This is a genomic window from Bacteroidota bacterium (genome assembly GCA_030017895.1).
Classification (GTDB): domain Bacteria; phylum Bacteroidota; class Ignavibacteria; order UBA10030; family BY39; genus JASEGV01.
Genome location: JASEGV010000001.1, coordinates 1 through 115,343, shown reverse-complemented (window position 1 = coordinate 115,343; position 115,343 = coordinate 1). Strand labels below are relative to the sequence as shown.

At 38.0% G+C, this 115,343-nt stretch carries 112 protein-coding genes, 7 tRNA genes and 1 riboswitch; of the genes, 103 read left to right on the top strand and 16 right to left on the bottom strand.

What is annotated here, in order from left to right; genetic code table 11:
- Positions 1–6: 6 nt before the first annotated feature.
- The 4 genes from QME58_00595 to QME58_00580 form a co-directional block, all read right to left on the bottom strand.
- Positions 7–1,713: a short-chain dehydrogenase gene (locus QME58_00595; GenBank protein MDI6802328.1), complete on the bottom strand. Its 1,707-nt coding sequence runs from the start codon at positions 1,711–1,713 to the stop codon at positions 7–9.
- Position 1,714: 1 nt separating this feature from the next.
- The gene (locus QME58_00590) at positions 1,715–2,710 is read right to left on the bottom strand and encodes a PsbP-related protein (GenBank protein ID MDI6802327.1); all 996 of its coding nucleotides are present in this window, start codon (positions 2,708–2,710) and stop codon (positions 1,715–1,717) included.
- 107 nt (positions 2,711–2,817) lie between these two features.
- Entirely contained in the window at positions 2,818–3,297 is a 480-nt protein-coding gene (locus QME58_00585) for a DinB family protein (protein MDI6802326.1), read from the bottom strand.
- 20 nt (positions 3,298–3,317) lie between these two features.
- On the bottom strand, positions 3,318–4,001 hold the full coding sequence (locus tag QME58_00580) for a DUF1573 domain-containing protein (GenBank protein ID MDI6802325.1): 684 nt from the start codon (positions 3,999–4,001) through the stop codon (positions 3,318–3,320).
- A gap of 119 nt (positions 4,002–4,120) precedes the next feature.
- Between QME58_00580 and QME58_00575 the strand changes: the two genes are divergently transcribed.
- The 16 genes from QME58_00575 (at position 4,121) to QME58_00500 (ending at position 18,335) form a co-directional block, all read left to right on the top strand.
- Positions 4,121–4,552, top strand: coding sequence for a cytidine/deoxycytidylate deaminase family protein (locus QME58_00575; GenBank protein MDI6802324.1), 432 nt, complete (start codon positions 4,121–4,123; stop codon positions 4,550–4,552).
- Positions 4,549–5,157: a YigZ family protein gene (locus QME58_00570; protein MDI6802323.1), complete on the top strand. Its 609-nt coding sequence runs from the start codon at positions 4,549–4,551 to the stop codon at positions 5,155–5,157. The genes QME58_00575 and QME58_00570 overlap by 4 nt, the downstream gene beginning before the upstream one ends.
- A 145-nt stretch (positions 5,158–5,302) precedes the next feature.
- Positions 5,303–5,716 (top strand): transcriptional repressor, encoded by a 414-nt coding sequence (locus QME58_00565; protein ID MDI6802322.1) that lies wholly within the window; start codon positions 5,303–5,305, stop codon positions 5,714–5,716.
- A 103-nt stretch (positions 5,717–5,819) separates the two neighbouring features.
- Positions 5,820–7,262: a catalase gene (locus QME58_00560; protein ID MDI6802321.1), complete on the top strand. Its 1,443-nt coding sequence runs from the start codon at positions 5,820–5,822 to the stop codon at positions 7,260–7,262.
- Positions 7,263–7,527: 265 nt separating this feature from the next.
- A complete protein-coding gene (locus tag QME58_00555) occupies positions 7,528–7,986 on the top strand; it encodes a MerR family transcriptional regulator (protein MDI6802320.1) in 459 nt (152 codons plus the stop codon).
- Between the two features lie 12 nt (positions 7,987–7,998).
- Entirely contained in the window at positions 7,999–10,200 is a 2,202-nt protein-coding gene (locus QME58_00550; protein ID MDI6802319.1) for a molybdopterin-dependent oxidoreductase, read from the top strand.
- Between the two features lies 1 nt (position 10,201).
- The gene (locus QME58_00545) at positions 10,202–10,753 is read left to right on the top strand and encodes a 4Fe-4S dicluster domain-containing protein (protein MDI6802318.1); all 552 of its coding nucleotides are present in this window, start codon (positions 10,202–10,204) and stop codon (positions 10,751–10,753) included.
- Positions 10,746–11,678 carry a polysulfide reductase NrfD gene (nrfD, locus tag QME58_00540; GenBank protein ID MDI6802317.1) on the top strand — a complete coding sequence of 311 codons (933 nt, stop codon included), beginning with the start codon at positions 10,746–10,748 and terminating at the stop codon, positions 11,676–11,678. The genes QME58_00545 and nrfD overlap by 8 nt, the downstream gene beginning before the upstream one ends.
- Positions 11,679–11,704: 26 nt before the next feature.
- The gene (locus QME58_00535; protein ID MDI6802316.1) at positions 11,705–12,241 is read left to right on the top strand and encodes a YeeE/YedE thiosulfate transporter family protein; all 537 of its coding nucleotides are present in this window, start codon (positions 11,705–11,707) and stop codon (positions 12,239–12,241) included.
- A complete protein-coding gene (locus tag QME58_00530) occupies positions 12,238–12,834 on the top strand; it encodes a YeeE/YedE thiosulfate transporter family protein (protein MDI6802315.1) in 597 nt (198 codons plus the stop codon). Before QME58_00535 ends, QME58_00530 begins: the two co-directional genes overlap by 4 nt.
- A gap of 2 nt (positions 12,835–12,836) precedes the next feature.
- Positions 12,837–13,427 carry a rhodanese-like domain-containing protein gene (locus tag QME58_00525; protein MDI6802314.1) on the top strand — a complete coding sequence of 197 codons (591 nt, stop codon included), beginning with the start codon at positions 12,837–12,839 and terminating at the stop codon, positions 13,425–13,427.
- Between the two features lie 31 nt (positions 13,428–13,458).
- Positions 13,459–13,624: riboswitch (molybdenum cofactor riboswitch) on the top strand.
- 206 nt (positions 13,625–13,830) lie between these two features.
- The gene (gene moaA / locus QME58_00520) at positions 13,831–14,883 is read left to right on the top strand and encodes a GTP 3',8-cyclase MoaA (GenBank protein ID MDI6802313.1); all 1,053 of its coding nucleotides are present in this window, start codon (positions 13,831–13,833) and stop codon (positions 14,881–14,883) included.
- Between the two features lie 122 nt (positions 14,884–15,005).
- Positions 15,006–15,914 (top strand): bifunctional molybdenum cofactor biosynthesis protein MoaC/MoaB, encoded by a 909-nt coding sequence (moaCB, locus tag QME58_00515; protein ID MDI6802312.1) that lies wholly within the window; start codon positions 15,006–15,008, stop codon positions 15,912–15,914.
- 60 nt (positions 15,915–15,974) lie between these two features.
- A complete protein-coding gene (locus QME58_00510) occupies positions 15,975–17,243 on the top strand; it encodes a molybdopterin molybdotransferase MoeA (GenBank protein MDI6802311.1) in 1,269 nt (422 codons plus the stop codon).
- Between the two features lie 3 nt (positions 17,244–17,246).
- The gene (locus QME58_00505) at positions 17,247–17,720 is read left to right on the top strand and encodes an MOSC domain-containing protein (protein MDI6802310.1); all 474 of its coding nucleotides are present in this window, start codon (positions 17,247–17,249) and stop codon (positions 17,718–17,720) included.
- Positions 17,721–17,723: 3 nt separating this feature from the next.
- Positions 17,724–18,335: a molybdenum cofactor guanylyltransferase gene (locus QME58_00500; protein MDI6802309.1), complete on the top strand. Its 612-nt coding sequence runs from the start codon at positions 17,724–17,726 to the stop codon at positions 18,333–18,335.
- On the opposite strand, the gene QME58_00495 is transcribed toward QME58_00500, so the two are convergent.
- The 4 genes from QME58_00495 to QME58_00480 form a co-directional block, all read right to left on the bottom strand.
- On the bottom strand, positions 18,332–19,237 hold the full coding sequence (locus tag QME58_00495) for a phosphate acyltransferase (protein MDI6802308.1): 906 nt from the start codon (positions 19,235–19,237) through the stop codon (positions 18,332–18,334). The genes QME58_00500 and QME58_00495 overlap by 4 nt on opposite strands.
- Positions 19,238–19,252: 15 nt before the next feature.
- Positions 19,253–20,314: a butyrate kinase gene (gene buk / locus QME58_00490; GenBank protein MDI6802307.1), complete on the bottom strand. Its 1,062-nt coding sequence runs from the start codon at positions 20,312–20,314 to the stop codon at positions 19,253–19,255.
- A gap of 115 nt (positions 20,315–20,429) precedes the next feature.
- Complete coding sequence (locus QME58_00485; GenBank protein ID MDI6802306.1) at positions 20,430–23,918, bottom strand: FlgD immunoglobulin-like domain containing protein; 3,489 nt, start codon at positions 23,916–23,918, stop codon at positions 20,430–20,432.
- Positions 23,919–24,062: 144 nt separating this feature from the next.
- Entirely contained in the window at positions 24,063–25,613 is a 1,551-nt protein-coding gene (locus QME58_00480) for a M1 family metallopeptidase (GenBank protein MDI6802305.1), read from the bottom strand.
- 188 nt (positions 25,614–25,801) lie between these two features.
- Between QME58_00480 and QME58_00475 the strand changes: the two genes are divergently transcribed.
- The 66 genes from QME58_00475 (at position 25,802) to QME58_00150 (ending at position 85,186) form a co-directional block, all read left to right on the top strand.
- Positions 25,802–27,700, top strand: coding sequence for a DUF2723 domain-containing protein (locus QME58_00475; GenBank protein ID MDI6802304.1), 1,899 nt, complete (start codon positions 25,802–25,804; stop codon positions 27,698–27,700).
- A 188-nt stretch (positions 27,701–27,888) separates the two neighbouring features.
- Positions 27,889–27,961: transfer RNA gene (locus tag QME58_00470), tRNA-Thr, on the top strand.
- Positions 27,962–27,967: 6 nt separating this feature from the next.
- Positions 27,968–28,050 (top strand) — tRNA-Tyr (locus QME58_00465).
- 55 nt (positions 28,051–28,105) lie between these two features.
- Positions 28,106–28,178: transfer RNA gene (locus tag QME58_00460), tRNA-Gly, on the top strand.
- Between the two features lie 18 nt (positions 28,179–28,196).
- A tRNA-Thr gene (locus QME58_00455) sits at positions 28,197–28,269 on the top strand.
- A 41-nt stretch (positions 28,270–28,310) separates the two neighbouring features.
- The gene (rpmG, locus tag QME58_00450; protein ID MDI6802303.1) at positions 28,311–28,460 is read left to right on the top strand and encodes a 50S ribosomal protein L33; all 150 of its coding nucleotides are present in this window, start codon (positions 28,311–28,313) and stop codon (positions 28,458–28,460) included.
- Between the two features lie 12 nt (positions 28,461–28,472).
- Positions 28,473–28,545 (top strand) — tRNA-Trp (locus QME58_00445).
- A gap of 27 nt (positions 28,546–28,572) precedes the next feature.
- Complete coding sequence (gene secE, locus QME58_00440) at positions 28,573–28,755, top strand: preprotein translocase subunit SecE (GenBank protein ID MDI6802302.1); 183 nt, start codon at positions 28,573–28,575, stop codon at positions 28,753–28,755.
- A 14-nt stretch (positions 28,756–28,769) separates the two neighbouring features.
- Complete coding sequence (gene nusG, locus QME58_00435; protein ID MDI6802301.1) at positions 28,770–29,318, top strand: transcription termination/antitermination protein NusG; 549 nt, start codon at positions 28,770–28,772, stop codon at positions 29,316–29,318.
- A gap of 18 nt (positions 29,319–29,336) precedes the next feature.
- Positions 29,337–29,759 carry a 50S ribosomal protein L11 gene (gene rplK, locus QME58_00430; GenBank protein ID MDI6802300.1) on the top strand — a complete coding sequence of 141 codons (423 nt, stop codon included), beginning with the start codon at positions 29,337–29,339 and terminating at the stop codon, positions 29,757–29,759.
- An 88-nt stretch (positions 29,760–29,847) separates the two neighbouring features.
- Positions 29,848–30,540 carry a 50S ribosomal protein L1 gene (gene rplA, locus QME58_00425; GenBank protein MDI6802299.1) on the top strand — a complete coding sequence of 231 codons (693 nt, stop codon included), beginning with the start codon at positions 29,848–29,850 and terminating at the stop codon, positions 30,538–30,540.
- Between the two features lie 105 nt (positions 30,541–30,645).
- Positions 30,646–31,167 (top strand): 50S ribosomal protein L10, encoded by a 522-nt coding sequence (gene rplJ, locus QME58_00420; GenBank protein ID MDI6802298.1) that lies wholly within the window; start codon positions 30,646–30,648, stop codon positions 31,165–31,167.
- Positions 31,168–31,211: 44 nt separating this feature from the next.
- Positions 31,212–31,586, top strand: coding sequence for a 50S ribosomal protein L7/L12 (rplL, locus tag QME58_00415; GenBank protein MDI6802297.1), 375 nt, complete (start codon positions 31,212–31,214; stop codon positions 31,584–31,586).
- 166 nt (positions 31,587–31,752) lie between these two features.
- On the top strand, positions 31,753–35,517 hold the full coding sequence (gene rpoB / locus QME58_00410; GenBank protein ID MDI6802296.1) for a DNA-directed RNA polymerase subunit beta: 3,765 nt from the start codon (positions 31,753–31,755) through the stop codon (positions 35,515–35,517).
- A 24-nt stretch (positions 35,518–35,541) separates the two neighbouring features.
- On the top strand, positions 35,542–39,840 hold the full coding sequence (gene rpoC, locus QME58_00405) for a DNA-directed RNA polymerase subunit beta' (GenBank protein ID MDI6802295.1): 4,299 nt from the start codon (positions 35,542–35,544) through the stop codon (positions 39,838–39,840).
- Between the two features lie 97 nt (positions 39,841–39,937).
- Positions 39,938–40,318 carry a 30S ribosomal protein S12 gene (gene rpsL, locus QME58_00400; GenBank protein MDI6802294.1) on the top strand — a complete coding sequence of 127 codons (381 nt, stop codon included), beginning with the start codon at positions 39,938–39,940 and terminating at the stop codon, positions 40,316–40,318.
- A gap of 9 nt (positions 40,319–40,327) precedes the next feature.
- Complete coding sequence (gene rpsG / locus QME58_00395; protein ID MDI6802293.1) at positions 40,328–40,795, top strand: 30S ribosomal protein S7; 468 nt, start codon at positions 40,328–40,330, stop codon at positions 40,793–40,795.
- A gap of 11 nt (positions 40,796–40,806) precedes the next feature.
- Complete coding sequence (gene fusA, locus QME58_00390) at positions 40,807–42,903, top strand: elongation factor G (GenBank protein ID MDI6802292.1); 2,097 nt, start codon at positions 40,807–40,809, stop codon at positions 42,901–42,903.
- A gap of 57 nt (positions 42,904–42,960) precedes the next feature.
- The gene (tuf, locus tag QME58_00385) at positions 42,961–44,172 is read left to right on the top strand and encodes an elongation factor Tu (GenBank protein ID MDI6802291.1); all 1,212 of its coding nucleotides are present in this window, start codon (positions 42,961–42,963) and stop codon (positions 44,170–44,172) included.
- A gap of 38 nt (positions 44,173–44,210) precedes the next feature.
- Complete coding sequence (gene rpsJ / locus QME58_00380; GenBank protein ID MDI6802290.1) at positions 44,211–44,519, top strand: 30S ribosomal protein S10; 309 nt, start codon at positions 44,211–44,213, stop codon at positions 44,517–44,519.
- A 41-nt stretch (positions 44,520–44,560) separates the two neighbouring features.
- Positions 44,561–45,190, top strand: a complete 630-nt coding sequence (gene rplC, locus QME58_00375) for a 50S ribosomal protein L3 (GenBank protein MDI6802289.1) — start codon at positions 44,561–44,563, stop codon at positions 45,188–45,190.
- Between the two features lie 3 nt (positions 45,191–45,193).
- Positions 45,194–45,817: a 50S ribosomal protein L4 gene (gene rplD, locus QME58_00370; GenBank protein MDI6802288.1), complete on the top strand. Its 624-nt coding sequence runs from the start codon at positions 45,194–45,196 to the stop codon at positions 45,815–45,817.
- Between the two features lie 17 nt (positions 45,818–45,834).
- Positions 45,835–46,122, top strand: a complete 288-nt coding sequence (rplW, locus tag QME58_00365; GenBank protein MDI6802287.1) for a 50S ribosomal protein L23 — start codon at positions 45,835–45,837, stop codon at positions 46,120–46,122.
- 66 nt (positions 46,123–46,188) lie between these two features.
- Positions 46,189–47,019 carry a 50S ribosomal protein L2 gene (gene rplB / locus QME58_00360; protein ID MDI6802286.1) on the top strand — a complete coding sequence of 277 codons (831 nt, stop codon included), beginning with the start codon at positions 46,189–46,191 and terminating at the stop codon, positions 47,017–47,019.
- Positions 47,020–47,037: 18 nt separating this feature from the next.
- The gene (gene rpsS, locus QME58_00355; GenBank protein ID MDI6802285.1) at positions 47,038–47,319 is read left to right on the top strand and encodes a 30S ribosomal protein S19; all 282 of its coding nucleotides are present in this window, start codon (positions 47,038–47,040) and stop codon (positions 47,317–47,319) included.
- Positions 47,320–47,344: 25 nt separating this feature from the next.
- On the top strand, positions 47,345–47,746 hold the full coding sequence (gene rplV / locus QME58_00350) for a 50S ribosomal protein L22 (GenBank protein MDI6802284.1): 402 nt from the start codon (positions 47,345–47,347) through the stop codon (positions 47,744–47,746).
- A gap of 7 nt (positions 47,747–47,753) precedes the next feature.
- Positions 47,754–48,392 (top strand): 30S ribosomal protein S3, encoded by a 639-nt coding sequence (rpsC, locus tag QME58_00345; protein MDI6802283.1) that lies wholly within the window; start codon positions 47,754–47,756, stop codon positions 48,390–48,392.
- 24 nt (positions 48,393–48,416) lie between these two features.
- The gene (gene rplP, locus QME58_00340; GenBank protein ID MDI6802282.1) at positions 48,417–48,839 is read left to right on the top strand and encodes a 50S ribosomal protein L16; all 423 of its coding nucleotides are present in this window, start codon (positions 48,417–48,419) and stop codon (positions 48,837–48,839) included.
- 24 nt (positions 48,840–48,863) lie between these two features.
- Positions 48,864–49,070: a 50S ribosomal protein L29 gene (rpmC, locus tag QME58_00335; GenBank protein MDI6802281.1), complete on the top strand. Its 207-nt coding sequence runs from the start codon at positions 48,864–48,866 to the stop codon at positions 49,068–49,070.
- Positions 49,071–49,086: 16 nt separating this feature from the next.
- On the top strand, positions 49,087–49,347 hold the full coding sequence (rpsQ, locus tag QME58_00330) for a 30S ribosomal protein S17 (GenBank protein MDI6802280.1): 261 nt from the start codon (positions 49,087–49,089) through the stop codon (positions 49,345–49,347).
- A 20-nt stretch (positions 49,348–49,367) separates the two neighbouring features.
- A complete protein-coding gene (gene rplN, locus QME58_00325; protein ID MDI6802279.1) occupies positions 49,368–49,736 on the top strand; it encodes a 50S ribosomal protein L14 in 369 nt (122 codons plus the stop codon).
- Positions 49,737–49,746: 10 nt separating this feature from the next.
- Positions 49,747–50,070, top strand: coding sequence for a 50S ribosomal protein L24 (gene rplX, locus QME58_00320; GenBank protein MDI6802278.1), 324 nt, complete (start codon positions 49,747–49,749; stop codon positions 50,068–50,070).
- A 22-nt stretch (positions 50,071–50,092) separates the two neighbouring features.
- Positions 50,093–50,722, top strand: coding sequence for a 50S ribosomal protein L5 (gene rplE / locus QME58_00315; GenBank protein ID MDI6802277.1), 630 nt, complete (start codon positions 50,093–50,095; stop codon positions 50,720–50,722).
- Positions 50,723–50,742: 20 nt separating this feature from the next.
- Positions 50,743–50,928 carry a type Z 30S ribosomal protein S14 gene (locus QME58_00310; protein MDI6802276.1) on the top strand — a complete coding sequence of 62 codons (186 nt, stop codon included), beginning with the start codon at positions 50,743–50,745 and terminating at the stop codon, positions 50,926–50,928.
- A 42-nt stretch (positions 50,929–50,970) separates the two neighbouring features.
- Positions 50,971–51,366 (top strand): 30S ribosomal protein S8, encoded by a 396-nt coding sequence (gene rpsH, locus QME58_00305; GenBank protein ID MDI6802275.1) that lies wholly within the window; start codon positions 50,971–50,973, stop codon positions 51,364–51,366.
- A 17-nt stretch (positions 51,367–51,383) separates the two neighbouring features.
- Positions 51,384–51,935 carry a 50S ribosomal protein L6 gene (gene rplF, locus QME58_00300; protein ID MDI6802274.1) on the top strand — a complete coding sequence of 184 codons (552 nt, stop codon included), beginning with the start codon at positions 51,384–51,386 and terminating at the stop codon, positions 51,933–51,935.
- 23 nt (positions 51,936–51,958) lie between these two features.
- The gene (gene rplR, locus QME58_00295; GenBank protein ID MDI6802273.1) at positions 51,959–52,327 is read left to right on the top strand and encodes a 50S ribosomal protein L18; all 369 of its coding nucleotides are present in this window, start codon (positions 51,959–51,961) and stop codon (positions 52,325–52,327) included.
- 35 nt (positions 52,328–52,362) lie between these two features.
- Positions 52,363–52,433, top strand: a tRNA-Gln gene (locus QME58_00290).
- A gap of 42 nt (positions 52,434–52,475) precedes the next feature.
- Complete coding sequence (rpsE, locus tag QME58_00285) at positions 52,476–53,003, top strand: 30S ribosomal protein S5 (protein ID MDI6802272.1); 528 nt, start codon at positions 52,476–52,478, stop codon at positions 53,001–53,003.
- Between the two features lie 8 nt (positions 53,004–53,011).
- The gene (gene rpmD, locus QME58_00280) at positions 53,012–53,203 is read left to right on the top strand and encodes a 50S ribosomal protein L30 (protein MDI6802271.1); all 192 of its coding nucleotides are present in this window, start codon (positions 53,012–53,014) and stop codon (positions 53,201–53,203) included.
- Positions 53,204–53,210: 7 nt separating this feature from the next.
- Positions 53,211–53,687: a 50S ribosomal protein L15 gene (gene rplO, locus QME58_00275; GenBank protein ID MDI6802270.1), complete on the top strand. Its 477-nt coding sequence runs from the start codon at positions 53,211–53,213 to the stop codon at positions 53,685–53,687.
- A 2-nt stretch (positions 53,688–53,689) separates the two neighbouring features.
- On the top strand, positions 53,690–55,027 hold the full coding sequence (gene secY, locus QME58_00270) for a preprotein translocase subunit SecY (protein ID MDI6802269.1): 1,338 nt from the start codon (positions 53,690–53,692) through the stop codon (positions 55,025–55,027).
- Positions 55,028–55,047: 20 nt separating this feature from the next.
- The gene (map, locus tag QME58_00265; protein ID MDI6802268.1) at positions 55,048–55,812 is read left to right on the top strand and encodes a type I methionyl aminopeptidase; all 765 of its coding nucleotides are present in this window, start codon (positions 55,048–55,050) and stop codon (positions 55,810–55,812) included.
- A 4-nt stretch (positions 55,813–55,816) separates the two neighbouring features.
- Positions 55,817–56,035 carry a translation initiation factor IF-1 gene (gene infA / locus QME58_00260; GenBank protein ID MDI6802267.1) on the top strand — a complete coding sequence of 73 codons (219 nt, stop codon included), beginning with the start codon at positions 55,817–55,819 and terminating at the stop codon, positions 56,033–56,035.
- A gap of 11 nt (positions 56,036–56,046) precedes the next feature.
- Positions 56,047–56,163, top strand: a complete 117-nt coding sequence (gene rpmJ / locus QME58_00255; GenBank protein ID MDI6802266.1) for a 50S ribosomal protein L36 — start codon at positions 56,047–56,049, stop codon at positions 56,161–56,163.
- 23 nt (positions 56,164–56,186) lie between these two features.
- Positions 56,187–56,570: a 30S ribosomal protein S13 gene (gene rpsM / locus QME58_00250; GenBank protein MDI6802265.1), complete on the top strand. Its 384-nt coding sequence runs from the start codon at positions 56,187–56,189 to the stop codon at positions 56,568–56,570.
- Between the two features lie 43 nt (positions 56,571–56,613).
- Complete coding sequence (gene rpsK / locus QME58_00245; GenBank protein MDI6802264.1) at positions 56,614–57,009, top strand: 30S ribosomal protein S11; 396 nt, start codon at positions 56,614–56,616, stop codon at positions 57,007–57,009.
- A 36-nt stretch (positions 57,010–57,045) separates the two neighbouring features.
- Positions 57,046–57,675, top strand: coding sequence for a 30S ribosomal protein S4 (rpsD, locus tag QME58_00240; GenBank protein ID MDI6802263.1), 630 nt, complete (start codon positions 57,046–57,048; stop codon positions 57,673–57,675).
- Between the two features lie 44 nt (positions 57,676–57,719).
- Positions 57,720–58,706, top strand: a complete 987-nt coding sequence (locus tag QME58_00235; GenBank protein MDI6802262.1) for a DNA-directed RNA polymerase subunit alpha — start codon at positions 57,720–57,722, stop codon at positions 58,704–58,706.
- A gap of 13 nt (positions 58,707–58,719) precedes the next feature.
- The gene (gene rplQ / locus QME58_00230) at positions 58,720–59,211 is read left to right on the top strand and encodes a 50S ribosomal protein L17 (protein MDI6802261.1); all 492 of its coding nucleotides are present in this window, start codon (positions 58,720–58,722) and stop codon (positions 59,209–59,211) included.
- A 10-nt stretch (positions 59,212–59,221) separates the two neighbouring features.
- A complete protein-coding gene (gene yihA / locus QME58_00225; protein ID MDI6802260.1) occupies positions 59,222–59,842 on the top strand; it encodes a ribosome biogenesis GTP-binding protein YihA/YsxC in 621 nt (206 codons plus the stop codon).
- Between the two features lie 271 nt (positions 59,843–60,113).
- On the top strand, positions 60,114–63,077 hold the full coding sequence (locus QME58_00220; GenBank protein MDI6802259.1) for a TonB-dependent receptor: 2,964 nt from the start codon (positions 60,114–60,116) through the stop codon (positions 63,075–63,077).
- Between the two features lie 38 nt (positions 63,078–63,115).
- Complete coding sequence (locus QME58_00215; protein MDI6802258.1) at positions 63,116–66,571, top strand: T9SS type A sorting domain-containing protein; 3,456 nt, start codon at positions 63,116–63,118, stop codon at positions 66,569–66,571.
- Between the two features lie 31 nt (positions 66,572–66,602).
- A complete protein-coding gene (locus tag QME58_00210) occupies positions 66,603–67,649 on the top strand; it encodes a PorV/PorQ family protein (protein MDI6802257.1) in 1,047 nt (348 codons plus the stop codon).
- A 224-nt stretch (positions 67,650–67,873) separates the two neighbouring features.
- Positions 67,874–70,183, top strand: coding sequence for a hypothetical protein (locus QME58_00205; GenBank protein ID MDI6802256.1), 2,310 nt, complete (start codon positions 67,874–67,876; stop codon positions 70,181–70,183).
- A gap of 255 nt (positions 70,184–70,438) precedes the next feature.
- Positions 70,439–73,561, top strand: coding sequence for a TonB-dependent receptor (locus QME58_00200; protein ID MDI6802255.1), 3,123 nt, complete (start codon positions 70,439–70,441; stop codon positions 73,559–73,561).
- A gap of 26 nt (positions 73,562–73,587) precedes the next feature.
- Positions 73,588–77,076 carry a hypothetical protein gene (locus tag QME58_00195; GenBank protein MDI6802254.1) on the top strand — a complete coding sequence of 1,163 codons (3,489 nt, stop codon included), beginning with the start codon at positions 73,588–73,590 and terminating at the stop codon, positions 77,074–77,076.
- A gap of 24 nt (positions 77,077–77,100) precedes the next feature.
- On the top strand, positions 77,101–78,141 hold the full coding sequence (locus QME58_00190; protein MDI6802253.1) for a PorV/PorQ family protein: 1,041 nt from the start codon (positions 77,101–77,103) through the stop codon (positions 78,139–78,141).
- Between the two features lie 71 nt (positions 78,142–78,212).
- Positions 78,213–79,085 carry an NHL repeat-containing protein gene (locus QME58_00185; GenBank protein MDI6802252.1) on the top strand — a complete coding sequence of 291 codons (873 nt, stop codon included), beginning with the start codon at positions 78,213–78,215 and terminating at the stop codon, positions 79,083–79,085.
- A 24-nt stretch (positions 79,086–79,109) separates the two neighbouring features.
- On the top strand, positions 79,110–79,535 hold the full coding sequence (locus QME58_00180) for a single-stranded DNA-binding protein (GenBank protein ID MDI6802251.1): 426 nt from the start codon (positions 79,110–79,112) through the stop codon (positions 79,533–79,535).
- Positions 79,536–79,541: 6 nt separating this feature from the next.
- Entirely contained in the window at positions 79,542–80,807 is a 1,266-nt protein-coding gene (locus QME58_00175; protein ID MDI6802250.1) for a hemolysin family protein, read from the top strand.
- Between the two features lie 52 nt (positions 80,808–80,859).
- Positions 80,860–81,765: a signal peptide peptidase SppA gene (gene sppA, locus QME58_00170; protein ID MDI6802249.1), complete on the top strand. Its 906-nt coding sequence runs from the start codon at positions 80,860–80,862 to the stop codon at positions 81,763–81,765.
- A 26-nt stretch (positions 81,766–81,791) separates the two neighbouring features.
- Positions 81,792–82,109, top strand: coding sequence for an HU family DNA-binding protein (locus QME58_00165; protein ID MDI6802248.1), 318 nt, complete (start codon positions 81,792–81,794; stop codon positions 82,107–82,109).
- 12 nt (positions 82,110–82,121) lie between these two features.
- On the top strand, positions 82,122–82,727 hold the full coding sequence (locus QME58_00160; protein ID MDI6802247.1) for a tetratricopeptide repeat protein: 606 nt from the start codon (positions 82,122–82,124) through the stop codon (positions 82,725–82,727).
- A 209-nt stretch (positions 82,728–82,936) separates the two neighbouring features.
- Positions 82,937–84,433, top strand: a complete 1,497-nt coding sequence (locus tag QME58_00155; protein ID MDI6802246.1) for a bifunctional UDP-sugar hydrolase/5'-nucleotidase — start codon at positions 82,937–82,939, stop codon at positions 84,431–84,433.
- A 36-nt stretch (positions 84,434–84,469) separates the two neighbouring features.
- Positions 84,470–85,186 carry a hypothetical protein gene (locus QME58_00150; protein MDI6802245.1) on the top strand — a complete coding sequence of 239 codons (717 nt, stop codon included), beginning with the start codon at positions 84,470–84,472 and terminating at the stop codon, positions 85,184–85,186.
- A 71-nt stretch (positions 85,187–85,257) separates the two neighbouring features.
- Here the strand turns inward: QME58_00150 and QME58_00145 are convergent, their stop codons facing one another.
- Positions 85,258–86,364 (bottom strand): hypothetical protein, encoded by a 1,107-nt coding sequence (locus QME58_00145; protein ID MDI6802244.1) that lies wholly within the window; start codon positions 86,362–86,364, stop codon positions 85,258–85,260.
- 167 nt (positions 86,365–86,531) lie between these two features.
- Between QME58_00145 and QME58_00140 the strand changes: the two genes are divergently transcribed.
- The 18 genes from QME58_00140 to QME58_00055 all read left to right on the top strand — a co-directional run bounded on the left by QME58_00140 (position 86,532) and on the right by QME58_00055 (position 105,939).
- Positions 86,532–86,915, top strand: a complete 384-nt coding sequence (locus tag QME58_00140; GenBank protein ID MDI6802243.1) for a YtxH domain-containing protein — start codon at positions 86,532–86,534, stop codon at positions 86,913–86,915.
- A gap of 26 nt (positions 86,916–86,941) precedes the next feature.
- On the top strand, positions 86,942–87,328 hold the full coding sequence (locus tag QME58_00135; GenBank protein ID MDI6802242.1) for a hypothetical protein: 387 nt from the start codon (positions 86,942–86,944) through the stop codon (positions 87,326–87,328).
- Between the two features lie 58 nt (positions 87,329–87,386).
- Entirely contained in the window at positions 87,387–89,483 is a 2,097-nt protein-coding gene (locus QME58_00130) for an elongation factor G (protein MDI6802241.1), read from the top strand.
- Between the two features lie 8 nt (positions 89,484–89,491).
- A complete protein-coding gene (locus tag QME58_00125; GenBank protein MDI6802240.1) occupies positions 89,492–89,977 on the top strand; it encodes an HIT domain-containing protein in 486 nt (161 codons plus the stop codon).
- Positions 89,978–89,992: 15 nt separating this feature from the next.
- Positions 89,993–91,540: a hypothetical protein gene (locus QME58_00120; protein MDI6802239.1), complete on the top strand. Its 1,548-nt coding sequence runs from the start codon at positions 89,993–89,995 to the stop codon at positions 91,538–91,540.
- A gap of 38 nt (positions 91,541–91,578) precedes the next feature.
- Positions 91,579–93,252, top strand: a complete 1,674-nt coding sequence (locus tag QME58_00115; GenBank protein MDI6802238.1) for an amidohydrolase — start codon at positions 91,579–91,581, stop codon at positions 93,250–93,252.
- 28 nt (positions 93,253–93,280) lie between these two features.
- Positions 93,281–95,803, top strand: coding sequence for a leucine--tRNA ligase (gene leuS / locus QME58_00110; GenBank protein ID MDI6802237.1), 2,523 nt, complete (start codon positions 93,281–93,283; stop codon positions 95,801–95,803).
- Entirely contained in the window at positions 95,804–96,616 is an 813-nt protein-coding gene (locus tag QME58_00105) for a glycosyltransferase (protein MDI6802236.1), read from the top strand. It begins immediately after the preceding gene.
- On the top strand, positions 96,610–97,779 hold the full coding sequence (locus QME58_00100) for an O-antigen ligase family protein (protein MDI6802235.1): 1,170 nt from the start codon (positions 96,610–96,612) through the stop codon (positions 97,777–97,779). The genes QME58_00105 and QME58_00100 overlap by 7 nt, the downstream gene beginning before the upstream one ends.
- Positions 97,772–98,554 carry a glycosyltransferase family 2 protein gene (locus tag QME58_00095; protein ID MDI6802234.1) on the top strand — a complete coding sequence of 261 codons (783 nt, stop codon included), beginning with the start codon at positions 97,772–97,774 and terminating at the stop codon, positions 98,552–98,554. The genes QME58_00100 and QME58_00095 overlap by 8 nt, the downstream gene beginning before the upstream one ends.
- Positions 98,551–98,820, top strand: a complete 270-nt coding sequence (locus QME58_00090; protein ID MDI6802233.1) for a DUF1844 domain-containing protein — start codon at positions 98,551–98,553, stop codon at positions 98,818–98,820. Before QME58_00095 ends, QME58_00090 begins: the two co-directional genes overlap by 4 nt.
- Before the next feature lie 27 nt (positions 98,821–98,847).
- A complete protein-coding gene (locus tag QME58_00085) occupies positions 98,848–99,726 on the top strand; it encodes an NAD(+)/NADH kinase (protein MDI6802232.1) in 879 nt (292 codons plus the stop codon).
- Positions 99,727–99,728: 2 nt separating this feature from the next.
- Complete coding sequence (radA, locus tag QME58_00080; protein ID MDI6802231.1) at positions 99,729–101,081, top strand: DNA repair protein RadA; 1,353 nt, start codon at positions 99,729–99,731, stop codon at positions 101,079–101,081.
- A 4-nt stretch (positions 101,082–101,085) separates the two neighbouring features.
- The gene (locus QME58_00075) at positions 101,086–101,676 is read left to right on the top strand and encodes an XTP/dITP diphosphatase (protein MDI6802230.1); all 591 of its coding nucleotides are present in this window, start codon (positions 101,086–101,088) and stop codon (positions 101,674–101,676) included.
- A gap of 61 nt (positions 101,677–101,737) precedes the next feature.
- A complete protein-coding gene (locus tag QME58_00070; GenBank protein MDI6802229.1) occupies positions 101,738–102,595 on the top strand; it encodes a DUF4905 domain-containing protein in 858 nt (285 codons plus the stop codon).
- Positions 102,579–102,998, top strand: coding sequence for a secondary thiamine-phosphate synthase enzyme YjbQ (locus QME58_00065; GenBank protein ID MDI6802228.1), 420 nt, complete (start codon positions 102,579–102,581; stop codon positions 102,996–102,998). The genes QME58_00070 and QME58_00065 overlap by 17 nt, the downstream gene beginning before the upstream one ends.
- A 7-nt stretch (positions 102,999–103,005) precedes the next feature.
- On the top strand, positions 103,006–103,923 hold the full coding sequence (locus QME58_00060; protein ID MDI6802227.1) for a PhzF family phenazine biosynthesis protein: 918 nt from the start codon (positions 103,006–103,008) through the stop codon (positions 103,921–103,923).
- A gap of 9 nt (positions 103,924–103,932) precedes the next feature.
- Positions 103,933–105,939: a (Fe-S)-binding protein gene (locus QME58_00055; GenBank protein ID MDI6802226.1), complete on the top strand. Its 2,007-nt coding sequence runs from the start codon at positions 103,933–103,935 to the stop codon at positions 105,937–105,939.
- A 444-nt stretch (positions 105,940–106,383) separates the two neighbouring features.
- Here the strand turns inward: QME58_00055 and QME58_00050 are convergent, their stop codons facing one another.
- The 6 genes from QME58_00050 to QME58_00025 form a co-directional block, all read right to left on the bottom strand.
- Positions 106,384–106,854, bottom strand: a complete 471-nt coding sequence (locus tag QME58_00050) for a hypothetical protein (protein ID MDI6802225.1) — start codon at positions 106,852–106,854, stop codon at positions 106,384–106,386.
- 3 nt (positions 106,855–106,857) lie between these two features.
- Positions 106,858–107,517 (bottom strand): SEC59/DGK1/VTE5 family protein, encoded by a 660-nt coding sequence (locus QME58_00045; GenBank protein ID MDI6802224.1) that lies wholly within the window; start codon positions 107,515–107,517, stop codon positions 106,858–106,860.
- On the bottom strand, positions 107,518–109,524 hold the full coding sequence (ftsH, locus tag QME58_00040) for an ATP-dependent zinc metalloprotease FtsH (GenBank protein MDI6802223.1): 2,007 nt from the start codon (positions 109,522–109,524) through the stop codon (positions 107,518–107,520). It lies immediately after the preceding gene.
- A 1-nt stretch (position 109,525) separates the two neighbouring features.
- On the bottom strand, positions 109,526–110,074 hold the full coding sequence (hpt, locus tag QME58_00035) for a hypoxanthine phosphoribosyltransferase (GenBank protein MDI6802222.1): 549 nt from the start codon (positions 110,072–110,074) through the stop codon (positions 109,526–109,528).
- A gap of 6 nt (positions 110,075–110,080) precedes the next feature.
- The gene (gene tilS / locus QME58_00030; GenBank protein MDI6802221.1) at positions 110,081–111,466 is read right to left on the bottom strand and encodes a tRNA lysidine(34) synthetase TilS; all 1,386 of its coding nucleotides are present in this window, start codon (positions 111,464–111,466) and stop codon (positions 110,081–110,083) included.
- 90 nt (positions 111,467–111,556) lie between these two features.
- Positions 111,557–111,630, bottom strand: a tRNA-Met gene (locus tag QME58_00025).
- A gap of 93 nt (positions 111,631–111,723) precedes the next feature.
- Between QME58_00025 and hpnC the strand changes: the two genes are divergently transcribed.
- Genes hpnC through hpnE form a run of 3 tightly spaced genes read left to right on the top strand, consistent with a single transcriptional unit; the run spans position 111,724 to position 114,808 of the window.
- Positions 111,724–112,638 carry a squalene synthase HpnC gene (gene hpnC / locus QME58_00020; GenBank protein ID MDI6802220.1) on the top strand — a complete coding sequence of 305 codons (915 nt, stop codon included), beginning with the start codon at positions 111,724–111,726 and terminating at the stop codon, positions 112,636–112,638.
- Positions 112,623–113,471 (top strand): presqualene diphosphate synthase HpnD, encoded by an 849-nt coding sequence (gene hpnD, locus QME58_00015; protein ID MDI6802219.1) that lies wholly within the window; start codon positions 112,623–112,625, stop codon positions 113,469–113,471. The genes hpnC and hpnD overlap by 16 nt, the downstream gene beginning before the upstream one ends.
- Positions 113,468–114,808, top strand: coding sequence for a hydroxysqualene dehydroxylase HpnE (gene hpnE, locus QME58_00010; protein ID MDI6802218.1), 1,341 nt, complete (start codon positions 113,468–113,470; stop codon positions 114,806–114,808). The genes hpnD and hpnE overlap by 4 nt, the downstream gene beginning before the upstream one ends.
- 40 nt (positions 114,809–114,848) lie before the next feature.
- On the opposite strand, the gene QME58_00005 is transcribed toward hpnE, so the two are convergent.
- Positions 114,849–115,304, bottom strand: coding sequence for a transposase (locus QME58_00005; GenBank protein MDI6802217.1), 456 nt, complete (start codon positions 115,302–115,304; stop codon positions 114,849–114,851).
- Between the last annotated feature and the right edge of the window lie 39 nt (positions 115,305–115,343).

The following is a 115,343-nucleotide window of genomic DNA, read 5'->3' as shown; positions in this document are numbered from 1 at the left end:
CTATATTTACGCTTTCATTCTTTCGCCTAAATCTTCAACTGTAAATATCCAGCCAACAATTTTACCCGGTTGAATATCTTTGAAATTCTTCCAGTATTCTTTTGTCCGCATAAAGCGTGAACTTGTATCACCGTTCGGAATTCGGTCCATTTCATGAAACACACGATTAAAGCGGTTCTTCCATACTTGCATATTTGAAACACGCAAATCAACCCAACCATCGTGCGACCATAAGTCGATATTCGTTTGGTTAATCGGAAGCTCACCTTCACCTCTGTAAGGGGGAATTTTTATATCATCACCGCGTAATAAAGTTTTTCCATCGGGGAGAAGTATCGGAATCCCGATTGATATAATCTGAGAGCGAAGTTGTGTGTTCTTGGAAATTATTTCATTTAATTTTTTGGAAAGTACCTTAGCATCGGTTTTTGTTACAGAAACCATATCTTTAAAACCCAATTTTAACAGATACGATTCGTACAATAGCTTTGATAAGCGGGGAGGACCCAACATTTCGAATGCGATGCTGTCTACGTCGTGGTTTTTTTCCAGACTTTCCATTTTTTTGAGAGCGGATTCTAATAAAACACCAGCACGAAAAGTAGGCTCAAGCGTTGCATGGTCGAGTGCATTTATGATATCGTGACCTGTGTTGCCACCTAAAATTTCGTAAACTACTGAGTCGGCAATTTCTTCAGGAGTTACATACTCCATCTGTCCGGGCATCGATATAGCTTCGAATTCGCCCTTCGAGAAAATTCCATTCTCACCGGTATCAATAAAAACCGATTTCAAAGTTTTACCTGAAGGTTTACCGAATTGCTGCAGTTTTAACGTAAGTTTTTCATCTAACTTATAGCCATTTTCAGGGGGACAATCGTAAAGTTGAACTGCTTTACCACGTTTTTTGATTTCACCGTAAGCAATTTTTTTCCATGCGATAGCTCCAGTCGGTTTTATCTCTTTTGTAATAGGGGCGTCGGGAGTTCGCCCCATTAAGAAGAGCAGCATAGTGTGCGCTCCTGCTACGGAAGATTTTGCAAGTAAAACGCGCGACGGTTTTTCTTCGCTGTGTGTATATGGGATATTCAAGCCCATCCCACCGGTTCCACTTGTTCCGATTTTCACAAAAATCTTGGACTTTGCAGCCGTCATAGAACGATACATCACTTGCACGTGTCGAACGAGCTGAGGAACATACAATGTGCATAACAGACGTTCTGTAATTTCAATCAAATTGTTTTTTTTATTTGCTTTTGCCGCTTTCAATTCTTTAATCACGTCTCGCGAACTTTGGAAAATATTTTGATAAGCAATTGCCGTTGCTGAATTAACACAATCGATTACGACTTCAGGTTTGAACTTCGTAAGTAGTTTATATACAGCGGTTTTTCTTAATGCACTTTCAGTTAATTCATCCACCATATCGTGCATAAAGATATCTCGTTTCTTTTCGTCGGCAAGAATTTCTTCACGCGGTATGTCTTTAAATTCATCACGTACAAAAATATTTCCCCACCAAGGGATAAAGAAATCTTTCCCAACGGAGGGATATTCCTTGCGAAGGTTATCTACTGCATCGAGGGCTTCTTCCTTCAGCAGCGAAGTTACAATGATGCGTTTAGGTTTTCGCAACATAAGTTTCCGGCAAACTGCAGAGCCAACTAATCCCCAACCGCCGATTACACAAACTGTTTTTCCTTTAAGGTCCATATTATTTTAATTTCATTGTTATTACAATATTTTCAAAAGGTATCAAATAATTTTGCTTTTGCGGGTCGAACCAATTTATCGTGATTCTGATAACCTTGTTGTTTTTCACAACAAAGTAGGCGCGACTTTCAACATCCTTCATGGATGTATAATTCAGGAACATAGTTTTTTGTCCGTCAACCACAATCTCACCAGGAGATTTCATTTTGTATCGTGCTTTGTTTTGCTCAAATACTTTTTCCACTGGTAAATCCTGTGCATCGAATACATCCCAACGAATGCTGCAGTCTTGTCTGTCTGCACGTAATTCCGCAGCGAAATCGAATTTACCTTTAGCCACAGACATAAAATTGAGGTTGTCGGGATAGTTGATAGCAAAAAACGGAGTTTCGTATTTTTCTAAATTTGTAGATGCTGTCCACCCTTCAATAGTTTTAACAACCGGTTCGGGGAGCTGGAAGGAATTTAACATCGCTGTGAATACCTCTGTATGTGCACCGAACCATTCGCCAAATCCTGAAAAGCTTAATGTGTAGATTAAAGAATCTACATGAAAAATATATTTGTATCCCTGAAGATTCATCTTCGTAGTGATGGGAATGGTAAAATTCATCCTGATTGCCGACTTATCTTTTATCGTTTCATTAGTTTCGCTGTCGATTCTGCCGCTTTGTTTTATTTCATCACGTAGCTCAGTCGCGAAATCATCGAATGTTTTTCCTCCTAAGTTTTTAATCTGAACAAGAACTTCTGTCCCTAACTCACCGGGTTGTCCGGGATAAATGAACTTTTCTTTTACACCTTGTGATTGATAGAATTGTGCATTGCCGGATTGTCCTAATTGGAACCAATTTTCAGGATATTGAATTTTAAAACCGTAAATCTGGTCCTTGTAATCCTTGAATTTATTGACTTTTACCGGTTCCATTTTCTTTCCGCACGAAAAGAAGACGATGGCTATTAGCAATATTGATGATATGAAAATATATTTTTTCACGATTAACCTCCTTGGGTGTTATGGGTTATGATAATAGTTAAAAAATCTTCCTTGAAACATAAGAAATATTTTTGAGACAAACAAAAATCAGAGCCACTTCTAATCTATTATTTGGTGAACGCTAAGTGAATATTATTGATTTGTTGCAAATGTTTTTCGCCGTGGTCGGCATAGGTTTTTAGCATTTCGAAAAGAGAAACCTCGCCTTTTTCGGAATGTAATCCTTTACGGCTCCAGGTTTCGATTGGTAACATTATGAATAGATGATACATTCGAGTCCGTATTAATCCGAATATTAATAATGCTGCCTTTTCATCTAATTGTTTGTAGAAAAGTTTTTCTGCCAATTTGTTTTGGTCGTAAGCTAAAAGGGATGGATTTTCTTCTGAAATAATCCTGAACATTCGAGTAATCGCCATAAGCTCGCTGTCGCACAAATGATTGAGAATTTGCCGTATCGACCATTTATCCGGTGCTGGCTTGAAATCCAATTCTGCTTCAGACAAATTAGTGATAGCTTTATTAATATTATCGTGCGATGATATGTAAATTTCTAAAAATTGATTGACTTCGGTTTCTGTTATCATAATTTGTTTCCTATAATTTTTTATTTAGCTCTCACGTAAGCAAAAAATCGTAGTGGTATTTTGGGTTGTTGTTTATTGTTGGTGTTTAAGGTAACTTCACCTTGCATCATTCCTTCGCTAAAGGCAGCGTAACTTACAGATATTTGAGTCGATTCATTTGGCATTAATTTACGCTGCATAATATCTACTTGCAGCCCCTGAACTTTATGCTGTGCCGATAAAATTTCAATCGCCTCCGATGTGTTGTTTTTGACTGTAATTTTTGTTGTTGCAGTAGAATCGGATTTCATTTGTTGAAAGTAAATATATTGCGGTTCGAACTTTAAAACCGATGTAACGTTAGCTGCAAAAGTAATCTGAAGTGATGAGTTTGTTACATCGTTCGAGGTAATTGTAACGGTTTTATGTACTTTACCGTCAAACCCTTTTGAATCGAATCCGACATTCAGTGTTGCACTTTTGCCTGGTGGTATCAGTCGCTCGCTCAACAATGTAGCGGTGCATCCGCAAGATGCCTGTACATTTATTATTACGAGAGTATCTTTACCTTTATTTTTAATGGTCATTATTTTTTCTGTTTTGGTTCCAACATATAAATCGCCGAAATCAAAATTTGTCCCACCGACAACTTCGATTTTCGATTGCGAATAACTAATTCCTGTAATCATTAAACCGCAAATGATTAAAACTACTAAATACTTCATTATTACTCCATTTTGTTAACAAATTTGTATTATTATTAACGATTTTATACCTTAAAAGCAAGATTTGTTTTAAAGATGATTTATCAATATTATACAGCAAATTACTAGCAGGAAAATTTATGAGTGATAAGAGAGTTAACTGGACTGAGTATTTTATGAACATCGCCGAGCAAGTTGCGACGCGAAGTACTTGCGATAGAAAAAAAATAGGTGCTGTAATCGTGAGGGATAAGACGATACTTTCGACCGGTTACAACGGAAGTGTGAAGGGAGCGCCCCATTGTGATGATATCGGACACGATATGGAAAACGGGCATTGTGTGCGAACTGTTCATGCCGAAGCTAACGCAGTTGCACAAGCCGCCAGGTATGGAGTTGCGATAGATAATTCAGAAATTTATATAACTGCTTCTCCCTGTTTAACTTGTTTCAAATTAATCGCGAACGCCGGAATCAAAGTTGTCTATTATAAAGAATTTTACCGCGATGAACGGATTAACGAGTACGCAAAACAAGCCGGTATCAAATTAATCTATACCGGAGAAAAGTGATCCAAGATTCATATCAAACAATTATTTCATTTTTACGAAATGAAATAAAGATATTGAACTCTCGTTTTATTGCTTCAGCTTATCCTGTCTCGGCAAAAGAGGAAACTGATAAAATTCTCCAAAAGGTAAGAAAAGAATTTTACGACGCTAACCATAACTGTTTTGCCTACCGAATTGGTATGACTGGTAAAGTGTTTCGATACTCAGATGATGGAGAACCATCCGGGACTGCCGGAGTAAAAATATTTTCTGCTATTCGATCGAAAAATCTCTCCGACGTATTGGTTATTGTTACTCGTTATTTCGGTGGTACAAAATTAGGAGTCGGTGGTTTGAGTCGGGCTTATCACGATTCTGCTTTGAGTGTGCTCAAGAAAGTTAAAGTGGCCGAAAAGATTACGATGAGTGCTGTAAGAATAAAATTCCCGTACGATTTTACAAGCCAAGTAATGTATCTAATCTCTAAATATAATGTAAGTATTGTTGGCAAAAATTATCAGGAAGATGTTGAGATGGAAATAGAAGTGCGTTTGAGTCTCGTATCTGATTTCGGAGCAGAATTATTTAACACTTGTAGTGGAAATGTTCAAATCAAAAAAACATAAACTCAAAATCAACTGAATTAGAGTGACCTCTGAATAAACTAATAGAACACGAAAATTATTTTTCAAAATAAATTTTAGAGTTTGCTTTTAGGATTAACAAAGTTTATATTATGGCTGATAATAGGAACGATTACTGTTTATTTAAATGGCAAGAGAAAAGACAAAAACTACTTTTAGACATAGTCAGCAGCGAGAACGCATATTAGAGATACTGCGTACTACCGACCGTCATCCTACTGCCGACTGGGTGTATGGGAAACTTAAAAAAGAATTTCCTAAGCTAAGTTTAGGGACCATTTACAGAAATCTTTCGATGTTAGTTGTGCAAGGGCAGGTTAAAAAAATCCATTCTGGTAGCACTTTCGATAGATATGAAGCAAACATAACACAACATTATCATCTTATTTGTGAAAAGTGTAAAAAAATAACCGATATCGAACTGACTATCTATAACGAAATAAACGAAAGGGTTAACAAACTTACTGATTTCAAAATTAATCATCATAAAGTTGAATTTTTTGGAATCTGTTCTAAATGTAATAAAGATAACGGCGAATAGTATTCGTCGGAAAATACTTTGTGGTTTTATTAATAATAAATAGTAATCGTTCCGATTATTTTAAAATAACAATATCCCAAAATAAATATAAGGAATAAATAAAATGAGTAAACAAAAAAAACTAACTACTGCCGCTGGAATTCCAGTACCTGATAATCAAACTTCGCTCACAGCGGGAGAGCGGGGCCCAACATTGATGCAAGACCACTATCTACTTGAAAAACTTGCACATTTCAACCGTGAACGTATCCCCGAACGTGTTGTACACGCAAAAGCAGCTGGGGCACACGGTACATTTACTGTAACCAACGATATCACTCGTTATACTAAAGCCAAAATATTTTCAAAAGTCGGGAAGACCACAGATATGTTCGGTAGATTTTCTACGGTAGCTGGCGAAAAGGGTTCTGCCGATACTGTCAGAGACGTCCGTGGATTTGCTCTGAAGTTTTACACCGAAGAGGGCAATTGGGATATGGTTGGTAATAACACTCCCACATTCTTCATCCGCGACGCAATAAAATTCCCTGATTTCATCCACACGCAGAAGCGTGACCCACAAACAAATCTACGGTCGGAAACTATGTGGTGGGATTTCTGGTCGCAAGTGCCGGAAGCGCTCCATCAGATTACTATTCTCTTTTCTGATCGGGGTATTCCTAAGGGTGTTCCATTTATGAATGGTTATGGAAGCCACACTTACAGTTTCATTAACGCAAAGGATGAACGGTTTTGGGTAAAGTTTCATTTCAAAACCCAGCAAGGTATTCAGACTATGAGACAGGACGAAGCCGACCGGATTGTAGGCAAAGATGCAGATTATCATACACGTCAACTCTTTGAAGCTATCGAACGAAAGGAATTCCCTAAGTGGAAATTTTATGTTCAGATAATGCCGGAAACTGAAGCAGAAAAATATAGGTGGAATCCGTTTGACTTAACAAAAGTATGGCCGCACAGCGATTATCCACTGATCGAAGTTGGAGTATTAGAACTGAACCGTAATCCGGTCAACTACTTTGCTGAAGTTGAACAATCTGCTTTTTCACCGGCTAATGTTGTTCCGGGAATTTCGTTTTCGCCCGACAAAATGTTGCAAGCAAGAATATTTGCCTATGCCGACGCTCATCGATACCGACTTGGCGTTAACTTCGAACGCTTGCCGATTAATCGTCCACACGTAGAAGTCGAAAACACTTATCAGCGTGACGGGCATATGCGATTCGATGGAAATGCAGGTGCTTCGGTGAATTATGAGCCAAATAGTTTTGAAGGACCAGTTGCAGACCCAGCTTACAAAGAGCCACCGCTGAAAATTTCAGGTAACGCTGACCGCTACGAACAAAAGAGAGGCGTAGATGATGATTACATACAACCTGGAAATCTTTTCCGGTTGCTTCCTGCTGATGAACAAAAACGACTTGTCGAAAATATCGCTTCAAGTCTTAAAAAAGTTCCTAAAGAAATACAAGATAAGATGCTTACACATTTCTACAAAGCTGACAAGGCTTATGGCGATGGAATTGCAAAATGTTTAGGTCGGTAATTTAGAGAAAAGTATAAGAATAATCCTTCTATTTAAAAATGGCGTGAGAGAGATTTAATTTTCCTCACGCCGTTTTAATTCTTAGACTCAGTTAAATAAAAATAATTACACGAAGGACGTATTCAAATTATTTTCCAAATTTAAGAATACATCTATATAAATTTTTTAAATTTGAGAAAATTATATTTTATTTTCATCGAAATATAGCATAAATCTCAATTTCCTCTGGCATAATACTTGACAATTATAACTGTAGATTTTATTTATGTCAGAAAAAACTTATATTCCACTATCAAACGAGCCGATTTATTCAATTGGTACTGCTGCCGATTCAGTCGGTTTATCTGTTCAAATGCTGAGGCTGTATGAAGCAGAGGGTTTAGTACTTCCGTTCAAAAAAAGTTCATTGCATCGCCTTTATTCAGAAGCAGACATCGAAAGAATCCTCTGTATCCGTAAAATGATTAATGAAGAAAAAATCAGCATAGTCGGTATTAAGCGTATGTTAGCTTTGATACCTTGCTGGGCGATTAAAAATTGTCCGAAAGAAGAAAGAGAGAATTGTAAAGCATTCACCGATCACACACAGCCTTGCTGGTTACAAAAAGAAACTTTTAACGGTTGTGATAATAGTGCGTGCAGGTTGTGCCCTGTTTATGAAAAAGTTTCAAACTGTGCGAGCCTTAAACAAATATTGAATCAAGTTGAACATATCGAATTATAAAAAGGAAAATATATGAATTCAATTTCGAGAAGACGTTTTTTAAAAATTGGAGCTGCTACCGCAGGCGTTGCAGCAACTGCCGGTGCTTTAAGTAAATTTACTAAACAGGGGGTAAAAATTTCGAGCAACATTCCTGAAAAAGGAATTTATACGATTCCCACTTATTGTGATTTATGTTTTTGGAAATGTAACGCCATCGCTACTGTGCGAGATGGCAAGCTATGGAAGATTGAAGGCAACCCGATAGACCCGATGAGTAAAGGGCGACTTTGTCCGCGCGGGACAGGAGGCGTTGGCTCTTACTACGACCCAGATAGATTGCTTAAACCATTAATGAGAAAAAATAATCGCGGTGAAGAAAAATGGGTCGAAGTAACTTGGGACGAAGCCTTCACATTCATCGCTGATAAAATGAATAAGATAAAATCTGAGTACGGACCCGAAGCTGTAGCTTTATTTTCTCACGGTATCGGTGGTAACTTTTTCAAACATTTGTTAAAAGCTTATGGAAGTCCTAACCTTGCTGCACCATCTTTTGCTCAATGCCGCGGTCCACGCGATGCGGGCTTTCGACTTACATTCGGTGAAGATGTTGGCTCACCCGAAAGGACTGATATTGAAAACTCAAAATTCCTTGTTCTAATCGGCTCGCACCTCGGCGAGAATATGCACAACACTCAAGTTCAGGAATTTGCCACTGCAATAGAACGAGGCACCAAAATTTTAGTAGTCGATCCGCGTCACTCTGTAGCCGCAAGTAAAGCCGATTGGTGGTTCCCGATTAAACCCGGCACCGATATAGCACTAATTCTTGCCTGGTTAAATGTGATAGTGAATGAAGAGTTGTACGACAAAGATTACATCGGAAAATATGCAATCGGTCTCGATAAACTCAAGCAAGCTGTTGCAAACAATACTCCTGAATGGGCTTATCCAATAACCGGCATTAAAGCAGAAGTAATTCGCGAGACTGCCCGCGAAATGGCGCGTTACAAACCCGCAGCGCTTATTCATCCTGGAAGACACGTAACTTGGTATGGCGACGATTCACAGCGAAGCCGCGCAATCGCTATACTTAATGCGCTTATGGGAAGTTGGGGGCGCAAAGGCGGTTTCTTCTCTCCGGTAAGTTTGGATATCGGAGCTTATCCATATCCGGAATATCCTCATTCTGAGAAAGGTAAAGTTGATAATCCGGATAATAAATATCCATTCGCACACGAAACAATCACAACCGGAATCCGCGAAGCAACTATTTCCGGCAAGCCGTATCCTATCAAGGGCTGGTTTGTGTATGCAACTAATTTGATGTTCACATTGCCTAACGAAGAAGAGACAATAAAAGCAATACAAAATTTAGATTTAATGGTAGTTGTTGAAACACTGCCCAGTGAAATAACCGGCTGGGCTGATGTTGTTTTACCTGAAGCAACATATCTTGAACGATACGACGACTTGAATGTGGAATTTTTTAAGGAACCTTTTGTTGCAATTCGTCAACCCGTTTTGGAGCCGGCATACGAAACAAAACCGGGTTGGTGGATGGCTAAAAAGTTAGGTGAAAAATTAGGATTGGAAAATTATTTCCCGTGGAAAAATATTGAAGAATTCCTCGACACTCGATTGAAGACCGGTGGTTATAGTTTAGAACAAATTAAAAAAGTCGGCTTAATTAAAGGTGAAAGGCAGCCCATATATTTTGATGAAGGTGTAACACCCGAATTTCCAACTCCGTCTGGGAAAATCGAATTATATTCTGAACAGCTTGCTGCATACGGTTTTGATCCCGTTCCCCGATATCGCAAACACGAAGAACCACCCACCGGATATTATAGATTGCTTTTTGGAAGAAGCCCTGTTCATTCATTCGGAAGAACTCAATCCAATCCAATCCTTTTTGATATGATGAAGGAGAACGAAGTTTGGTTGAATAAATTCGTTGCCGATAAATTAGATTTGAAATCGGGAGATTATGTTGTCCTCGTAAATCATGATGGAGTGCGAAGTAATAGGGTGATGGTGAAAGCCACTGAACGGATTCGGCAGGACTGTGTTTATATCGTGCACGGTTTTGGACATACATCAAAAGGTTTCGTGCGTTCACGTGGACTTGGTGCAAGCGATAACCAATTAGTTACCAAGTACAAAATCGATCCGATAATGGGCGGTACTGCTCAGCATCTCAATTTTGTTTCGATAGAAAGGGAAGCATAATATGGCACGATATGGAATGGCGATAGATACTACGAAATGCGTCGGTTGTATGGATTGCGTAGTTGCGTGTAAAACTGAAAACAATGTTCCCGAAGGTTTGAATCGCGATTGGATACAAACTATTGTGAATGGTGAGTTCCCGAATTTGACTATGGAAATTCGTAGCGAACGATGTAACCATTGTACAAACGCACCTTGTGTGAGTTGCTGTCCTACGGGTGCAAGTCATTACCACGACGGCGGGATTGTATTAGTTCATCACGATTTATGTACCGGTTGTAAAGCTTGCGTTGCCTCCTGCCCGTACGATGCACGCTTCATTAATCCTGAAGGATATGCGGATAAATGCACATTCTGTGTGCACAGAGTTGAAGAAGGAAAAGACCCTGCTTGTGTTTCAGTTTGCCCGACTTATTGTATGACCTTGGGCGATTTAGACGACCCCAACAGTGAAATCAGCAAATTGGTAAAAAGCAAAAACAATCACACAAATCTTCCGGAAGCTGGTACAATTCCTAACATCTATTATTTGATAGGAGATAACAATGATTGAAATTACTAACACACGTATGAATCATCTTATTGACCCTTCACTGCATATTTGGGGATGGGAAATTTCAGTCTATCTTTTTGCAGGCGGTATGGTTGCCGGTATGATGATTATTTTAGGTTTCTTCTTCTTTAAAGGGAGAGAAAAAGAGGTGGATTGCGTTTGTTCGATACTTCCATTTTTAAGTATAATCGTTCTCTCGCTTGGAATGTTCGCTTTATTTTTAGACCTCGAATACAAACTCCACGTCTTCAGATTCTACACAACTTTTATCATCACCTCGCCGATGTCTTGGGGTTCGTGGATTTTGATTTTAGTTTATCCCGTGCTTGCATTAAGTGTTTTGTTAAAACTTCCTAAGATTATTTCTAAACTATTCCCCAAAATCGAAAAAATATCGGCTCAACTAAAATCGAATCGGAAATTAGTAAAAAGCGTAGGCGTATTCAATATGATTCTTGGTGCAAGTTTAGGAATTTATACAGGTGTTTTATTGAGCACATTCCAAGCCCGTCCTCTTTGGAATTCACCAATTTTAGCTTTGCTGTTTTTAGTTTCCGGATTGTCGGTTGCTGCGGCACTCGTTCATATGATTTCAAAATCTGTGTACGAGAGAGAACTACTCGCCAAAGCCGACAATGCTTTTCTAATCACTGAGCTTTTTATAATCATACTTTTTGTAATCGGAATGGTAACCTCTGTAAAAATTCATCAAGATGCAATAACATTATTTTTAGGAGGTCCGTACACCGCCGTATTTTGGATATTTGTTGTGTTGATGGGAATTGTTATTCCTCTTATTATTCAATCGTTAGCAGTTAGCCACAAAGTGAAACACACACCCCTTGCTCCAATATTTGTAATGATTGGCGGTTTGATTTTAAGATTTGTTATTGTGAATGCAGGTCAATATAGTTCATGGTATTGAAAATTTATTAAGGAGAAAAATTAACAATGGATCAAAATTTTATTAACGATAAACCAACCAAGTATATGAATCCCTATTTAGCGGGAATCGGACTCGGTTTGGTTTTACTGGCATCATTCGTAGTAATGGGGCGCGGACTCGGTGCGTCGGGTGCATTCTCGACATTAATTGCTGCCGGGACAAATATAATAGCGCCAGAGCATGCAAAATCGAATGCATATTTTTCAGAATATTTAGGTTCTACACTTGGCGAAACGCTTAAAGATTGGCTGTTGTTTGAAATCATCGGTGTGGTTATTGGTGGATTTATTTCGGGATTATTAGCGGGCAGAATAAAATTGAAAACTGATAAAGGACCAAATATAAGCAACGGTAAACGATATCTGTTCGCCTTTATCGGAGGTGGATTAATGGGCATCGGTGCAAAGATTGCACGCGGATGCACAAGCGGTCAGGCATTAACCGGCGGCGCATCGCTTGCGTTCGGTAGTTGGGTTTTTATGATGATGGTTTTTGCCGGCGGATATATGTTTGCATATTTTATGAGGAGACAATGGAGATGATAACACCATTATTTAAATTCGGATACTTCGGCGACGAATTCAGTTTGATAGTCGCTGTATTGATTGGAATCGGTTTCGGGTTTTTCTTGGAACGAGCCGGTTTCGGTAGCTCAACAAAACTTGCAGCTCAATTTTATTTTTATGATATGACTGTTCTAAAAGTAATGTTCACTGCAATCGTTACCGCTATGGTTGGCTTACTTTATTTCGGTTGGCTCGGAATTCTCGACCTAACTTTAGTAACAGTCAATCAAACATACCTCGTTTCTCAGATAGTTGGTGGATTGATTTTAGGTGTCGGTTTTGTAATCGGTGGTTATTGCCCCGGTACTTCCGTCGTAGCTTGTGCTACAGGTAAAAAAGATGCGATGGTGTTTTTATTAGGTGTTGTTTTTGGAATATTCGTTTTTGGTGAACTCAATTTATTATTCGAGCCGTTAATGGAGTTATCTGCTATGGGTCGAGTTTTACTCCCAGATGTTCTGCACCTGAGTTATGGTTTGGTTGTATTATTAGTTGTGTTGATGGCAGTCGGTGCATTTACATTAGCTGAATATGTCGAAAAGAAATTAGCATTAAAGAAGGAAAAGTAATTATGTTTGGAAAATTATCGTTAAATAAAAAACTTGCCGCAATAGCTATTGTCTTGGGATTAATTGGGATACTTGCTGGTTCACCTCAAGAAAGCTCAGCAGGCAGAGTAGATACTAATCAGTTGGCTATAGATTTTGCAAAACAATCTAACATTGTCAAACCGACTGACATTGCAAAAAATATAATCGAAGGGAGTAATACTTTCCGGATGATTGACTTACGGAATGAAAGCGAGTTTACTTCGGGCAATATAGAAGGTTCTGATAATATTCCTGTTGCTCAAATTAATAAAAGCGACTTGAAGAGAAACGAAAAAATACTTCTTTACTCGAACTCAGAATTAGAAACTGCCCAAGCCTGGATGCTTCTGAAATCTAAAAACTACAAGAGTGTTTATATGCTAAAAGGTGGTTGGAGCGGTTGGCAGAAAGAAGTTTTAGGAATTACCGAAGGGCAAACTGAAGCATCGGGGTCAATGTTTGGCAACAAGACTACGGATGAAACTGCTATTGCTACAACTCCATCGGCTAGTATAAAACCTCCGCCTGCAATGCCTGCAAAAAGCGGTAAGAAGAAAAAAGAAGGTTGTTAAGTAAAATAGAAAGTATTATATTTAATAAGTTCTTTAAATTTTACTCCGAGTCTCACCGCCTAAATCTTTAGATATGGTGGTGAGACCAGTAAGTCGTTTATGACTTCCCGTCCTGAAAATATTTTTCGAGACGGGACGGGTGTTGACCGAAAGGTAAGTGCCTCCCGAATTTGGAAAGGAGAGATAAATGATTGTGCCATTGTTTCATTGAAACATTGAACGAATGACTCAATGATTAAATGTATCAATATTATTCCCCGTCCTTTCCATAAGCGATGGGGTTTTTTTATGTCGAATGAATAATGAATACGTCAGATGACGGACGAATATTGAATATTGAATATCGAATGGTGAACTGTAATCTGTAATCTGTAATCTGTAATCTAAAATCTTTTTCTAACTAATGTCTCAACTAATAGATTCTTTTAATCGGCAGCATAGCTATCTCCGTATATCTGTTACGGATAGGTGCAATCTTCGGTGCCACTACTGCAGGCCACCTTCCGGCATTGAACTGAGAGAGCGGACTGAAATCCTCGCGTTCGATGAAATCGAGAGGGTTGCAAAAATATTTGCCGCTATGGGTGTGAGTAAAATTCGCCTTACCGGTGGTGAACCGCTTGTTAGAAAAGATTTACCAAAACTTATACAAAGATTAGCAAGCACTTCAGGAATTAAAACTCTCGGTATGACTACGAACGGAGTTTTGCTAAAATCTTTTACTCATCAATTAAAACAAGCTGGACTTACTAATCTGAATGTCAGTTTAGATACTTTGCGCCCTTCGCGGTTTGAATTGATTTCGGGTCGCCAACATTTCGACGATGTTATCGATGGAATATTTACTTCACTCGAGGCAGGTTTTGTGCCGCTGAAAATAAATGTCGTAGTTATGGGAGGCGTAAATGCTGATGAACTACTCGACTTCGTTGAATTTGTCAGAGATAAACCAATCAATGTTCGTTTCATAGAGTATATGCCGTTCAAGTTCAATCAGTGGAATCAGGCGAAATTCGTTTCATATCAACAAATGGTGGAGGTTATTAGGGAGAAATATGAGTTGAAAGCAGCAGCATCATCAGATGAACATTCTGTAGCAAAGGATTATTGTCTGCCAGAGGCGGATCCGCCTTCGGCGGAGATTAATGCCCGCCTGCCTCATCAGATTCAACGAAGCGGGCAGGGAGTAATGGGAACGATTAGTTTCATTACTTCAATGTCCGATCATTTTTGTGGAACGTGTAACCGAATCAGGTTAACAGCCGATGGTTCTATTAAGTCCTGCCTTTTCCATCAGGCAGAAGTTAATCTGCGTTCAGCACTTCGAAACCACCAATCCGATGAAGCTATTGAAGAAATTATTCGTTCGGCTGTTCTGCAAAAACAATTTCAACATCCCGATACGGAAGAGTTAGTAAATGTAGAAAATAGAAGCATGATACAAATCGGTGGTTGATGTTGTGAATCCGAGAAGTAAGCAGTAAGTAGTGTGTAGTATGTAGTATGTAGGAAACAATTATAAATTAATAAAGTCGATTTCGTCAGACAACGGACGAACATCGAATAACGAGCTCAACTATGATAGACATATCAAACAAAACGAAAACTCTTCGCACTGCCGTTGCGAAAGGGACTCTTAAATTAAAACAGGAAACCATAGATTTAATCCGTCAAAATAAAATTCCGAAGGGGGATCCACTAGCTGTCGCAAAAGTGGCAACAATTCAAGCTGCTAAGAACACAAGTCAAATAGTTCCTTACTGTCATCCACTTCCGGTTGATTATGTCGGAGTTGAATTTAGCATCGGTGAAGGTTTTATAGAAGTTAGTGTAACAGTAAAAGCAATCTACAAAACCGGCGTCGAGATGGAAGCCCTCACCGCAGCATCAGTTGCCGTTCTCACTATTTATGATATGACGAAGATGTTGGATGATTCAATGGAGATTGTTGGCGTTAAGTTGCTGGAGAAGACCGGGGGTAAATCTGATTTCAAAACAAAATATGATAAGCCATTACGTGCAGCAGTCTTGGTTATGTCCGATTCAGTTTACGCCGGCAAGAAATCCGATTTATCGGGCAAGCTCATCGTTGATCGGCTGAAAAAAGAATTGGTGGAAGTAGTTGATTATAAAATTATTCCTGATGAACTTGAACAAATTGCATCTGAGCTTATTCGTTATGCAGACGAATTGAAATTAGATTTGGTGGTAACTACCGGCGGCACAGGTTTCAGTCCGCGGGATTGCACACCCGAAGCTATGAGACGCGTAATCGAGCGGGAAGTCCCCGGTATTCCTGAAGCTGCTCGTTCATTCGGACAGGAACGCACACCATACTCGATGCTTTCGCGTGCGTCAGCCGGGTTGCGGGGAAATACTTTAATCGTGAATCTTCCCGGTTCAAAAAAAGGTGTTGCCGAATCGCTCGATGCACTGTTTCCCGGTTTGCTCCATTCATTCAGGATGATTTCTGGCGGAGGACATTGAAAGATAAATTTCACCGCGAGGTACACAAAATTCTCGCAAAACAAATGAAGATAATTTAGAATGATTGATTATCACGAAGCACAAAAATTAATAGAAGAGCAAACAAAACCACTCAATGCAATCAAATTGCCTCTGATGGAAACGCTCGGTTACACACTTGCAAAAAATATTATCGCAAAATACCCGATACCGACCTTCAATTCGTCAGCAGTGGATGGATTTGCAGTGAATGTAAATGGCTTAAAACTGTTTTCACATAAAAATCAGGTTTCTCTAAAAGTGCAAGCAGTTATTCAAGCAGGCGATACTCGAAAACATTCGCTGAAGAATAATCACACATTCAAAATATTCACGGGCGCACTCGTTCCGCGCAACATCAATACCGTAGTTATGAAAGAAGATGTTGAAGAAATAGGTGGCAACGTGATCTTTAAAACATTACCAGAAGTCGGCACGAACATCCGTAAATGCGGTGGAGAATTTTCTAAAGGTGCATTGGTACTTTCGTCCGGTGTAATAATTACGCCTCCTGTGCTCGGACTTCTAGCAAGTTTAGGTAATGCAAGTGTAAATGTATATCGCAAGCCAAAAGTTTCTATTATAGTTACTGGAAATGAATTAAAGAAATTTTCAGAACAAATAAAACCGGGTGAAATTCGAGATTCGAACCTACCTTCATTGTTGGCTGCTTTGCAATTACTGAATATTCAACCCGAATATGCGATGAGTGTTAAAGACCAAAAACGCGAAATCCAAAAAGCAATACAGAAAGCTCTAAAAATTTCTGATGTCGTAATCACAGCCGGCGGCGTCTCTGTTGGCGATTACGATTTTGTTAAAGATGTTTGCAGCAGTCTTGGAATAAAAACAGTATTTTGGCGTGCAGCCATAAAACCGGGTAAGCCATTGTTATTTGGAACAAAAGGTAAAAAGCTAATCTTCGGTGTCCCCGGAAATCCAGTCGCTGCCCTGCTATCATTTTATTTATTTATCAAGCCGACATTGTTGCGGATGATGGGACAAACAGAAAAACAAAACTTCATACAAACGGCTGTACTTGAATCCGATTTAAGAAAGAGAGCAGGTAGGTTAGAATTTGTTCGAGGTATTTTTATAAAAAAACCGGATGGCAAATTAGTCGTTAACCCGACTAAAGGGCAGGATTCACATATGCTCGGCGGATTTGCAAACGCAAATTGTTTGATTCATTTCCCAAAAGATGAGAACGTTATCATGAAAGGTACGAGTGTGAAAATAGAATTGTTGAAGTGGGATATAAATCAGAGAGCAATGAGCGAAGAGCATCGAGCAACGAACAAAAAACAATGACATATGACAAAAAATGAGGTAAAAGGCAAGATTGTAGCGCTGAGTGTCAGCAAAAAGAAAGGTATTCCCAAGACGAACGTGAATAGCGTGAAGCTAATCGAGGGATGGGGAATCGAAGGTGATGTTCATGCAGGTGATTGGCATAGGCAAATTAGTTTACTTGCGATTGAGAGCATTGAAAAGATGCGCGCAAAAGGATTGAAAGTAAGACCGGGTGCCTTTGCTGAAAACATGACAACCGAAGGTATCGATTTGATGCACCTTCAAGTTGGTGTTAGGTTACTAATTGGTGAAACTGAAGTAGAAATAACTCAAATTGGAAAAGAGTGTCACTCACGTTGTGCAATTTACTACTCTGCCGGTGATTGCGTAATGCCGAAAGAAGGAATTTTTGCAAAAGTAATTAAGGGGGGTAAAATATATTTAGACGATGAGGTGCTCTATAAAAAAATTGTACTTCAAATGCAATCGAAGTAACAAATGTATCGCGACGTAACAGGAATTATTCTTGCGGGCGGTCGAAGCACACGAATGGGCGAGAATAAAGCGTTTTTAAAAATCGGCAATCTGACCGCAATTGAAGTAGTACGCAATTTCATGCAATCGCTATTTACAAATGTGATATTGATAACGAACTCACCTGCAGAATATAGTTTTTTAGGTCTTGATACTCATGAAGATATTTATAAAAATATGGGACCGCTTGCGGGGATACATTCAGGATTGCTGAATTCAACAACCAAGAAAAATTTTATACTCTCCTGCGATTTGTTGTTAATGAAAAAAGAAATTGTCGTTTATATAATTAATTATGAAACGAGCAAACCGATCACGGTTTCTAAAACGGAGGGATTCGTTCAAACACTTGCGGCTGTTTATCAGAAACGTTGTATTGATTTTGTAGAAAAAATTCTTTCCGAAAATCAAAAGTCAGAAAATTTGAAGAACAAAGAAAATAATTTATTAACATTGATTGAGAAGGCAGGAGCTGAAATAATTAGCATCGAAAACCACGCTGCCTATAACAAGAATGTTTTTCTTAATATGAACAATAAATCGGATTATCGGGAAATTTTAAAAACTTTGATTTAATTATTCGCAGAACTCATTATAACACCTAAAGCAATTGTCCTGACTTTTTCTTCGCATTTATCTGCACGCGATGGGATGAGTATCGGAATTTTACCCCCTACTATTACCTGCGCGTGCGGCAATCCGGCAAAGTATTGCGTGCTTTTTGCCAAACTGTTGGCTGCTTCGATGTTCGGAGCTACAATAATGTCGGCTTTACCGGCAACTTCGGTGCGGATATTTTTTTCAGCGGCGGCTTGTTCACTAACGCAAACATCTAACGCCATCGGTCCCTCGATTACACATCCCGTTATTTTCCAATCACGGTTCAGCTTCGTAATTTCAGCCGCATCAACAGATGATTGTAGTTTCGGATTAACTTTTTCGGATGCCGACAATAAAGCCACTTTTGGATTCGTGTTCCCTAATGCGTGGGCAACTTTTATAGCATTCTGTATGATTGAAATTTTTTCATCAAGATTCGGTGATAAATTAAGCCCGCCATCGGTTATCATCAGTAATTTATTTTCTTTATGTGTCTCAAAAATGAATACATCGCTGAAAAGTTTTCCTGAACGTAAATTGTTTGCAGGGTCGAAAACCGATTTCATCAAAGTCGAAGTATCCACCGAACCCTTCATCAGGATATCGCACGTTTTGTTGTGGATGAGTTCGAAAGATTTTAATATGGATTTTTCAGTATCAACTTCATTGTAAAAATGAAATTGAAGCGAACTACCTAACGAGTTGAGCGTTTGCCGGATAATAGATTCAGTTCCGACCAAATGGAATTCAGCTAAATTCATCTTTGCGGTTTCGACGACGGCAGAGAGTGTCTCTTCGTTATGCGGTTGAACAACCACGATAGATTTGCCCTTTATCGAGAGAGCGTATGTTAAAAAATCTTTAAAGTTCTTTATCATGCAATTTATGATTTCTCAATATTGTTTTGCTATCTCACGTCCATCCAAAACCCGCAATGCAGCTTTCGCTAATGCTTTCATCTCGTCGTCTCCGCGGAATATTAAAACTTCTGCGATGAACTTCACACGTTCAACAATCCAATCGGTCAGCATTTTCGATTTTGCGAGTCCGCCGGTAATAACAATTGCATCCACTTTTCCTTTCAGTACAGTTGCCATAGCGCCAATTTCTTTGGCGATCTGGTAAGCCATTGCTTCAAATACTTCTTTGGCTTTAGCATCACCATCTGCAATTCGTTTTTCAATTTCTTCAGCACTGTTCGTTCTTAAATATGCGACCAAGCCGCCGTTGCCCATTACGAACTTGCGTAGTTCTTGCTCCGAATACTTTCCTGAGTAGGCTAACGTGATGAATGGTTGCAGCGGGAGTCCGCCTGTTCTCTCTGGTGAAAAAGGCCCGTCACTCGATGCATCATTCACATCAATAATTTTTCCGTTTCGGATAGGCGCTACTGAAATTCCGCCGCCGGTATGTGCGATCACGAATGATGACGATTCATACTTGAGATGTAATTGTTCCGCTGCATTGCGTGCTGCTTCGTGCAAACTTAAAGCGTGCGAAAGACTTCGCCGTGTAATTTCAGGGTGACCGGAATATCTTGCCAGTGGTTCAAACTCATCTACCGATACAGGGTCAACGACATAAGCTTTGCAATGAGCTTCTACTGCGATTGAATAGGCAAGTGCACAGCCGAGGTTCGAGGCGTGTTCGCCTTGCAAGTTTGCACGAGCGTCAACAAGCATTTTATCATTCACTTCATACACACCACCTTCGAGCGAGCGGAATAATCCGCCCAATGTTACAACTGCGTTCAATTCTTTTAGATTGATTTTGTTTTGATGCAGCCATTTATCAATTGCGCTAAACCTGAAATCGAATTGATTCCAGATTTTTGGATGAGTTTTTATTTCTTCAGCCGAGTGTTTTAAAGTTTCGGCTAAAACCATTTCCTTATCGTTGAAAATGGCAATTTTTGTGGATGTCGAGCCGGGGTTGATGACAAGTATTTTATACATTTAGATTCTTCGTTAAAAATTTAATCAAATATAAATGAATAAGCGATAATCTTCAAATAATAAAAAGGAGGGTGACGAATCATCCTCCATAACATAAGTTAAAAAATATGTGAAGTTATCGGATTAAAACCATCTTTTTGGTTGTTGTATAATTCTCGCTTCTCAATGGGCCCGATGAACTCACCACAAGTCTGTATAAATATACTCCTGAAGATATAAAGTTACCATTATCATTTTTGCCATCCCAAACACTTGAATACCTCCCGGCAGGTTTTTCTTCGTTAAGCAATGTTCTGACTTTCTGACCGAGAAGATTGTAAATTTCTAAAACTACTCTACCGCCAACTGGTATTTCATAACGAATAGTTGTTTGCGGGTTGAACGGGTTTGGATAGTTGTTGTAAAGAGCAAACCTGTCTGGAACTTCTTTTGTATTTTTAACAGATAACAACTTTAAAGGATTGAATTCGAATACATCATTCGCAGTGAGAGGGAAGTAAGGCGTTATTTCGAGGACATCACCATCTGTATATGTCGAACCAACATTCATTCGTCTCATCCAAACAGCATATTTATATTGATATTGACGACTGTACCAATTACCTTGAACAGTATAGTCTGTTTTCGGTGAATCTGAATAAGTTGTATTTAATATTAATATTACTTCATCTCCTGGTTGGCTATCAGAATTATTTAATGGCGAAGGATTCCATTTTCCATCAATGTTACCACGGTAGATATAGACGAGAGAATCATTCCCATCAGAACCGAGTATCTTCCTGTACAGAGTGTCATTACGTTCAATAATCGCAACATCGAGTTGTCTTTCCTGTCCTGTTTTATTATTTATTTCCCAAACTGTAAACGGAACTGTTCTGCCTAATGCCGAATTACCTAATGGGTACATTTCGTAATCCTGATACCAATATCCATATCCAACTGAGTCCGTAATCACAAATGGTCGGAATTCAGGATGGATTATTCCCCTCGGTGGTCGAATACTTAATCCATCAATACACCTGTAAGCTTTTTGAGTATTGTTGTCACTAAATCTTAATTCAACGATTCTTAATGAATCGGCGGGTACGGAACTGACCAAATCGACAAATCGTCCTATTCTAGGATACGTGATGAAACCCCGATAACCACAAAGAACGTCCATACGAGTAGAATATCCGTTAACACCTGTAAACCATTTGTTAGAAAGTGGTAAATAATCCCATTTTTTAGCTCCTGATAATGTTGTAAAATTTCCCCTCCTAATTCTAAATCCATCAGTAACCGGTATATTATGTCCGTACAACGGTTCAGGAAGTTCATGTTTTTTTAATAACGAATCATTGGTTTGTGTGTTTATCAAATTAAAAGTGATGTTATCTTGCGAAGGTTTATTGATATTGATTTTGTAATAATTATCTTTTAGCTGACTGTAATCAACTAAACAGATTCTAAAAGTTCCTTCTGAATATCCGCTACTGTGCAAAGGGAGTGTGTCGATTGGAGGAAATGTAAATTCTTGCACCGTAAATTTAAGAGTATCGAACCAGTAATTTTCTTTGTCATCATTAAATTGGAAAATGATTTTTGCGATATGCGGTGTCGGAGTATTTTTGTCAATGTTTAAGGAATAATAGTTGTCCGGAAACCAATTGGATATACTGTTGGATGGTATATTAACTACTGAACTTCTAGGAAGATTGACCTGTGAAATATGCGGACTTTCAACCTTGTATTCATTAATGTTCCAGATATTTAAATTAAAATTTGTGAAATTTATTAGTTTTAATGTAAACCTGATATTTTCACCAGGGTTTGGAATACCATCATTATTAATATGATCGGCTGAAATTTGAAAATCATCAATTTTAATTTTACCTATGGTTGGAATTCCGGTTAATAAATTTCGCCATTCCAACGTTTGATTATTAGAATAAGTAATTGACAAACTCAACATCGCTCCTGCACTATCCACATTCGAGTGTAGCCAGTTTCCCCAAATATTATCGTTGGCTGAACTATCGTTGTGCAAGCCATCGTCATAAAGAGTAGCGGTTCCTAAAATTGTTCCTGTCTGGCTGGTAAGAGTGGCAACTACTTGTATAGCATCTTTTACAAAAGCATTTATTAAAAAAGGAGGAGAGTATATATTTGGAGATAATAAAGATGCAAACGGAATATTTTTAAAACTGTTTTCATAAGCGAGATTCACCCTTTCAGATAAAATTCTGAGCCGTGTAATGCTGTTCAAATTATTGGCACCTCTGTCGATAATGACTGCATAAATTACTTCTTGTGAGTCTCCCGGTGCAAGTGTTAAAGGACCGGTTGGCATTGTAAATCTAATATCGGACGGTTGTAGAAGATGACTATTCAAACAACCCGTACCCGTTACAGGATCGCCGGCAAATACAAATTTTGTAGTATCACCGTTACAGTCGATTTGAGGTTTGCCGGTTCGAGTTAAACCCTTCATAATATTATAAGTTTGTCCAAATAATGATGGGTCGTACCAATCCGGATTTGTACAACCGCCTTGACCGGGACCGCAATAAAAGTTGAAAGAAGATATTCTGCCGTTTTTAAACCCTGCCCATTTTTTACCAAATGCGATAGCTGTGTCGTTGAAACTACCTTGGATGAGAGGTCCTTGCATCAGTTTAAAACCAACGGCGGGGGGTGCGGTTCCATAACCTATAGGTCCATCAGTGTTAGTCCCGTTGTATGCATAACCTAAATTATGTGGTTTGCCTCTATAATCACTTGTGGTATCGCATCCAACATAATCGTCAAAAGCATCACCTAAATCCGGATCTGACCAGAGTGTAAAATACGTACTATCGAGTGTGTTTGAACTTTTGTTATAGATTTGAAATCTTATGAAAAGTATATCACCAATCCCACTTTGATAAGCCCAATTAGTTTGCCTGACTTCAACACCGAGAGGTTTTGAGCGACCCCAAATCCAAGTATGAAAATTAGCATGAGCATCATTATACACATAAAATTGAATCATAGCAGGATATTCAGGACCAGAGGGCCAATTGATACCGATTTTATCTATATTTGGATTCCAAATTCCGTTAGCATCTATATCAATCCACGGCGCACCTTGATTAACGGGCCAATCAGCATAATCGGGAGTCGAAGTTGGTAAATCGAGCAATGGACGGACCTGGTAAATTCTTAAATGGGGAAGTGTAAAATCTTCTGCAGAACCGTCAGGCATAATACGACCGGGGCGATACTCTGAACCGAAATGACCAACCGTTGCAACGCGGATTTCTTTTCCTGTATCGGTTTGAACTTTTGCGCCCACCCATAAACCAGACGAGAAGATAGCATGTATCCTACTTCCTTTTGGCCACTCAAAGCCCGGACCAGTCGTTGCGTGGTCGCTAAAAAACTCGCCGTCGTTTCTGAACCAGGCTGAGATGCGGTTTACATCAATTTTTTTTCGGTCGAAAATTAATTGTAATTCAGGAGAAGATTGTTTTTTGAAATCGAAAAAAGCTTTTGGTTGTTGTGGATCGATACCACTTTTCAAGTTGCCTGTAATTGAACAAATCATTACAATAGCCAAAATGAGACTACTTAACTGTTTCATTGAAACCTCCTATTGTTAAAAGCTCAGGATATAAATTAAATTATATTCGGTAAATCAAACTACTAATAATCAAAATCAAATGCTATCTATGTTGCTGGTAATATATCCAAAAAGGACTTTATTACCAATTTTTCTTTTCCATATTCAATCTTCCTTAATCAGGTTTTTAAAAACCCAATTATTTGGATCTAACTCAACATTTAGTGTTTGAGTTTTTAAATCAAAATAGTAAGTGTGCGAATCCTTGTCTATAATGATATTGAAAAGAGACGTGTCGGAAGCCGATGATACCTTAACTTCCATCGGCAGCTTGAATAAATACAGATGAGCGCTTGGTTGATTGACTGTCAGTGATATTTTATACCCGTCTTCAGTTTTTATTGAATTCCATCTGTAAGAAAGTGTTGGTCTATCTAATGAATCTACATTTGCATACACCCATTGTTTGAAAAACCAATCTAAATTTTGTCCATAGATATTTTCACATTCTTTTACGAAATCTTCAGTCGTTACGCTTGAATACTTGTACTTAGGGTTTGTAGAATAATTTTTTAAGATATTGAAGAATGAGGAATCGCCAACAACATTTCTTAGCATATGAAGAACGATGGCACCCTTAATATAAACCCGTTGGGCAAACATATCCGCGAAGGAAGTGTCTGATTCTGCGACGAGAGAACCGGCAAATATACCTTGCTCTGCTTCCATAAAATTATTAATAATGTGATGATACCATTTTTTACCTAAATAGTATTCATAGTAAAGAGCTTGCATATATGTTGCGAATCCTTCGTTTAGCCAGATGTGATGCCAACTTTTTGGGGTAATCATATTTCCGAACCATTGATGAGCTAATTCGTGAATTAAAAATTGTTCAACTTCACCAGTGCCAGTAATCAAATCTTCTTTGATATTAGAAATTGTCTGGTTTTCCATCATCAATTCACCGGGCACGAGTGCGATTCCGTATTTTTCGTTCACGAAAGGATATTCACCAAACTTCTCTTCCATAAACTTCAACATTTTTTTTGTGTTTCTGAAATCTGCTTTTGAATTTTCTAAATATTCAGGGAATACATAATAGGTGATTGGCAAAATATTACCATTGATGGATGTATAGTTATCCTCAACTAATATATAGTTACCAACAGCAAAAGAAATCAGATAAGTAGCAATCGGATAATTTGTCCCCCACCGAAAAGTTTTGGTCCTATCTATGTTTTGAAAAATATTTTTTAGGACACCATTTGAAGCGACTGTGAGTGTGTCGGGGACTGTAATATTTAGAATCGCAGTTGCTTTATCTGATGGGTCATCTTTGCAAGGGAACCATTTACGCGCGAAGAAGGGTTGACTGCTACTTGCAGCTTTTGAGCCGGAAAAGAAAACACCGCCGTTATCAAATTCACCGTGGAAATCAGATATGGCTCTGTAGAAAACCTCTACTTCTATTATCTCTGAAGATTTTTTTTGGCAGTTAATATAAATGTGATCGTCTTTGTGTAAAAAAAATATTTTTTCAGCCCGATCGTTTTTAATTGAGTCGACAGTTATTGTTTTGTTCGATGCCGATAGAACAAGTGTCGATAATGGTTCCAACGATTTTGAAACTACGTGTACTCGTCCTGTTAGATTCTGTTCAGCGAGATTTAGTTTAAGGGACAATGTGTAAGATAGGACATCATATAGCTGCATTCGCGTATCGTTAATAATTTGACTATGAGAAATGGAAAGCGAAAATATTAGAAGGAATAAATATTTTTTAAACATAGGAAGCTTAGAAGATTTTATTTTTAAGATAACTAAAAAAGTGTAAATGGGCAAGTAGTTTGTGGCTTTTTTCATTCAAATTACTTAATTTGTAAAAAATTATTTAACGTTTATTGAAACTATTTAAAATAAATATCCCTTTTGCGGTAATTTTGGGATTTGTGGTAACAGTCTTTGTGTTCGTGGTTTATGTTAACACATTAGCTCCTTCTGTTAATTTTATCGATAGTGGTGAATTAGCTGCCGTTGCGGCAACACTCGGAATTGCTCATCCTACAGGTTATCCGTTATTTACACTTGCCGGATGGCTGTTCAGCCATCTACCAATCGGTTTACCTGTGATTTATAAATTGAATCTGATGTCGGCTGTTCTCTGTTCGGTTGGAATATTTTTCTTTTTCAGATTTTTAGTTTTACTATTAGAGGATTTGGCCGTTCGTGAATTTAAAAACATTTCACAACGACAGTTGGAAACTCTAAAATTCAAGTTGGTATATTTGCCGGCGGTTACTGCTTCCTTGGTTCTTGCATTCTCACAAACATTTTGGTCGCAAGCAGTTTCAATCGAAGTTTATTCGCTGCACATTTTGTTTCTGTCAGCCATTCTCTATTTTTTTTACAAAGCAATTCGAAATTATTGTGAAGAGGGCAGGTCAATAAAAATTAATACATCGAAGGAGTGGTTTGTTTTTGCTCTGTTATTGGGAATGAGTTTTACAAACCACATGACAACCATTTTATTAGCACCTGCATTGTTATATCTATTCTTTGCAATAAACGGATTTACAAAATATTCGTGGCGGTTAATATTTATTTTAGTCGTTCCATTTATTGTTGGTTTGTCTTTTTATTTCTATCTGCCTGTTCGTGCGTCAAGTTCACCGTTTCTCAATTGGGGGAATCCAGTAGATTTGGAAAAAATATTTTGGCATCTTAGCGGTAAGCAATACAGGGTTTGGATTTTTTCATCAACAGAATCAGCTGTAAAACAATTTAATTATTTCGTTGGAAATTTATTGAACGAGTTTAATTTTTTGTTCTTACTTTTAGCATTAGTTGGTTTGTGGAGTCTCTTCCGACAGCACAAACAAGTTTTCATGTTTTCCGTCTTATTATTCGTTGGTTGTGTGGGGTATTCAATAAATTATGATATTCATGATATAGATTCATATTTTTTATTGGCATATTTCACTCTTGCTATATGGATTGCTGTCGGATATAATACTTTATTAATTAAGGTGTCTGAAAAATCATTCTATAAATATGTAGCTATAGTAGTGTGGTTGTTAGCCTTCATTCCTCTGATTTTGAACTACAAAACATGTGATGAAAGCAAAAATTATTTAGTAGAAGACTACACAAAAAATATGTTCAACTCGATTGAACCAAATGGAATTATTATTTCTTATCAGTGGGACTATTTCGTATCAGCATCTTATTACTATCAATTTGTCGAAAAATACCGTTCGGATGTAGTTGTAATCGATAAGGAGTTGTTAAGACGTTCGTGGTATTTTAAACAACTTCAGGTAAAGTATCCTTGGCTTATCGAAAAATCGAAGACTGAAATTGATGCTTTTTTAATAGAGCTTTATAAATTCGAACATAATCTTCCTTATGCTTATGAATTGATCGAAGGAAGATTTAAAGATGTAATAAAAAGTTTCATAGAAAAAAATTATGATGAACGGGCAATATATGTAACCCCAGAAATAGAACCACAGTACACAGAAGGATTCCAAAGAGTTCCATCGGGATTGTGTTTTCAAATAATAAAGAACAACGCTGACTTCAAGGAAAGAGAAATCGAATTCAAATTCCGGAGTACTGAAAAAATTTCTCATCAGGCAGAATTTTTACTAAATTTGTACACTAAAGCATCTATTTCTAATGGATTATTTAAGGCACAGAGGGGTGATATAAAATCAGCCTTAATTTTCTTCGATCAAGGGCTAAAGATAAATCCCTCATCGAGGGAACTAATTCTTTATCGGAATAATTTACTTAGATAAGTGTTGAAATCATATAATACTGTGCCAAAGTATTGACTTTAATTAAAAAAATGTTATCTTATTATGCTAATTTTTCAGCAAATTGGCTAAATAACAAAAAAAACACAAATATTTTATTATATGTATGCTGGTTTCAATTGGAATAGATATATTTTTTCCTATTTACCAGTAAATTATTAAAAATAAATGCTGGCGTAGCTCAGTTGGTAGAGCAGCTGATTTGTAATCAGCAGGTCATCGGTTCAAATCCGATTGCCAGCTCAAGTTGGGTAGGTAGCGAAGCGGTCAAACGCAACAGACTGTAAATCTGTCGGCTCCGGCCTTCGGAGGTTCAAATCCTTCCCTGCCCACAAAGTACTTGTTTCAAATTGCCCGTCTCGAATTTAGAGAATGTCAAGTGAAATTGCGGGAGTAACTCAGTTGGTAGAGTCACAGCCTTCCAAGCTGTTGGTCGCGGGTCCGAGTCCCGTCTCCCGCTCTTGAGTTGCTCAAATAGGCTTGTGTAGCTCAGTTGGTAGAGCACTTCCTTGGTAAGGAAGAGGTCACCGGTTCAATCCCGGTCGCAAGCTCGTAAAAACAATATCTAAAAAATATATTTTGGAGATTTAAATTGCGTGATATAATTACATTAGAATGCACTGAGTGCAAACGAAGAAATTACACTACAACTAAAAATAAGAAAAAACAAAGTGGTCGTGTAGAATACAAAAAATTCTGCAGGTGGTGCAATAAACGCACACCACATAAAGAAACAAAATAAATTATCTAATACACGTGTGTGGCTCAATGGCTAGAGCAGCGGTCTCCAAAACCGCAGGTTGGGGGTTCGAGTCCCTCCACACGTGCATTCACAATGAGTGTAAAAGGTTAATATGAAAGAAAAAATAATTAATTTCTTCACTGACGTAGTAAAAGAAATGAAAAAAGTAACTTGGCCCAAAAAGGAAGAATTACGTGAAACAACCGTAGTCGTATTAGCTGTTTGTGGCTTTATTGCTGTTTTTGTTTACTTCGTCGATACCATCGTTAGTCAAGCGATGAAGGCAATATTATAAAAGTGGATAAACATTTGGAAAATAACAAAACCGAAACAAAATGGTACGTTGTTCGAACCTACTCAGGTCACGAAAACAAAGTAAAATTTTTTATCGAAGAAGAATCAGAACGTTTGCAACTGATCGACAGAATTGCACGGGTTGTAGTACCATCGGAGAAGGTATTTGAGATTAAGGACGGCAAAAAAAAGAGTAAAATAAAAACTTTTTTCCCCGGCTATATTCTAATCGAAACAATTTTAGATAAAGAAACTAAACATTTGATTCTAAATACTCCATCAGTAATCAGTTTCGTTGGACCTCGTGGAGAACCTGCACCGCTTCATCAAGAGGAAGTACGTCGGCTTATCGGTTCTCTCGATAAAGGATCGGAAGAGGAAGTTTTAGAAGTTCCGTATGTTATCGGTGATGCCGTAAAAGTTATCGACGGTCCATTCAACAACTTTAGCGGTTTTGTTCAGGAAATTAATAAAGAAAAAATGAAACTAAAAGTGATGGTAAGTATTTTCGGACGGAAAACACCCATCGAACTCGATTTTAGTCAAATAAAAATTGAAAAATAATTTTATAAAGGTTCAGTAATGAAAAAGATTGTAGGTTATATCAAGTTACAAATTCCAGCAGGACAAGCTAACCCGGCTCCTCCGGTAGGACCTGCCCTTGGTCAAAAGGGTGTAAATATTATGGAATTTTGTAAGCAGTTCAATGCAAAAACAAAAGAGCAATCGGGCTTAATTATTCCGGTAGTTATTACGGTTTTTTCAGATAAGTCGTTTGTTTTTATTACCAAAACTCCTCCGGCTGCAATACTATTATTGAAAGCATCAAAATTAGAAAAAGGTTCTGGAGAACCGAACCGCATCAAAATCGGAAAAGTAACTTCGGCACAAGTTCGCGAGATTGCCGAATCGAAAATGGTTGATCTGAATGCGCACGATGTTGAAGCAGCAATGCAAATGATTGCCGGTACTGCCAGAAGTATGGGCATTACTGTAGAAGGATAGATTTTAATTAACGTGGAAGTTTCAAACCTGCAATAATTTTCAGGTTGATTTCCGAAACGCTATCACCACTAATAAAAGGAATACAAAAATGAAAATCAGTAAAAGATTCAAAGCAGTTACATCTAAGGTAGATTCAAAAAAGTTTTTTACTATCGAAGATGCTGTTAACTTGGCAAAACAAACATCAACCGCTAAATTTGTGGAGTCGATTGATATAGCTGTAAAATTAGGAGTCGATCCCAAAAAAGCTGATCAAGCTGTACGTGGTACAGTTTCGCTTCCGCACGGAACTGGTAAAGAAGTTCGCGTACTCGTTATTGCTAAACCACCAAAAGACGAAGAAGCAAAAGCAGCCGGTGCTGATCATGCCGGTTACCAAGATTACCTTCAAAAAATTCAACAAGGCTGGGCTGATGTTGATGTAATAATTGCTACGCCTGATGTAATGGGCGACCTTGGAAAGCTCGGAAAAATTTTAGGACCTCGTGGCTTAATGCCAAATCCGAAAAGCGGTACAGTAACTACCGAAGTAGCAAAAGCTGTTAAAGAAGTAAAAGCCGGTAAAATTGAATTCCGTGTTGATAAAGCGGGAATTGTACACGCTTCCATTGGGAAAGCAAATTTCGACAACGAAAAACTTGTTGAAAACATAAACGCATTTTTAGCTACTGTAGCACGCTTGAAACCGGCTACAGCAAAGGGACAATACATACGCAGTATTTCTCTTTCGAGCACTATGGGACCTGGCGTTCATATTGATAAAAATGTAATTAAAATATAAAAAAGAAATTTACGCACTCATAAATATAAATAGCAATTAATTTTTACTGCCAGATCAATAAAAGGTTTGGGCTTCTCAGTAAAAAAATTAATTATTGAGGAATCAATGCAACGTAATGAAAAAAATAAAATAATCGAAGAAATAAAGGAAAAGGTTTCGCGCGCCAATGGTATGTACTTGGCTGACTTTACCAGAATTACTGTGGAGCAGATAAACGAGCTTCGACGGGAATTCTATAAAGCCGGTGTCGAATATCGTGTCGTCAAAAACACGCTTGTTCATAAGGCATTCGAAGCTGTTACCGGTTACGACAAAGTTTACCCCAAACTTGTCGGACCTACGGCGATTGCATTCGGATACGATGATCCAATTATTCCAGCAAAAATTATTAAGAAGTTCAGCGATAAAAATCAGAACCTTAAAGTAAAAGCTTGTATTATCGAAAAACAAATTTACGATGGAAGTGAACTTAATAATATTGCCACAATGCCTTCACGACCAGAGATGATAGCTTCAATTCTCGGAAGTATTGATGCACCTGCTTCCGGACTCGTTGGTGTAATTTCTGCTGTTATGAGAGATTTGGTTAGTGTATTGGATGCAATAGAAAAAAAGAAAGCCGCTTAATTAATAATTATTTAGAAAATTTAATAGTATAGGAGAATAAAAAAATGTCAGTAATTCAAGAATTAGTTGAAAAAATAGAAAAATTAACTCTACTCGAAGCAGCAGAATTAAAAAAAGCTCTCGAGGAAAAATTTGGTGTTACAGCCGCAGCTCCGATGATGATGGGCGGACTGATGCCTGCCGCCGCAGCTCCGGTAGTAGAAGAAAAAACCGAATTTAACGTTGTACTTATAAGCTCGGGTGCTCAAAAAATTAACGTCATCAAAGTCGTTCGTGCTGTCACAGGACTCGGTTTGAAAGAAGCAAAAGACCTCGTTGACGGTGCCCCGAAGACTGTGAAGGAGGACTTGAATAAGGATGAGGCTGAAAAACTTAAGAAAGAACTCGAAGACGCCGGCGCAACAGTAGAATTAAAGTAATACTGTAGGCTACGGACTTTGTCCAAAAAGCGACTCATTTTGTAAATCAGCCGATAATTTTTACATCTTTTTCTGAAGATTTGAATTATCGGCTTGATATTTTTTATTTTTAAGATTTAATAAAAGTTTTTTAATAATGTAAGGAGCAGGTAAATTGAAGCGCCTAATAAATATTCAAAACGAAAGAATTTCATTTTCTAAAATTCCACAGGTTCTCGAACAGCCCGACCTATTGAATGTTCAGAGGGAATCTTGGGAAATATTTTTACAAGCCAGAACCCCCGCGGTCAAACGTAAGGTTCAGGGTTTGCAACAAGTTTTTTTACTGAATTTCCCGATACAAGATACTCGCGAAAATTATCTTCTTGAATTCGTAGAATATTCCGTCGAAAAACCAAAGTACGATGTCAGGGAATGTCAGGAGAGAGGACTCTCATACGCAGTTCCGCTCAAGGCAAAATTGAAATTATCCAAAAAAAGCGAAGACGGTCATTCCTATGTTGACACTATCCAACAGGAAGTATATCTCGGCAATTTGCCAACAATGACTGACAGAGGAACATTCATCATAAATGGAGCTGAACGTGTAGTAGTTAGCCAGCTTCATCGATCACCCGGTGTATTTTTCAGCGAGTCGATACATCCAAACGGAACTCCTATATTTTCTGCCCGCATTATTCCTTTCCGCGGTTCGTGGATCGAATTCACTACAGATATCAGCAACGTAATGTATGTTTATATCGACAGAAAGAAAAAGTTTCCTGTTACTACTCTCCTCCGTGCGATTGGCTATTCGTCCGATGATGAAATTTTAAAACTTTTCAACTTAATTGAAGATGTTGATGCTAAAGAGGCAGACTTAAAAAATTATCTAAACCGTGTTATTTGTAGCGATGTTATCGATAAAAAAACAGGTGAAATATTTATTAATAAAGATACAGCATTAACTGAAGAACTTATAAAGAAGATAAAAAAATTAGAGATAAAGAAACTACATTTCTTAAAATTTGATAGTAGCGGCGAACGTTCAATTATCGCGAATACAATTCAACGCGATGCTGCACGTACCGAACAAGATGCTCTTGAAGCAATTTACAGACAGCTTCGGTCGGGTGAAGCTCCTGATTTGGATACCGCCAAAAATTTAATCGACCGTTTGTTCTTCAACGAAAAACGATACGACCTCGGTAATGTAGGCAGAAACCGAATGAACTCGAAACTCGGTTTAAACACACCGACAACCACCACAACACTTACCCGCGAAGATATTTTGGCAATCATCAATTATCTTTTAGATTTACAACAAGGTAAAAAAACAGTTGACGATATTGACCATCTCGGTAATCGCCGCGTTCGCACAGTTGGCGAACAGATAGCTCAACAATTCAATATAGGAATGGTTCGTATGACGCGAACAATCCGCGAACGAATGAATTTGCGCGATAACGAAAATCTTGCCCCGCAAGATTTGATTAATGCCCGTACAATAACAAGTGTGATAAACTCGTTCTTCGGAACAAATCAATTATCGCAGTTTATGGATCAAACAAATCCGCTTGCCGAAATTACACATAAACGCCGGATGTCGGCACTCGGGCCAGGCGGCTTAACACGTGAACGAGCCGGCTTCGAAGTTCGCGACGTTCACTATACTCATTACGGACGGTTGTGTCCTATTGAAACACCCGAAGGTCCAAACATCGGTTTGATTTCCTCGTTGTGTATTTATTCGCGAGTGAACGAGTTCGGGTTTATTGAAACACCATATAGAAAAGTGAACGATGGAAAGGTTTCAACCGATATTGAATTTCTGACCGCAGAAAAAGAAGACGTTTACACCATCGCCCAGGCAAATGCAAAATTAGATGCTCAAGGAAATTTCACTGATATCAAAATTAAAGCCCGCTTCCAAAGCGATTACCCAATCGTGAAACCCGAAGAAGTTCATTATATAGATGTCGCTCCTACACAAATTGTGAGTGCTGCTGCGGCTCTCATTCCGTTCCTCGAACACGATGATGCTAACCGCGCATTGATGGGGTCGAATATGCAACGGCAGGCAGTACCTTTGTTAAAACCTGAAGCTCCGATAGTTGGAACAGGTTTCGAGAAAAAAGTGGCGATAGATTCGAAATCTATGATCGTTGCTGAACGCTCAGGGGTTGTTGAATATGTTGACGCTGATAAAATTATAGTTCATTATGAAATCGACGAAAGCAGTATCGAATCGTTGACATCATTCGACAATAAAACTGTTGTCGAATACAAGCTGACAAAATTTTTCAGAACGAACCAGGATACCTGCATCAATCAAATACCGATTGTAATAGCAGGGCAAAAAATTAAAAAAGGTCATGTATTAGCCGACGGCAGTTCAACACAAAATGGAGAGTTAGCACTTGGTCGAAACGTGATTGTTGCGTTTATGCCGTGGCGAGGTTATAACTTCGAGGATGCTTTAGTAGTCAGCGAGCGTTTAGTTACTGAAGATGTATATACATCTATTCATATTGAGGAATTCGAATTGCAAGTGCGCGATACAAAACGCGGCGAAGAAGAACTGACTCGTGAAATACCAAATGTTAGTGAAGAAGTTGTAAAAGATTTGGATGAAAACGGCGTAATCCGTGTTGGCGCTATGGTTAAAGAAGGCGATATCTTAGTCGGTAAAATAACTCCGAAGGGTGAAACCGACCCGACTCCCGAAGAAAAATTATTAAAAGCAATCTTCGGCGAAAAAGCAGGCGACGTGAAAGATGCCTCATTGAAGGCGCCTCCGGGAATGAAAGGTATTGTTATTGCCACAAAACTTTTCAGCCGCAAACGCAAGGACACCGAGACAAAGAAACAAGATAAGAAACGATCGGAACAGATAGAAAAAAACCGAATTCGCGATTTAAAAGAAACTAAGAAAAAATTAGCCGAGAAACTCGGTATATTGCTCACCGGTGAAAAGTGCTTAGGAATTCGTGATAAAAAAGACAACCTCGTTATACGAAACTCAGTAGTTATCAAAGCCAGTACGTTCGAATCGATTGACGAGATAGAAATTCTAGAGTATGAAACTGAATGGGTAGAAAATAAAAAGAAAAATGCACTAGTCGTTAAAATATTTGAAGCTTACTTCGAAAAACTTAACGACATTGAAAGTGTTTACAAGCACGAAAAAAATAAAATACAATCGGGCGACGAACTTCCTCCCGGAATTGTTCAACTTGCCAAAGTTTATGTCGCAAAGAAACGTAAACTTTCTGTAGGCGATAAAATGGCAGGTAGGCATGGTAATAAAGGTGTCGTATCGAAAGTTGTTCCTGTTCAAGATATGCCATTCTTGCCGGATGGAACTCCTGTCGATTTCGTATTAAATCCTTTGGGCGTACCATCGCGTATGAATCTCGGACAATTATTTGAAACTGCACTCGGTTGGGCTGGATACAAGTTGGGTCAAAAATATTCAACACCAATATTTGATGGTGCGACATGGGAAGAAGTTGCTGAAGAGTTACACAAATCGGGTATAGCAGAATATTCAAAAACAACTTTGATTGATGGAATGACCGGCGAATCTTTCGATCAACAAGTTTCTGTCGGGTTTCTTTATATGATGAAATTATCCCATTTAGTTGATGATAAAATTCACGCGCGTTCAATTGGTCCGTACTCATTAATTACTCAGCAACCGCTCGGTGGTAAAGCCCAATTCGGTGGACAGCGTTTTGGAGAAATGGAAGTTTGGGCGCTCGAAGCATACGGAGCTGCGCATAACTTGCAGGAATTATTAACCGTTAAGAGTGATGATGTTCCGGGTCGGGCTAAAGTCTATGAAGCTATCGTTAAAGGAGATAATCTGCCCGAATCAAGTATCCCTGAATCCTTTAACGTGTTAGTACGCGAATTGATGGGTTTAGGTTTAGAAATCAAGATTGATTAAGAAGGACATTGGAGCAAAATAATTATGCGAAATATAGAACCAACAACTAAAAAAGCATTTACGAAAATCAGGATAGGCATAGCATCATCGGATGATATTCTGTCCAGGTCTCGTGGTGAAGTAACAAAACCCGAAACGATAAATTATCGTTCTTTCCGTCCTGAAAAAGATGGACTGTTTTGCGAAAAAATTTTCGGTCCAATTCGAGATTGGGAATGTCATTGTGGAAAATATAAACGTATCCGATACAAAGGAATTGTATGCGACCGATGCGGTGTTGAAGTAACACAAAAAAGTGTTCGGCGCGAACGTTTAGGACATATTCACTTAGCAGTTCCTGTAGCTCATATTTGGTTTGTCCGCTCGGCTCCCACGAAAATTGGATACACACTCGGTATGGGTGTAAAAGATTTAGAAAAAATTATTTATTATGAATCTTATATCGTAATCCAACCGGGATCCACAGGTTTGAAAAGAATGGATATGATCTCTGAAGAACAATACCTGGAGATATTATCCACTTTACCTGAAAACAATCAGCAATTAGATAAAACAGACGAAAGAAAATTTATAGCCGATATCGGTGCACCTGCGGTAAAAGCTTTGTTAAAAAGTATCGATATTGATTCTACAGCCGCTCATCTTCGTGTAACATTGAAAGAAGAAACCTCAGCCCAGAAAAAAATTGAGATATTAAAACGGTTGCGTGTTCTTGATGCCTTTCGCGATAAAGGCGATGGCTCGCTAAACAAACCCGAGTGGATGGTTTTAGAAGTTGTTCCTGTTATTCCACCTGAATTGCGTCCACTCGTTCCTCTTGAAGGTGGTCGTTTTGCAACTTCTGACTTGAACGACTTGTATCGTCGAGTAATAATCCGCAATAATCGTTTAAAACGATTGATTGATATAAAAGCTCCTGAGGTAATTCTCCGGAACGAAAAACGTATGCTTCAAGAAGCTGTTGATTCATTATTCGACAATTCGCGTAAACTGAATGCAGTTCGTTCCGATAATAACAGGGCATTAAAATCCCTTGCCGATATGTTGAAAGGGAAGCAGGGGCGTTTCCGTCAAAACTTGTTAGGAAAACGAGTCGATTATTCTGGTCGTTCCGTTATCGTTGTCGGTCCCGAATTAAAATTGCACGAGTGCGGATTACCAAAAGATATGGCTGTTGAATTATTCAAACCGTTCATCATACGGAAATTAATTGAACGGGGTTTGGTGAAGACCGTGAAAAGTGCCAAGAAGATGGTTGAAAAAAAATCAGCCGAAGTTTGGGAAGTTCTTGAACACATTATAGATGGTCATCCGGTTCTATTGAATAGAGCACCAACTCTTCATCGTCTTGGTATTCAGGCATTTCAACCGGTTCTTGTAGAAGGTAAAGCAATAAGAATTCATCCGATGGTTTGTACTGCATTCAACGCCGACTTTGACGGCGACCAAATGGCGGTTCACATTCCATTATCTTATCATTCGCAAATGGAAGCGCGCATCTTGATGCTTTCGAGCCATAATATTTTATCTCCTGCAAGCGGGTCGCCTATCGTACATCCAACGCAAGATCAAGTTCTTGGTTGTTATTATCTTACAAAAGCAAGGTCGGGCGATTTAGGCGAGGGCAAAATATTTTCATTACAAGATGAAGTAATCATCGCTCATAATGCTGCAAAGATTGGATTGCACGCTAAGATAAAAGTTCGCATTAATAACAAGATAATCGAAACTACAACCGGTCGGGTAATATTTAATGCAATAGTTCCTACTGAAGTAGGATTTATTAATGAACTCTTAAATAAAAACCGACTTACTCAACTCGTCGGAAATGTTTATCGCAAAGTAGGAAATTTAAAAACCGCCGAGTTTTTAGATAATTTAAAATACTTAGGATTCAAATATGCTACACAAGGTGGTTTATCGGTTAGTGTCGGGGATGTTATTGTACCTAAGGAAAAAGAAGAAATAATAGCGAAATCGCAACGGGATGTAGATAACATACAAAATCAGTATTACAACGGTTTTATTACACCGGGTGAAAGATACAATAAAGTTATCGACACTTGGTCACGCGCTACAACTCGTGTTGCCGAACGATTATTCGAATCATTGCAACATTCGCAGGCTGGATTCAATTCACTTTATATGATGGTCGATTCCGGTGCGAGAGGTTCCAAAGAACAGATTCGCCAATTAGCCGGAATGCGTGGCTTGATGGCTAAACCGCAACGAAGTATGTCCGGTTCGGCTGGTGAATTAATTGAAAATCCGATTATAGCCAATTTCCGTGAAGGATTGTCAGTATTGGAGTATTTCATCTCAACTCACGGCGCTCGAAAAGGTTTAGCTGATACAGCATTAAAAACTGCTGATGCCGGTTATCTCACCCGACGTCTCGTGGATGTCGCTCAAGATGCAATTATAACGATGGTTGATTGTGGTACTATTATGGGTGTTGCTACGAGCGCTCTCAAAGAGGGCGAAGATGTTAAAGAACCATTAGCAGAAAGAATTTTAGGACGTGTAACGGTTCACGACGTATATGACTCTTCGACAAACGTATTGATAGTTGCTGCCGGAGAAGAAATTACAGAAGAAATTGCTCAAAAAGTATCCGAGACTTCTATCGAAACAGTACATATTCGTTCGGTTTTAACTTGTGAAGCTACACGTGGTATCTGTGCAAAGTGTTACGGTAGAAATTTAACGATTGGTCAATTGGTCAAAACTGGTGAAGCAGTTGGTATTATCGCTGCTCAATCTATAGGTGAGCCCGGTACACAGTTGACTCTCCGAACATTCCATACAGGTGGTACAGCAAGTTTAATTGCTGCACAATCGCAAATTACATCCAAGTTTAATGGAGTTATTAGATACGAAAATGTAAAATCGCTCAAACAAGATGATGAGAGTAACAAACGTATCGTAACAGGTCGCAGTGGCGTGGTTATGGTTTATGACGACGAACAACGACTGCTAACAAAATATGATGTACCATATGGTGCAACTTTACAAATCCATGATGGAACATATATTAAAAAAGGTGAGATCATTTATGAATGGGATCCGTATAATGCTGTAATTATAACCGAACATTCAGGGCGCATTGAATATTCAGGCTTAAGGGAAAATGTTACATATCGCCAAGAACCCGATGAACAAACCGGACACATCCAAACGGTGGTCATAGAATCCAGAGATAAAACTTTCAATCCTGCAATATTATTGAAGAATGAAGAGGGCGAGAAGATAGCTACATATAACCTTCCCACACATTCTCATATCGTTGTTGATAATGATGAAAAAATAAGTGCTGGAACGATTTTGGTGAAAATACCTCGTTCAATAGGTAAAACACGCGATATCACAGGTGGTTTGCCACGAGTAACCGAGTTGTTCGAAGGACGTAATCCTGCTAATCCTGCAATCGTTTCAGAAATTGATGGAATAATTCGTTTTGGTCAGCAAAAACGCGGTTCAAGAGAGGTTATAGTTGAAAGTCACGATGGAAAAGACCGTAAGGAATATCTCGTTCCGCTTGGGAAACACATCCTCATTCAGGAAAATGATTTTATCCGGGCAGGCGAGCGTTTAACCGATGGAGCTATCGATCCCGACGATATTTTAAAAATTAAGGGAGTCGGAAAAGTTCAGGAATATTTAGTAAACGAGATCCAAGAAGTTTACCGTATGCAAGGTGTTAAAATAAACGATAAACATATCGAAATCATCGTACGACAAATGATGCAAAAAGTTCGAATTTTGGATTCCGGTGATACACGTTTTATTGAAGGCGACGTGGTGGCTAAATTGTCATTGTTAGGAGAAAACGACTCACTTAAAGAAACTGTATATATCAACAACAAGGGTGATACGAAATTTAAGAATGGACAGCTTGTTCTCAAGAAAAAGGTTCGTGAATTGAATAGCGAAGTCAAAAAGAAGGGGAAAAAGGTTGCTGAATTTAGAGAAGCTGAACCGGCAACCTCCGAACCCATTTTATTAGGAATTACACAAGCATCTCTTTCAACGGATAGCTTTATTTCGGCTGCCTCTTTCCAGGAAACAACAAAAGTATTAACAGATGCTGCTATTTCTGGGAAAATTGATTATTTACTCGGTTTAAAAGAAAATGTGATTGTGGGGCATCTTATTCCTGCAGGAACTGGTTTAAAGCAATTTCGAGATATTCTTGTTGCTCCTAAGGAACCCTTCAAAATTGCAGAATCTGTCGTTTTAGAAGAACCCACGCAAGGACCTGAAATCGAAGAAGAGGTCAAAAAAACGCCAAAGAAACGAGTTCGAAAACTGGCAAAATCATAATGCTTGACTATGAAAATATTTTTCGTTATATTAGTGCTCTTAAAATTCAAAAATTAAGCAATTTAACAATTAACTAAACAATTATCGGAGTAATATATTGCCAACGATCAATCAACTGGTTCGAAAGAGCCGGGAAATGGTAACTTGGAAGAGTAAAGCACCAGCTTTACAAGAATGCCCGCAACGTCGGGGAGTTTGTACTCGTGTATATACAACTACACCAAAAAAACCGAATTCCGCTTTACGCAAAGTAGCACGTGTTCGTTTAACAAACGGAATTGAGGTAACGGCATACATTCCAGGTGAAGGTCATAACCTGCAGGAACACTCCATCGTGATGATTCGTGGTGGTAGGGTTAAAGATTTACCGGGTGTTCGATACCATATTATTCGAGGCACTTTGGATACTGCCGGTGTTGCTGATAGAAAACAAGGTCGTTCAAAATATGGTGCTAAAAAGCCAAAGGCACAAAGTTAGGTTTATAAAATGAGAAAAAAACAAGCTGAAAGAAGGTTAGTTACTCCCGATCCAAAATTTAACGATATATTAGTTGCTCGCTTCGTAAATTGTGTGCTCAAAGAAGGAAAAAAGCATTTAGCGCGAAGAATTGTTTACAAAGCTATTGATACAATTGAAAATAAAACCAAGTCAAACGGAATAGATGTTTTTCGAAAAGCAGTTAATAATGTTAAACCTTTGTTAGAGATACGTGCTCGCAGAGTTGGTGGTGCAACCTATCAAGTCCCAACTGAAGTTCGAGAAAGCAGAAGTATCGCTTTAGCAATTCGGTGGATAATTAATTACGCAAGCGATAGAAAAGATAAATCAATGGCTCTGAAGTTAGCTGCCGAATTTATGGCTGCAGCAAATAACGAAGGCGCTTCGGTAAAGAAAAAAGAAGATACACACAAAATGGCTGAAGCTAATAAAGCTTTCGCCCACTTTAAATGGTAAGTAAAATATAGATGCCCAGAAAATATTCATTAAATAAAACCCGTAATATCGGTATTATGGCACACATTGACGCCGGTAAAACCACCACGACCGAACGTATTTTGTTCTATACGGGAAAATTACATCGTGTTGGCGAGGTTCATGATGGTGCATCAACAATGGATTGGATGGAACAAGAAAAAGAACGTGGCATTACTATTACAAGTGCCTCTACTACTTGTTTTTGGAATGATAACCGGATTAATATTATAGATACACCTGGACATGTCGATTTTACTGCCGAGGTAGAACGGTCGCTCCGTGTTTTAGATGGCGCAGTCGCTTTATTCTGTGCAGTCGGCGGTGTCGAGCCACAATCCGAAACAGTTTGGCGTCAAGCCGATAAATACGGAGTTCCTCGAATAGCATTTGTCAATAAAATGGATCGCGTTGGTGCTGATTTCTACAATGTAATTAAGATGATGAAAGAGCGGCTCGGTGCACATGCTGTTCCGATTCAAATTCCTGTTGGCGAAGGCGAACTTTTTGCCGGCGTTATAGATTTGATTACAATGAAAGCCAGAATATTTAACGATACAACCATGGGAACAACTTGGGATGATATCGAAATTCCAGCCGATTTGAAAAAGAAAGCTCAGTTGTATCGCACTAAGATGTTGGAAGCAGTTTCTGACGAAGACGATACATTGCTTGAAAAATATATCGAAGGTAAAGAAATTACCACTGAAGAAATTCGCGTTGTACTGCGACGCGCTGCTATAAAAGTTAGTATTATACCTGTACTTTGCGGTTCGTCATTCAAGAATAAAGGTACTCAAAATTTATTAGATGCGGTTATTGATTTCCTTCCCTCACCCCTTGATGTAGGTGATGTAGTTGGGCATCATCCGTATAAATCAGATAAAGTTATTAGAAAAGTTGCAGATAAGGAAATTTTTACAGCTCTCGCTTTCAAAATAATGAGCGATCCTTATGTTGGAAAATTAACTTATTTTAGAGTTTATTCTGGTACATTAAAATCAGGTTCCTACGTTTATAATTCTGTTAGTGAACGAAAAGAACGCATTGCACGTATCCTGAGAATGCATGCAAATCATCGTGAAGACGTTGATGAAGCATACGCAGGCGACATAGTTGCTGCTATAGGACTTAAATTTACTCGAACAGGAGACACGATTACAACAGAGGACGATCCTATTATTCTTGAAAAAATGGATTTCCCGGAACCAGTAATCTCTATTGCCATTGAACCAAAAACTAAAGCTGACCAAGAAAAAATGGGCGAATCGCTTAGCAAATTAGCTGAAGAAGATCCCACATTTAGGGTTTCAACCAACGAAGAGACAGGACAAACCATAATTAATGGTATGGGGGAACTTCATCTTGAAATTATTGTTGATAGGATGAAGAGAGAGTTCAAAGTAGATGCAAACATTGGTAAACCACAAGTTGCGTATAAAGAAACTATTAAAGGAAAAGTTTCACAAGTTTATAAACATGTAAAACAATCAGGTGGTCGTGGTCAATTTGCTCACGTAGAAATCGAAATAGAACCTAACGAAAAAGGTAAAGGCTTCGAATTTGTTGACGATATTAGAGGTGGGGTTATACCAAAAGAATTTATACCTGCAGTTCAGGCCGGTATTGCTGAACAAATGAAAAACGGTATTTTAGCAGGATATCCGGTTGTTGATGTTAAAGTACGGCTATTTTATGGTTCATACCATGAAGTCGATTCTGACGAAATGTCATTTAAAATCGCTGGATCTATGGGTTTCCGTGAAGCAGCTCGCAAAGCAAACCCTGTAATTTTAGAACCAATAATGGCTGTTGAAGTAGTAGTTCCAGAAGATTACATTGGCGACGTATTAGGCGATTTGAGTTCGCGCCGCGGAAAAATCGAAGGTATGAATTCGCGTAAAGAAGTTCAGGTAATTAAAGCGTTTGTACCTCTATCGGATATGTTCGGATACGCTACGAATTTACGTTCGCTAACACAAGGCAGAGCTTTATTCACGATGCAATTTTCGCATTACGAGAACGTACCAAAAGCGATTTCAGATCAGATTGTTGAAAAACTTACTGGTAAACAAACAAAAGTAGCATAAATAATAGATTAATAAGTAATTAAAAAATAAACACCCAATTTAAATAGGAGAAACGAAATGGCAAAAGAAAAGTTTACGAGGGACAAACCCCATGTCAACATTGGAACGATAGGACACGTTGACCACGGAAAGACAACCCTAACTGCTGCTATTACGATGGTTTTAGCAAAAAAGGGATTGTCGGCTATTAGAACATTCGATTCAATTGATAATGCCCCGGAAGAACGCGAACGTGGTATTACAATCGCAACTGCACACGTAGAATACTCAACCGCTAAGCGACACTATGCTCACGTTGACTGTCCCGGTCACGCTGACTACATCAAAAATATGATCACTGGTGCAGCTCAAATGGACGGTGCAATCCTCGTTGTTGCAGCTACCGATGGTCCGATGCCTCAAACACGCGAACACATTCTTCTTGCTCGTCAAGTAGGTGTTCCCAAAATAGTTGTATTTATGAATAAAGTAGATGCAGTTGACGATCCGGAATTATTAGAACTCGTTGAACTTGAGTTGAGAGATTTATTGAAGCAGTACGAATTCCCCGGTGATGAAATACCGATTATTCAGGGTTCTGCTTTAAAGGCAATGGAAGCAGCTATCAGACCGGATTCAAAAAGCGATGACCCGGCGTTTGAATGCATCGCTAAATTAATGGATGCCGTTGATACATACATCCCAGTTCCTCAGCGCGATGTCGATAAACCATTCTTGATGCCTGTTGAAGACGTGTTCTCAATTACAGGACGCGGAACAGTAGGTACCGGAAGAATCGAACGTGGCAAAGTTAATGTCGGTGAAGAAATCGAAATTATCGGTCTAGATGCTCATAAAAAAGCTGTAGTTACCGGCGTTGAAATGTTTCGCAAAGAACTTGACCAAGGTATGGCTGGCGATAACGTAGGTCTGTTATTGCGCGGTGTCGATAAAACTGAATTGGAACGCGGAATGGTTTGTGCAAAACCCGGTTCTATTACACCACACAAAAAATTTAATGCTCAGGTTTACGTACTGAAAAAAGAAGAAGGCGGTCGTCATACACCATTCTTTACCGGATATCGTCCGCAATTCTATTTCCGTACAACCGACGTTACTGGAATCGCACACTTACCGGCAGGAATCGAAATGATTATGCCAGGTGATAACGTAGATAATTTAGACATCGAATTAATTACCACCATCGCTATGGAAGAAGGTCTTCGCTTTGCTATTCGCGAAGGCGGTCATACTGTCGGTGCCGGTGTAGTAACCAAAATAATTGCATAATAAAAACAATAACAAACATGAAGTTTTAGGAGTTACAGGTGCCAGGAGAAAAAATACGTATAAAATTAAAGTCTTACGATCATAATTTAATCGATAAGTCGGCTGAAAAAATTATTAAAACAGTAAAACAGACCGGTGCTATTGTTTCAGGACCGATCCCGTTGCCGACCAAACGGACAGTTGTTACGGTATTACGTTCGCCTCACGTTGATAAAAAATCGCGAGAGCAATTTGAAACTCGAACTCATAAACGATTAATTGATATTTTAAACTCAACATCACGAACTGTAGAATCGCTCATGAAATTAGAGTTGCCCGCAGGTGTAGATGTAGAAATTAAAGTGTAACTCTTTCTTTAAAATTAGATACTGAATAAAAAAAACGCAAAATGACTGGATTGTTAGGAAAAAAAATAGGAATGACGAGTATATTTGATGAACAGGGAATTGTTATCCCCTGCACCATCATTGAAGCAGGACCTTGTTTTGTTACTCAAATTAAAACCAAAGAAATCGATGGATATGAAGCTGTACAAATTGGTTTCGAGGATAAGAAAGCTCGTCTTGTAACCAAACCTTTAATAGGCCATTTCAATCGTTCCGGGGTTACTCCCAAACGTTTGGTAAAGGAATTCAACGGATTCGATATCTCCAATATTAAATTGGGTGATGAGATAAAAGCAGAAGCTATTTTTTCTGCCGGGGATCTCGTTTCTGTAACTGGTAAATCAAAAGGAAGAGGTTTTCAAGGCGTTGTTAAACGTCATCATTTCGGAGGTGGTTCGAAGACACACGGACAAAGCGATCGTGTTCGCGCTCCGGGATCCATTGGCGGTAGTTCGTATCCTTCGAGAGTATTCAAAGGTCAACGTATGGCTGGCAGAATGGGTAATACTCAAACAACTGTCCAAAACTTAACAGTTGTTAAAATTATCAGTGAATCAAATTTGCTCCTGATAAAAGGTTGCGTTCCCGGTCATATAAATGCGTATGTAGAAATTCAAAAAAAATTGAAATAGAAAATGGAATTAGAAGTTTACAAAAAAGATGGAACATTGACTGGCGAGAAGATTACACTGTCTCCTGATGTTTTCGAGATTGCACCAAACGATCACGCAATATATCAAGCTGTTCGAGTTTACTTAGCTAATCAACGTCAAGGAACGCATAAAACAAAGACAGTTGCTGAAGTAAGCGGTGGCGGTAAAAAACCTTACAAGCAGAAAAAAACCGGACGTGCTCGTAGCGGTTCCTCCCGATCTCCATTATGGAAGGGTGGCGGCACAATTTTCGGACCGGTGCCTCGCGATTATTCAATGTCGTTACCAGAGAAAGTAAATAAATTAGCCAGAAAATCGGCTCTAAGTTATCGCGTAAAAGAATCGGATGTTAAAATAGTCGAAGACTTTTCATTCGAATCTCCGAAAACTAAAGACATAGTTTCAATTTTAAAAGCTCTGAAATTGGATGATACTAAAACCTTACTCTTGTTATCAAAAACCGATAGCATTGTATATAAATCGGGACGTAATTTACCGAACCTTCAAATTCTTGAAGCAAACAAAGTATCGGCTTATGATATTATGAAGAATAAAGTAATCTTATTTCAGAAGAGCGCTGTAGAAGTTATCGAAAAAATATTTTAGCAGAGAGTATAATTATGATGGGAATATTACAAAGACCAATAGTTACCGAGAAGATGACAGCACTCGAAACGCATCGGCAGTACGCTTTTGAAGTGGACCGAAAATCAAATAAAATAGAAATTCAAAAAGCAATAGAAAAAAAGTTTAACGTTAAAGTATTAACTGTTAGAACAATTAATTACAAAGGAAAGCAAAAAACTCAAATGACCCGCCGCGGACGCTTCAGTGGCAAAACCGCACAGTGGAAAAAAGCTATCGTTACACTCAAAGAGGGTGATAAAATAGAATTTTTCGAAAACATCTAATCTAAAAGCGGGTCAGGAGAAGAGTACCTAAATACTCATATTAGCTGACCAAGGAATTATAGAAATATGGCAATCAGAAAATTAAAACCTGTTACACCTGGAACTCGTTGGATGAGTGTTCCTGCTTTCGACGAAATTACTAAAACAGTTCCAGAAAAATCTTTAATAGAAATATTAAAGAAAAGCGGTGGACGCAATAACACAGGGCGTATAACATCGCGCCACCGAGGTGGTGGACATAAACGTTTTTATCGCATCGTCGATTTCAAGAGAGATAAATTTGATATCGAAGCAAATGTTACTGCAATCGAATATGATCCGAACCGATCTGCTCGAATTGCTCTGCTGACTTATAAGGATGGCGAAAAACGTTATATACTCGCTCCCGATGGTTTAAAAGTAGGCGAAACAATAATTTCGGGACCAACGTCCGAAATAAAAGCTGGAAATGCTTTACCTCTTTCAAATATTCCTGTTGGTTCATTTATTCATAATGTAGAATTGAAGCCGGGTAAAGGAGGGCAAATTGCCCGAAGCGCCGGTGTATCAATTCAACTTATGGCAAAAGAATCCGACTATGTGCAAGTAAAACTTCCATCCGGCGAAATCCGAAAAATTCAAGCCAAGTGTTATGCAACATTAGGAACGGTCGGAAATATCGAGCACGAGAATATAAGCCTTGGTAAAGCCGGTCGATCAAGATGGTTGGGCATTCGTCCTCAATCGCGCGGTGTGGTTATGAACCCGGTTGACCATCCACACGGTGGCGGCGAAGGTAAATCGCCTCAAGGAAATCCTCATCCTGTATCGCCATGGGGCTGGCATACCAAAGGTAAGAAAACTCGAAGAGTTAAAAAGTTATCAAGTAAATATATAATTAAACGTCGTACTAAATAATAAAAATGAATTGAAACTATGAGTCGTTCAATTAAAAAAGGTCCTTTTGTCGATCCAAAACTTTTAAAGAAAGTTCAGGATATGCAAAAATCGGGTAAGAAGTCGGTAATTAAATCTTATTCTCGGTCTTCTACTATTACTCCCGAATTTGTCGGATTAACTTTTACTGTCCATAACGGAAATAAATTCATCCCTGTTTATGTTCACGAAGGTATGGTCGGACACAAACTTGGTGAATTTGCTCCGACGCGAATATTCCGCGGACATCCCGGACTTAAGAGCGAAGCATCAACAGGATAATAAATAGGTATAATTGGAGAATATAATGGAAGCACGAGCAATACATAGGTATGTTCCGTCGTCGCCGCGCAAAATGCGATTGGTTGTCGATTTGATCCGCGGTAAAAATATTGAAGAAGCTATTTCGCTTATGCACTTTTCAACAAAGCATGCATCGAAAATTGTTGAGAAGGTATTACGTTCGGCAGTTTCAAACTTGCAGAATAAAGTTGAAGGTAAACGGATAGAAAATGAAAACATATTTGTAAAGACAGCATTTGTGAATGGCGGTCCTTCAATGAAACGGGTTCTTCCTGCACCGATGGGGCGGGCTTTTAGAATAAAGAAACGTTCAAACCATCTTACAATAATTGTAGCAGAGCGTGAAGCAGCAAATGAGACAACAACAATTTTAAAAACAAACAAAAAAACTGAGAAATCTGAATAGGAGATACATGGGCCAAAAAGCAAATCCAATTGGACTTCGTTTAGGTGTAAATCGTGGCTGGGATTCAAACTGGTTCGAAAAAAGAGATTGTGGAGTCAAATTATTAGAAGATATAACTGTCCGTAATTATATCCGTACCCGGTTAAAAAAAGCTGGTATATCAAAAATTATGATCGAACGAACACCAAAACATGCCCGCATAACAATTTTTACATCACGCCCAGGTATTGTTATCGGACGGAGTGGTCAGGAAATTACTAAATTAGAAGAAGAACTGAAAAAGATTTCAAACAAAGAAGTTAAACTTCTGATAAGCGAAATTAAACGACCGGAATTGGATGCCTATTTAGTTGCAGAAACTATCGCCGGACAAATCGAGGGTCGAGTTTCGTTCCGTCGCGCTATGAAGAGCTCTATAACTTCGGCAATGCGTATGGGTTCCGAAGGAATCCGTATAATGTGTGCAGGTCGGTTAGGCGGCGCCGAAATTGCACGAACAGAACAATACAAAGAAGGCAGAATTCCACTGCATACTCTGCGTGCCGATATCGATTATGCTACAACAACCGCCCAAACAATTTACGGTGCCATCGGTATTAAAGTATGGATTTGTAAAGGCGAAATTTTAGGCGGCACTCCTTATTAAAAATTATTATAATGGATAATTGAAATGTTATTACCAAAACGTGTAAAATACAGAAAAACTCAACGCGGCAGGATGAAAGGCAAAGCTACTCGCGGAGCCACAATATCTTTCGGTGATTTCGGATTGAAAGCGTTGGAACCCGGATGGATAACTCAACGACAAATCGAGGCGGCTCGTGTAGCGTTAACGCGATTGATGAAGCGTGAGGGAAAAGTTTGGATACGAATTTTCCCCGATAAGCCGGTAACAAAAAAACCTGCTGAAACGCGTATGGGTAGCGGAAAAGGTGCCCCTGAATTCTGGGTAGCAGTTGTAAAACCCGGTACCATTCTGTTTGAAGTAGGCGGTATTAAAAAAGATGTCGCTGAAGAAGCTATGTATATTGCAAGTCGTAAACTTGCTATTCAAACCAAAATGGTAACACGTATAGGTTACGAAGCGAGTTAATATTTAATCTATTGAAAGAAGAAGATGAAATCCCACGAAATCAAACAATTAACAGCTGAAGAAATTCGAAAGCGCATACAAGAAGAAGAAATAAACTTGAGTCATTTGAAATTTCAATTAGCAACCCGTCAGTTATCGAGCCCGATTCAAGTTCGGTCAGCACGGCGGAACATAGCGCGCTTAAAAACTATTCTTCTTGAAAAAGAGAACCAAGAGAAAGCAAAACAATAAAGGATATTGAAGTAAGATGACTGAAAGAAATACGGTACGGAAAATAAAAGTAGGGACAGTTGTAAGCAACAAGATGCAAAAAAGCATTGTGATAGCTGTTGAAGGACGGATACCTCATCCGATATATCGAAAATATTATAAACGCACTACGAAGTTAATGGTGCACGACGAAAAACAAGAAGCAAATGTAGGCGATGTAGTAAAAGTAATGGAAACCCGCCCACTCAGTAAACATAAACGTTGGCGCCTTGTTGAAATTGTTGAAAAAGCTGTCTAAGCGAAAAAGGAATTCAGATTATGATACAAGAAGAAACCAATTTAATAGTAGCCGATAATTCCGGTGCCAAAAAAGTACAATGTATTCGTGTCCTTGGTGGTCACGATCGTAGATACGCAGGTATTGGAGATATAATAGTAGTTTCAGTAAAAAGTGCAATCCCTGGTGCCGGTGTTAAAAAAGGGGAAGTATCGCGCGCAGTAATAGTGCGAACAAAAAAAGAAACTCGTCGTAACGACGGATCATATATCCGTTTTGACGAAAATGCTGCTGTGTTGCTTAATGCACAAGGTGAACCACGCGGAAGCCGTATATTCGGTCCGGTTGCACGCGAACTTCGTGATAAAAATTTCATGAAAATAATTTCATTAGCACCCGAAGTTCTGTAAAGGAAATAAAATGAAAATTCATAAAAACGATAACGTAATTATAATTAACGGAAACGCAAAAGGAAAAACCGGAAAAGTGTTGAAGGTTTTTCGCGAAACAAACCGTGTAATAGTTGAAGGCGTGAATATAACTAAACGTCACTCACGTCCATCACAAAAAAATCCAAAAGGTGGCATCGTCCAAAAAGAAGCTCCCGTCAACTTGTCCAATGTTATGGTCATTTGTCCTAAGTGTAACGAAGCTTCGCGTGTTGGACGTGTTCAAGTTAAAGATGCAATAAGTAGTCGAAAACACATGATGCGTGTCTGCAAAAATTGTGAAGAAATGTTCTAACAAATTATTGAACTAGAAAATTATGGCAAAAGAAAAAGCTCCTAAGAGCGTAAAAGAAGCAAAACCAGCAGCAGGCTCTGCTACAACTGTAATCGAAAAGGGCGTTGCCCCTCGGCTGTCGGAATTTTATAATAAAGAAATTATTCCTAAATTGATGGAAAAATTCAGTTATAAAAGTGTTTCCCAGGTTCCGAAATTAGATAAAATATGTGTGAATGTAGGAGTAGGGCAAGCAACGCAAGACCCTAAACTGATCGAATTGATTGTTAAAGAATTAGAATATATTGTCGGTCAGAAGACAGTAGTTCGACGTTCGAAAAAAGCGATATCGAATTTTAAACTTCGCGAAGGAATGCCTATAGGAGTTAGCGTAACACTCAGACGGCACCGGATGATGGAATTTTTCGATAGATTGGTGAATGTTACAATGCCGCGAATTCGCGACTTCCGCGGACTATCCGACAAGTCGTTCGACGGTAGAGGTAACTATACTTTAGGTGTCAAAGAACAAATTATTTTTCCAGAAATAGACGTTGATAAAGTAACAAAGGTTTTTGGAATGGATATTACATTTGTTACAACAGCAAAAACTGATCAAGAAGCATACGAACTGTTAAAAGCGTTCGGAATGCCATTTGTTAAACCGCAATAATAAATATATAGGAGAATTACTTGGCACGATTAGCAATGCGGGTGAAAGCCAAAAGAACACCCAAATATCCGACACGACAACATAACAGGTGCAATATCTGCGGAAGATCCAGAGCATACTACCGAAAATATGGAATATGTCGATTGTGTTTTCGTAAGCTTGCCTTAGACGGGAAAATCCCGGGCGTAAAAAAAGCTAGCTGGTAATTACTTAAAAATAAATGAAATTAATAAATTTAATGGATAAATATGAGCGTAACTGATCCAATAGCCGATTATCTTACAAGATTGCGAAATTCCTTAGGTGCAAAACGCAAACGAGTCGAAATTCCATGCTCGGGTGTGAAAAGGGAAATATCTCGCCTTCTCAAAGAAAAAAAATACATTGCCGATTTTACCGAAGTAGCCGAAGAACATTCGAGCAAACTGATTATAGAACTTCGTTACAATGCAGGTAAAAGTGTTATATCAGGTTTAAAACGAATTAGCAAGCCCGGATTACGGGTATATGTGAAGTCCGACGAAATGCCACGTGTTTTAGGTGGTCTCGGAATAGCATTAATATCAACATCAAAAGGAATAATGACAGAGAAACAAGCATACCTCGAAGGTATTGGCGGCGAAGTTTTATGTCATATTTGGTAATAAAGGAGCTATAAAAAGTGTCAAGAGTAGGTCGTAAACCAATTCCAATCCCTAAAGGGGTTAAAATAGAAATTAACGGCAACGAGATACAGGTTGCCGGAACAAAAGGTAATTTAACATCCCAAAAGCCCGACAGTATTTCTGTTGCGGTCGAAGGAAATGAAATTATACTTAAGAGAAGTTCCGAAGACAAACGAGATAAAGCCCTTCATGGCTTATGGCGTGCTTTGGTTGCCAACATGGTACACGGTGTTTCTGAAGGTTATCAGAAAAAACTCGAAATCGTAGGCGTAGGTTATAAAGCTGAAATCAAAGGAAAAGGAATCCAGTTAGCACTCGGCTTTTCGCATCCTATTTTCTTTGTTCCTCCTCAAGGAATAAATATTGCAGCCCCCACACCGACTAGTATAATGATTCAAGGAATAGACAAATATCTTGTAGGACTTGTTGCAGCAAAGATTCGCTCGTTCCGACCGCCGGAACCATACAAAGGTAAAGGGGTAAAATACGAAGGTGAATACATTCGTCGTAAAGCCGGTAAAACTGCAGCATCAGCCGGTTCAAAATAATAAGTTATTAGGAAAATTGAGATATGATAAATAAAGCAAAATTTAAAAACCGCGACCGCATTCGTAAACATATTCGTAAAAATATTTCCGGAACTACTGAGTGTCCGCGATTATCGGTTTATCGTAGTCTGAAGCATATTTACGCTCAACTCATCGATGATACTAAGGGCAATACTATAGTATTTGTATCAACCCGGTCGAAAGATTTACAAGATTCGATTAAAGAAATAAAGAGTAAAACTGAACTAGCAAAGTTAGTCGGAATTCATCTTGCAAAGAAAGCAATAGAAAATAAAATTCAAACTGTTGTATTTGATAGAGGCGGATTCCGATATCATGGTAATGTTAAAGCGATAGCTGATGGTGCCCGAGAGGGTGGATTGAAATTCTAAGAATGAAATCTTGAACCTTCCTGTTGCTGTCAAATTGCCGGGTAGTCTAATGGCAGGACAGCGGCCTTTGGAGCCGTACGTGGAGGTTCGAATCCTCCCCCGGCAGCAGAAAGTATGAATACAATAAAAATTTTAAACATATGGAGTAATAAATTTGGCACGAATTAAAACAAGTGAACTTGAACTAAAAGATAAAATAGTTCATATCAATCGCGTAGCAAAAGTTGTAAAAGGCGGACGCCGTTTCAGCTTTAATGCGATCGTTGTTGTAGGCGACGGAAATGGTCACGTTGGTGTCGGACTCGGTAAAGCCAATGAAGTCAGTGATGCCATCGCAAAAGGAATTGATGACGCAAAAAAGAATGTGGTAAAAGTGAAAATCGTTAAAGGAACAATTCCACATCCTATTATTGCTAAATACGGCGCTGCAAAAGTTCTGCTAAAACCAGCTTCTCCCGGCACAGGTTTGATTGCTGGTGGGGGGGTTCGTGCAGTATTGGAATCAGCCGGTGTCAAAGACGTGTTAACAAAATCGCTCGGCTCATCTAATCCTCACAACGTTGTGAAAGCAACTTTAGTAGGATTGTTAAGTTTGTCGGATGCACAACAGATTGCTTCACGGCGAGGCATATCACATCAGGAATTGTTTCAAAATGAACCGAACGTAAATGATTAGGAATTGTTATGACTCAAAAGAAAATTAAAATAACACAAGTTTATAGCATAATCGACACACTCGAAGCTCATAAACGTACTATAAAAGCTTTAGGATTAGGGAAACCCAATCATTCAGTTATCAAAACCGAGACACCTCAAATAAGAGGAATGATTAACAAAGTAATACATCTTATAAAAGTAGAAGAAATTAAAGAATAATACGCATATGGCAAAAGCATTATTATCGAATTTAAAATACAACGAAGGCTCACGCAAAAAACGAAAACGTATCGGTCGTGGTCAAGGATCAGGACACGGCGGAACTGCAACCAAAGGACACAAGGGACAAAAATCACGTTCCGGTGTAAGCTACCGTCCATGGTTCGAAGGCGGACAGATGCCGCTATCACGGCGTGTTCCTAAGTTTGGTTTTACAAACATATCAAGAGTTGAATTTCAAGTTGTAAACGTTCAAAATTTAGAAACTCTTGCCGCAACCGGAAAATTTCCTGATGGTTTAGTTAATCCAGAAATTTTACATAACATCGGAGCAGTTTCAAAAAAAACACTTCCTGTTAAAATTTTAGGTACCGGCGAATTAAAATCTAAATTAGATGTTACAGCACACGCCTTCAGCGCTACAGCGAACAAGAAAATTGAATCGGCTGGGGGAAAATCATTAACCATTTCTTTTAATAAGTAAAAATGGCAAAGATCAGCGAAAGTTTCCGAAATATCTTTAAAATTCAAGAACTTAGGCAGCGAATTATATTTACTGCTATAATTCTAATTGTAGTTCGTATCGGTGCGCACATTACACTTCCCGGTGTCGATGCTGCAGCACTCGCCGAAGCAGTTCGCAATCAATCAGCAAATACTCTTTTTGGTTTGTACGATATGTTTGTAGGTGGTGCCTTCGAGAATGCTGCAATATTTGCTCTTGGTATCATGCCTTACATAAGTGCCTCTATTATTATTCAATTGTTGGGTGCTGTAGTTCCTTACTTCCAAAAACTTTCGAAAGAAGGCGAAGAAGGCAGGAAAAAAATCACGCAGATTACTCGGTACGGAACTGTTTTAGTTTCTATCCTCCAAGGATGGGGAGTGAGTGTCCGGTTAATTAATATGCAAGCCGCCGGAGTTTCAATCGTGCCGCCTGAAGTTCAAGGCATAGGTTTTATGGTCAGCACAATTATTGTACTAACTTCTGGTACTATATTTATGATGTGGCTTGGCGAACAAATTACCGAACGGGGGATAGGCAATGGAATATCGCTAATTATCTTTATCGGAATTATTGCTCGTTTGCCTCACGCAATTTTAGATGAATATCAGTTAGTAAGTTCAGGTGCCCGCAGCATAATTATCGAAATCGTAATTATCGCTGCAATGGTTGCAATAATTGCCGGTGTTATTTTTATGACTCAAGGAACACGACGCATCCCTGTTCAATATGCGAAAAGAGTTATCGGTAGAAAAATTTATGGCGGTGTTACTCAATACATACCGATGCGTGTAAATACAGCAGGTGTTATGCCTATAATTTTCGCTCAGTCGATTATGTTTATTCCGAGTACGATACTTACTTTTTTCCCTGAAAGCGAATTTATGGGAAGTATAGCTTCGTATTTTCAATACGATTCTTATTTTTATTCCTTTGTTTTTGGTTTGATAATTGTATTCTTCACATATTTTTATACAGCTATTGCTTTTAATCCTAAAGATGTAGCCGAAACTATGCAGAAGCAAGGTGGATTTATTCCCGGCATTCGACCTGGCAAAAATACATCCGATTTTGTTGATAATATTCTTACAAAAATTACTTTACCGGGTTCATTTTTCTTAGCTTTCGTTGCTATCTTACCAACCTTTATGATGAAGTTAGGTGTTACAGGTTCGTTCGCAAGCTTTTTCGGCGGCACAAGTCTTTTAATTATTGTAGGTGTTGGTTTAGATACTCTGCAACAAGTTGAATCGCACTTGTTAATGCGGCACTACGATGGTTTCTTGAAAAAAGGTCATCTAAAAGGACGTCGTGGCTAGGATATATTTTAATTGATGATATGACGAGGATTTTGATTAAGACGAAATCAGAAATTGAATTGATGCGTGAAAGTTGCAGGATTGTTGCTGAAGTTTTAAAGTTGTTAGAAATTTCAATAAAACCCGGCGTTACTACAAAAGAATTAGATATTATAGCAGAAGATTATATTCGTTCACAAAATGCTGAACCGGCATTCAAAGGATACGGCGCCGATAAGAAAAATTTGTATCCGGCTACATTATGCACTTCGGTTGAAGACGAAGTTGTTCACGGAATTCCAGGCGATCGTAAATTGATTGAAGGTGAAATAATTTCGATAGATGTTGGTGTGAAGAAAAATAATTACTACGGCGACGGTGCTAAGTCGTTCGCAGTCGGTAAAATATCCGACGAAAAAAAACGATTGTTGGAAATCACTGAACAATCGTTGTATAAAGGAATTGAGAAAGCGTTGAACGGAAATCGGGTCTTCGATATATCTTCAGCGGTTCAAAAGCATGTTGAAGAAGCAGGATTTTCGGTTGTTCGCGATTTGGTCGGACACGGTATTGGCAGAAGTTTACACGAAGAACCTCAGATCCCAAATTTCGGACAAGCCGGCACCGGCGAGTCGCTTAAAAGCGGAATGACTTTGGCGATTGAGCCAATGGTAAATTATGGTGCATATAAGGTACGATTTAATTCTGATGGTTGGACTGTAAAAACATTAGATGGTAAGCCGTCGGCACATTTTGAACATACGGTATATATAACTGATTCAGAACCGGAAATTTTAACTAAGTAAATAAATGGCTAAACAAGGTCCAATAAAAATGGATGGAACAATAATCGAAACGCTGCCAAATGCAATGTTCAGAGTTCGATTAGAGAACAATCATGAAATTATTGCACACGTTTCAGGAAAAATGCGTATGAATTTTATTAAAATACTTGTTGGCGATAAAGTTACTGTCGAATTATCCCCTTACGATTTAACCAAGGGGCGAATTACGTATAGATATAAATAAGGAGATAAAAAATGAAAGTTCGTTCATCTGTAAAAAAATTATGCGAAAATTGCAAGATTGTCAGACGTAAAGGTTATGTTTACGTTATATGTAAAAAAAATCCAAAGCACAAACAACGTCAAGGTTAATTTAATTACGAAAGGAATAAGAAGTGGCTCGTATAGCAGGTATTGATTTACCCAAAAATAAGAGAGCTGAGATCGGCTTAACATACATATTCGGAATCGGTCTATCTACTGCCCAACAGATACTAACAAAAGCCGGTGTTGACTTCGGCAAACGAATAAGTGAGTTATCGGACGATGAAGTGGCAAAGATACGTTCAATTATTACCTCGGATATAAAAGTAGAGGGGGCACTCCGCAGTGAAGTCCAAATGAATATCAAACGTTTGATGGATATTGGCTCATACCGCGGACTTCGACACAGAAAAGGATTACCGGTACGTGGACAAAGAACAAAAACTAATTCGCGTACGCGTAAAGGTAAACGTAAAACTGTTGCCGGAAAGAAGAAAGTGGCAGCTAAGAAGTAATTTGATATATCAATAATGAAATAAAAAGAATTGGAGTTTATAAATGGCAAATGTTACAACAGCAGCAGCTAAAAAGAAGAAACGCCAGCAAGTTGATGTTAGCGGAAAAGTTTTTGTTAAAGCAACATTCAATAATGTACTCGTTACAATTACTGACATATACGGTAATACAATAAGTTCATCTTCTGCCGGTAAAAACGGGTTCAAAGGTTCACGTAAGAATACTCCCTTTGCCGCTCAGGTTACTGCCGAAGCTGCAGCAAAAGAAGCATACGCTTTAGGATTAAGAAAAGTGGAAGTTTTTGTTAAAGGACCCGGTTCCGGTCGCGAAGCTGCAATGCGTTCTTTGCAAACAGTTGGGTTGGAAATTAGTGCGATACGGGATATTACTCCCATTCCGCATAACGGCTGTCGTCCGCCAAAGCGCCGTAGAGTTTAATAAAGTAAAATAAAAGAAAGAAGGTTATACAAAAGCATGGCAAGATATTTAGAATCGAGCTGTAGATTATGCAGAAGAGAACGACAAAAATTGTTTTTAAAGGGAACAAAGTGTTTCACCGAAAAATGTCCGGTTGACAAACGAAGCTACCCGCCCGGACAGCACGGTCAATCACGTCGTCAAAAAATTTCGGTTTATGGAGTTCAACTTCGCGAAAAACAAAAAGTTCGCCGCATGTATGGTTTGATGGAAACTCAATTCCATAATTATTTCTTAAAAGCATTAAAACAAACAGGACGAACAAGCGAAATTCTTGTCAAGACACTCGAACGCCGCTTCGATAACGTAGTTTACCGACTTGGGTTTGCTCCTTCTCGTAAAACTGCTCGCCAATTAGTAACTCATCGACATTTTATGATCAACAACAAAGTCGTGAACATTCCATCATACCTGCTTGGTCCCGGCGACGTTATTCAAGTGAGAGAAAACAGCAAAAAATTAGATATCATTCACTTATCTTTAAAACGTATGCGCGATAATGCTATGTTACCGTGGTTAGTTCTTGATAAAGGGGCAATGACAGGAACTTTTCTGAATCACCCGGAACGAGCCGATATTCCACTTAATGCAAACGAACAGCTCATTGTTGAATTGTATTCTAAATAGCAATGAGACTGATATAATTATGAATTTGATAATAGGAGAGATTTATGAATATTAATTCATCGAACTTACATATGCCTGAAAAGCTTGAAGTGGATGCACCTTCTTTCACCAATACTTACGGAAAATTTATTCTTCAACCGCTTGAAAAAGGGTATGGCGTAACGTTAGGAAATACAATGCGCCGGGTACTTTTGTCGTCACTAACTGGCGCTGCTTTTAATGCTATTCAGATAAAAGGTGTGTTACACGAGTTTTCAACTATCGAAGGGATAAAAGAAGATGTTTCAGAACTGATTTTAAATTTGAAATCAGTGCGGCTGAAATTATTGGATAATAATGCTACAAAAATTTCTCTGTATTTCGAAGGACCCAAACAAATAACAGCAGCAGATATACAGAAAGCAAACGACGATATTGAAATATTAAATTTAAACCAGCAGATCGCAACACTCGATAAAGGAGCTGAATTAGATATCGACTTGTATGTTGGTCATGGACGTGGTTTTGTTCCTGCCGAAGAGTATGTTCCGGACGATCAAATAATGGGCGTTATACCTGTCGATGCCATTTATTCTCCGATCGTTAATGTTCGTTTTACAATTGAACCAACAAGAGTAGGACAACAAACAGACTTCGAAAAATTAATTTTAGAGGTTCAAACAGATGGCTCAATCGCACCTGATGATGCAATGACACAGGCAGCAAAAATACTACGCGAACATATACAATTATTTATTAATTACGAAGGTGAATCCGGTATTGAGTCAAACGGAACACAATCGGAAGCTGAAATTGCCAGAATCAGAGAAATTTTAAAAACTCCAGTTGACGATCTCGAACTTTCAGTGCGATCGCATAATGTTCTTCTTTCGGGTGATATACATACATTAGGCGACCTTGTGCGTTGTGATATTCCGGAGCTTCTTAAATTTCGAAATTTTGGCAGAAAATCGTTGTCGGAACTTACAGAAATTATTGAAGAATACGGACTGACTTTCGGCATGGATGTAGATAAATATTTAAACGAATAAACAGGAAGAATTTATGCGACATAGAAAATCTGGTAGAAAATTAAAACGAACAGCAAGCCATAGAAAAGCTTTGCTCATCTCTTTATCTACAGCTTTATTAAAAAATAAGAGAATTACAACAACATTGACAAAGGCTAAAGAAGCTCGCCCTTACGTAGAGAAATTAATAACTCGCGCAAAAAATGCAATTGCTACTGAAGAAACAGGCACACCGAAAAATGTGCACGCAAGAAGAGAAATTGCACGCTTCATTAAAGATAGAGAAGTTGTTACTGAACTCTTCGGAGAAATTGCACCGAAAGTTGCTACACGTCCTGGTGGATATACACGAATTATTAAACTCGGACACCGTTTAGGCGATGCCGCACAAATGGGCTTACTTGAACTCGTTGATTATGGATTAGGTAAAGAAACAACGAAACCAACCGAAAAAACAAAATCAGTTAAGCGAGGTTGGAAAAAATCGGAAAAGAAGGTAGCAACTACACAAACAAAATCGGAATAAAATAATTCAGATAGATTTCAAAGAGCACAAAGTTAATCAAGCAGAATTAAAATATGTTGTAGCCGCTGTCGAGGGTAACAAAAAATATTCATTCCCAAAAATCGAAGAACCACTTGTTGTTTTTATCGGTAGATCAAACGTTGGGAAATCATCTCTTATAAATTCACTACTTAAACTAAAAATTGCCCGCACTAGCAACGAACCAGGTAAGACACGGCAAATAAATTATTATTTAATCAACAACGAATTTTATTTTGTTGATTTACCCGGTTACGGTTATGCAAAAGTATCGGGCAAAGAGTCTGCAGAATGGAAAAGCATGATGGATAGTTTTTTTAGTTCTGATTTGAACATAAAATTAGGGATACTAATAATAGATGCGAGGCGTGAACCACTTGATTCCGATAAAACCATGAATGAATATTTAAACTCTTTAAATATTCCATATTTTTTAATTTTAAACAAAATTGATAAATTAACACAAAACGAGCGGGCTAAACAGATGAAAACTTATCAAATGCTGATGGGCAAATTTTGTCAGGAGCTCCTACCATATTCAGCATTAATAGGGAAGGGAAGCAGCGAATTATTGGGTAAAGTTCAAAATCAACTCAAAAACAGCTTTATTTAGTCATTTTGAGTGGTCTCTGGAACATTTTTCGTCAGTCGAATGTATGGAATATCCAATGGGCACCTGATTTATATATAAAAAAAAGCTTTTGTTTAATAAAACACTTGACATATACATTTTAATTCATTATATTTTCCGTGAAGTTTGTTGATAACAGGTTTTATCAATATTCAAGTTGTTTTTTGTAATACATTTAGTTCAAATAATTCACATTACATGTTACTATGTTTTTAACTCAACAATCAACTTATAACATAAGGAGGTTAAAATCATGATTAAAAAATTACTAGCTTTATTTCTCACTATTCTATTAGTAACAGTTGTTACATCTGCACAAGATGGTAAGTTACGTGGTATCATCACCGATAAAACTAACGGTGAGCCCCTGATTGGTGCAACAGTGTCTCTCGAAGGCACTATGATGGGTGCAGCAAGCGATATCAATGGTGAGTTTTTTATTTTAAGTGTTCCACCCGGAACATATAGCATAAAGGCATCCTATGTCGGTTATGCTACAGTTACAATCTCAAACGTTCGTGTCCTCTCGAATTTTACTACTACTCAAAATTTTCAACTTCTAAGCGAAGCTGTTCAAGTTGATGCAGTAGATATTTTTGCCGAACGTCCGCTTATTCAACGAAACACAACCAACACAGTCCGAGTTACAACACAGGAAGATATCAGAAATCTTCCTATCCGTGGACTTGAAAATATTTTGAGTCTGCAAGCTGGAGTAGTAGATCAAGATAATCTACTTTATGTGCGCGGTGGACGTTCAGGCGAAATTGCATATTTTGTTGATGGCGCTTCTACAACAAATCCTATTACCAATGCACAAACTTTTTCGGTAATTCAGGAAGCTATTGAAGAACTTCAGTTGCAAGCCGGTGGTTATACTGCAGAATTTGGCGGTGCAAACTCTGGTATCGCACGAACTACTCTACGAACAGGACAAAGCAGCTACAAAGGCTCGGTCGATTTCCTAACCGATAACCTTGCTAAACCCGGTGCCGACTATCTTGGTTCATCATCGTTTGGTTACACAAATATGGTGGCTACGATTAGCGGTCCTGCGGTGAAAAATTTAAAATTTTTCGTAGCTGGTCAACATCAATTTATTAGAAATCGCAGCCTAAGGTTCATCGAACCTTTCAGTTTCAAAAATATTGTTACGGATATTAACGATGAAGCGCCCGGTAGATCGCTCCCTGGTCCGATCGAATTCAAGAAGAATTATGTCCCGGGCAATTGGTTGCAAAATTACTCAGGGCAGGGTAACCTGAATTATGAGTTACAATCAATGAAGTTCAAACTATCCGGAAGTTACACATACGATAAATCGCCATTCGATAACAGATGGCCCGTCGCTTTAACCCGGTATTTCAACAAGCGGTCGCGTATCGATCACAACACAACCGGATTTGCAAATTTCAGATTTACTCATGTTGTTAATCCAAAAACTTACTACGAAGTAGCACTCTCTTACCAGAATCGATACTTCAGGCGTGTTGATCCTGATTTTGGTGACGACTGGAAATCATATACCGATAGTACTAAAAATGCTGAATTAGGTTACACTGGATTCCGACGCCCTTACGCAGGTCCACTACCTTATAACATAATTAATGCATTTTTGATGACACACGAAAATGCACCCAATAATTCTTACTTTAAAAACCAACAAACATCTTACGGTTTTGCAGGCGACCTAACTTCTCAACTTACATCTAATTGGGAAATAAAATTCGGTACCAGATTAGATTCATGGATCGCCCGCAATTATGCAGTAGGTAATATTCAGAATGCTATGGAGTATCTCTACGGTACGGACGGAAGAACACCCCGAACCTTCGCTGATGATTATGAAAGACGCGTCCGATTATCTAAAGCAGGAACTATCAATCATTATGGCTACGATGTTGATGGTAATGAGGCAAGTTCGGGATTCGATGCACCACGAAAGCCACTTTTTGCATCAGCTTATTTACAAAATAAATTAGAATATCAGGACATTATTCTTAATTTGGGTCTCCGTTACGAATACTTCGATACGAAGAATAAAACGTTCAAAGATCCTCTACAACCCGATTTCAATACTGATTTAGATGTAATAGATGAAGAAAAATTAGAGGAGGCGAAACCGTTTAATCTGGTGTTACCTCGTGTTAGTTTTTCATTTCCTGTTACCGATGTAACAGTATTCTATGCGATGTACGGAAAATACGCACAGATGCCATCTTTGAATCAACTGTACATTGGAAACACAACTCTCAGCCGTACAGTCAGTCCGATAACTCGTGGAAATGCATTCTTAACTCCAGTTGGATACCTGATGATACCCGAAAGAACAACTCAATACGAGATGGGTATTCGTCAAACGTTATCTGATAATTTTGCATTTACAGTTAGCGGATTTTACAAAGACATAAAAGACCAATTACAGGTTCGTTCGTACGTTAATGAAGCTGGTAGTAAATTGTTCACTGCATACTTGAACGATGATTTTGGAACAATAAAGGGGTTGGAATTAACGCTTGAGCTACGTCGTACTAACCGATTAGCTTCAAAGTTTAATTACACATTATCCGATGCCCGCGGAACAGGTTCGAATTCACGCTCTTCATTCGGAGCTGTTGAACAAAACATTGGACGTCCGACAAGCTTCATAAACCCGCTCGATTTTAACCAAACTCATTCAGGCACATTGTTGCTCGATTACAGATTTGCTAAAGGCGATGGTGGTCCAATATTAGAACAAATGGGTGTCAATATGATACTCTCGTTCAATAGCGGACATGCATATACTAAAATAAAAGAGTTGAAAGAAATCGGACAAGCAGACGTTTGGAACGTCGGTGTTGAACCTCTGAACGATGCTCGTGCAAGCTTCCCGACCGAACCACTCAACAGTTCGACCACTCCTTGGGTATATAATATCGACCTCAACTTTAGTAAAAAATTCAACCTTGGTGTAATCGATGCTGAATTATATGTAAATATTATTAATTTACTCAACACAAAGGACATATTGAACGTATATCCAACAACCGGAACTGCCCAGGACGATGGCTGGTTAGGTAATCCATCGGCAACACCATTCCACCAAATTCCTAACTACACCGATTTCTATAAAGCCATTAATTCACAGAACCGTTGGGCTTATATGGTGGCTACCGGAAACGATTTGTTCGGTACGCCGCGTCAGGTTCGTTTTGGTTTACGACTTGAAATATAATATAAACATAACTCAAAATTAAAAAGGAGTTGCTAAAAATGAACATAAAAAAATTAAAATTACTATCAATACTTGTTGTGGTCTTCGGCTTTTTATGCTCTACTGTTTTTGGCGCTGGTATTCCAGATAAAAATAATCGCCAAAAAGATATGTCGTTGATGAAACCAACAGGTACGCCCCTTTACCAAATTCTGAATATTAATAATATCACAACTTGGATGCGGGCAGACGGACAACAAAACCATTCACCCACGGGTGATGACGGTTCATATTTTCCACGTGGAACAAAATGGGTAATTTATCAGGACGGTTTTGTATGGGGTGGAAAAGCTTATACAGATTCTGGCTTAACTACACCTGCACCAACACAACTTATCCGTGTTGGCGGTCAAACTTATAACATTGGTACGCGTGCTGGTCGTATCATTGGTACAGGTGCATCGGCTGTAGCTCAATCTCCTGCTGATCCTGATGTTCGTATTTATAGAGTCCGGAGGGATTACGCCCAGATGGATATGCAAGAACTGATACGAGATGCCTCCGAATCTTTTGAAATTCCGGTATCCAGTGTAACAAAATCACAAACCGATCAAATTACGAATCAATACGCGAAAGATTGGGATGAGTGGCCCGTAGCTTATGGAGCCCCGTACATCGAAAGAAACGGCACAGCGGGTTACCAAAAGCCCAAACCGTTTAATTATGATGTTACAAAAGGTGCAATCTTTAATACTGATTCTCTTATAGCACACAATTATGATGAGCCGGGACTTGCTGGAGCTGATCCAAATTCACCGGCAGATCAGGTTATTTGGACAGTAATCAACGACCTCGATCGAAGCGCATCTACAGGTTTATTTGGTTCAGAGCCATTAGGGCTTGAGGCACAAATTACGTTGTGGGGTTATAAACGTACCGATGCTATGGGTAATTTATACTTCAAGAAAATTAAGTTCATAAACAAAGGTGGTGTTGATATCGGTGGAGGAGTGAAAGGATCGTTTTATATCGATAGTATGTTCTTCGCCCAATGGTCTGACCCTGATTTAGGGTCGTATGGTGACGATTTATGCGGAGTAGATATGAATCTCTTCCCACCTGTTACCGGTAAACCACTTAGTTTAGGTTACGTTTATAATGGTAATGCGATTGATGCAGAATTTAAAAAATTCGGTCTCCAACCACCCGCCGTTGGATACGATTTTTTACAAGGTCCATTAGTCTCCGGTCTCCCAACAGATTCTGGTGTTTTCAACCTCAAGAGGGTATATGGGAAGAAAAATATGCCGATGACTTCTTTTGCATATTTCTCTGCAGGTAGTGGTATTAGCGATCCACCGTTTAATTATGAAGGTGGTTTAAGATGGTGGAGAATGTTGCAAGGTTATGTGCCTGATGCTTCCACAGCACGTTGGAGGTTATATCCTCATCCAACAGGAGTTCCTGAAACTAAATTCCCCCTCAATGGGGATCCTGTGCGGAAAACAGGTTTTATTGACGGTTTAGGTACAGAATGGTCGTTGATACCTGGTGATCGCCGAATTGTTTTAAATACCGGTCCATTTACACTTGCACCCGGAGATACTCAAGAAGTTGTTGTTGGGACAGTAGCTGGTTTAGGTGCCGATAGGTTATCAAGCATAAATGTGATGAAATTTTATGATCAATTTGTCCAAACAACATACGATGCTCTCTTCCAGGTAACACCTTCACCGCCACCACCCGCTGTCAAAATCGCAGAACTCGATGGCGAAATTGTTCTGGAATGGGGTAGTAATCTTTCAGCAGTCGATAAGACCGAAAATACAATTAGCCAACCAGGTGAGTTTGTATTCGAAGGTTATAACGTTTATCAATTACCAAGGCGATCAGCAAGTTTAGCCGAAGCAAAACGGCTTACCACTTTCGATTTAGAAACAGAGCCGACAGTAATTCTCGACCGAAAATTCGATGTTAGTTCGGGTGAAATATTATTGTTGCCAGTTCAATTTGGTTCTAATAGCGGAATAACTCGTTATTTTCGATTTAATCGAGATCACATATTAGATATCGATAAATTAAATAATGGTCAGGAATATTATTTAGCAGTAACTGCTTATAGCCGGTCAACAGTTACCGACTTTTTACCAACTGCACTTGAATCAAGTCCAATAATATATACTGTCCGTCCGCACTCCACAAATCCCGGAACCCGATTCCCCTCAGCGTACGGTGACTTGGTAACTGTTACAAAGACTGGCGGCTCGGGTGATGCGACTGTTGTTGCAAAGGTGATCGACCCGACGGCACTGAAAACTGCAACATACGACATCGGATGGGTCATTGACACGGTTGCGGGTTCACCGGTCCGATCATGGACCGTTCACGAGGGAACGACGCAACGGGCAAAGCAGACGAACATTTCCGGTGATGAAAACTATATTATCTTTGATGGTATGCAGGTGAACGTGTCCAAACTCACATACAGTCCGCCTATAACCATCCTTTCGCATGCACAGACCGTGCCCCCAACGGGCGGTTTATTATCCCTGTGGGGTGATTATACAGTCTTCGGTGGTGTGACAGGACTTTACAAGTCATCGATGGTAGGCGCAGACATTCCCCCGGATCCAGTATTGACAGACATGCAAGCCGACCTTGAAATTCGCTTCACAGGAAACGATGCGAGTGGTCTGAGTAACAACGATGCACCTATCACTACGGGTGGTCAATGGACAACGCAGTGGCAGCGCACCTCATTCGGTTTACAAACAGTCACTGAAACAAGCCACTTGAATGTGCAGATGCGTTCATCTTTTGAACTTTGGGATATTGAAAACAACCGTCAGCTCAACTATGCTCTGATTAATCGTAATGCCGATGGTCGTGCGCCCTATACCAACTTCGTTGGTGATCCAAACACGGCTGGTCAGGAACCGCGTTACCGCATGACAGGTCGCGATTACATCGTGGTAATTTACACCCCATACGATGCAGCCACGGCACAGACCACAAGAATGTTCCCGAACGATCAGAAAATCGGCTGGCTGCTCTTTTTCGAACAGGGTGGCACATCGAAGTGGAAGAATGGCGATGTGTATAAGGTGAAGTTTGCCAACCCGATCGTTGCCGGTACAGACATGTATCAGTTCACGACTACCGCACCGACATTTTCGGATGCACTTGCTAAAATCGATGCACAAAAAGTTGGCGTGTATCCAAATCCTTATTATGCTTTCAATCCTGCCGAAACAAACCGGTTTGTTAGGTTTGTAACATTCAACAAATTACCTGCGAAAGCAACAATAAGAATATTCAACTTGGCTGGTCAATTAGTGCGAACTCTCACAAAAGAGGACCCTTCACAGTTCTTTAAATGGGATCTTAATAATGAGCATAATTTTCCAGTGGCAAGCGGTATTTACATAGCTCACGTCGATATGCCTGACGTAGGGGTTACCAAGATTGTAAAGGTAGCTATAATTCAAGAACAAGAAGTTCCAGATGTATTCTAAGGCTAAAATAATATTAAAAGGAGAATGAAATATGAAAAATAAATATTTATATACCGCCTTTTTAATATGCCTTGTAATTTTAGTTGTTTTTAATTTTACTGAGGCTCAAAATAAAAGGATAGGCACTGCGGCAGCCAATGAATTACTAATTCCCGTGGGTGCTCGCGATTTTGCAATGGGTGGTGCCACCATCTCAAACACTTCAGGAGTCGAAGCAATACACTGGAATCCTGCCGGTCTCAGCTTGATAAAGTATGGGGCTGAAGGGATGTTCTCTTCCATGAGTTATTTGGGAGATATCGGTGTTAGCTACGGCGGCGTGGGTGTTTCGTTTGGTGATTTCGGTGTTGTTGGGTTAACTATAAAATCGCTTTCTTTCGGCGATATTCCACTCACAACAAACGAAGACCCTGAAGGACTTTTAGGAAGAGTATATTCACCAACCTATTTTACTTTAGGTCTCACTTACTCGAAATCACTGACCGATGCTGTTGCGGCGGGTATTACAGCTAAAATGATCTCTGAGCGAATCGACCGTGTTTCAGCAAGCGGTGTCGCTTTTGATTTTGGTGTAATGTATCGCAACTTGGCTCATATTTCCGGTTTGAATATGGGTGTTACGGTTAAAAACATCGGTTCGCAAATGGCATTTGATGGAACAGGATTGTACCGCAGTGCAACTTCAAGCGAGGGCTACAGACCTGAACAAAGATACAAAACTCAAGCAGCAAGCTTTGAACTCCCATCCTCAATTGAGATTGGACTTGCTTATGTTAGCACATTTCAAGAAAATGTACATTTTAGCTTGAACAGTACTTTCATAAATAACAATTTATACTTGGACGAATATAAACTTGGAGGTGAAATTGGTTATTATCTAAGTGGTCTTAAATTGTTCGGAAGAGCCGGTATGGGTATGGTTCCACAAGCTGAAAAAGATGCAAACATTTTCGGCGGTACATTCGGCGCTGGTATTGCTTATTCTGCACCCGGTGTTGATATTATTGTCGATTACGCATACAGACAAACCGATTTCTTTGACGGGAATAATGTATTATCCATTAAACTTGGTTTTTAATTAATTCCCAAATGTAACACGTTTAAAAGGCTGACTTTTTTTAAGTCAGCCTTTTTTTTACATTATTTACTGAAGTTACGCAAAAGAGTCATTCTGAACGAAGTGAAGAATCTGAAACCTCAAATTCAGGCTATTTTTAGATGTTTCGCTTCGCTCAACATGACAAAAAGTCAATCCTGCGTAACTTCAGTTATTTATAAATTATAATCTTCGAAAATAATAGTATGTCGAATAGTGTATCAATTTTTGTTTTACTTCTAATTGCTAATATCTTGGCAAGCGGTTCTGTCTTTCCGAATAATAAACCAGACGATGAATTATATCAAAGCTGCATCGATATAAAATCGGGTTTAAATGTGCTAAATATTTCTTTAAAACCGGGATACGAAGATTTCTCAGCACTTGCATATTATCGGTTTGGGCAAGGAGCAAAAATAATGAGCGCCTATATCACTAACGGTGAATGCACTGAAGCCGATTCGAGCTATTATTATCCTCACCAGATTGCCGCTAAATTAAAACATGAAAGCTTTACCGCAATATCATCGCTGAAAGGAGAAACTTACTATCTCTCGTTTCCCGAAATAATTTCAGCTTCAAATGATGAAAAAATATATTCGCTTTGGAATGAAGACTCTTTAAAAAATAGACTATATAAACTAATATCAACTTTTAAACCCGACGTAATCCTATTGTCCCGAGATTGGTATTTCGAAAGTAAAAATCTTTCCTTGAATATACTCGTAAAAACCATTAAAGAAGTGATAATTGATGTTGGGGATTGGAAAGTATCACGTTTTTATTATGATGACCCATCAAGAAAAGGAATCAAAATTCCTGTCGATACAAAAGATACAAGGCACAAAAAATCGTATCGCAAAATTGGTGAAGATGCAATGAAACATTACAACTCAATTTCACTACAATTAGAAAAATTAAAGAGCCGGAGTGTCCCAAGTTACTCTTTAATATTTCCTTCAAAGACTAAAAAACTGAATAATATAATTGCCGATCTACCAAGTTATGATACGAACAAGCTGAAGAATATTAAGAAGGATATTGACTTATTAGCAGTGTCGGTATTGAAAAACCAAAAATATGTAAAAGAAAATAACAAAAATATTGACATATTAAAATATTTATCAAAATTATCGGATTCTGTAAATACGCAGTTATCATACAGGATGAATTTATCTCAAGCCGAATACAAAATATTCTTGAATTGGAAAATAAATTTAGATAAAATTAGGAATTCATTATTAGGTGTAAAACTATATTATACAATCAGCGAAACAATTTTAACAAACCGCCAATTAACTATCTTGCGGGTAGACTCTATATCTGGTTTATCTAAAAATGGGACTACAGAACTATTCTTCCCTGGCGGTGATGAGGATTGGGTTATCAACGAAAGTACTGAAAAGAGGCACCCTTTAATGTTAGGGGAGGAGTATCGCATTTTATCTCCTGCAAATCTTGTGTATAGTTATCCTTACGAAATTTATAATTTAGATAAAACCTATCTCAAAAATCAGTTTTATTTTTTTGTTATTCAATCCGCAAATGTTAAGGAAGAAAATTTTGTTTATAAGCAGATGATATATTTCGATTATTCACCTCGCTTTACTGTCGAGATATTAACCCCAGTTGTATTTGCTTCGTTAGCTAACGGAGATAATGAAAAATTTGTCTTTCGACTAACGAATCATACGAGAGATGGAATAGCAGACTATGTTACAGTATCCGATGCCGCATTAGTAAGTTCCGATACTATAAATGTAAAGCTTAGTTATAAGGGGGCAGAGTATTTAGATACATTGAATTTATTTTTTAAACGGGGGATTCAGATTGGCGACAACCTCTTGAAATTAAAAATCGGTGAGGAACCTGTAGCTAATTTTGTTGCACGCAGATATGATGTTTCTGTTGATCGCACGAAAAAAGTTGGACTGATTTCTTCGCAGACGAATTCGATAACTAAATTAACATTACAAAGACTTAATGTAAAATTTATAGAACTCAAAGACATGAATTTATTACAAACCTATGCAAATAAATTAGATGTAATAATTATTGATAGAAATATAAATCTAACAGATAATTCGAAATCTTTTTTAAATAATATTGAGACTTTTGTAGCTGCCGGAGGAAAACTCATTGTGTTATCTCAGGATAAAAGTTTTTGGGATTCATCGTTTTTATTACGAGATATAAAATTAACCCGGTCGTTCAGTTTTGATGAACACTCATCTGTCGAAAGAGATTCAAACCATAGAATATTAAATATCCCTAATAAAATAACCGATGAGGATTTCGAAAATTGGATATACACTCGAACATCAAATGAAGTAAGTATTACTTCAACAAAAGAAATAGAATTTCCGATAATATCATCAATCAATAAAACACCACTTCTAGTAACCAAAAAGTATGAAAAAGGAACGATTATGTATGTAAATATGGCAATACAATACCAATTATTGAATATACAGGAGGGGGCTTATAAGTTATTAGCGAATCTGATCTCGTTTTAAAGGTGAATCCGGATTGAAAAAAGGCACCTTTTCTGTTTCTTCTGCTGTGTTTATAATTTTCAAAATATAATCAATGATTACTTGACAAACATTGGGATATTCCTTATATTCAGTTAGAATTTTTGCATTAAACTATAATTTATTGTTGTTTATATCGGTTATTAGTAAATACCTATGCCGATCTATTGTTATCCCTTATAAATTAAATTTCAGAAAAAATTAAAATGTTAAATTTATCCTATATTAGGAGGAGTTATGATTATTAAAAAGTTACTATTTCTTTTTATTTTGATCTTTATAGTTGTATCCATAAGCTTTGCTCAAACAACAGGTAAGTTAAATGGTAAAATTATCGATAAAGAATCGCGCGAAGCTCTCATCGGTGTTAACGTAATGCTCGAAGGCACAACGATTGGAACTGTTACCGATCTAGATGGAAATTACTTAATGTTAAATGTTCCTGTCGGTACTTACAATTTAATTGTGCGATACGTAGGATACCGAGAGGTTACGGTAAAAAACCTAAAAGCGATGGTGAGCTTCACGACAACTCAAAACATAGAGATGAGTTCCGAAGCTGTAGAACTAAAGGAAGTCGTGATTTCAGCCGAGCGTCCCATAATACCCAAAGACCAGACCGGAACTATCCGAGTAGTAACCTCAGAGCAAATTCAATTAATGCCGGTTCGTGGTATCCGAGAAATGGCAGCCACTACGGCAGGTGTCGTGCAGGGTGAAAGAGGCGGCGAACTTAATATACGCGGCGGTCGTTCAGAAGAAACTGGTTATATTGTAGATGGTGTTTGGACGAATAATCCATTAACAGGCGGTTCATCTGCTTTTGTCAGCCAAAGAGCAATACAAGAAATGATAGTTATGACTGGCGGATACAGTGCCGAATACGGAAACGTGATGAGTGGTATTGTTAACGTCTCTACTAAATCTGGTAAACCAAATTATTTTGGTAGTTTCGAATATGTAACAGATGGATTTTTGGGGGATGGAGTAAAAGGGTGGAGGAATAATGGATACCAATTATATAATTTAGCATTCGGCGGTCCGGTTATTCCTTCAAATAAAAATATTTTACAATTCTTTGGTTCTTTTGAATATACATTCAACAGGGATGCAAATCCAAGTTACAACTCTGAAAGACTAAGAGAGCTTTCTAATAGTATTTGGCCAAAATTTAAGGCAGTAACAGTAAATTATATTCAAGAAGATCTTCAAAGACTACCCAAATTGCCGAGTGAACAAATTGATCAACGAGCTAAAGAATTATTATTAGATCAACCGAATTGGAATTTAGCCCGCCCTGGGCAAATGCCCGATGGTGCTTCGCTCCGTCTTGCTTGGAACGAAAAATTAACTGCTAATTTAGGTGATTTCCGAATTAACTTAGGCGGAATCTCATCAAGAACATGGGCACGTTCAAGAGTTTTCAGTTACACATTGATGAATGCGTTCCACAATCCGATGACAAATTCAGTTAACGACCAATACACTATGCGAGTTACCTGGGCACCGCAACCAAAAACATTTTTCGAAGCTCAGGGAAGTTATTTCTATACTTATTTTGATTACATGGATCCTGTCCATGAAGATAGAGTATTCGATTATGGGGATCCTGCAAAAAATCCCCTCTTCTTCAATTACTTTCCTCCCGGGGTAGATTCCAGCAAGTTGAGAGCATCAAGAATTCCGATGGATACATATTTAGGAATATTTGCTTATCCAGGTCGGGTATATAATGGATATGGATTTAATAAAACAACATTTTGGCAATTTAATGCAAACATAACACATCAATTGGGTGAACACGAAATTAAATTAGGTGGAGAATATAAAATCCATCAATTGCGTGCTTATGCAATAGGACCTCTTAGTTTAGCGTTACTTCGTCCTGGTATAATTGATACATTACGGAATGGATGGTACGATAAATTAACTCCAGCTCAAAAATCTTACGTCCTAAAAGAATACGCCTCACGTTATATTAATACTTATGGTTATGATTATTTCGGTCGGGAAGTAAATTATGACGGATATAAAAAGAGTGAACGGAGTGAAGGTCCCAAAGAACCTGTTTTCAGTGCTCTGTATTTACAAGATAAAATGGAGTACCAAGATTTCATAGTAAACGCCGGACTCAGATTTGATTATTGGGACTCTAACACTGATGTATTAAAAGATTTATACGATGTCGCTAATAGTAAAAATACTACACAATATGGGTCGCCAGAAAACTTTAAGCGATTATTTCCAAACAAACCAGTTCCGACAGACGGTTGGGGAAATCCAAACAAAATTGAAGACGACAGTTTTGAAGAATCAAAGCCATTTCTGATATTCAGCCCACGTTTAGGTTTTTCATTTCCCGTCTCTGAAAGGATGGTATTTTTTGCTCAATATGGGACATTCGCACAGATGCCCCCACTTTCGAACCTTTACATGAGTTCTGATAGGTTACGCGAATGGTATTTAGCACCCGGCTATTTTTCAATAAATAATCCGAGATTACGTCCTCAAAAAACTACTCAATACGAATTAGGTATTCGTCAGCAATTAGGGGAGGTAGCAAGCTTAAATGTTACAGCATACTACAAAGAAATTACTGGTCTTATTCAATTAGGTTTCATCGAATCACGTTGGAACAATACGACCTTCTCAACTCTTCAAAATGGCGATTACTCCACGGTCCGTGGATTTGACCTCACATTTGATTCAAGACGTTGGAATAATTTAGCTGCTTCTGTAAACTATACTTTGTCGTATGCAACAGGTACAGGTTCCGATCCAGGTACGTTAGGCATAATTCTTTGGTTGAATGCAAGGGCTCCAAAATTTGAATCGCCACTCGATTTCGATCAGCGTCACACAATCGCCGCTACGTTAGATTACCGCTTCGGGAAAACTGATAATGTATTTTTAAGTCAACTCGGTATGAATTTCTTATTCAGAAGTAACAGCGGTAGGCCCTATACACTAAATGATCCAAGTATTCCGCCAACCGACTCACGAATAAAGCCTCAATCAACAATTAACGCTAATTACAGTGGCTGGAATTTTAGGTTCGATTACCGGATTGATAAAACATTCGAATTACCTATTTCCAATATGAGGTTGAATACTTATATATTAATTTTGAATTTGCTGGACAGAAAAAATATTGCTAGCGTATGGGCTGGTTCAGGTCAACCTGATCAAACTGGATATACTCAAACGCCGGAATTCAACGCAACAATCCGGAGAATGATAGAACAAGATAGAGCTGATGAAGTTCCTGTTTTTACTGGAATATATAATATGTTCGAGATGCAACCGGGCTATGTAGGTGCACCTCGACAAGTCAGATTCGGACTTATTTTAGAATTTTAATCAAAATTTTTAAGGAGTTTATTAATATGAAAATAAAATTTTTATTGGTGTTCCTATTCACTTTGTCACTCTCAACGGGGTATTCATTAGATATCGAATCTTCCAGAAAAGCTGCTCTAGGACCACACAAGCCAATGATTATCGACAGGAAAGCTATGGATATTAATACCATTAATGCTTGGTTTCGAAATGATGGTGAGTTTTATAGCGACCATAAAACTACTGGTCCTGGTTTTGAGTGGCCTAAAGGGAGTAAAGTTCACGCTATTTTTTCTTCATCAATGTGGATTGGAGCCAGAGTAGTTAACCCAGATGACACAACAAAAAAGGATATCAGGGTTGCTACAGTCGGTCATTTTGGTTCCGAGTTTCGTCCTGGTATAATTTTACCAGATGGTGTCGCGGACGATTTTACCCGCTCCAAATATCGATATTATCAAGTGCGGCCTAACGAAGATTCTCCTCACACGAATGCTGATTATGCGGAATGGCCTGCTCAAGATGGGGCTCCTTTTCACGATGTTGACAAAGATGGTATATATAATCCAAACGTAGATAAACCAGCATTAATTTGGGGAAACGACATAGTTTATCCGGATGTGTTGATGTTCGCAGTTTACAATGATGCTGAAGAAGCTTATCATAGTTGGATTTGGGGACGAAGTCTACCTTTAGGTGCTGAAATCCGACAAACATCTTGGGCTTATAATCGTGCAGGCCCCTTCGGTCAAATGCAATTTATGCGTTTTGAAGTTATTAATAAAAGTAGCTCTCCATGGGATTCTGCTTATTTAGTAGTATGGTCTGATCCGGATTTAGGAGATGCTTTTGATGATGCTTCTGGCGTCGATACAACAATCTTCAATCCTAAAACAAATGAAAAACGGAATTTAGGTTTTGTCTATAATGGTACTAATACTGATCCCGTTTATGGAACTGCTCCTCCGGCTGTAGGATATAAATATTTTCAAGGACCTCGTTTTAAAACTGGTGTGTTAACTGATACTGCTAAATGGTCGGGGAATTTGATACCAGGTTATAAAAATTTGAATTTAAGTGGTTTTAATTTCTATTGTAACCCTACACAAGGGGGATGCACGAATCCTGATTGGTACGATCCGTGGTTATTTTTGCAATCGTACAATGTTATGCAAGGTCTAACTCGATCCGGAAGACGATGGGTATGTAACGGCGATACAACTTATTTTATGTTCGCAGGAGATCCTGTTGCGAACACAGGCTGTCTCTATTCAAGCTTACTGGAACCATCTGACGTTAGATTCACGATGCCTGCTGGTCCATTTACAATTATGCCGGGTGATACACAACAAGTCGTAATCGGTGTAATTGTCGCCAGAGGTTCGAATAACTTAAATAGTATCAAGGTCTTACGTACCTATGCTGATATGTCCCAAACTTTATTCAACAATAATTTCAAATTACCTCCAGCTCCACCAAGCCCCCAGGTTGAACATAGCTATGTTGATGGAAAAATTATTCTATCGTGGGATAAAGATAAAAAATCCCAAAATTTTATAAACTATGATGAGAAGTTTTTTAATACTACCTGGAAATTTAATTCATTTACTATTTATCAAACTAATGATCCTCTTTTAAGACCTAATGCACGTACTGAAAAACTCGGAACATACTATGTAAAAGGCGATTCATCGGAACTGAAAGATTTCGTTACATTCCCGGGTGTGTCCGACCCCGTGCTTGCCATTATTTGGGAAGGGGATTTTGAAGGTATTATTGACCGTCTTGTTTTGAAAGAGGACAAAATCACTTCTAAACCGTTTGTACCGGGCAGACCATATCATTTCATTATTACTGCCTCAGCAAGGGATACAAGTTATAACGTTACGGATACGGCAAGACTTAAAGACCTAAGCGGTTTGATTTTATTAGAATCACCGAAAAAAGTAATTACAATTATTCCAAAAAATCCGGTTCTAGGAACTGAATTCCCGAGTGGTAATGATCATGGTTCAATTGTGCCACATAATAAGTGGAACTCAGCTATAAATTATGACGATGCGGTTCAAGTAAAAGTTGTTGATCCGTGGCGCACTGAAAATAAGAAGTATCGTATAACATTCAGGGGAGGTAATCCAGCCAATACATTAGATGTATCTTCATGGTCGTTACTCGAATTGAATTCTAATAATGAAGTCATTGATACAGTAATTGCAAATTATACTGACTTTAGTGGTGGCGGTAACTATCCGACGGTGTCTAACGTTATGCCAGTTGTTCAGCAACTTCCGATTGGAGTTCGTAGAATGTATCAATCTCCCTCGGGTTTTTCTTATAAAGGAAAACGATGGTTTTATGGTGTAAGAGGAAGGGCAATGGACGATTCACTTTCTGCAATGTTTATCTCAGTAACACCACGAGTAATAGCACCACGAACTGGTGTAGTAACTTTTCCAACAACTGGTAAATATACTAATTTAACTTCAAACTTACGACCTGATAGTTTAAGACGGGTCGAAATTCGTTTTTCAAAAACAAATACACAAAAAGCGTATAGATATGTTAACGGTTTTGAGTTAAGACCGATAAGAGGTCCCATTCATCCAGAATTCAATCCTTATTTAGTAGACTCAACAGGTTTTGGTTATTTATATCAAGATTACCAGAAATTTAGAATGGGGATTCAGGACAGTGGTTATGTTGTACCCTTTACTGTTTGGGAAATTGACTCGATTTATGGAGATGGAAAACCACGACAATTGGATGTAGCTATTGTCGAAAGAAATGACTCTATGCGTGTTCTCAGGAAAGATATTTATGGAAGAGATAGCATTGTTTATGTATACAGAGGCAAAATTGATGCTAGATGGGATCCTTCCCCATTTACGACTGAAAATCACGGAGACGGTGATGAAATAATTTTGGTTTTCCGTTCCACTTATTCTGATTCTGCCAAGCCAGAGTACACAAAACCAAATGTTGATTATAAGGGGAGAGAGTTCGGAAATTTACCTTTAATGTATGTAGTAGGAATGCGCAAGCTAACTTCGCAATCAAATTTTGCTGATGGAGATGTTATAGCCATCAGGCCCAATTATGCATTGAATACAAATAAAGTTTTTGAATTTGAAGTCAAACCCCCTAAAGTAGGAATTTCAGAGATCGCAAAACAACGCGATGAGATGCGTAAAATTAAAATTGTCCCAAATCCGTACTATGCCTCGCATCAATTGCAGGCTGATCCATTCGATAGTTATGTAACCTTTACCAATCTTCCACCCAGAGCTAAGATAAGAGTTTTTAATTTAGCTGGCGATATGGTAGCAGTTGTAAATCACGACTACCAAGACCAAATGGATAATAGTTCTACTCGCTGGGACCTCAAAAATCATGCAAATATTCCTGTAGCAAGCGGGATGTATATCGCACACATCGAAGGTTTCGGATTTGATGAGCATGGAAGGGAAGTAAAAATCGGTGAAAAGGTGTTGAAGTTTGCCATATTCATACAAGAAGAACGACTTGACACATTCTAAAATGAAAGTATAAGGAAAAAAGTCATGAAAAGATTGAAATTATTAAACATAATATTAGTTGTAGCTCTTTTTATAACATTCACAATCGATAGTTTTGCTGGTTCACCAAATCGGCGTGGAACTGCAGGAGCTACCGAATTACTAATTCCTGTAGGGTCAACCGGTGTAGGTATGAGTGGATCGATCTTAGCCACTGCCCAGGGGTTAGATGCAATACACTGGAATCCGGCTGGTTTATCGAGAAGCAATCTCAGTGCTCAGGTTATGTTCTCGAATTTATCATACATTGCAGATATCGGCGTTAATTATTTAGCGGTTGCTGCAAATATGGAAGATTTAGGTCATCTCGGTGTTAGTTTAAAAACTCTCTCTTTTGGAAAAATCGAAGAAACTACAATTGATAGACCCGAAGGAACTGGTATTACTTACTCTCCAACATTTATAACAATCGGTTTAACTTATTCTCGGAGAATGACCGATAGAATTCATTTTGGAACAAATATCAAGATGGTTCATGAATCCATTACCCGTGTATCCGCTACAGCCTTTGCATTCGATCTTGGATTACAATACAAAGCTGGTGAAACAGGATTTAATTTCGGCGTGGCACTCAAAAACTTGGGGTCAGAAATTAGTTTTGATGGTTCAGATTTTGACAGATTTGTCGATGACCCAAATCAGACTCCCGGATATCCGACTCAACCAATGCGACTTAGAACTGCCGGATTCGGTATGCCTACAACGTTAGAATTAGGTCTTGCATACAAATATCCACTAATGACAGAACACTTAGTAGAGATGAGCACTACTTTTATAAACAATAACTATTCAAATGATGAGTATCGCTTTGGTGTTGAATATGCTTATAATAATTTATTTTTTATAAGAGGTGGCTATGCTTATGCTCAAGGTGTTCCCTCAGAATTTGAAAATATTTTTGGACCTACTTTTGGTGCCGGTGTTCGATATACTGTCGGTGGAATTGAAATGTCTGTAGATTACGCATATCGTTCCACTTCTTTCTTTTCCGGTAATCAATGGTTTTCTGTGATGATAGGATTTTAACATAGTATCTTAAGGTAGTAGGGTTGTTCTTTTCGGAGAACAACCCTTTTATATTTTGCATATATAGAGAAATGATATTCTATTCTATTTTATTATCTATCTGGTATCCATTTTCGTACATCCAGGATTCTAGTTATTCATATTTTCAAATAGATTCATTGGTTTCTGAATCGTCAGTATTTTCTTTGGATTACGAAGGTAATACTTATATACTTGATCAAGAAAACCATAAACTTTTGAAATTTAATTCACAAAATCAATTTCAAAAAGAAATAGGAGGGATTGGTTGGGGCCAGTTAAATTTCGATACACCTGTGGCAATTGATGCTTCTTATGGGTTGAATATATTTGTTTCGGATTATTACAATAATCGCATCCAGAGATTTAATCGCAACTTAGAATTTATCAGTTCATTATCCGGCGAGTCTTTTCAATCCACTAATATTCGCTTTGTGCGGCCTTCTATTTTAGCTGTCGATAGGTTTTCAAATCTATATTTTTACGATTCTGAAAATAAAAATATTATGAAAATTAACTTCGACGGGCTTCAGGTTAAAGACGTAAGGATAATCGGGGATTATCGGCTAGCTCCTCATCCCATTCAACTTGCTTTAGCGAGAGAAGACAATTTATTTGTTTTAGAGACCAATAAAATATCAATTTATGATAGTTGGGGTACACTATTACGGGCACTTCAATTAGAAGTACCCCAATCAGCACGTGCATTTTGTTTATCCGAGAAAGAAATTTATATTGTTACTGACACCGAGTTGGTAATAATTAATCAATTGGGCGAACAATTGAACAAAATTAATATCGAGGAATATTTTCAATTGCCATCAGCTAATCGAATTGCCGATGTGAAAATATTTCAAGATCATCTACATTTATTAACTAATAAAATGATATTGGTCTGTCCGACAAATTTATTCTTAACTAAATAACATTAACAAATTGAGAGAAATTCTATGGCATCAAAAAGTTTAAATAAAGTAATGCTCATCGGAAATCTTGGAAAAGATCCAGAACTTCGATACACAGCAAACGGAACTGCTGTTGCTTCATTTTCCATTGCTACAACAGACAGCTGGAAAAATACTGAAGGGGCAGTGCAGGAAAGAACCGAATGGCATAATATAATAGCGTGGAATAAATTAGCTGAAGTTTGTGGTGAATGGCTAAAAAAAGGACAAAAGGTATATATCGAAGGAAATATACGAACACGCAATTATGATGATAAAGATGGAAAAAAGAAATATGTTACTGAAATTTATGCCGATAACTTAATTATGCTTGGCGGTGGAAAGGGGGCCTCAACCTCCTCGGGTGAACCGAAGGAAGAGGGCGTGACGCCGCCTCTATCAAGTCAGCAAGATGATGATCTGCCATTCTGATAATATTTGTTTCTTGAAATTTTAACATACGGCATTCTATTCTTTCTGCTGATTATCGCATCCTCTTTTTTTTCGGGGAGCGAGGTAGCTTTATTTTCTTTAAAAAATAAAGATATCGTAAATATCGCTCCCCAGAATTTTATAAATCGTCGCCTTATATATTTACTAAAAAACCCTTCGCAGTTGCTTATCACAATTTTGATTTGTAATACTTTAGTGAATGTTTCTGCTGCAGTGGTGGCAGCAATCTTAACACTCCAAATAATACAACACTTCCAATCCGATAAAATAATTGCGCTTCTGATTGAAATTGTTTTTGTAACGCTTGTTATCTTAATTTTCGGAGAAATAACTCCTAAAGTAATTGCCAGAAAATATACACTACAGTATGCTAGGTTTGCGGCAGTCCCAATTTCCTTATTTACTTTTTTCCTCTCCCCCTTTTCAAAAATCTTTGAATATCTGATGCAACATATTAAATCATTTCTAAATTATCAAAAAAAAGATCGGGTGATAACTGAAGATGACTTGAAACAACTAACTGAGATTGTGAATCAACAAGGTGAAATCGATGAACCCATAAAACAATTATTTCACCGAATCGGTGAGCTATCTTTTCTTAATGCAAAAGATATATTAGTACCGAGAATGAATGTCGTTTCTATAGATATTCACACCACTCTTAATAAACTAAAAGAGGTAATCCGGATTGCAAACAGCTTATACATCCCAGTGTATAAATCCAGCAAAGATGATATAGTGGGAGTTATCTATTCAAAAGATATATTAAAAGTTGAACGAACTATACCCGAATTCGATACGGAGTATATACTCCCGCTGGTGCGTAAGCCACTTTATATCCCGGAAACAAAAAATGTAATCGAGTTACTGAAAGAATTTCAAACCACAAAAATTAATGTGGCAATCGTAGTTGATGAACATGGGGGAACTGTCGGGATGGTTACATTACAAGAAATACTAAATTGCATTTCGGGAGATTCACTAATCACCACAGAATCTAAACTAATTAAAATTATTGATAGTAAAACTTATCTCGTTGAAGGAACGGCTCTAATGAGAGACGTTGAAAAGAGATTAAACATAAAGATTATTGAAGAAAATGCTGAATATACGACGGTTGGAGGATTAGTACTTCATCTTGCGGGTAAGGTCCCAAAACGTAATGATAAATTGGAATATATGGGTATTGTGTTTCAAGTTGACGAAGTTAAACACAATAGGATACGGAAAATAAAACTTACAGTTGTTTGACTTTCATTCATAGATTTCGTATAATTATATGTAAAATCAATAGGTTATAGGAATGAAAAAATCTTCAAAATGGTTTTTCGGTATTATTGCCGCGTTGTTAATTATAAGTGCCGGAATATTTATTTTGATTTCTTCTTTTTTCGTTGAACAAGAAGAAGATATTGAATATGTTTCCGGCAAAGGCGAAAAAATTGCACTTATAGAATTAAAAGGTGTAATTGTTGAATCAGAAAAAATTGTAAAACAATTTAAGAAGTATCGAAAAGATAAATCAATCAAAGCTGTATTATTCAGAGTTGATTCGCCTGGTGGTGGTGTTGTTGCCAGTCATGAAATCTACAACGAAGTAAAACAGACACGTGAATCGGGTAAACCGGTTGTTGTGTCGATGGGCTCGGTTGCTGCAAGCGGTGGATATTATGTCGCTTGTGGTGCAAGCTTAATCGTAGCAAATCCCGGGACATTGACAGGAAGCATCGGCGTTATTTCACAATTTCTCAGAATGGATCCGTTGTTTCAAAAACTTGGAATAGAAATGAATACGGTTAAGTCGGGGAAGTACAAGGATTCAGGTAATCCTTTCCGTGAAATGACAAAAGAAGATAAACAATATTTTCAAAATCTGATGGACGATGTGCATTCACAATTTATTGATATAGTCGGCAGCGAACGAAAGTTGGATAGAAATAAAGCAATCGAGTATGCTGATGGTCGGGTTTTCACCGGTAAGGCGGCATTAGAAATGAAACTTGTTGATACACTCGGGACTTATGAAGACGCACTGAAAATTGCAGCAGAATTAGCCGGTATAAAAGGCGAACCGGCAGTAGTAAAAGAAGTTAAAAGAAAAACATTTGTTGGTCGTTTTTTGGGTGAAACAAAACTTGGCGATTTCTTTAATCTAAAAGATGAAATTTTTAAACACCCAATTTTACAATATAAATTAATTAACCCCTAAGTAACATTAACTTATGGAGGATACAATTGACTAAAGCAGATATTGTTGATGTAATTGCTTCTGCGACCGGACTAACAAAGGTCGAAACTGAAGCTGTAGTAGATGGATTTATATCCACAGTAATTAACGCCTTGAAAGAAGGCAAAAATATTGAAATTCGCGGCTTCGGAAGTTTTAAAGTGAAGAAGCGAAAAGGAAGAATGGCACGCAATCCTCGAACAGGTGCACAGGTTCAGGTCGACGAACATTTTGTTCCACTTTTTAAAGTTTCAAAAGAATTGAAAACAAATGTGAATGAAAATTTAAAGAGAACACAACCTAATTGGGGTCGTACCGAACCTTAAAAGTAGTAATCAATGAAAAATTCAAAACATTTATTTGCGATAGCAGCAATAATAGCATCGGTTGCATTAATCGTATATCTTATGCGTCAACCTGCTACACCTGAAAATACTGCTGAACATGAAGGGCACGTTCATAACGATGATGAACAGCATTCGCACGACGTTGCACAGATGGAAAGTATGAAGGCTGAAATTGTCCGACTTGAAAAAGCAATCAAAGAGAATCCATCAGACATCGAATCATTGTTGAATCTGGCACATTTGTATCAAGATAGCGGTAACCTTCTAAAATCTATCGAAACTTACACTAAATATTTAGATCAAAACTCGAAAAATGCTGATGCCCGTATCGATCTCGGCGTAAGCTATTACCAGATGGCTTATGAGGATACATTAAAACAGAAAGAGTATTTCGAAACTGCAATAAGCACAATGGAAGAAGCCCTAAAATATTCTCCCAAACATGTTTTGGGACATTTTAATTTGGGCATCGTAAATTGGCAGAATGGAAATTCTGTAAAAGCCGCTTTTTGGTTCAACAAATGTATAGCCCTTGATTCTACATCTTCGGTCGCTCAAAAAGCAAAACAAATTTTACAACAACATTTAATTAATTAAAACTATAATTTAAAGGAACAATACATGCCCTGTGGTAAAAAAAGAAAGCGTCATAAGATGTCGACTCACAAACGGAAAAAACGTTTGCGAAAGAATCGACATAAGAAGAAGATTCGTTAACACAGATCTATATTAAATATGACTAATTCGTGAAAACCAATCTGGATTATAGATTGGTTTTTCTATATCTAAAAATACTGGTTAATAAAATGTATAAAATCAAAATTTATTTATTTATGCTATCGTTATTGATGGCTATATTTTTCTATTCTTCTTGTTCGCAACCAAAAGCTTTAACAATTCTTCATACGAACGATATTCATTCAAACTTCCTTCCACATGAAGCCGCTTGGATCCGAGACAATCCGAAACCCCAAATCGGCGGTTTCAAGGAATTATATTTCGTTGCCGACAGTATCAAAAAAATAAAAAATGTATTGATGTTGGATGCCGGTGATGTGATGACTGGAAACCCCATTACTGAGTACAAATACAAAGGTGCATTAGGCGGTGCACTTTTCGAAATGATGAACATGATAGGATACGAAGTTTGGTGCCCGGGTAATCATGATTTTGATATTTCACAGGACAACTTTGTTAAGTTAACTAAAATTGCAAAGTTTCCGACAGTATCGGCAAACTTGGTAAATAACGAGGGGAAGAATCATCTGAATAATTTACCTTACATCATAGTTGATAAAGGCGGTATTAAAATCGGAATTATCGGAATCATATCGCAGGACTTATACGGATTAGTCAACCAAAACAATTTGGTTGGCATTCGTGTTCTTTCGCCCATCGAAACGTTGCAAAAATATATAAACGAAATTGATCCGAAAACAGATTTGATTATTGCATTAACTCACCAAGGAGTGTTCGACGATTCAGTTTTAGCGATCAATGTTCGTGGATTGGATATAATAATAGGCGCGCATTCGCACACCCGCTTAACTAAACCCAAATTAATAAACGATGTAATAATTGCACAAGCCGGTGGCAACGGTGAAAATTTAGGCGAGTTGGAATTATTTATTGAAAAAGACAAAGTAGCAAGTTTCAACGGCAAATTAATACCACTCTGGTTTCGTGCTGATAGACCCAAGAATCAGCTTTCGAGTCTGGTCGATTCGATGGAAACGACGATAGAAAAAGATTACAGCGAAATTATTGGAATATTAAAATCAGATTGGAAGCGGGGCAGTGGCGAAAGCGGCATCGGGAATTTCATCGTTGATGCACAGCGGATTGCAGCAAAAACTGATATTGCATTTATGAATAACCACGGCATTAGAAGAGATTTACCCGCAGGGCAGATGAGCAAAAAAGATTTATTCGAAGTGCTTCCTTTTTATAATATATTAACAACTTTCCAACTTAGCGGACAGCAAATAAAATCGATAGTAAAATATTACATCAAAGAAAAATCGCCCATCCAATTTTCAGGCATCAAATGCCAATGGACAAAAAAAGAAGGCGATATCGAATTTCTAAAATTAGATATTCAAGGAAAACCAATAGAAGATGATCGAAACTACAGTGCTGCTGCCAGTGATTACTTCATAGGTGAAGCAAAACGCTACCTCGGTCTAGAAATTAATAACGCAATTCAATTGAATATGAAAGTTTTTGATGAAGTTCGAAAAGTAGTCCTCAATACAAAAGAAATAGATTCCAAAATCGAAAATAGAATTGAAGAAATTAAGTAAAAATAAAAATACAATGATGAAAGGCAAAATATAATTATGAAAAAAAATAATTTTCCAATTGTGATAATTATAGGCAGACCAGCTGCCGGTAAGTCGGAAGTTATAGACTATCTGAAACACAGTAATGCGAATGAACGTTTGGATCGTTTACATATTGCTAACTTTGAAGAGTTAGATGATTTTGTTTATGTTTGGGAAACCTTTGAAGTCGATGATATTCTGACAAAGCATGGGAAGCCGAGATTATGGACTGATGAAAAATATTGGTTCAAAGAACACTTTATTTGGAATTTATATATTGAGCGGATCAATTTAGAATACCGGAAAAAATTAGCCCGCGATGTGAATTATCATGACAACATGACTACATTAATAGAATTTGCCCGCGGTGGTGAAAACGGAATCTACGAAGCATTAAGTTATTTAGATGAAAATATATTGAAGAACGCCGTGTTGGTTTATATTAAGGTTTCTTACGAAGAATCAGTTCGAAAGAACCAACGTAGAGCGCGGAAAGGTCTTGAACATTCGATTTTGCACCATTCATTACCGGACGAAAAAATGGAATTTTATTACAAGGTGAACGATTGGGAGAAGTTGGAAGCAAATGACCCGGACTACATTGAAGTAAAAGGAGTCAAGGTTCCTTACGCAGTGTTTCAGAATGAACCCGAAAAAACTCTCGATCCTAAATTAATCGGAGCCGAGTTAGAACGAGCTACTTCGAAGTTGTGGAATATTAAGAACAAATAAGAAGAATTATCTTTTAAAATAAAAAACCGCTAAGACATTAACACCTTAGCGGTTTTTTTATACCCTTTATGTTATATCACATGTTCAGCTTTCAATTCAGCAGTCCGCCTCTTCTCGGCGATTGTTAAGAAAACCACTGCAACGAGTATAAAACCTAACGATATCCAATCGGAGTTTTTCGGGAATTTACCTCCAAAAATGTAGTAGAAAACTAAAGTTGCTCCAGTCCCTGCAATTAACGAAGTTAAACGGTTTACTAAACCGGCGAAAGTGGCGGTTCGACCTTTGAACATAAATAAAAATACTGAAAAGAAAGCAACTACACCAAACACTGTTCCTGCAATAATTTCCCATCCCCAAAGATAAGTTGGTTGCGTCAGTGCTTCTTGGAAAAGTTTAACCTGATAAGACTCAGGCTCGCTGATGTTAAACAGTATAAATCCGACAATCAACACCGTGATCCCGGCTGAAATTTGCTCGATAGCAAAAAAGCCCTTGTTGTCCTGAGGTACTCCTTTGCCCCTCGTGTTTTTATAATAATTCATTATATAAAGCCGAATTGAATAAGCCACTAAATAGCTTCCTAAAATTATCATAGCTGGAGTATAGGTAATAAAATCAAAACTTGAATTCCCACGATCGTAAAATAAATGAACACTCACAGCTAATATTGCAAATAAAACTGCAATTTCTTCCTGAATGTAAACCTTCCTTTTCAAAATTTTCTGTTTAATCTGTATGGCATCTACTAATCGAGAAATTACAATTATACTGCCACGCATTATAACCATTGCCACCATTATTGATATGGGTAGTGTGAACATTAAGGTGGTAGTCGGTATTATTACTGCTGTCATTATTCCCGATGGTACGATGTATAAAAATTCGACCGGGAATTTCACACCTGCTGCTTGAATTGAATAATTAGATTTTAGTTTGTACCATCGAAAGACTAACACAATAAATAGGCAAATTAAATTACCACCCATCGTACTGTAAACTAAGAATTCCATATTCATTCTGACTTGCATCGCTTTAAATGTAGCAGGGTCACTCATCTGTTGTACCAGGTAGTCGGTAAAATATTTAACAGTCGTGCCAAAGATTAAATAAAAGAAAAAATACCCCAGACAAAGCTGAATTAGTCTTCCGGTTGTGCCATCAGTTGTTTTCCACATAATTAAAAGTAGTATTATTAATAATTTTTGTTAATTATATTACATATTTTGCTAAAAAACAAATTATTTGTTCACTTCAGTTTAAGTTATTCTTGCTTTTTAGGTATTAACTTCGTAATTTCCTACACAATTAACAACACCTTAAACTAATAATAAAAGGAGATGTTATGGCAACTGAAGACAACAAAATGGCAAAAGGTTTTTTAATGGGTTTTTTAGCCGGTAGTGTTATCGGAGCAATCGTCGCTCTGCTTTATGCCCCCAAACCGGGCAAAGAACTCAGACAAGATATTAAACAAAAAGCTACCGATTTGAAACAGGATGCTGAAGAGTATCTGAAAATTGCAAAAGAAAAAGCATTGTTTTTAATTAAAGAGGGAAAGAAACAATCGGAAGCTATAATCACCGACGCAAAGAAAAAAGCTGAAGAGATTTTAGGCGATGCCGAAAAAATTGTGTCTCAAGTTCGTGAAAAAGCTACCGATGAAGGGAAGCGAATTAAAGAAGCAGTGCACGCAGGTGTAGAAACATATAAAAAAGAACGTTCATAATAAAGAACACTTAAGGAGAAATTGATGTGGAAACCTTATTAACCTTTGTTCAAATAATTGCTCTTTTATGCGTATCAATATTATCTATTTATTTGATATTTGCGATAAAAAAAATCATTTCTTCCTTTTGCAATATCGAAAAGGATATCAACCTTATCACCTCAAAAGCCACTCCTGTATTTGAAAACTTATCTAAAACAGCCCAAAGGATAGATCAAGTGACCGAAAACATCGAGAAGCAGATTGATGGAGTAATCTATTCAATCAATTCTATTAAAAAAATTGCCGACGATGTAGTTGCCTTTGAACAAAAAATTCAAAGAAGAATAGAAGAACCAGTTCTTGATGCCGTTTCTTTCTTTGGCGCTATTGTAAAAGGAGTCCGGGCTTTTATCGAACGTTTAAAAAATTAAGCTGATTATCACTAAAAATAATTTAAATCATTTTTTCAATAGGAGAATATAAAGCGTTATGAAGGAGTTTACCTCGGAACACATTCGAAATATTTCCTTAATCGGGCATGGACATACCGGTAAGACCTCGTTTTCGGAAGCATTACTTTATACATCAGGTGCTACTAACCGAATTGGCAAAGTGGAAGATGCAAATACAATTTCAGATTTCCAACCTGACGAAATCGAACGAAAAATTTCAATCAGCACAGCGATGCTGCATTGCGAATGGAAGAATAACAAAATAAATATTTTAGATACACCCGGTTATTCGGATTTTACCGGAGAAGTAAAATGTGCTCTTTCTGTAACTGATACTGCGTTAATATTTTTGAAAGCATTTGAAGGTGTTGAGGTAGGTACTGAATTAGTATGGGAATACACAAAAGAATACAAGAACGCTGCCGTATTTTTAATTAATAAACTGGATAACGAAAATGCAGATTTCGAAAAAACTGTAAACGCAGCAAAAGAAAGATTCGGTAACGATGTTATGCCAATCCAATTTCCCGTTCGGCAGGGGTTGGGCTTCGAAGAAATTGTTGATGTTCTTAGAATGAAAGTTCTTAAATATAATCGCGACGGAAAGGGAAAATATACTGAATCGGATGTCCCTTCTGAATTGTTATCTAAAGCTCAAGAATTGCGTACTCAATTAATCGAAAAAATTGCCGAATCGGATGAAACGCTTATAACTAATTTTTTCGATAACGGTACATTAACTGAATCCGAAATCGTTACGGGTTTAAAGTCAGCTATTCGACTGCGGAAAATTTTCCCGATCTTGTGTTCAGCGGGGACGCATTTAATCGGAATCGCATCAAGCTTGGATTTTATAGTTGACTACTGCCCCAATCCAGTCGATATGGGTTCTAAAGTAGCGGTAGTTTCAGGGACTTCAAATACACAAGATCTAAAATGTGATTCGAGCGGAACTCCGGTAATGTTTATTTTTAAAACTTTAGCTGAATCGCATTTAGGGGAGATGTCTTTCTTTAAGGCTTATTCGGGCTCAATATATTCCGGACTCGATCTTATCAATCAAACAAATGGTAAATCTGAAAGGCTGAGTCAGATTTATATTTTAAACGGTAGAGAACGGAAGGAGACGGGAAAATTATTCGCCGGCGATATTGGAACTGCGGTGAAGCTAAAAGACACTCACACTAACAACACATTAAGCAGTAAATCGGCACCCATAACGATTCCTGCCATTGTATTTCCTGAACCTGTAATAAGCATGGCGATAGTTTCGAAGGCGAAGGGTGATGAAGATAAAGTTGCGAACGGATTGCATACATTGCATGCTGAAGATTTAACTTTTATTGTTAAAGTTGATCCCGAATTGCGGCAAACAGTTGTAAGCGGACAAGGAGAGTTACATTTAACCATTATAGCACAAAGATTAAAAGCCCGTTTTGGTGTTGATGTGGACTTGGTTGAACCGAAACTTCCTTATCGTGAAACTATTAAAGGTGTATGTAAGGAAATGGAATACAAGCACAAAAAACAGAGCGGTGGACGTGGACAATTTGGGCATGTATTTCTTAAAATTGAACCTAAACCAAGAGGCGAAGGTTTCGAATTTGTAGATGCAATCGTCGGCGGAGTAGTTCCAGGACGTTTCATACCGGCTGTTGAAAAAGGTGTCGTAGAAGCAATGGTGGGTGGCGTAGTAGCCGGATGCAAAGTTATTGACGTGAAAGTTACTCTGTTCTACGGTTCGGCGCACTCGGTAGATTCTGATGAACATTCATTTAAAATTGCAGGACGGATGGGTTTCAAAAAAGGTTTCAAAGAAGCTAAACCAATTTTGTTAGAGCCAATTTATGAAATCGAAGTAACTGTTCCCGAAGATTATATGGGCGACGTAATGGGCGATATTTCGAGCCGCAGAGGAAAAATTCTTGGTATGGAGGCTCTTTCACATAATCAAGTTATAAAAGCACTTGTACCATTGAAGGAACTTTTCAGATATTCAACAACTCTCCGATCGATGACTCAAGGTCGGGGTATCCATAAACAAAAATTTTCGTTCTATGAAGAAGTGCCACGAGAAATTATGGATAAAATAATTGCTGATTACGAAAAGAGTAAAACCGAAGAAGAGGAATAATATTTTTTATGCAAAGGATGTATTCTCCGTGGCGGTCAAAATACGTTGCATCGTTTTCAGAGCAATCGAGTGGAGAATGCATCCTCTGCAAAGCATTTCAAGAGAATGACGACGATAAAAATTTGATTGTAACACGTGGCATCCATTGTTATGTAATTATGAATTTGTATCCATACAACAGCGGTCATTTGATGGTTGTACCTTTCAGACACATCGGAAATTTGGATTCTTTCTCGAATGAAGAATCATTGGAAATTTTCGACCTCTTAAAACGGATGACGGCTTCGCTAACCGAGATTATGACGCCTGATAGTTTTAATATCGGCTCTAATGTGGGCAGGAGCGCAGGGGCGGGGATCGATGATCATATTCATTTTCACATAGTTCCACGCTGGAACGGTGACACGAATTTTATGCCCGTATTGGCAGATACAAAGCTTATCTCAGAAGATATGAATGAGACTTTATTGAGATTGCGAAAAACAATCCGATAAATTGAATTTGAACCAATGGATACCAATCAGATTTTATCGAATTTATCCTTCGGAAAAGTTGATGCCGAGTCCGACGATAAATTAGCTAACTGCTTTATCGGGACTGATTTATTCAAACAGACTTTACAGCCACGCCATACATTGCTATTAGGTGGTAAAGGCTCGGGTAAAAGCGCTTTTTTCCGTCTGCTCTCGCAAGACATTTACCGGCTGACTCCACTGCTCCATAATTCTTTCACGGAAATATATAGCATCCCCGCATACGGCTTGCACAGCGACGAGTATATTAGTTACTCTGAAATTCAAGAAATCAATCCCCAAACAATCGACGACTTTAAATATTTTTGGCAACTGTATTTTGGTTTGAAAACTGCCGGTCATATCGCTACATGCCCGAGAATGCGGTCGCGAGTTAATTCAAGTAAATCCGATTCTCTTAAATCTAATTACAACACAATTATAAGTCTCCTCTCTGAAATTGGTTTATATCGGCACGACGATTACATCGGTCGTATGAATAGAAAAATAAAAGATTTACTTTTTCTGCATCAAACAAACTTTTCAACCACTACAGCAGAAAAAGGGAGGATTCTAACTAAAACATACAAAGGCAAAACTGCCTTAAATATAGTTTCCTTACTCGATTTGGTTGATAAAGTTCTAAAAGAAACAAAATGCCTCGCATGGATTTTAGCCGACCAAATAGATCTGTTATATTTAGATAATCTTGAACGAAGAGAAAAGGCAATAACTGCTCTAATTCAGTTATTAATCGTATATAGCAACAGATTTTCGAATATAAATCTTAAAGTATTTTTACGGACTGATATTTTTAAAGAACTACAAATTGTAAATAAATCACATCTCGTTTCACTTACTGTTGAATTGAAGTGGGCTGATAATTTGCTCATAAAATTATTAGTCGCCCGCGCTGTCCATGATCGCGTAGTCAGAGCATACTGTGAAAAAATATTGAATGAAAATTTAGATGTCGTCAAAGTTATTTCAGCCAATGATGAGCTGATGGAAAAAGTATTTCATTTGATATTTAATTTAAATATAAATGGGCATAAATGGATAATGAAACGCATGATAGATGGTTTAGGCATGTTGTATCCGCGGGAATTTATTCACTTAGGCAATCAAGCAGTCATAAAACAAAGAGAAATTAACAAATTACTTTCAACTCACACCAACGATGGAGTATCTGAGCAAATATCTCAGAATATATTGAGTGTTAAAGCGATCAAAGAAGCTTTTTCAGAAGTATCGAAATATAGATGCGATACTTTCCTCTATGCAGAATTTCCCCACCTAAAGAATCATTTCAATCAATTCAAAGGACTTACTAAAATCTTAATAAGTAGGGAAGAACTCTACACAATGTTTAACGGCTTAACACCTTCGGGAGCTAACGCAGTTCGTGCGATTTATGAAACAGGTTTGCTCCAACCCATCGGCAATAAAAATGTAGATGCATGTTTGAAGTTTACTATTCCCCCCTTATATAAAAGCGGATTGGGTATCGTTTCCAGAAGGAAAAAATCCGTTAGCATTTCTTGACTAATCTTTTTATATTAAGTCAAAATCTTTTTGGAATTATGAAATCTAAAATTGCATTAATCTTGCTATTTTGTATTGCACTTTTTCTTGTAATATATACGATATTTTTTATGGAGAAAAAAGCTGACCTCTTATTAATCAATGGTATCATTTATACTCTCGACGACAACAACCCTCTTGCCGAGGCAATTGCAATTAAAGAAGGGTACATAATTGCTGTAAGAAACTCAAGCGAATTAAAAGACCTGTATAATGCTGAAAAAATAATCGATTTAAAAGGAAGTGTAGTTATTCCGGGACTTACTGATGCACACGCACACATGTTCGGTTTTGGGCAAATGCTTAATTCGTTGATGCTTGCCGGAATAACATCGGAAAACGAAATTGCCGGGAAGGTAGCAGAAAAGTCGAAAACCATTTCCGCCGGTGAGTGGATTTACGGCAGAGGGTGGGATCAAACTCTTTGGAGCGAAAAAAAATTCCCGACCAAAGATTTATTAGATTCAGCCGCTCCCGATAATCCTGTAATTTTAGGGCGAATTGATGGACATGCGATTTGGGTAAATTCAAAAACGCTTGAAATGGCAGGGATAACATCGGCTACAATTGACCCTCTTGGTGGAAAAATAATTCGTGATAATTCCGGTAAACCCACCGGTGTATTAATAGACAAAGCAACCGAGTTAGTCGAAAAAATGGTTCCTCCTCCGACTGATGCTGATGTTGAACAATCTATTTTACTTGCTGCTGAAGAATGTTTAAAAGCAGGTTTAACCGAAGTGCACGATATGGGTTTGAACTCGCAAACGATTCGAGTGTACAAAAAATTAGCGGACGAGCAGAAACTCCTTATCCGAATTTACGGTGCAATAGATGCACCAAGCCAAACCTGGAACGAATTCAGTGAACGAGGACCATTGCTGAATTATGGCAACGGTATGTTAACAATCCGGGCTGTTAAAATGTACGCTGACGGAGCTCTCGGTTCACGAGGCGCCGCTCTAGTTGAAAATTATTCTGACGATCCGGGAAACCGTGGACTTACTTTACTCGATGATTCTACAATGGAAGCAGTAACTCGTCAAGCCATCAAAAAGAATTTTCAGGTTTGTACACATGCTATCGGCGACAGAGCCAACCATTTTGTATTAAATATGTACGAGAAAGTACTTGGGACTGAGAATAAAAAAGATTTACGTTTTCGAATTGAACACGCTCAGGTTATATTACCTGAAGATATTTCACGATTCAGCAAGTTAAATGTTTTACCGAGTATGCAACCAATTCACTCAACATCAGATATGGATTGGGCAGAGGCACGGTTAAACTCTGGACGGGTTAAAGGAGCTTATGCCTGGAAATCTCTGATAAAATCCGGTTCTTTCATACCGGCTGGTTCAGATTTCCCGAACGACATTATGCAACCTCTCTGGGGATTTTATGCTGCAGTAACAAGAATGGATCAAGACGGAAAACCAGAAGGAGGGTGGCATGCCGAAGAATGTATGTCGCGGGAAGAAGCGTTGAAGTCATATACAACATGGGCTGCGTATGCTGCGTTTAAAGAAAAGGAGAAAGGTACAATCGAAGTGGGTAAGTGTGCCGACTTAACAATTATCTCGCAAGATATTATGACTATTCCTGCAAGTGAAATTCTGAATACGGATATCGTTATGACGATGATAGGTGGAAAAGTTGTTTATTCAAGGTAAAAAATTTTTTAACAAAATTAATTAGAATATGAGTTATCCTTTTGATAAAATAGAAAAGAAGTGGCAACAATATTGGGACGATAATAACATTTTTAAAGTTGTAGAAAGTTCCGATAAGCCAAAATATTATATTCTCGACATGTTTCCGTATCCTTCCGGAGCCGGTTTACATGTTGGGCATCCCGAAGGTTATACGGCAACGGATATCATCTCGCGTTACAAGCGGATGAACGGATTTAATGTACTCCATCCGATGGGCTGGGATGCTTTCGGATTACCGGCGGAAAGATACGCTATGCAAACCGGTATCCATCCGAGTATCACTACACAACAGAATATTTCTACATTCAAACGGCAGATCAAAATGTTGGGTTTATCCTACGATTGGTCGCGCGAGGTTAATACAACGGATCCAGAATATTACAAGTGGACGCAATGGATATTTTTGAAAATATATAATTCGTGGTTCGATAAAAAAGTAGGCAAAGCACGCCCGATTTCTGAACTTCCGATACCCGACGGACTGAACGAGAAAGATAAGTACGATTTTATATCAAAACACCGGCTCGCTTACCTTGCTGAAATGCCGGTGAATTGGTGCTCTGAATTAGGAACTGTGTTAGCTAATGAGGAAGTTGACGAATGGGTCGAAAAAGGATACAAAGTCGAACGTAAAATGATGCGTCAGTGGATGCTGCGTATTACAACCTACGCCGACCGTCTCGAAGCCGACTTGGAAGAACTTGATTGGCCCCAAAGTATTAAAGAGATGCAGCGGAACTGGATAGGAAAATCGGAAGGGTCTGAAATCGAATTTAAAATCAAGGACACTCAGGAAACGATTCGCGTTTTTACAACTCGTCCCGATACACTCTTTGGAGCTACTTATATGGTATTAGCTCCCGAACATAAATTAGTCGAAAAAATTACTACAGCAGAATATTTCGAGGATGTTGAAGAATATAGGAATCAAGCAGCATTAAAAAGTGAAATCGAACGCACAGCCTTAGAAAAAAATAAAACCGGAGTATTTACAGGCGGTTACGCCGTCAACCCGGCTACAAAAAAAGAAATTCAAATCTGGATTGCCGATTATGTTTTGATTTCCTACGGAACGGGTGCGATAATGGCTGTGCCCGGTCATGATCAGCGCGACCACGATTTTGCTAAAACTTATCATCTGCCGATTGTGGAAGTTGTTTCAGGAGGTGATTATACAATAGCAGCATACGAGGGGGAAGGGATGGCGATAAATTCTTCGAACGATGAAATTTCGATTGACAATCTTCCTACAAAGCAGGCGAAAGATAAAATTATTCATTGGTTAGAAGAAAAGAAAATTGGGAAGCGTAAAATAAATTACAAATTGCGTGATTGGTTATTTTCACGTCAGCGATACTGGGGCGAACCCTTCCCGTTAGTTTATGATGACGACGGAACGGCGATTGCGCTTTCAGAAACTGAATTACCGATTATATTACCTGATGTCGAGTCGTACAAACCGAGTGGTACGGGGGAATCACCTTTGGCAACAATCGAAAAATGGTTAAACTATACAGATCCTAAAACCGATAAAAAATATCGTCGGGAAACTCACACAATGCCTCAATGGGCTGGTTCTTGTTGGTACTACCTCCGTTATTTAGATACGCAGAATAATAATGAATTCTGTTCTTCAGAAAAACAAAAATATTGGATGCCTGTTGATTTATATGTTGGTGGCGCCGAGCATGCTGTTCTTCATTTGCTATACTCACGATTCTGGCATAAAACACTTTTCGATTTGGGTTATGTTTCAACCAAGGAGCCGTTCCAACGTCTTGTGAATCAGGGCTTAATTTTAGGCGAAGACGGTCAAAAAATGTCGAAATCAATGGGAAATGTTGTTAATCCTGATGATGTTGTAAATGAATATGGTGCCGATGCTTTACGCTTATTCGAGATGTTTATGGGACCACTCGAAGATACTAAGCCATGGTCAACAAAAGGTGTTGATGGTGTTTTCCGTTTCTTGAATCGTGTTTGGAGGATGTTCGTTGATGAAGATGGAAAAATAAACTCATCGATTCAAGATGTTCCGTTGACTGTTGACCAAGAACGAATTATGCATCAAACAATTAAGAAGGTAACTTCGGATATTGAGACGATGAATTTTAATACGGCAATTTCGCAGATGATGATTTTCGTGAACGAATTTTTAAATTTAGATGTAAAACCACTCGCTGCTCTGAAGCCGTTCGTCTTGTTGCTTTCACCATTTGCTCCACATATCGCAGAAGAAATTTGGGAAAAACTTGGGTCGATAAAATCATTGGCATACGAGGCTTGGCATAAATTCGATGAATCTAAAACCCGTGTGGATACAATTGAAATGGTTGTTCAAGTAAGCGGAAAAATCAGAGCGAAACTGCCACTGTCTCTCGACTCAGTTGAAGAAGAAGTAAAAATATTAGCATTCGAGAATGAATCGGTTAAAAAGCATCTTGAAGGTAAAACAGTCGTGAAAACAATTTTTGTAAAGAATAAACTGTTTAATATTGTAGTTAAGTAAATGGCGATTGGTGCTTCATTAATTATCTCGGTTTATTCTAAAGTACGGTTTCTTAATTTAGTTTTAGCCGGAGTTACCCGTCAAACTTATAAAAAATTTGAAATAATTATTGCAGATGATGGTTCTGGGGAAGAGATGCGGCAATATATAAATCAAAGCAGGCAAGCGTTGCCTTATGAAATTAAACATATCTGGCACGAAGATAATGGATTCCGCAAAAATAAAATATTAAACAAAGCGATTAAAGCTTCTGCTTCAGATTATTTAATTTTCATCGATGGCGATTGCATCCCTCATAAAAATTTTATTGAGTCGCATATCGAAGAAAAGGAGCCTAACTCAGTTCTTTGCGGAAGTCGCGTTATGCTTAGTAATAGTTTTTCAGACGCATTATCATTGAATGATGTTCAAAATGGGAAAGTAGAAAAATTTAGTTTGCAATTAGTGATTGATGCACTCAGGGGGAAAGCATCGAGATTAGAAGATGGAATCCGCAACAGATTATTACTGAAGATACAACAGCGAAAACAGGCAAGAATTTTGGGCTCCAATTTTTCTATTGAGAAATCAATGTTAGAAGAGATTAATGGTTTTGATGAGAGATACGAAGGGCCAGGATTAGGAGAGGATAGTGATGTTGAATTTAGATTGAATTTGCTTGGAGTTAAATTTAAATCTGTACGGAATTATGCAATTATATATCACTTATACCATCAAAAAACGATGGAATTAACGGATAATTGGAAAATTTATAACGATACAAAACAGAGAAATTCTCCTGTATGTTTAAACGGGTTAGAAAATAAATGCTAACGCAAGAATTAAATTTATCTTTAGATAAAATAATTTTGTGGGGAATATTATTATTTCTTGCCTCATTAATCTTGTCGATTGCAATCCTACAAATTGTTTCTTTGCTGCTAATTGTTTTATGGTTAATCAAACTTGTAAAAAATAAAAATTATAAAATCGAAACAACACCGCTCGATATTCCAGTCTTACTCTTCATCGCTTCGAGGTTATCGGGAATACTGTTTTCGATAAACCACGAAGTGAGTACACCGGCCCTGTGGACAGAAATAATTTTTTATTTCTTATTCTTTTTCTTCACAAACAACATCAACATCAAAGATGATTTAAAAAATCACATAATGATAAAAGTGTTTGTGGTTGCTGGAGTGGCAGCTTCAATTATAGGAATAGCAAAATACGGTTATGGTCTTGAAAGTCGTGCTTCGTCAACAACGTCAGGTTATTATACTTTTGGGATGTATCTGGCGGTACTGATCGGAATAATGTTAGCTTTAAACCAACAGAAGGAAATATTTCAGAGGTATTGGTTTTTTATTATCTCAATTACGTTAGCAATAATTGCTCTGATGTTTACTTTTAACCGCATACATTGGCTGGCGGCGGTGGTTCTTATTTTGGTATATGGTATTTTCAAAAACCGCCGTATATTAATAGCGGCTATTTCTGCGGCTGGATTAATGCTGATAATATTTCCGAGCGTTTTGCAGCGAGCATCCACACTTCTGAATCCATTATCGCACACAAGTGAACGAGTAACACTATGGCAAGGAGCTATTAAGATTTGGGATGAGAGAATATTCTTCGGTTTCGGGCTTGATACTTTTACATTAATATTTCCCTTCAAAAATGAATTAATTGATAAAGGAATCAGTAATTGGCACAACGATTTTTTGCAGATGTATATGGAATGCGGAGTTGTAGGTTTAATAATTTTTATTTACCTTGCAGTTGTTATATTTTCTTCGATTATAAAAATCCTAAAAGCCAAACATATAAATAATAATCTGAAAAATATCACATGGGGTATATTATTGGCAATGGTTGCTTTTTATGTATCGACTATTGCTGGCGGTTTTCTATCGAATCCTGTTATCTCGTTGCTGTATATATTTTTACTCTCCGTTTTGGCATTGGTCAGCAAGTATAGGTTATCGAATGGATAATAAATCAAAAATATCAGTGTGCGTAATATCGTTCAATGAAGAAAGAAATATCGAGGATTGCTTAAAATCTGTTTCATGGGCTGATGAAATTATAATGGTCGATTCGTTTAGCACAGATAGAACTATCGAATTAGCGAAACAATACACGTCCAAAATATTTGTGCGAAAGTGGGAAGGCTACTCAGAAGCAAAAAATTTTGCTGTACAGAATGCCTCGAACAATTGGATATTATCAATAGATGCGGATGAGCGGGTTACACCGGAACTTAAAAATGAAATCATATCGGTAATTAATGATAGCAGCAAACGATACACAGGATATAAAGTTGCCCGGCAAGCATATTTTTTAGGCAAATGGATAAAACATAGTGGCTGGTATCCGGGGTATGTAATACGGCTTTTTCGGAAAGATTCCGGTACTTTCAGCAACTCACGGGTTCACGAAAGATTTGAACTTGTTGGTGAAACCGGAACTTTAAACAACCCCCTGCTTCATTTTACGGACGATAATCTGTTACATTATTTTAACAAGTTTAATAAATATACCTCGCTTGCTGCTGACGATTTAGAAGAAAAGGGAACACCCTTTCGAATTTGGTATTTATTTATTAAACCTATTTATACTTTCTTCAAAATGTTTATTTTAAAACGGGGCTTTTTAGATGGCTTACACGGTTTCGTTTTGTCCGTTCTCTCGTCAGCTTACGTTTTTACGAAATATGCAAAATTATGGGAAATCAAATTATCGAAAACCAATAAAAAGGATTTATTATGAGTCAACCTGAAAAAAACGAAATATTGTTAACACACGTAGTTCTAATGTTTCAAACAGCAGCCCTTCAGCAGATGAGAAAATTGAAAAATCCTATAACTGATAAAGTAGAAAAAAACCTGGAAATGGCACAAACATCGATTGATATTTTAGATATGTTATTCCAAAAAATGAAAAATAATCTTACAGAAAACGAGAGCCGGATGTTTGTTGAAGTATTAAAAGAATTAAAATTAAATTATGTGGACGAAGTCGCTAAAGTACAATAAGTCAACTGATAAAATAAAGGATCAACTATGAAATTTGGAATTATCGGTAATATTCATAAACCAACTTTATCTGAAGTTGTTATCGATTTGATTTCATATTTTCGTGAAAAAAAAATCGATTTTGTCGTGAGTGATGATGTAGTCGCATTACTTGGTAAGCTCAAACGTTATAATTTTAAAGAAAGTAATATTGCATCATCCAAAGCGCTACCGGCTAATTGCGATGTATTGATTGCATTTGGTGGCGACGGAACTATGCTCGCTGCGGCACGGATTGTCGGCAAACAGCAAACCCCGATTCTCGGAATTAATTTAGGAAAACTTGGTTTTCTTGCCGATGTTACAATAACCGAAATGAAAAAAAGTATACAGTCAATTATCGATCATAATTATCTGATTGAAAACCGTATAGTATTAGAAGCATCTTCCAACGTAAAGAAGAAAAAATATTTTGGGTTGAATGATATTGTGATTGATAGAGGAAATTATAAGCGGGTTATCGAGTTGGAAACTTATGTGAATGGACAATTTTTAGTTCGATACTCTGCTGATGGATTGATAATCACAACACCAACCGGTTCCACAGCTTACTCCCTTGCAGCAGGAGGTCCGGTTGTAACTCCCGGCACTGATGTTTTCGTAATTACTCCTATTGCTGCACATACATTGACTGCACGACCGGTTGTTGTACCGGATAATAGTATTATAAAAGTGATAGTAAAAACCGATGTTCCAATCCATCTTTCAGCTGATGGGCAGGAGGAAGCTTTTTTCAAAACGCCCGTCGAGTTTATCATTCGCAGAGCCAGTTATCAGGTAAAGTTGATAAAGAGGAAAGAACATTCATATTTCGAACTACTGCGTACAAAATTACTTTGGGGAAGAGATATCAGAACAGGTAAATAAAAATGTCGAAAACACATCTGAAATATGTTTGCCAATCGTGTGGGTACGAGTCGCCACGTTGGATTGGAAAATGCCCGAATTGCGAGGAATGGAATACTTTTGTTGAAGAGATATTCAAGACCTCAAGAGGTATTAAAAGTTCAAAGAAAGAAAAATTTGATGTTATACCTCTTTCCGGTGTTGAAACTGCAGAAGAACCACGAATTATAACCGCATTGAATGAGTTCAACAGGGTGTTAGGCGGCGGTATTGTGCACGGATCGGTAACTTTAATAGGTGGTGATCCGGGGATCGGAAAATCAACACTGATGTTGCAGATTGCTGATAGTATCGGCGATAAAATTATTCTTTATGTAACAGGTGAAGAATCGCTGCAACAGTTAAAACTTCGATCTGAACGTCTCAAAGTGGAATCGGCTGATTCTATTTTCCCGATGGCTGAAACCGACCTCGAAAAAGTTGTGAATGTTGTAACACACCAAAAACCTGATATCCTCGTTGTTGACTCGATTCAAACGATGTACCGAAGCGAGTTAGAAAGTTCTCCCGGAAGTGTTGGACAAGTCCGTGAATGCACGGCATTGTTGCAACGTATGGCGAAGGAAAATAATATCGCTATATTTTTAATCGGGCACGTTACGAAGGAAGGAATAATTGCCGGACCAAAAGTAATAGAACACATGGTGGATACTGTTCTCCAATTCGAAGGGGAGCGGCATCACGCATATAGAATTTTGAGGTGTATCAAAAACCGGTTTGGTTCAACGAATGAAATAGGAATTTTTGAAATGCACGATACCGGATTGTGTGAAGTAAAAAATCCATCAGAAGTATTTTTATCAGAGAGGATATTTGGTGCTTCCGGTTCAACGGTTGTCGCAAGTATCGAAGGAACGCGTCCTCTGTTGATCGAAGTGCAAGCTCTTGTTTCGCCAACGAATTATGGAATGCCTCAGCGGAATACAACAGGCATCGATTACCGGAGGTTAGGATTGCTATTGGCTGTGCTCGAAAAACGGGTAGGTGTTCAACTTTCGAATCATGATGTTTTTGTGAATATCGCAGGTGGTTTGCGAACTGATGAACCTGCGGTTGACCTTGGTATCGCTGCTTCGATTGTTTCGAGTTTACGTGATATGCCAGTTGATTCAAAAACGATAGCCGTCGGAGAAGTCGGATTAGGTGGTGAGATACGAACTGTCAGCCAACCCGAACGAAGAATCCAAGAAGCTGATAAATTAGGATTCAATAAAATTATCATTCCAAAAAATAATTTGAAAAATTTTTATAAAAACTCTAACCTCGAGATCATCGGTGTAGAGACGATTAACGATGCCCTGGATAAATTGCTCTAAGTTTATGAAATCGTTAGTTATTGCAAGTAATAACGAGGGCAAAGTTCGTGAGATTAAAGAGATTTTATCCGACCTTTATCTTGAAATTAAAAGTTTAAAAGATTATCCGGAGATTCCTGAAATTATAGAAGATGGGAAGACATTTGAAGAAAATGCGCTGAAAAAAGCACGCGAGGTTTTTAGTATTCTACAATTGCCTATTCTGAGTGATGATTCCGGATTGGAAGTCTATTCACTAAATATGCAACCGGGGGTTTACTCAGCACGTTTTGCCGGTGAACCGAAGGACTATAATAAGAATAATCAAAAACTTTTAAAGTTGTTGAAATATTATTATGATGATAAAAGAAAAGCTCGTTTCCGGTGTGTCGTTGTATTTAAAACTTTTGAAACCGAACACATCGTCGAAGGATTTTGCACAGGCAGGATAATCAATGAATTACGAGGCAGTGGAGGTTTTGGGTATGACCCACTTTTTATACCCGATGGTTATCGGCAAACTTTTGCTGAATTATCACAAGAGATTAAGAACTCAATAAGCCACAGGGGGCGTGCATTCACTCTGATAAAACCATTTATTACAGATTATACTTGATAATGTAAGTCGAGATTGTTATCTTATACCATATTTTTAACGAATTATGATATGGTAACTTTTGCTCTTTAAAAAAAATATAACCAATGTCGTGTGGGAAATCAATTTTTTACACCCAATTTGGCGTCTATTTCCCAATCATCAAAACTGCATTATCACTGAAGTCAGGAACGTTACCGAGAAGGTAGTTTCTTTTTATTGTATCGATGCTGTAACCGGAAAATCGAGATGGGCTGATATTCAGTTATCGCAAACCTGGTGGGTTGGTATCGAGGGGGTTTTCGGTGATGTTGTGATTTTACATGAGTATGAAAGACCCGATTTACCTGCTCACAAAAAAATTATAGTAGTTGATATCAATACCGGCAAAATATTATGGAGCAACAACGAATTGATTTTTGTTTCATCCGACAACAATTATTTAATCGCATCAAGAAACAGTTTTGCTGCTACACAAAAACTGAAACTTAACCTATTAACCGGCGAAACCCTCTGTGAGGTAAGCGAAGATGGATTCAAAAATAGATTAAAAGAATTGAAAATTAATGAACAGCTCTATTATCAAACACCAGCTGAACATTCGATAAACGAGTTGCCAAACGAAACTGTCCATAGATTTATCAAAAAACAAAACAATGCAAGCGATATCGTAGATCCGGTAGAAGTACTCACAAACGTGGCGAATGATGTAAATGTAATAGGATATAGCAGAAAGGTCAACGACGATATCGCGGCACCAACCTATGATGAGTACATTTGTGTTCTAAGTAATAAAAATAAAATTTTCTATACAGATAAAATAATATCGTCGGCGAATATGCCGGTTATTCCAAAATATTTTTGGAAAGGAAATTTTCTGTATTACATAAAAGACAAAACAATATTAAAAGCGGTAAAGTTATATGAGAGTAATAACTGAACATATCGAAATACCGACAAAAGGAAATTCTGAAATTATCAACATTTCAGAAAAGATAAATTCTGTTGTTACTAAATCCGGTATCGGCGATGGGATAGTTAATATATTTGTAGTTGGCTCGACAGCCGGTTTAAGTACAATGGAATATGAGCCCGGTTTGCTAAAAGATTTACCCGAAACTTTCGAAAGAATCGCCCCGATGAAACACCGATACCATCACGACTATACTTGGCATGACGGAAATGGATACGCTCATGTACGGTCGACACTGCTCGGAACATCGTTAACAATCCCGATAGAAAATGGGGCGACTCATTTAGGAGTATGGCAGCAAGTGGTGTTAATCGACTTCGATAATCGTCCCCGCGAACGAAAAATAATTTGCAAAATATTAGGAGTATAAATAATTAATGTTAAATCGTATAAAAATAAAACAAATTGATGCATTCACAACAACTCCTTTTGAAGGAAACCCAGCTGGCGTAGTGAACGATGCAAATAAACTCGATTCAAATCAAATGCAAAAAATAGCGCGCGAAATGAATTTATCGGAGACAGCATTTGTTTTGCCTCCGACCGTCCAGGGAGCCGATTTACAGCTACGCTGGTTTACTCCCCTTAATGAAGTATCCCTATGCGGACATGCAACGATTGCGGCTTTTCATTCGCTTGCTGAAGATGGTTTGTACGGGATGGAAAAGCACGGAAATTATAATTTCAAACTTGAAACAAAATCAGGAATTCTTCCCGTCGAAGTTATTAAATCAGAAGAAAAAATTGGTATCAATTTAGGTTTAATTGTTCCAACTAAATTCGAGCGCTATCAGTCCCAAAAATTAGATATTATTAGAATATTAAACCTTAACATTAGTGATGTAGATCCTAAAATATTAATTCTCCGAGCCGAGTATCTTATCGTGCCGATAAGAAGGTTGCATGTATTATACAGCATAAAGCCAAATTATTTTGCTGTAACTAATTTCTTAAATCAACGAAATTTGCAGGGAATCTGTGTATTTACGCAAGAAACGATTGATAGGGAATCGTTGGTACATTTACGGTTTTTTGCCCCAAACGAAGGAATACAGGAAGACCCGGTAACCGGTTCGGCACACGGACCATTAGCAGTTTATCTTTTTGAAAATAATCTGTTAGCACCCGTCGATGGTGTGGCTACCTATATAGCTGAGCAGGGGGATGTTCTCGGCAGAAAAGGGAGAATAAATGTTACTTTGTCAGTAGAGAATAATAAAGTCCAATCTATAAAAATCGGTGGTTATGCGGTTACTGTCTTCGAGACCGATATGCTTATTCCAAATAAACAATAGAGAAAATATATGACTAACAGTATTGTTTTCATTTTTGTTTTTATTATTTCGATTTCTTTTTTCTTTTATAATGTGAGAAGATTATTTTCGTATTTAAAATTAGGTCGTGAAGAGTATCGAACTGACAAACCATTTCAACGACTCATGCGAGTATTCGTAGTTGCCTTCGGTCAAACCAAACTACTTCGTGAACCATTAGCGGGTTTGATGCACTTTTTTATTTTCTGGGGTTTTGTAGTTTTGTTCAGCGCAATTATCGAATCTATTGGCGAAGGGTTTTATTCTGGATTTTCGTTCTCGTTTTTAGGCACAATTCATCCTCCCCTAATTTTATTACAGGAATTATTTGCTCTTTTGGTCGTTGTATCCATCTTATACGCTTTCATTCGACGAATTATTTTGAAACCAAAACGTTTCGAAAATCATTCATCGGCAGAAGCTTACTTCATTTTAACAATGATTCTGTTTATTATGCTTTCGATGTACGGACAAAGTGCAACAAAAATGCTGATGCACCAATCAGTTTCATCTGCTAATTTTGTTTCAGCTAACTTGTTACCTCTTTTTTCTTTATTTGGTATTGAAACACAAACAATATTTTATCATATCTTTTGGTGGATACATGTCGGCTTGGTTCTTGTATTCCTAAATTATCTTCCTTATTCCAAACACTTACATGTTTTAACCTCGATACCGAACGTTTATTTTTCTAAGTTGACACCAAAGGGAGCACTTAAAACAATAAATTTAAGCGACGAAACATTAACAAAATTTGGTGCATCGGATGTTGAAGATTTTACATGGAAACAATTGTTAGATAGTTACACTTGTACTGAATGCGGCAGATGTGTTGCAGTCTGTCCTGCCAACCTCACAGGGAAACCGTTATCGCCACGTAAGATATTCGAAGATATGCGGCATCGCCTTATTGAAAAAGGTCCGATATGGGCTAAAAACAATCGAACTGAAAAGATAACAGAGCTACAAAGTAATCTAACAAGTTCTCCCAAAAACCAATTGGTGGATGATTATATAAGTGAAGATGAATTATGGGCATGCACAACCTGTATGGCTTGTATGGAAGAATGTCCCGTGATGATAGAGCATGTCGATTCGATTATTGAGATGAGGCGGTATTTGGTTTTGAACGAGTCACGTTTTCCAAAAGAATTGCAAGTTACATTTCAAAATTTAGAACGCAACTATACTCCTTGGGCATTCAGTTCTGCTTCAAGAGCTGATTGGGCTGAAGGTTTGGATGTTCCTGTATTTTCGCAAACTCAAGATGCTGAAATTTTGTTCTGGGTTGGTTGTGCTGGTTCATTCGATGAGCGAGCTAAAAGCGTTACACGAGCAATTGTAAAAATATTACAAAAAGCTGATGTAAAATTTGCAATTCTAGGAAATGAAGAAAAATGTACCGGCGACTCAGCACGCAGAGCGGGGAACGAATATCTTGCCCAAATGCTCATCAACGAGAATGTAACTACGCTGAATAAATATAACATCCGTAAAATTGTAACTGCCTGTCCGCACTGTCTTAATGCACTTAAGAACGAGTATCCTCAGTTTGGCGGTAACTACGAAGTTGTCCACCACACCGATTTTATTTTAAATTTGATAAAAAATGAGAAAATTCGCGTTTCGGCAAATGGTTCTCAGAAAATAACTTACCACGATTCGTGTTACTTAGGCAGGTATAATGATGTGTACGATTCACCACGCGGAGTAATAGAAAATATAACAGGGGATAGATGCCTTGAGATGAAAAGATCAAAGGACAAAGGATTTTGCTGCGGAGCCGGAGGATCAAGAATGTTCATGGAAGAAAATATCGGGAAACGGGTATATCTCGAACGGACTGAAGAAGCACTCGCACTCAACCCGGATATTATCGGCACAGCTTGTCCCTTCTGCTTAACAATGCTTACCGACGGAGTGAAAGATAAGGAAGCGTCCGATAAAGTATCTGTAAAAGATATTGCCGAGTTGGTTGCTGAAGCTCTTGAAAATTGAGACTAAATTCAGATTTATGACCGAGCTTAGGTTTGTATAAATCGGAAATTTTACAAGCTCGTCCCCTCGCCAGATAGATGTAGGGCTGGTTAGTCGAGCGGGCTTTCCAAAAGTTCGCGAAAATCTCGCATGAGGCTGTCTAAAAAGTAAATATTTCTTAGTGTTTCTTAGTGAACTCGGTGACTTAGTGGTAAGAATCCTTTGATTATGATTCAAAAATAAGAGCATCAACACTAAGGTACTAAGAACACTTAGGCACACAAAGACTTTTTAGACAGCCTCACGCTGATAAAAAAAGACCGATGAATCGGTCTCGGCATAGTTTGCATCGTAAACGATGCTTTGTTCGGTCAGCATCATCGTTCACGGTGTTGCGTGGTCCTTAACAGTAAAATTGTGCATCATATTTTTTTAATGCTTCAAAGGTTCTAAAAATATTTGTGGTTATTTAGTAATATACATTTTCGAGAGGTAGGTTCTCAATTCATCAAAACTTTTAAAAAATTTTGTAGTGCAGCCTAAAACCCAGCCCGGAATGTCTGACAAGGGAAAACTAGTAACTAAATAAACAGGTTTCCCAAAAAACTTCGCCATCGTTAATTCGCCTTTCGTTCCCGCACCTTTTGCGGCTCCGTTATCCCAATAGCAGATTAAATAATCTGTGTTCTTGGCAATTTCATCGCTGTCGATTTCAACTAATTTTGTAGCTATAGTTTTGTATAGGTCGATATCTTGTATTTTTAATTCCCGGAAATTTACTGAAGGATAGTGCTTCTCGAAAAAAATATTACTTTCATGATTGGGATTAAAACATTCGTGCTCGAGGTTTTGTTCAATCCAGGTTTGGAGTTCTTGCCTCCACTGAAATCCTTCGCCGTCGGCGTATTCCATACCGCCCGATAAATATACTTTCATAGATTATCCAATTATATAGAGGTTTAATGTTGGTAAGAATAGTAAATAGAGCAGCCACATTACAAAGCCGATGCTTATTGGAACTGTGAAGTTATCATCGAGAACTGTGGAAGCTGCTTCAAAAAAAGCTGCAACTATTACTGCAAATGCTGCTATTAAATATTCAGCGTAAAAATAATCGACTTTTGGTGTTAAGAAAATTACAATTAAACCACCGCCGATAAAAGCCAAACTTCCTTCAAGACTTTTCTTGAAAAACTTTCGCTTCCCGAACCGTCTTCCGATTAAGGCGGCTAAAGAATCAGAAATTATTAAAACCGAGAAAGCAGTAACGGTAATAATTTTCGGGAAAATAATTACACAAATTATTGCAGAAATTAAAATATTCGAAGCGCCATTAAGTCGTTTTCGTTTATTGTCTATTTCGTAATCGCGGAGCAGCCAGCCGAAAAATTTATAAAACAGTTTTGCAGCCGGCTGGTAATAATATCTCGCTAAATCGAATACCACAAACAATGCTGTAATTGGAATCAATATGTTCAGCGTTGTTATTTTATCTATGAAAAAATAAACAACAGGGATCGAAAGAGAGCAAAAATGAATGCTTTTCCGTATAAATTCTATCTTATAATTCTTTTCGATATTTTGAATATTTTCGAACATCTATTTTTTATCGACGGACTCAGCATTTTGTGGCGGAGTTGCATCCTGAGTTTTTTCTGCAGTGTGGTTGTTTTCGACAGGGGGCAAAAAATCACCACGAATCAAAATATCGATTTCATTCCCGTCTAAAATTTCGCGCTCAAGCAAAGCTGCTGCTATTACGTGTAGCTTATCAATATTCGCATTGATGAGTTCATCAGAGCGTTGCATACAAGTATCAACTATTTTTTTAATTTCTTGATCAATTGCTACTGCCGTGGCTTCAGAATAATTTCTCGACCTCGTCATTTCACGTCCGAGAAATATTTCTTCTTCTTTCTGTCCATAATTCAGAGGTCCTAACACGTCGCTCATACCCCATTCGCATACCATCTTTCGACTGAGAGCAGTAGCTCGTTCGATGTCATTGCCAGCCCCGGTAGTTAATTTATCGAATACAATTTTTTCTGCTGCTCGTCCACCAAGTGCATAAGTAATCATAGCCATCAAATAATCTTTGGAATATGTATGTTTTTCATCTATAGGAAGATATGTAGTTAAACCTAAAGCTCTTCCACGTGGAATTATTGTTACTTTATGCACAGGGTCGGCTTCGGGTATCATCTTCGCAACCAACACGTGTCCTGACTCGTGGTAAGCAGTTATTTTTTTCTCAGTATCGCTGATTATCATGCTTTTACGTTCAGTTCCCATCATCACTTTATCTTTTGCTTCTTCGAAGTGACGCATGGTAACAGATTGTGAATTTTGCCGGGCAGCTAATAATGCAGCTTCGTTAACAAGATTTGCTAACTCTGCACCTGCAAGTCCGGGCGTTCCTTTCGCCAGCACATCGAGGTGAACATCTTCGGCTAAGGGAATTTTTCGTGTATGGACTTTTAAAATTCCTTCACGTCCCTTCACGTCAGGTCGATCAACTACAACTAATCGATCGAATCGTCCGGGTCGCATCAAAGCAGGATCAAGAACATCGGGTCTGTTAGTAGCAGCTATAATAATAACACCGCTGTTTTGCTCGAACCCATCCATCTCGACGAGTAGAGCATTTAATGTTTGTTCGCGTTCGTCGTGTCCACCACCTAATCCGGCTCCGCGATGACGCCCGACCGCATCAATTTCATCTATAAATATTATACAAGGTGCGCTTTTTTTGCCCGTTTCAAACAAATCTCGCACTCGGCTTGCGCCTACACCTACGAACATTTCCACGAAATCGGCACCTGAAATTGTAAAGAACGGAACACCAGCTTCGCCGGCAACTGCGCGTGCTAATAAAGTTTTTCCCGTGCCTGGAGGTCCAAGCAGTAAAACACCTCGCGGAATTTTACCTCCTAACTTTTGAAACTTGGCAGGTTCTTTTAAAAATTCAATTACTTCCTGCAGTTCAACTTTAGCTTCGTCAGCACCGGCTACATCTTGAAATGTGAAGCGTTGCTGTTCGCTCGTTAGCATCTTAGCTTTACTTTTACCGAACGAAAAAATACCTTTCGTTCCTCCTCCTCCTTGCATTCGCTTCATAAAAAATAACCAAACACCCAATATCAGAATCCAAGGTAGTATGGTTATCAAAGCATTCGTCCATGTACTATCGTCCCGCTCTATCTTATACGCGATACCGGAAGCATTCAATGAATCGATCGTTTCTTTTTCAAGATAAGGAAGATTAGTCCAGAAATTTAGTACCAATGCGTGTTTACCATCTGCGAGTTTTAGAGACCTCTCCCTTTTAAGGACACCGTGCAAGGTATAATGGCCATAATCCGATTTATTAAGGGATGCTTCTTTAATTTCCCTCTGCCTTAAAAGTTCTAAATAATCGGGATAAGCGAGCTCGAATTCTTTGGTTCCTGTGGTTTTGGCGATAGCCATGATGAAGAAGATAGTTACAAGTATCCCTAACCAAGTTAGCATCACGCGGCCTAATTTATCCCAATTAAAATCATCTCCACTTTTAGGATTTTTACCGGGTTTTAATTTATTTTGTTTTTTTGGATTTTTGTATTCCATATTATTTGTTTTCTGCTAATTTATAGATTGCTCGTAAGTGTCTGATCCGTTGTGCATAATCGAGTCCGTAACCAACCACGAAGTATGTAGGTATTTTAAAGCCTACATAATCGATTGAAAAATTTATTCTTGCAACATCCTTTTTTAGCAACAGCGTTACGACTTTCAGTGTCTTTGGGTTTTGTTTATGAATTAAATTTTTAATAAAGTCGATAGATAAACCGGAATCTACAATATCCTCGACGATAATTATATCTCTGCCTTCAATCTGACAGTTCAATTCCTTTAACATTTTTATATTCCCTGAACTTATCTTAGCATCACCGTAGCTGGATAGTTTCAGAAAATCGACTTCACAATCAATGCTAAGCTGGCGGACCAAGTCGGAGAAGAAGATAAACGACCCATTTAAAACACCTATAAAAATTGGAATGCTGCCTTTATAGTCTTTACTTATTTTCTTAGCGAGCTGCGATATTCTCTTCTTCAGTCTTGCTTCCGAAATAAACAACTTAAACCGGTCGTTGTTGATTGTAAATTCTTTTTTCATATTTGGTTAGTTTTTAATATTGAATGTAAGTTTTAATATTCTCTTTGATGAATCTGTTATTTTAAATCTATCATCTAATCGCAAACCACAGACCCATACAATCTCGCCATCAGATTCGAGGATTGGAATTGAATTCTTGTTAAATATCGGAATTTTTTCGTCGATAAAAAAATCGCTTATTTTTTTCTTTCCCTGCATTCCAAAAGGAAGAAACCAATCGCCATCGCGCCAATTCCTCAAAATCAATTTTTCTCCGGATAAATCGGCATCAATAAATTCGATAGCAGAATTTGTATCGAATATTGCTTCATCAACAAACTCTGATGAAAAGTAATATTTATCTAAATCATAGCTGTTGTTTATCTGAATTTCATGTCTGAACGGTTTAGGTTGTCTTATATGTTTGAAAACGCCTCTGTTTCTATCTTTGTAGAAAACAATATCCGATTTTATTGAACAAGCTGTCCCGGTTTCCGATTTTGTTGTTTTATGTATCGCACGAACTGTAGTAAAACTTATTTCACCTTGAGTAAAATCTTTTGCAATTTTATTCAAGAAATGTTCTTGAATGAACTCGGGTTTGCTGTGGAGTTTATCCAAGTCAATAACAATTTCTTCATCTTCCAACTTCTGACTAATAATTTCGGGGAGTTGGCGGCGCACTTCTTCAGTTAAAAAATCTTCAAGCTCCGAAAATAGAATTCCCGTTCTTCCTAAAGTAGCTGAAATGTTCGGATTAATATTTTCGCGTATCGTCGGTAGCAGCTTGAGCCGGATAAAATTTCTCAAATAATCGGTTTTTAAATTTGAAGAATCGACGCGGTAAGGAATTCGGTTTTCTAAAGCGTAAGTTTCAATATCCAATCGAGATGCGAAGAGCAGTGGACGTATTACACCGTTATCTGCGCGTGAAACCGGAATACCGGTTAATCCATGAACACCAGCGCCTCGGAAAATATTAATCAACATCGTTTCTGCATTGTCGTCGGCGTTATGCCCAACAGCGATTTTTGAAAAACCGCTTGAAGCGCGAACCTTAGAAAAAAAATTATATCGTAAATTGCGGGCAGCCTCTTGAAGCGAGAGCTTCTTACTTTCAGCAACCAATGTAGTATTTACCCTCTCGATGTAACAGTCGATTCCATAATTCTTGCCTATCTGGCGAACAAAATCTTCATCCTCATCCGATTCTCTCCCTCGCAATTGATGGTTGAGATGTATCAGAGCTAATGATAATTTCCACCTGTCTTTTAGTTTGTAGAGAGTATCTAAAAGAACTGTTGAATCGATACCACCGCTTACAGCCAGGATAATCTTTTCTCCCTGCCGCATTAATTGATTTGCGAGGATGAATTGGTTCATCGATTCTATGAATGGACTATTTGATTGCATGATTTTAAAAGATTCAAGACTATGTTTAAAAAAAACCCTCTCAGCCTCCTTCTGAAATTCAAAGCGACTGAAAGGCAATTTATGAATCAGTAGCGGGAGAGGGATTCGAACCCACGACCTACGGATTATGATTCCGACGCTCTAACCAGCTGAGCTATCCCGCCATTTTTACGCTCAAAATATAGAAATATTCCATTAAAAATGCAAGGATTCGGAATTGCCTTTCTTCATTAAGTTTCTTATGTTTGACATACATTATGACAAAAAATAGAATCAAAACCAGTTATTCAGCCGACGAAGCGTTCGCTTATGTCGCTGATGTTACTCTAAAGCATTACGAGAACTTCCCTGTTGCTTCACTTTTTCTACCAGCCGAAAAAAGACCATACATACAAAGTATCTATGCTTTTGCTCGCACTGCCGACGATTTCGCCGATGAGGATTCACTCGATTCGCATACACGATTGCAAAAATTAGATGAGTGGGAGCTTCAATTAAAAGAATGCTACCAAGGCAAAGCAGAACATCCGATTTTTATTGCACTGCACGAAACTGTTTCTAAATTATCAATCCCAATTGAACCGTTATCCGATTTGTTGAAAGCTTTCAAGCAGGATGTTCAAAAAAATAGTTACAAGAATTTTAATGAACTGTTGGATTATTGCAAATATTCAGCTAATCCGGTGGGAAGGTTAGTATTGATGATTTTTGGTTATAAAGATGAAGATTATTTTAAGCTGTCGGATAAAATATGCACCGCTCTACAACTAACAAATTTTTATCAGGATGTAAAGGTTGATTTACAAAAAAATAGGATTTATATTCCAGAAGACGAGATTCACAGTTTCGGATATAGTACGAACGAACTGACAAAACACATTTATAACGATGCGTATAAAAAATTAATGAAACACCAAATCGAAAGAACACGATCACTTTTTTACGAAGGGGCGCAACTCCCGCTTCTAGTTGATAAAGATTTACAATTAGAATTGAAATTAGTTTGGTTCGGTGGAATATCGATACTCAATAAAATAGAAAAAAGAAAATATAACATGTTTTCAAAGCATGTTAAATTAAGTTCATTAAATAAAGTGGTGATATTTTTAAGAGGATTGTTTTATAACGATATATCAAAATACAGGAGGAGGAGTTTGTGGGATCTGACTTAACGGCGATTATTACACGAGGGAGCCAATCGAGTTTCTTATATTCTTTTTCGTTTCTTCCTAAAGACCAACGTAACGCACTCAATACTGTTTATGCTTTTTGCCGCACTACCGATGATATAGTTGATAGCGAAGCGGATAGAGATAAAAAAACAATATTTTTACGCAAGTGGCGAATCGAACTCGGTAAAGCGTTAAGAGGCGAATCCCGGTTCGCTATCCTTAATCAACTCGCTGAAGTTACAAAAAAGTTTAATATACCTACTCAACATTTTTATGAACTTATTCAAGGTGTTGAAATGGATTTAACCCAAACACGTATTGAGAATTTTGGGCAATTAAAAAAATACTGTTATTTAGTAGCCTCGACTGTTGGTTTGATGAGTATAAAAATATTCGGACCTACTAACGAGCGGGTGGAAAAGTATGCTGAAAATTTGGGAATCGCTTTACAGCTTACAAACATTCTTCGCGATATTAAAGCCGATGCAAAGATAAACCGGATTTATATTCCACAAGAGGACTTAAAACGTTTCGGATACACTGAAGAAAATATTTTAAATAACGATTACAATTCGAACTTTATCAACCTAATGGAGTTTGAAACAAAACGCGCTGAAGAGTTTTATAGCGCAGCACAGAACTCGTTGAAACAAGAAGATAAACGATTTTTATTCGCACCCAAAATTATGGAACGGATTTATTATCATACTCTTCTTCGAATCAAAGCAAATCGTTATAATGTTTACAAAAAGAGTTTAAAGTTGCCCCGGTATTTACAACTTATGATCGCCATCAAATATTGGGTTAAACTTCGCCTGCTGAAAACTGTATGACAGCCGATGTAATCGTAATCGGAGGGGGATTAAGCGGTTTGGCTGCTGCAATAAAACTTTCGCTATCCGGTGCTAAAGTCGTTTTACTTGAACAGAAATCCATATTAGGCGGGCGGACTTACTCGTTTACTGACTCCAAAACTGGAGATGAAGTAGATAACGGACAGCATATACTTGTAGGTGCTTATCACAAAACATTAAAATATTTGGAATTAATCGGGACGAAGCATTTCCTGAAGCGACAAAGTAAACCCCGCTTATATTTTCACCATCAGCAAAAAGGTTTGCATATTTTCGAGATATCAAATCTCCCCAAGCCGTTCGATATTACTGCCGCGATGTTGAATTACAAAATACTCTCATTCCGCGAAAGGAATAAATTGTTAAGGGTTGGGTTAGAATTAAAGCGATGGAACGAGAAGTTTGAGAGAAAACTTTCTCAGTTATCTGTCGATTCGTGGCTCGATAGTTTGAACCAAAGCGATGAAGCCAAACGAAGCTTTTGGAATCCGATTGTAATTTCAGTAATGAACGAAACACCCAGCAGGGCTTCGGCTTTATTATTTGCACGTTCCTTGAGGAATACATTTTTAGATAAAAAGATTGATGCCGATGTTTTAATTCCAACTGTAGGACAAACAAAACTATATGTAGAACAAGCTGTTGAGTTGTTGAAGAAAAATAAATCGGAAGTGATAACGAATGCGAAAGTAAAATCAATCATCGTTTCAGATGGGGCAGCAGTTGGGGTAGAGGCTGTTAAAAAGATAAAGTCGAAATATATCATCAGTTCGGTGCCGTATTACAATGTAGCTCAACTAATTCCGAAAAATTATTTGAATCATATTATGTTCAATGAGCTAAATTTATTTGAATCGTCGCCGATAGTTTCTATTAATTTGTGGTTCGATAAAAATGTGATTGACATTGAGTTTGTTGGATTGATAAATCGAAATCTGCAATGGATTTTTAACAGACGCAGGATAAGTGAGGATACCACAAAGCCGGAAAATTATATCTCGGCGGTTATCAGCGCAGCAAGAGATGAAATTAAATTAACAAAAGATGAGTTAGTAAAAATGGCTGTCGGAGAATTAAAGGAAGTATTTCCTGATTGTCGGAATGCACAGCTCACAAATGCGATTGTCATAAAAGAAAAACGAGCTACTTATTCAGCCACTAACGAGGTTGAGAGCATCCGGCCGAATCCCACAACGCCGATAAAGAATTTTTATTTAGCCGGCGATTGGACGAACACCGGCTTACCCGCAACAATCGAGGGAGCAATTCAAAGCGGGTTTAAATGTGCTGAGTTAGTAATTTCCTCAAAACAGTAAGTTTTAATTTTAGGGTCTTCGCGTACTCGAGTGGGTCATTTTATATCTCCTTGAGCATGCAAGTAAGAATTTTCAAACGCAAATACTCTTCATCTCTTAAACCGTAAGCCCTTCTTTGTATTACTCTAATTTTATTATTCAGTCCCTCGACAAAACCTAAAGAGACTTTGTTTTCCGTTCTGCTATATGCAGCAATACCTTCCCAATGTCGTTCAATCATCTTGGCAAATTTTTCATACGGTTCTAGCCGCTGCCATTTTAACGCATCCTTCCAGTTATCGAAAAAACGTCTTGCCCATCCTTCTGTCTGATAACTCCATAATTGACCAAAACTTTCTTTAAGCAAGTACGCTGTATTGATACGCTTGTTGACTTTCAATAGCTTCTTCAACGACTTGCGTCCGTCCAAAGTAAGATTTTCACTATTGGATAAAAGTGTATATTTCTGTCCCTTAATATACGAACGGTCATTGCCGGTAAGGGCAGTTCCAAAAATTCAAATATAAGTTTAGTGTTATAGATTTTATCGTCGTGT

Coding starts and splice junctions, on each gene's coding strand:
- QME58_00595 (MDI6802328.1), bottom strand. CDS start 1,713: ATGGACCTTAAAGGAAAAACAGTTTGTGTAATCGGCGGTTGGGGATTA.
- QME58_00585 (MDI6802326.1), bottom strand. CDS start 3,297: ATGATAACAGAAACCGAAGTCAATCAATTTTTAGAAATTTACATATCA.
- QME58_00580 (MDI6802325.1), bottom strand. CDS start 4,001: ATGAAGTATTTAGTAGTTTTAATCATTTGCGGTTTAATGATTACAGGA.
- QME58_00575 (MDI6802324.1), top strand. CDS start 4,121: ATGAGTGATAAGAGAGTTAACTGGACTGAGTATTTTATGAACATCGCC.
- QME58_00565 (MDI6802322.1), top strand. CDS start 5,303: ATGGCAAGAGAAAAGACAAAAACTACTTTTAGACATAGTCAGCAGCGA.
- QME58_00560 (MDI6802321.1), top strand. CDS start 5,820: ATGAGTAAACAAAAAAAACTAACTACTGCCGCTGGAATTCCAGTACCT.
- QME58_00555 (MDI6802320.1), top strand. CDS start 7,528: ATGTCAGAAAAAACTTATATTCCACTATCAAACGAGCCGATTTATTCA.
- QME58_00550 (MDI6802319.1), top strand. CDS start 7,999: ATGAATTCAATTTCGAGAAGACGTTTTTTAAAAATTGGAGCTGCTACC.
- QME58_00545 (MDI6802318.1), top strand. CDS start 10,202: ATGGCACGATATGGAATGGCGATAGATACTACGAAATGCGTCGGTTGT.
- nrfD (MDI6802317.1), top strand. CDS start 10,746: ATGATTGAAATTACTAACACACGTATGAATCATCTTATTGACCCTTCA.
- QME58_00535 (MDI6802316.1), top strand. CDS start 11,705: ATGGATCAAAATTTTATTAACGATAAACCAACCAAGTATATGAATCCC.
- QME58_00530 (MDI6802315.1), top strand. CDS start 12,238: ATGATAACACCATTATTTAAATTCGGATACTTCGGCGACGAATTCAGT.
- QME58_00525 (MDI6802314.1), top strand. CDS start 12,837: ATGTTTGGAAAATTATCGTTAAATAAAAAACTTGCCGCAATAGCTATT.
- moaA (MDI6802313.1), top strand. CDS start 13,831: ATGTCTCAACTAATAGATTCTTTTAATCGGCAGCATAGCTATCTCCGT.
- moaCB (MDI6802312.1), top strand. CDS start 15,006: ATGATAGACATATCAAACAAAACGAAAACTCTTCGCACTGCCGTTGCG.
- QME58_00510 (MDI6802311.1), top strand. CDS start 15,975: ATGATTGATTATCACGAAGCACAAAAATTAATAGAAGAGCAAACAAAA.
- QME58_00505 (MDI6802310.1), top strand. CDS start 17,247: ATGACAAAAAATGAGGTAAAAGGCAAGATTGTAGCGCTGAGTGTCAGC.
- QME58_00500 (MDI6802309.1), top strand. CDS start 17,724: ATGTATCGCGACGTAACAGGAATTATTCTTGCGGGCGGTCGAAGCACA.
- QME58_00495 (MDI6802308.1), bottom strand. CDS start 19,237: ATGATAAAGAACTTTAAAGATTTTTTAACATACGCTCTCTCGATAAAG.
- buk (MDI6802307.1), bottom strand. CDS start 20,314: ATGTATAAAATACTTGTCATCAACCCCGGCTCGACATCCACAAAAATT.
- QME58_00485 (MDI6802306.1), bottom strand. CDS start 23,918: ATGAAACAGTTAAGTAGTCTCATTTTGGCTATTGTAATGATTTGTTCA.
- QME58_00480 (MDI6802305.1), bottom strand. CDS start 25,613: ATGCAGCTATATGATGTCCTATCTTACACATTGTCCCTTAAACTAAAT.
- secE (MDI6802302.1), top strand. CDS start 28,573: ATGAAAGAAAAAATAATTAATTTCTTCACTGACGTAGTAAAAGAAATG.
- rplK (MDI6802300.1), top strand. CDS start 29,337: ATGAAAAAGATTGTAGGTTATATCAAGTTACAAATTCCAGCAGGACAA.
- rplA (MDI6802299.1), top strand. CDS start 29,848: ATGAAAATCAGTAAAAGATTCAAAGCAGTTACATCTAAGGTAGATTCA.
- rplJ (MDI6802298.1), top strand. CDS start 30,646: ATGCAACGTAATGAAAAAAATAAAATAATCGAAGAAATAAAGGAAAAG.
- rplL (MDI6802297.1), top strand. CDS start 31,212: ATGTCAGTAATTCAAGAATTAGTTGAAAAAATAGAAAAATTAACTCTA.
- rpoC (MDI6802295.1), top strand. CDS start 35,542: ATGCGAAATATAGAACCAACAACTAAAAAAGCATTTACGAAAATCAGG.
- rpsG (MDI6802293.1), top strand. CDS start 40,328: ATGAGAAAAAAACAAGCTGAAAGAAGGTTAGTTACTCCCGATCCAAAA.
- fusA (MDI6802292.1), top strand. CDS start 40,807: ATGCCCAGAAAATATTCATTAAATAAAACCCGTAATATCGGTATTATG.
- tuf (MDI6802291.1), top strand. CDS start 42,961: ATGGCAAAAGAAAAGTTTACGAGGGACAAACCCCATGTCAACATTGGA.
- rplC (MDI6802289.1), top strand. CDS start 44,561: ATGACTGGATTGTTAGGAAAAAAAATAGGAATGACGAGTATATTTGAT.
- rplD (MDI6802288.1), top strand. CDS start 45,194: ATGGAATTAGAAGTTTACAAAAAAGATGGAACATTGACTGGCGAGAAG.
- rplW (MDI6802287.1), top strand. CDS start 45,835: ATGGGAATATTACAAAGACCAATAGTTACCGAGAAGATGACAGCACTC.
- rplB (MDI6802286.1), top strand. CDS start 46,189: ATGGCAATCAGAAAATTAAAACCTGTTACACCTGGAACTCGTTGGATG.
- rpsS (MDI6802285.1), top strand. CDS start 47,038: ATGAGTCGTTCAATTAAAAAAGGTCCTTTTGTCGATCCAAAACTTTTA.
- rplV (MDI6802284.1), top strand. CDS start 47,345: ATGGAAGCACGAGCAATACATAGGTATGTTCCGTCGTCGCCGCGCAAA.
- rpsC (MDI6802283.1), top strand. CDS start 47,754: ATGGGCCAAAAAGCAAATCCAATTGGACTTCGTTTAGGTGTAAATCGT.
- rplP (MDI6802282.1), top strand. CDS start 48,417: ATGTTATTACCAAAACGTGTAAAATACAGAAAAACTCAACGCGGCAGG.
- rpmC (MDI6802281.1), top strand. CDS start 48,864: ATGAAATCCCACGAAATCAAACAATTAACAGCTGAAGAAATTCGAAAG.
- rpsQ (MDI6802280.1), top strand. CDS start 49,087: ATGACTGAAAGAAATACGGTACGGAAAATAAAAGTAGGGACAGTTGTA.
- rplN (MDI6802279.1), top strand. CDS start 49,368: ATGATACAAGAAGAAACCAATTTAATAGTAGCCGATAATTCCGGTGCC.
- rplX (MDI6802278.1), top strand. CDS start 49,747: ATGAAAATTCATAAAAACGATAACGTAATTATAATTAACGGAAACGCA.
- rplE (MDI6802277.1), top strand. CDS start 50,093: ATGGCAAAAGAAAAAGCTCCTAAGAGCGTAAAAGAAGCAAAACCAGCA.
- rpsH (MDI6802275.1), top strand. CDS start 50,971: ATGAGCGTAACTGATCCAATAGCCGATTATCTTACAAGATTGCGAAAT.
- rplR (MDI6802273.1), top strand. CDS start 51,959: ATGATAAATAAAGCAAAATTTAAAAACCGCGACCGCATTCGTAAACAT.
- rpmD (MDI6802271.1), top strand. CDS start 53,012: ATGACTCAAAAGAAAATTAAAATAACACAAGTTTATAGCATAATCGAC.
- rplO (MDI6802270.1), top strand. CDS start 53,211: ATGGCAAAAGCATTATTATCGAATTTAAAATACAACGAAGGCTCACGC.
- secY (MDI6802269.1), top strand. CDS start 53,690: ATGGCAAAGATCAGCGAAAGTTTCCGAAATATCTTTAAAATTCAAGAA.
- map (MDI6802268.1), top strand. CDS start 55,048: ATGACGAGGATTTTGATTAAGACGAAATCAGAAATTGAATTGATGCGT.
- infA (MDI6802267.1), top strand. CDS start 55,817: ATGGCTAAACAAGGTCCAATAAAAATGGATGGAACAATAATCGAAACG.
- rpmJ (MDI6802266.1), top strand. CDS start 56,047: ATGAAAGTTCGTTCATCTGTAAAAAAATTATGCGAAAATTGCAAGATT.
- rpsK (MDI6802264.1), top strand. CDS start 56,614: ATGGCAAATGTTACAACAGCAGCAGCTAAAAAGAAGAAACGCCAGCAA.
- rpsD (MDI6802263.1), top strand. CDS start 57,046: ATGGCAAGATATTTAGAATCGAGCTGTAGATTATGCAGAAGAGAACGA.
- QME58_00235 (MDI6802262.1), top strand. CDS start 57,720: ATGAATATTAATTCATCGAACTTACATATGCCTGAAAAGCTTGAAGTG.
- rplQ (MDI6802261.1), top strand. CDS start 58,720: ATGCGACATAGAAAATCTGGTAGAAAATTAAAACGAACAGCAAGCCAT.
- QME58_00220 (MDI6802259.1), top strand. CDS start 60,114: ATGATTAAAAAATTACTAGCTTTATTTCTCACTATTCTATTAGTAACA.
- QME58_00215 (MDI6802258.1), top strand. CDS start 63,116: ATGAACATAAAAAAATTAAAATTACTATCAATACTTGTTGTGGTCTTC.
- QME58_00210 (MDI6802257.1), top strand. CDS start 66,603: ATGAAAAATAAATATTTATATACCGCCTTTTTAATATGCCTTGTAATT.
- QME58_00205 (MDI6802256.1), top strand. CDS start 67,874: ATGTCGAATAGTGTATCAATTTTTGTTTTACTTCTAATTGCTAATATC.
- QME58_00200 (MDI6802255.1), top strand. CDS start 70,439: ATGATTATTAAAAAGTTACTATTTCTTTTTATTTTGATCTTTATAGTT.
- QME58_00195 (MDI6802254.1), top strand. CDS start 73,588: ATGAAAATAAAATTTTTATTGGTGTTCCTATTCACTTTGTCACTCTCA.
- QME58_00190 (MDI6802253.1), top strand. CDS start 77,101: ATGAAAAGATTGAAATTATTAAACATAATATTAGTTGTAGCTCTTTTT.
- QME58_00185 (MDI6802252.1), top strand. CDS start 78,213: ATGATATTCTATTCTATTTTATTATCTATCTGGTATCCATTTTCGTAC.
- QME58_00180 (MDI6802251.1), top strand. CDS start 79,110: ATGGCATCAAAAAGTTTAAATAAAGTAATGCTCATCGGAAATCTTGGA.
- sppA (MDI6802249.1), top strand. CDS start 80,860: ATGAAAAAATCTTCAAAATGGTTTTTCGGTATTATTGCCGCGTTGTTA.
- QME58_00160 (MDI6802247.1), top strand. CDS start 82,122: ATGAAAAATTCAAAACATTTATTTGCGATAGCAGCAATAATAGCATCG.
- QME58_00155 (MDI6802246.1), top strand. CDS start 82,937: ATGTATAAAATCAAAATTTATTTATTTATGCTATCGTTATTGATGGCT.
- QME58_00150 (MDI6802245.1), top strand. CDS start 84,470: ATGAAAAAAAATAATTTTCCAATTGTGATAATTATAGGCAGACCAGCT.
- QME58_00145 (MDI6802244.1), bottom strand. CDS start 86,364: ATGTGGAAAACAACTGATGGCACAACCGGAAGACTAATTCAGCTTTGT.
- QME58_00140 (MDI6802243.1), top strand. CDS start 86,532: ATGGCAACTGAAGACAACAAAATGGCAAAAGGTTTTTTAATGGGTTTT.
- QME58_00130 (MDI6802241.1), top strand. CDS start 87,387: ATGAAGGAGTTTACCTCGGAACACATTCGAAATATTTCCTTAATCGGG.
- QME58_00125 (MDI6802240.1), top strand. CDS start 89,492: ATGCAAAGGATGTATTCTCCGTGGCGGTCAAAATACGTTGCATCGTTT.
- QME58_00120 (MDI6802239.1), top strand. CDS start 89,993: ATGGATACCAATCAGATTTTATCGAATTTATCCTTCGGAAAAGTTGAT.
- QME58_00115 (MDI6802238.1), top strand. CDS start 91,579: ATGAAATCTAAAATTGCATTAATCTTGCTATTTTGTATTGCACTTTTT.
- leuS (MDI6802237.1), top strand. CDS start 93,281: ATGAGTTATCCTTTTGATAAAATAGAAAAGAAGTGGCAACAATATTGG.
- QME58_00105 (MDI6802236.1), top strand. CDS start 95,804: ATGGCGATTGGTGCTTCATTAATTATCTCGGTTTATTCTAAAGTACGG.
- QME58_00100 (MDI6802235.1), top strand. CDS start 96,610: ATGCTAACGCAAGAATTAAATTTATCTTTAGATAAAATAATTTTGTGG.
- QME58_00095 (MDI6802234.1), top strand. CDS start 97,772: ATGGATAATAAATCAAAAATATCAGTGTGCGTAATATCGTTCAATGAA.
- QME58_00090 (MDI6802233.1), top strand. CDS start 98,551: ATGAGTCAACCTGAAAAAAACGAAATATTGTTAACACACGTAGTTCTA.
- QME58_00085 (MDI6802232.1), top strand. CDS start 98,848: ATGAAATTTGGAATTATCGGTAATATTCATAAACCAACTTTATCTGAA.
- radA (MDI6802231.1), top strand. CDS start 99,729: ATGTCGAAAACACATCTGAAATATGTTTGCCAATCGTGTGGGTACGAG.
- QME58_00075 (MDI6802230.1), top strand. CDS start 101,086: ATGAAATCGTTAGTTATTGCAAGTAATAACGAGGGCAAAGTTCGTGAG.
- QME58_00065 (MDI6802228.1), top strand. CDS start 102,579: ATGAGAGTAATAACTGAACATATCGAAATACCGACAAAAGGAAATTCT.
- QME58_00060 (MDI6802227.1), top strand. CDS start 103,006: ATGTTAAATCGTATAAAAATAAAACAAATTGATGCATTCACAACAACT.
- QME58_00055 (MDI6802226.1), top strand. CDS start 103,933: ATGACTAACAGTATTGTTTTCATTTTTGTTTTTATTATTTCGATTTCT.
- QME58_00050 (MDI6802225.1), bottom strand. CDS start 106,854: ATGAAAGTATATTTATCGGGCGGTATGGAATACGCCGACGGCGAAGGA.
- QME58_00045 (MDI6802224.1), bottom strand. CDS start 107,517: ATGTTCGAAAATATTCAAAATATCGAAAAGAATTATAAGATAGAATTT.
- ftsH (MDI6802223.1), bottom strand. CDS start 109,524: ATGGAATACAAAAATCCAAAAAAACAAAATAAATTAAAACCCGGTAAA.
- hpt (MDI6802222.1), bottom strand. CDS start 110,074: ATGAAAAAAGAATTTACAATCAACAACGACCGGTTTAAGTTGTTTATT.
- tilS (MDI6802221.1), bottom strand. CDS start 111,466: ATGCAATCAAATAGTCCATTCATAGAATCGATGAACCAATTCATCCTC.
- hpnC (MDI6802220.1), top strand. CDS start 111,724: ATGACAAAAAATAGAATCAAAACCAGTTATTCAGCCGACGAAGCGTTC.
- hpnE (MDI6802218.1), top strand. CDS start 113,468: ATGACAGCCGATGTAATCGTAATCGGAGGGGGATTAAGCGGTTTGGCT.